The organism is Pantoea sp. CFSAN033090, assembly GCF_001264395.1.
GTDB lineage: Bacteria > Pseudomonadota > Gammaproteobacteria > Enterobacterales > Enterobacteriaceae > Pantoea > Pantoea agglomerans.
In genome coordinates, this window is sequence record NZ_LGYX01000008.1 from 113,923 (window position 1) to 226,547 (window position 112,625).

Here is a 112,625-nt window from a genome sequence, read left to right on the forward strand (position 1 = left end):
CTGGTCATACTGGCGTGGATAAGCCGCTGGACGGTTCTCCATGGGCAAATGCATATGAAGAACCATACTGATGCAACCCTTCGCAGACTAAGCATTAAAGAAATAAGGGTGGCACTGAGCGCCGTGGCGATTTTGATACTGGCCAAATATACGTACATCTCATCAATCAGCGTTTATTATACTTTCTATCTGGTATCACGTTTTGGTATACCTTTGCAGGACGCACAAATTTATCTGTTTTCTTTCCTCGTTGCCGTAGCCGCCGGCACACTGATAGGCGGCCCCGTTGGAGATCGTATCGGACGTAAGGCTGTGGTGTGGATTTCTTTCCTGGGCGTTATACCGTTTTCACTGTTGATGCCTCACGCGACTCTTTTCTGGACTGTTTCTCTGACTATCTGTATCGGCTTTGTGATTTCTTCAGCGTTTGCAGCTCTTGTTGTCTATGCGCAAGAAGTACTTCCCGGAAGAACAGGCATGGTTTCCGGAATCATGTTTGGCACGATGTTTGGTGTAGGCGGGATTGCTGCAGCTGGTTTAGGCAAACTGGCCGACTGGTACGGCTTAATTCACGTTTATTACGCATGTGGCTTCCTGCCAATGTTAGGCCTGGCCACCTTAATCATGCCTGAAACACACATCAAAAAGAAAACAGGCAGATAAATGTCCTGGTTTAATTTGAAACAAGAACTGCAGTTCAGGCTGCCAAAGAACGGCAGCGCCGTTCAGTTTTAATTGACGCCGAGAACCACCATGGATACAGGAACGGCATTGAAGTTTATAGCCACTTAAACAGGCTGACTATCTTTTCCATTCCTGCGTCGATTTTCCCCGACCTATCTCAGCCAGGGGATACAACCCTATTTTTGATGAATGGATTAAGGAAGCTGGTCTCAATGATCTGCTCTATAATACTTTTTCTATATGTATAACCTGGTCATCTCAGATTTACAAAAACGAAAATTTCTGCGTTCTCAATTTACTGTAAGGTCACAAATAGCGTGAGTGCGCAGCTTGTTATCGGAACAAGGAAGTCGATGATAATCTTGAAATATCTGATTTTATTGAGGCTGAGTATATCAGGAATGCACCAGCAGCTCTGTACCAGCAGGGAGCGTTACTGGGGAAAACGTCAGGAGAAATGGAAAAGACTGTAACGGAAAAAGAACTTTATTTATGTCCCTGCTGTGGTAATAAGATAATCGGGAAACAAGGAAATTATGAAATCTGTTCAGTCTGTGATTGGGAAGATGACCCGGTTCAGTCCGAGGATCCTGATTTTCCAGGCGGGGCTAATATGCTTAATTTAAATAAAACCAGATTACTTTTTTTTCAAAAATAGAACTAACTTTCCCGGTTGCCTGCTCGCGTTTAGTTTATCTGTGACTATCTAAGCAAAATATCCATCTGCTGCAGAAATATTTGAATATCCGCTCCTCACTCATAGCGGACACAGATAAATCCACCCTGGATCACGTATTTCAGTCACTATCACTGGCACTGTTGAAACCGGAGATCAAAGTCACCCCCGATTTACTACGCTGGTTACAAGACAACATTCAGAAGCCGTTCAGCGCTCAGCGTCCAAACATGCCCTTTAGTTTTTGCTTCATGCTCCGAACATAGAATGGCGTAAACTGCGACCTGATATGTGAGTCCAGACCTTTGTCGTTCTGGCCAAGGCGCATCAGATCCACCGCCTGCCCATCCGGAGAGGTATCCGCTGCGACAAGACCCGCACCACGCATCACCTCTTGCACATCACCGCTCATTTCCACCCCCACCAGATAATGCGGTTTATCATCGACTGACGGGTCGTGCATTAAAACCAGGAATGCACGGCTGACCCCGGGACATTTTGCAAACCAGGCTGATAACTCTTTCAGAAGCCTGTCCGGAACAACGGCAGGTACTCCCACTAATACCTGTGTTTCTTCCTCAACCACCCTTGTCTGCGGCAGGCGACCCGTTCCTTCCGCCAGCATGGCTTCTATTTCTTCCGGCACAAACTCCTTTCCGTAATCCGACCTGGGATTAAGAAACACACCCTCTCCCCGCGTCATTTCAAAAAAGGCTCTGGCAGGCAACTTCATGTATTTACTTTCCTGGCTGATGGCGCGCTGCAGGGTGGCAAGCGAGCTGAATACCGGAATGACAGGCGTTCCATCCGGTTTTTCCCAGTGCTGAATCGAGATATTCTCACCCGCCTTTAGTTCGACCTCACCATCACCCGTTGCCCCTCCGGAACTACCCAGGACGTAAAGCGATGAATCTAACAGTACCCGGTAAAACTCAGGTCGTTCTGCTGGATGATCGGCCGCCAGTTTTAAAGCAGTCTCCAGTTTGATTTCTCTTTCGTCAGACATTTAACCACCTTAGGCAGGATTGGATTAGGATCGATTTAACAAGGGCTTATGAGCATAATATAGATAATTTCTACTCGCCAGATTCCTGCACGTACCGGGGGATTGCCTTTGAGGGCTCGTTATTGCGATTAAGGACATGCGTTTGAATGGGTAAATGGCAGAACAGGCACGATCTTTTCCGTTTTCCAGACGCTTCCCTTAAACTACACCGCACAGGCCTCAACTATTAAGCTTACCTGACTAACATCCTGTTCTATAAACTCGTGAGTCAGAACCGTTACCAGCGTGTTCACCAGGGTCTGTTTAAAAATCATGTTCACGCTGACGTGCCTGACGGTTACAGAGAACGATGTAGGTTCAGCTGTTCAAACCAGGAAAATAAGATGTTTTTACCGGATGCACGATTCACAAAAATCTTTCCTCACTTCTCATTCCAGGCATGAGTCGTCAGCTGTTTGTTTCTCTGGATGGGCCCAAGGGAACCGGTAAAACCACTCTGCTGGAGTCCATTACGCAAGTGCTAAGAGCAGATAACAGGAAGGTGATCCGACTTAGCGAGCAAAAAAGCGATCCCTTCAGGGCGGAAACAATGGCGCTGGTTAACAGGCTCGCCAGAAATCCCTCCGTCGAACTTGAGCGGGAAATTTGTGAACGTTTTGCCGTTAGCCGAGCCTGGATTTCACAGAACGTACTGACTAAACAGCCCGGGAACTGCATTATCCTGATGGATCGCTGGTATCCGTCTGATGCCGCGTTTCGGCGGCTGGTGCCCTTTGCAGAGATTTTGCAGCGAAACATTGAGCACAACGTGCGAGCGCCAGACCTGCATATCGGGGTAGTCACGGCACCTGAGATTTCATGGGAACGAGCCGCGGCACGATCGCGTGGGCTGGGGAGTACAGTGATTCACAGGCTGGAAGAGCATGTCGCTTGCACCAGAGCGTTCGAGCAGGAGATGACCAACCACGGCTGGTTTTTATGTCGCAATGAAGGAACCGTAGAAGAGGCAACGATGCAGGTCATTGCTGAAATCTATAAAACGCTTTGATGCCGTACAGGCATCAGTTTCAGGAGCTGATTCGCACTCGAAATTGCCAGTTAACAGCGCGATCTGTTCCATTTCGCTCTCACCTGCTCGGGCCTCATGAATATATCGCCTCTGCAGATCGCTGGTTTCGGTCTTTGGTGCTAGCCAATAAAACCCATAATAGTCGCGTTATAATCTCTTCTTCGAAAATTCGCGCCACCTTTGGTTGTTAACTCAAAAATCATCCACCTGAATTTTACTTGTCTGAAATCAACAATAATCAGATTACCGCTGGCATAGATATCCCGGTTTCACTTATAAATTTCTTTTATTTTTTCAGAGAAGGCACAGGGAATTGCGCTACGCATCGATACCATTTAATCACAATCAACTGGGCTGGCCTGCGGGTGAGCATTGTTTTACGCCGCAGCCCATGCTGCGAGAGGATATCACTGCCGACTGGGTTATCGTCGGCGCGGGATTTGCAGGTGTTGCCTTTACGCGCCGCCTGGCTGAAATTAATCCCGACCTGAAAATTATCATCGTCGATGCGCACAGCACACGAGAAAGTGCATCGGCACGTAATTCCGGGTTTGTTATCGGTCTGCCTCATAATATTGGCAGCTCCACCGCTGAATTAAAAAAGGCCAACGCTTACCGTAACCTGCTTCAGGAAGGCATTCGTCAGCTGGAGCAGGTTATTTCTCAGCATCATCTTCAGTGCGACTGGCAACAGGTCGGTAAATATCACTGCCAGGCTGAACGTGGCAGTGATCGTATTTTAAAAGAGTACGCCAGCCACCTCGATTTAATGGATGAGCCGTGGCAGATGTCAGACAGCGAGGAGCTTTACTTTAAACTCGGCACGCGCTTTTACAGCAAAGGGATATTTACCCCTGGCTGCGTGCTGGTGAATCCGGCGCAGTTGATCGCCGGGCTAAACCACTATTTGTCTGAAAATGTTCAACGCTTCGATAACACGCCAGTGCTGGGGATTCGCTACGGCAGCATGGCTGAAGTGCTGACACCGTTTGGCATCATCAAAACGCCAAAGGTGATGCTGGCCACCAACGCATTATCGCCAGAGTTGCGACCAGGACTTTCGCGGCAGGCTGCAATGGCGACCTTCGCCAGCATCACCGATCCGCTGACGGATGAACAACTGGCCACCCTGCCCCCCATGCAGAGCTGGGGGCTTACGCCGGTAAATGCGATTGCCGGTGCAACCTTCCGTTTTACCTCAGACCGCCGTTTCCTGATTCGCCAGCACGTGATACCCGCACTCAGCGGTCAGGTGAATGCCGCGCAGACCTGGCAGGCAACCCAGCTGCATCAGCGCTTATTTCATAAAGTCTATCCGACCCTGGGCAGTGTGAAGATAACCCATACCTGGTCCGGCACCATCAGCGTTACGCGAAACAGCGCGCCTGAATGGGGCATGCTGAACAAATTTATCTGTACGGCGGGTGGCTGTAACGGCGCAGGTGTTTCAAAACAGACCGTAGCGGGCAGTCTGCTGGCTGATTACATGATGAAACAGGACAACCCGCATATCGCGGATATGCTGTCGCTGGGCAAGGCCAGTTTCATGCCGCCATCGCCGGCGCTGGATATCGGCATAAAACTGTCACTGATGAAAGAGCGTTATCTGGGCCGTAAAGAGGTCTGATAATCCGTAACTGTAATGATCGATACACGGGATATTGCTGAAGTGGCGGCAATTGAAGTGATAAGGCGCGACCAGGCCAGCGAAGAATTACCGGTCGAAACGCTCAGTCTCGTGGGGCCGGATACGCTCAACGGAGAAGAGGCAGCAGCAGCCTGGCAACAGCTTCTGGGCCGTCCGGTAATTTATGGAGGAGATAATCCGGATGCATTCCAAGCCAATATGGCGGAGTTTATGCCGCGCTGGATGGCGTATGAAATGCGGCTGATGGCTGAACGTTACGTCAGTGATGGGATGATTCCACAAGAGGGCGACCGGGAACGTCTGGTCACCCTGCCTGGCCGCCCACTGCATACCTATCGTGACTTTATTACCGCACTCGCCGGAGAGTAATCTGGATCTCTCAGGCTTAAGGACAAGCCTGCAGAGCAATACCGTGGACTACATGCCTGAGCCAGAGCCACTATGCAAAAATATTCTCAGAACAATCTTTATCCAGAACTTCAATGCAGACAGATTATCCTGGCCGGGCGATTTAAACCGGCCAGTTTATGGCACGGTTGTTTTCGATAATATCCTGATGAGAGGGTGCATCACCCAGCGTCGCGAAACTGGCATAAAGCTGTGGCAACCGAGCCTGACCTTCTCCCTTTCTGGCCAACGCCAGAGCTCGCAGCATCACGGGCGCTTCCCAGTCACAGCAGTAACAAGGTGTGCAGGGCTGCTGACGCCATGATTCAGCGATAGTCCCAGAGAACACAGGATCAAAACCGGTGTCGTTAACCAGTGACATGGCCGTCTGCACTGCTTCAGGATGATCTCCCGCTACGGCAACCGCCAGACGACCCCGACTTCCCTGCGGCTGGCCCAGATCGGCGAGCGAGTCGGCAAGGATATTATTAAAAGCTTTAACCACAGGGTGTCCGATTTGCTCCTGAACCCATTCGCTTTCGGTCTGCCCATTATCCAGTGCAGTAATCGGTGCGTCACGCAGGCCAGGATAGTAATTGCTGGTGTCGATCACCGGGACATGGGGTGGCAGGTGATCGAAAAGCCCATCAGGCAGGCTGCTAAGTGCCGGAAGCGGAATGGAGAGAATCACGGCTTCGACGTCTGTAACCGCTCCCCTGATGTCTGTGGGTTCTGCATTAATTTCACCCGCAAAAACACGCACGCCATCAACTCCGCGTGAATTAGCGATTTTTACCTTGTGCCCCGCTTCACTGAGCTTCCGTGCCAGGGTGCCACCGATATTACCTGTGCCAATTACGCCGATTTTCATATTTCGCTCCTGATTCTGTGGTGAGTGAGATAACCTACATATTGACTGAATAAACAACAAGAACCGACAAAATAGTGGGTTACTAACCTGAAGGTAAGTATGGAAAGAGACTGGCGTTGTGATATTCCGGAGCAGCGACTGGTGTGGGCTCAGGCTACTACTGAGGCGCTGAAGATTATTGAAGGAAAATGGAAGACAATTATCATCTGTCAGCTTTTCGCTGCTAAAGGCCCGCTGCGCTTTTCAGAGCTGGAGCGCCGGATTGAGGGCGTAAATCAAAAAATGCTGATCCAGCAGCTTAAACAACTGGAACAGGATGGCATCGTGACACGCACGGTGTATCCCGAAGTCCCTCCGCGTGTTGAGTATTCACTTACCGACCTGGGAAAAGCGCTTGGGCCATCAATGACTGCTCTGATTGACTGGGCCTTACTACGTCGTGAAACGCTGGGGCTTGATGGCGCCTGAAGCTCGCATTTCAACCCAGTTATACCGATGTGGCTGAGCGCAGGGCATGGCTGTTCAGGCAAAGGCTGGCGTAACGAGAGAGAAACTCCAGCTGATGGTGGATTATGTCGTTTCTGGCTGGTCCCGATGATCCCGTAACAGCGCTTGCGGATAATTCGGAACCGGCCAGCCCGGTTACATCGCCATGTGCTGGGCGGATTTCAGATGCTGTTCTACAACAGGGGTATGCGCGTCGGCCAGCGCCTTCACATCCGGATCCTTTATCTTCGTCGCGTCACTCTTCAGCGTCGACAGCACCATCTTATGATCCATTATTCCGGCATTTTCCATATACATTTTGTCAAAGGCACCGCCGCTCTGCTTTTCCAGCTTGTCGGCCATGGCCTTATGTTTAGCGTCTGGCGCAGTCGGTAATGTCACCTCTTTTTGCTTAGCAACCGCCTGAACTTTTGTCAGGGCACTGCCATGATCTTCGACCATCTTCTGTGCAAAGGTTTTAACTTCTGCGCTTTGTGTTTTGTTCAGCGCAATTTTGGCGGCGGCAATTTCATTGAGATTGGCCTGCGCCATATCCTTCAGTGCTTTTTCATCACCAGGGCTGAGCTTGTCACTCTTTACGGTCTGCGGTGTATTCCCGCCCTGCGGGGCGCTTGTCTGCGTCTCAGCCTGTACGGTGGCAGTGCTGCACAGAGCGACGACGGCTGATATAGCCAGCCATCCTTTATAGCTTTTATTATTTTTCATTTTGTAATCCTGAATATTATGGGAAGACCGATATCAGAAAAGTTCTGCTCAAAATTACCTGCTCCGTCTCATGAGTCGACATGGTTTCTGTCTCGCTTAAGGTACCTTATGTAGCAGAGTTATTAAGCGTTGTAGTAATGTCAGGTAATCGCAAGTATAAACAATGCATTGCAGCAGCATAAAAATAACGAAAATGTATTCCGCCTCGCTTAAAGCCGAAAATTTATCTATTGTTAGCAAGGGTTTCAGCATAAAATTTATACGAAATATCAAAACACCGTACAGCTTTTCTTTGATTACTTTGAGATAATTCTTAAGGTTGCTATGTGGTTGTCGGCCGTTTAATGCTGGGTAATAACTAACAGGTGACATAATAATGTGAAGAGGTTGAGCTCATGTTACCTCCTTACATCGCTTTATATTTTCTGGTTCAGATTACTGAATAATATTAAGGAAAGATCACATGCTCAAATCTCGCGCTTTAAAAGCCGCATTTGCGGTGGTGATATCTTGTACCGTGCTTGCTGCGCCCGTTTTCGCAAATCCGGGCAACGGCAACGGTGGTGGCGGTCAGGGTAATGGTAATAGCGGAAACCCGGTTAATAACGGCAAAAGCGGAGAGCACGGAAACAAGGGGCATGGTAATGCGGGTCCGAAAGAAAAACATGGAAATCGTAAGAACGCAGGACGACCCGATCACGTCGAGTCAGATATCAACTACTCTCTTGCACGTAAACTTGCCGTCAATTATGGCCTTGTCGGCTATCAGTCTTTGCCGCCAGGAATAGCTAAAAAAGTTGCGCGTGGTAAACCTTTGCCTCCGGGTATCGCCAAAAAAAGTTTGCCAGCATCAATGCTAAATGAGCTGCCCTATTACCCTGGTTACGAATGGCGAGCCGTCGGAGATAATCTTGTGCTGATAGCCCTGAGCACCGCTGTCGTGACCGCCGTAATTAATGGGGTTTTCGATTAACCTTCAAAACTTTTTCGAACGAATTTACTTTCCTGGTGGAGCGCCAGTAACACGCTTAAATGCTTTTCTGAAGGCGCTCTCCGACTCATATCCCAGCGCGGCAGACATGCCTGAAATCGTCTCGCCTGAATTTTGCAGACGATCGCTGGCGAGTAGCATCCTCAATTGCGTCAGATATTCTATGGGCGTAATTCCAACCGTCTGACCAAAGTGTTTTGCAAATGCAGCGCGGGACATCCCTGTCTGTAATGCCAGCATATTTAACGTCCGGCATGTCATCGCAGCACCCGTCTCCGGAGTAAAGTGCCTGACAGGCAGATTGCCACTCATGCTTTATGCACTCTGTGACAGGCTCCGTTGGTCCCGTTGATCGGGAATGCGCGCAATCACCTTAATTTCAAAATCAAATCCCGCCAGCCACGTCACTCCCACCGCTGTCCAGTTAGGATAAGGAGGCTGCGGAAAAACGCGCTGCTTTATCTGCATGATGGTTTCGAACTGTTGCTCCGGATCGGTGTGAAATGTGGTGACATCGATCAGATCGTCAAAGGTACACCCTGCCGCAGCGAGCGTGGCTGCCAGATTTTCAAATGCCCGTTCTACCTGAGCAGCAAAATCGGGCTCCGGCGTGCCGTCGGCACGGCTGCCCACCTGACCAGAGACAAACAGCAGATCGCCTGAGCGGATAGCCGCTGAATAACCATGTTGCTCATAGAGAGCGTGACGATTGGCAGGAAAAATGGGTTCGCGGGTGATCATAGAATTTCCTCAATAGCCTTTAGCGGATTGCAGGATGCAGCGCACACGAGTTTGATTTAATATACGCGGCGTATGTCACATTAATCACACATACGTCGCGCATGTCAATTAATATACCTCGCGTATGTGAAAGGAGAGTGTATGGCCGCTAAACGTCGCGCTGAAACAATGGAAGAGAACCGGGCAAAACTGATTGCAGCAGCACGCAAAGCCTTTGCCGAAAAAGGCTTTGCCGCCGCGTCAATGGATGAACTGACGGCCAGCGTAGGTCTGACACGCGGGGCGCTCTACCACAATTTTGGTGACAAAAAGGGGCTGCTTGCAGCGGTCGTCGCACAGGTTGATGGCGAAATGGCGCAGCAGGCTAAAGCGGCAGCGTCTGGGGTGAGCGATGCGTGGGAGAAGCTGGTGGCTGAAGGCATCGCCTACATCCGCATGGCAATGGATGCCGAAGTGCAACGCATTGTGCTGCGCGATGGCCCGGCTTTTCTGGGAGATCCCTCGCAATGGCCCAGCCAGAACAGCTGCCTGGAAGCCACGCGTGAAACGATTACCCGTCTTATCGACAGCGGGATAATGAAGCCGGTCAACGTCGATGCCGCCGCTCATCTGCTGAACAGCGCGGCGCTGAATGCCGCACTGTGGGTCGCTTCCAGCAGCGAGCCGGAAAAGGCGCTGCCAAAGATGATCGACGTGTTCACACAACTGGCAGGCGGCTTGCGCCATAGTGCGATTTAACCCTGAATGCTCACTGCTGCTTTCACTGATAGCCCTGAGGCTGTGAGTGCTGACGTCTGTAACTCTTTCAGGCGCGGTGCCGTTTTAATTCAGTGTGACAGCGGAATCAGGCCGCTCTCCTGATAGGTCGCAATCAGGTTATCAAAAATGGTTATATCCTGGCGCGTGCGGGCTATTAACTGCGCGCCAGCAACTGCGGTGTAGATTGCCAGCGCACGCTGCGCATTTTTCTCCGGGTTATCGGGCGACTTTTCGCAAAGGACCTCTGTCAGCCACTCGACGTTCGCATCGACAAAACACTGAACCTCACGCTTCACTTCCTCGGGCAGATCTTCATATTCCGCCGCCATAAAGCTGGAGAGACAGAGCCGGTTGGCATCTTCAAGCGACTTGCGGAAAATCTGCGGATAGCGCTGCAACGCTTCATCCGATGAGGCACTTTGCTCGCGTATAGTCTTTAAATCCTCAGCCGTATCCTGCCAGTATCGGTTGGCAACCGCGGCCCCCAGATTGGCCTTACTGGCGAAGTGATAATAGATACTGGCATTCTTGATGCCTACCTCGTCAGCGATGCTGCGAAAATTAATCCCATTATAGCCATGATTCTGGGCAGCACTTTTTGCTGCGGCCAGAATGGCTTCACGCGCGTTCAGGCTCATAACTCAGTTTTCCTTCAGGAGGTGGAGACGCATTATAAGGGGAAAACATTTACCTGCCAACTGGTAGACAGGGGTTGACATAAGGAAAGTTCAGCACCACAATCCACCTACCAATTGACAGGTAGGTAACTTAATCATGACTGATATCCACAATGCATCTGCAGTTCCGTCACTCCCCGCGATGAAGATTTATGACTGGTATGATGGCCCTTATCCTGCACGGGTCAGGATTGCCCTGGCGGAAAAGGGATTACTTTCTGAGGTCGAATTTATTCCGGTCAACCTGTGGAAAGGTGAGCATAAAAAACCTGAATTTTTAGCAATCAATTATTCCGGAACCCTGCCGGTTCTAGCGCTGAATGACGGAACGCTGATCGCTGAATGCACCGCCATTACGCAATATCTCGATGTGCTGGATGACAATCCGGTTCTGACTGGCGTCACGCCGGCAGAAAAAGGCGTTATCCATATGATGACCAAACGGGCTGAGATCGAATTTCTTGATGCAGTCAGCGTCTATTTCCATCATGCCACCGCAGGACTGGGGCCGGAGGTGGAGCTCTATCAGAATCCGGAATGGGGTGCGAAGATGCGTGAAAAGGCCATCAGAGGGATGCACTACTTTGACGGCGTTTTACGCTCACAACCTTATGTCGCGGGCAATACATTTTCGATGGCGGATATCGCCGTAACCGGCGGAATGATTTTCGCGACTTTGGTGAATCTTGCTGTTCCTGACGAATGTCGCGCCCTGAAAGCGTGGTATGCAAAAATCCAGAGCCGCCCCAGCTATCAGCAATGGCAGGCAATGGTTGAAGCGGGCCGCCCTGCTGCTGCTGCATCGTCTCAGGACCGGGCGTAAGATCGCGCTGATCGTTCTGGATAACGTGGTCTGGCTGCTGTAAAAAACCCCGGAAAATCTTCCGGGGTTTTGTGATCTCAAAACATGAAATTTTCGCGCGTCAGCCTTATCAGAATGCCAATTCAGCCTGCATTACGCTCAAAGTGGCTGTTCACAAAGGCGCGGCAGCGTGGCGAGATCGGATCGAGAAACACCTGCTCCGGTGAACCGGACTCCTCAATCATGCCCTGGTGCAGAAACACCGCTTTGTTCGACACGTCACGTGCAAAGCCCATTTCATGGGTGACGATAATCATGGTACGTCCCTCTTCCGCCAGACTGCGGATCACCCGCAATACTTCGCCCACCAGCTCCGGATCCAGCGCTGAAGTTGGCTCATCGAACAGTATCGCTTTTGGCTGCTGCGCCAGCGCCCGTGCAATCGCCACACGCTGCTGCTGTCCGCCGGAAAGCTGTGACGGCCAGGCGTCGCGTTTTGCATAGAGTCCCACTTTATGGAGCAGCGCTTCCGCTTCTTCAGTCGCCTCTTTATGGCTGCGCTTCTGCACATGAACCGGCGCTTCAATGATGTTCTGCATCACCGTTTTATGCGGCCACAGGTTGAAGCTCTGAAATACAAAGCCGAGCTGCATTCGCATCAGCTTGATGCGACGGCGCTGCTCGCGGCTCAGTTTTTCGTCGGCGTTATCCAGGGTGACGTTCACCTCGCCTACCGCAATTTCGCCTGCCTGCGGCACTTCAAGAAACGGAATGCAGCGTAACAGCGTACTTTTTCCCGACCCACTGGCACCAATCAGCGATATCACATCGCCATCCTGCGCGGTCAGGCTGATGTCGTGCAGCACTTCGTGTCCCGCATAACTCTTTCTGAGATGACTCAGCATGATGGTAGGTGCGGTCATGAGCGTGCTCCAAAATAGTAAGGTGATAAGCGTCGTTCCAGCATCGATACGCCTTTGCTGACCAGCATGGTGAGTATCAGGTAGATCACCGCCGCGCTCAGGAACACCTCCAGCGCCCGGAAAGTGGAAGAGACTATCGAGTCGGCAATGCCGGTCATCTCCATCAGGCTGATAGTGCTGACCAGCGACGTTGCTTTGATCATCGAGATGATCTCATTGCTGTAGGCCGGCAATGCCTGTCGAATCGCAATCGGTAAGGTGATGCGGGTAAAGATTTTATACGACGACATGCCTGAGACTTTAGCGGCCTCCAGCGACTGCTGACTGACGGCACGCAGCCCGCCGCGCAGGATCTCCGAGGTATAGGCGGCATCATTGAGAATCAGCGCCAGTAAGCCGCACCAGTAGGGATCGCGCAGCAGCGGCCAGAACAAGCTTTCCCGCACCGCCGGTAAACTGCCCAGGCCGTAATAGACCATAAAGATCTGGATCAGCAGTGGCGTACCGCGAAATAGCCAGACGTAGAAGCGACAGAAAACGCTGCCGACACGCGTCATGCGCAGCAGGTTAAGCAGCAGCGCCAGCACGCCGCCGCCAAAGAGTGAGAGCAGCGCCAGGTTGATGGTCAGCGGCAATCCTTTCAGCAGCGCCAGCAGCGTCTGCTGTAAAAACATGATATCCACGTGGACTCCTTACCCCTTCACGCGCTGTTGACCGCGCATCGCAAACTTTTCCACGTAGCGGAAAACCATATCGGAACAGGTGGTGATAATCAGGTAGATCACCGCACCCACGCTGTAGAAGAAAAAGGACATCTGGGTGGAGTTGGCTGCGGTGGAGACCTGGTTCATCGTTTCCACCAGTCCGGTTACCGAGACCAGCGCCGACTCTTTGATCACCGATTGCCACTGGTTGCCCATGCCGGGCAGCGCAGTGCGTAACGCCTGCGGCACGATAATGCGGCGAAACATCATCAGCCGTCCCATGCCGGTCACGGTCGCCGCTTCCAGCGTTCCGCCGGGAATAGCGTAGAAGGCGCCACGGAATACCCCGCTTTGATAGGCACCGGAGATCAGCCCGATGGCAATCGCGCCCGCCACAAAACCGTTCACATCGAACGGTCCCTGGAAGCCCAGCGCGGTGCCCACGGTGGAGACCACCTGTCGTCCACCGAAGTAGAAGAGGTAGATCACCAGCAGTTCCGGCACGCCGCGAAACAGTGTGATATAGCCTGCCGCCAGTCGCTGCTGCCAGCGTGAACCGGCAATCTGCATCCAGCAGAGCACGCTGCCCAGCAACGCACCCAGCAGCCAGGCGCATAACGACACGCTGACGGTGACGGCGGCGGCGTTAAGCAGCACGCCACCCCAGCCCTCATCCCCGAAGCCCAGTATCTGCCAGTCAATATTCATCAGCATCAGCGGTTACGCTTTCGGCGCGACATCTTCGCCAAACCATTTGATCGACAGTTTGCTCAGCGTCCCATCTTTGATCATGGAGTCCAGCGCCTGATTCAGCACCTGCTGCAGCTCACTGTTGCCTTTACGCAGACCAATCGCCGAGCCTGCGCCCAGCACGCCACCGGAGAAGCCATAGCCGCTGCTGCTGATCGCCTCAGCATGTTTTTTCACAAAGGCGTTGAGGTTGGTACGAGACGCCATGACGGCATCCACCCGGCCATTCATCAGGTCGGCGAAGGTTTCAGGACCCGCCTGATAGGTGCGGATAGTGGCAACGTCGCCCAGGTATTTCTGCAGGAAATCCGCCTGAATGGTGGCGACCTGCACCGCGATGGTTTTCCCTTTGAAGGTGGTTTTCAGATCGTCGATCGCTTTTTTCATGCCGGCGTCATCATCCGCCGTCACAATCGTGCCGCTGCCTGGCAGCGTGGCCAGCGGGCTTTTTTTCGCAGTCACAAAGCTGGAGACACTGACGGTGTACTGATGGGTAAAATCGATCGCTTCAGCACGTTTTGGCGTTACGGTCACCGCATCGATCACCGCATCATATTTACCGTCGATAAGACCTGGGATCATGCCCGACCATTTCTGGGCGATGATTTCATATTTAAAGCCAGCACGTTTAGCCAGCTCCGCCACCATATCCGGCTCATAGCCGACGATTTTGCCGCTCGGTGTGGTCTGGTTGAACGGAGGATAAGCCGCTTCAGTCGCAAACTTCAGGGTGCCGAAATCTTTCGCCTGGCTGAACGCGGAAGTGGCGAGCAGCGCCACGGTCAGAGAAGCCGTAAACAGGCGGTTACGCATCATCATATAAACCTCATTTATTTATTATTAAGAGAGTAAATCAATTGCAAGGCGGGTCAGCGCCTGCGTCCCGGCGGTAATGCTGCGTTCGTCCGGCTGATAGTCGGAGTTATGCAGGTGATCGTCACGGCCCGGCGTGGCCGATCCAATATGAATCTGGCAGCCCGGTACCCGTTCCGTGAACAGTGAAAAATCTTCGGCACCAAAGCTGGCGCTGGGCTGCGCGATGATGGGCTTATCAAACTGATGCGACAGAATCTGTTCCAGTGAATCGATCAGGCGATCGTCATTCATCAGAGGCGGCACGCCGCGCTGGAAGTTAACCTCCACCCGTACGTTTTGCGCCAGCGCCACCCCTTTGCACATCCGTTTAAACGAGGTTTCCATAGCAGCGCGTACTTCCGGCGATTTAGTACGGATGGTGCCCTGAAACAGGCAGCTATCGGGAATGATATTGTGGGTGGTACCACCCTGAATGTGCCCGATGGTTAATACGGCGGAGTGAGCGGGATCGCGTTCACGCGAGATGAGGGTCTGTAGCTGGCTGATGAGATGCACGGTCGCGATGATCGGATCGGTGCCCATGTGCGGACGTGCCGCGTGGGTCGATACGCCATGCACCGTAATGTCGAATTCATCGCTGGAGGCAGTGCTGGCCCCGCGCGTCAGGGCGACTTCCCCCGCAGCCAGTTCAGGCTTGTTATGCAGGGTCACGGCCCAGTCGATGCCATCTGCCGCGCCGTCCGCAATCATCGCCTCAGCGCCACTTTCTGGCGTCTCTTCCGCGGGCTGGAATATCAGCCGGACCCGGCCTTTGAGTTGCTGACGATAGTGCGGCAGGATCGTTGCCACACCCAGCATCGTTGCGGTGTGAATATCATGCCCACAGGCGTGCATTTTTCCGGGATAGCGGCTGGCAAACGGTAAACCGGTCTGCTCATGTATCGGCAACGCGTCCATGTCGGCGCGCAACAGCAGCGTCTTACCCGGCTCTGCGCCGTCGATATCTACCACAACACCGCTGCGGCCAACGCCGGTGCGGGGATTGAGTCCCAGCGCCTGCAGATACTCTGTGACCAGACTGGCGGTGCGCAGCGTATCAAAGCCTAATTCCGGATGCGCATGGATATCACGTCGAATCGCCACTAACTGCGATTCAAGTTCATTAACTCTGGCTTTTATTTCCCCGGCCAGTCGTGCTTTTTCCTGATTCATAGCAGCCCCGGCAATATGCGATCGGCACTCTGCTGCCGACCGCTATTTTAATCTCATCCTGATGGCGGACGTTGATGACCGTTTATTTATTCACAGCACGCGACAGAAAGCAACGCGCAACAGCCTGCTCTACATACTTAAAAATCAATAAGATAGTGTTATTTATTGGAAACCTGTATGAGATAACAGCGGATCAGCAATAATATTAATAATCCGCCACACGACATTACTTTCCCTACTGTCACTGAGGTGATATTTCGCTTTTATCCGGAGAGGTAATAAAGAAGTCTGCCAGTATTTCCGCTAATTTCTCGGGTTGTTCGTCGGGAATAAAATGGCCGCAGTTGAGAACAGTTTCACTGCTTACCTGATGCGCTACGGTGCGCAGCGGGGTGGCCATATCGGGTATCGATCCCTGGTCGGCACTGACAGCCAGCAGCGGTAAAGCCAGTTTGCCTTTTAAAGCGCGCTGTCGATTCTGCTCTGCCGACTGTGCAAAAGCGCGGTAAAAAGCCAGTCCGGCCCGCAAGGCCCCGGGCTGCTGAAAAACGCGCAAATATTCATGACGGGCCGCCGCATCTATGCGATGTGGATTGGCTGACTTACGGTTAAAAAACCAGTCGAGGTAGATCGCCTCTCTGCCAGTGATCAGCGCTTCCGGTAAATCATCCACACAGTGAAATCCAAAATGCCAGGTTTTCCAGGCGCTATCACCCACCATTGGCAGTAAGTCAGGCAGCGTGATACCGGGAATGCCGCCATCCAGCAGCGCGAGACGGCTAACCTTTTCGGGATGGCCTGCCGCCAGTGACCAGGCGACCCACGCCCCGATATCATGTCCGGCCAGATGAAAGCGTTCGATACCCAGCTGGTTCAGCAGCGCCAGTATGCGCTCTGCCACGCTGTCAGTGTCGTAACCACTGGCAGGAAAGTCAGAATCACCCTGCCCTGGCAGGTCGGGTGCGATCACATGAAAGCGGCTGGCAAGCAAGGGAATAACCTCCCGCCAGGCATAACTGCTTTGCGGGAAACCCGCGAGCAGAAGCACAGCCTCAGCGTGTTCACTGCCTGCGCTGAGGTAGTGCAGCCGCTGCGAGTCAATGTTAATAAAGTGGTGCTGGTAGAGTGGATAAACGTGCATGAAACCTCCGGATAATAAGGAAACGATCACTTCTTTAATGTGTAAAAAATTTAGTCGAGTATCTTTAGCGCCAGGGGGATGATGCTGGCATCGGGCCGGGTAGCAGCAACTTTACCGGCTACCCGCATCCCCAGAACAATGCATAGCATCAGCGAAGCGGTGGCCTCTCTGTCCAGTGCAGGATTGACCGAACCATCCTGCTGACCCAGGCTGATTATCTGCTGCAGATTCTGCTGGTTGCGTATCAGCGCCGCGCTGACGGCTCCGGCAAGTTCCTCATCCAGAGTTTGCAGCTCTAAGGCGCTGACAGCCACCAGACAGCCGCGCTCACCTTCTACATCGCGCACTGAATCCACATAAAAATTGAGTAGCGCCGCCAGTTGCTCACGGCCATTTTCACATTGCGCCAGCCGCGCGGCTAAACTGCTGTTACGCATTGAGAGATAGCGAGCAAAGACGTTTGCAAACAGCGTGCGCTTGTCGGTAAAAGCTTTATAGATGCTGCCGGTAGTGAGTTGCATAGCCTGGCCCAAATCGCCGATCGAGGTGGCGTGATAGCCCTTTTGCCGGAATACCAGCATTGCGCTGTCCAGTGCCGAATCGGTATCAAACGCCCGCGGTCGTCCCCGCTCTTTATAACGGTTATCGTTCATCTCAAACACCATTAGAGAATGATCATTTCCTTTAAGATAGACTGATTTGTCCCGCAATGAAAATCTTTCTCCCTGCAGCTAAACAATGCATCAAGACGCTGATACGCATTTCATAACCTTTATCCAGACCCTTCCCCCCCTCTGACCTGACGCAAAGCACTGAAGCTTAAGCCTCATCTATACTGCAGCTTATCTTTGCTGAAGGAGCCCAATCATGGGACTGAGCTGGTTTACCCTCTGGCCGCCGCTGGCACGCGTGCTGTTTATCCTCGCCTGTCTGACCATTATTCTGACCGGCCTTTATCTGGCAGCACCGCTGATCAATCAGGTCCTGCTGGCGATGTTACTGGCCATCATGCTTGATCCCCTGATTACCCGTCTGGAAAACAAACGCATACCGCGCATCGTCTCGTCACTGCTGGTGATTATGCTGATGCTGTTGATCATGGTGGTCACTATCCTCAAGTTAACCGTGCTGACGCCCGATTTAATGCAGCTCAGCCGTCAGGCGCCCGTGCTACTGGCGGCCCGGCTTGAACAGCTGACGCTGGCCTTTGCCCGGCTTGATATCGGTATGACGCCCGACCAGTTGCTGACCTTTGTGGATGCGGGTGCGATAGTGCGCATCGTCACCGCGTTTCTGACGCAAATCCCTGGCGTCATCTCATGGTGGATCATGGTGTTCCTGATGCTGCTGTTTATGCTCTATGAGATGCCGCTGCTGAAAGCTGCAATGCAACAGCGGGTAAAGGGAAAACATCAGGCCTTTTATCTGGCGCTGCAGGAGGGAATTCAGAGCGTGATTGTGTATGCCAGAGTGAAAACGCTGACCAGTATTCTGGGCGGGTTAATCGTGGGCGTCGGTGCGCATCTGATCGGGCTGAAGTTTGCCTTTTTCTGGGGCGTGCTGATGTTCATCTTTAATTACGTGCCGGTGCTTGGCTCCTTTCTGGCCGCGATTCCGCCGGTGATCCAGAGTTACATCATGTTTGATTTACAGATCGCGCTGGCGGTAGCAGGTTTCTTTGTGGTGCTGAACCTCTGCCTGAGTTCGGTGATCGAACCATTGCTGATTGGGAAGCGACTCAATCTGGCGCTGACCACGCAGTTGCTGGCGTTTCTGTTCTGGCAGGCGTTACTGGGGATTACGGGCGGGATACTGGCTATTCCACTGACCTATCTGATTAAAAAGGTCCTGCTGGCGAGCTATCCGCAGCAGGACCCGGAGACAGAATTAACTCAGTGATGGCGTCTTCACCCGCCATGCGCGGGTGAGGCGTTTTTCAATCTCAACTATGATGAAGATCGCGATACTGACAATCAGCGAAATCAGCCAGTAGTTGATCGGCAGTGGACGGGTACCAAACAGCGTGTTCATTAATGGCACATAAATAATGATCGCCTGAAGGACAATCAGTACCAGCGTCACCAGCCAGATACCGCGATTTTTCAGCAGACCGCGATCCAGTGAGAAGCCATCAGAGTTACGGCAGTTAAGCATGTAGGCCCACTGCGCAGTCACCAGCATCTGCAGCAGCACGGTACGGATAAACTCGGCACTGTAGCCACGCGGTTGCAGCCAGGCTTCCAGCACAAAGGCACTGATTGAAATCAGCAGACCGACAAACACCACGCGCCAGATAGCGTAAGCGTCCATCACGTGCGCTTTAACATTGCGCGGTGGCCGGCGCATCGCATTGGCTTCAGCAGGCTCGAACGCCAGACCAAACGACAGCGTGGCGGATGTTGCCATGTTCATCCACAGAATCTGTACCGGGGTTAACGGCAGCAGATTGCCCATCAGAATCGCGATAATAATCAGCAGACCCTGTGCCAGGTTGGTGGGCATAATAAACAGGATGGTTTTCTTGAGGTTGTCGTAAACCCGACGTCCCTCTTTGACTGCCGCAGCGATGGTGGCAAAGTTATCGTCGGCCAGAATCATATCGGCCGCCTCTTTTGTCACCTCGGTGCCTTTGATACCCATCGCAATACCGACGTTGGCCTGTTTCAGCGCCGGAGCATCATTGACGCCGTCGCCGGTCATGCCGACGATCTCGCCGCTCGCTTCCAGCGCTTTCACCAGACGCAGTTTGTGTTCCGGGCTGGTGCGGGCAAAAATGTCATAGGTTTTTGCCGCGTCCGCCAGTTCGGCGTCACTCATGTGTTCAAGCTGGTAGCCAGTGATAGCAGCCTGGCTGTTGCCGATTCCCAGCATCTGACCAATCGCCATTGCGGTTTCCTGATGGTCGCCGGTGATCATTTTGACGCGAATGCCCGCTTTCTGGCACTCGTCAATGGCGGCAATCGCCTCGGGACGTGGGGGATCCATCATACAGGCCAGACCCAGCAGCACCATGTCACTTCTCAGATCGGCATGATCCAGCGCGGTAACGGGTGCAGAGGTTCTCTTCCAGGCGGCGGCAACGGTGCGCAGCCCTTCGCTGGCGTAGATGGTGATGGCGGCATCCCAGTAAGCACGGTCTATCGGCTCTGCACCCTCCGGTGTTTGCTGCTGCTGACATAGCGTCAGCAGCACGTCTGGCGCACCGGTCAGCAGCACATAAGATTCGCCGTTTGCAACACAGCTGACCGACATATATTTATAGAGGGAATCGAACGGCAGCTTGCTCACCACCTCAACCGGCTGAGGTGTCGTCTGACCCTTCGCCGCCAGCACCTTCAGCGCGCCTTCAGTCGGGCCGCCAACAATCGTCCAGTGTCCCTGACTTTCCTGACGCAGCTGGCTTTCATTACAGGTGTCTACCGCATGCAGGAACTGCTGAAACAGCGGATCCTGTGCCGCAGAGAGTCCACTTGCGTCGCCCTGCTCAGCAACAATCTCCCCTTTGGGTTCATAGCTGTTTCCGCTGACGCGCCAGCGGCTCTTCGCCAGCACCACCGCTTTCACCGTCATCTCATTCATGGTGAGCGTGCCGGTTTTATCGGAGCAGATCACCGACATCGCGCCCAGGGTTTCAACAGTCGGCAGCTTACGGATAATCGCCTGGGTCCGCGCCATCGACTGCACGCCCAGCGACAGGATGATAGAGATAATGGCAGGCAGACCTTCCGGAACCGCAGCAACCGCCAGGCTGATGACGGACAGCGAGAGCTCGCCCAGTGGAATGTCACGCAGCAGATAGCCGAAGATAAACAGGGCGACCATCATCAGCAGGATGATGAAAAAGATCGCTTTACCGAGTTTGTCGATCTGCACCAGCAGCGGGGTTTTAACCTCTTTTATGCCGCTGATCATTTCGTTGATATGGCCCAGCTCAGTATCACCGCCGCTGGCGATCACCACGCCTGCGGCGGTGCCGGAACTGACGGTAGTGCCTGAAAAAGCCAGGTTCAGACGGTCGCCCAGCGATTTTTCACCGCTCAGCGTATCGGTGTTCTTCGACACCACCGTCGACTCCCCGGTGAGAATCGCCTCTTCAACCCGAAGATTATTGACCTCAAACAGTCGCAGATCAGCCGGGATTTTATCGCCGGGGCGTAACATCACCACATCACCGACCACAATATCGCGCGTCGCGACCGTGACCTGTTTGCCATCCCGCACCAGCATCGCTTCACTGGCAAGCATGTTCTGAATACTTTTCAGTGACTTCTCGGCATTATTCTCCTGAATAAAGCCGATCAGGGCGTTGATAACAGCCACGCCGATAATGACAAAGGTATCGACCCAGTGACCCATGATCGCGGTGATCACCGCCGCGGCCAGCAGAATATAGATCAGCACATCTTTAAAATGCGCGATGAATTTGAGCAGAGCCGATTTCTCAGCTTTTTGCGGAAGGGCATTGGGACCGTGTTTCTGCAGGCGTTCCTGCGCAGTGGCGGTGGATAATCCTGCTGATGAGCTCTGCAGTTCGGAGAATATCTCTGCCACACTACGCTGATACCAGGGGCGCTCAGATAAAGCTAACGCTTTATCCTGCTTATCATTATTTAGCATATATAAACCTCGTGCCATTTAGCGATGAAATAAAGGCGCAATTAAAAGACATGCATTTTGCAGGCAGCCCCTCCTGCAGGTAATGACCGATATCATATTTACGTAAGAAACGTCTGACGAATAACATAAAATGGCTAAATTAAATCTAACCTATATTATGAGAATGACAACGTTGTTTTTGTTTAGCTAAGGTTTAAGTATGCTGATGCAGTGTGCATCGGTTTATACTCTGGCTCGCAAAAGGAAACTCTGATGAAAAAACAGAGCATTATCATGCTTTGCGGTTTCGTTATTCTCGCGGTCGCCGCAACGACTCTGGTGGGCTTACTGACCTGGCTGGTGGTCTCTCAGATGGCGGCGTAAGCCGATTCAGGCGAAGCGGCCCTGCCGCTTCGTTAAACTTATATGACGAAGATTAAAAATAAGTTTATCCCGGTCGCGATAAGCATCAGGGTTTATTACGCCTTAATGCTTATCAAACCGCAGTTTAAAAGCTGATGTTAAGGCGAAGAAAATGATTAAACGCAAGGTTATCCTCATTTTGCTCTGTTGTTTTTTTATGACAGCGTGCGATGAAAAAAAAGAACCGGATGCTCCCCCGCCCCGCGTAATTAAAGTTTTCACCCTTGAGTCGGACATCGCTCAAAATATCCGGGTATTTCCTGCGCGTATTCAGGCGGGTGATAATACCGATCTTGCGTTTAAACGGGCAGGCCAGCTGGTACAGCTTGATATTCGTGACGGAACGCCCGTGAAAGCGGGACAGCTTCTCGCTACTCTGAATGATGCAGATGCGAAACTACGGGTACGCGACCGCCAGACTGCACTGCAACTGGCGGAGCGACAATTTCAGCGCTTCAATACGCTGGCCCAGCGCAGCGCCGTTTCAAAGTCTGAAATGGATGTGCAGCGTGCTAATCGCGATGCCGCCGCGACTGCGCTGAAAATCGCACAGGAGGAGTTACAGTTTCTTAGCCTTCGCGCGCCGTTTGATGGCGTGATTGCAAGGGTACAGGCGCGTAATCATCAGGTCGTGGCCGCCGGACAGCCCATTGCGCTGCTGACCCGTGCCGATCTGCTCGACGTCATCTTTACGCTGCCCGAAACCCTCTTCACCAGCCTCGATATCCAGAATATTAACTATCAGCCTGAGGTGCAGTTTAACGCCCTGCCAGGCCGCTTTTTCACCGCACAATACAAAGAGCATACCAGCCAGACGGATGCCGCCACGCTGACCTATCAGGTGGTGCTGACCATGCCGCGTCCGGCTGATCTCCCTGGCGTTGCCGGCCTCAGCGGCTCGGTTCGCGTCAGGCTGCATAACCTGCCAAATGCCCCTGCCCAGCCGCGTCTGGTCGTGCCTGCGGCGGCGGTGTTCAATCCCGATCGCAGCCCTACTAATCAACCGCACGTCTGGCTGGTTGAGCAGGATGGTGAGGCGCTGCGCATCAAAGATCGACCTGTCGAAGTGGGTCGTCTCACCGCCCAGGGCATTGAAATCATCAGCGGGCTGAAGCCGGGCGACCGTATCGTTGCCGCCGGTGTGGGTGAGCTGCGTGAGGGTGAAGCGGTGCGCATCTGGCAGCGCGAGCGGGGTTTATAATGCGTATTCAGGAGCATTTTCTTGATAAACCCATTCGCATCTGGATGGTCATTCTGCTGCTGGGCGTGGGCGGCATCTATGCGCTGCTCAACATTGGCCGCCTCGAAGATCCGCTGTTTACCATTAAGTCGGCGGTTATTGTCACCCACTATCCCGGCGCGTCCGCACAGCAGGTTGAAGAGGAGGTAACGCTGCCGCTGGAGAATGCGCTACAGCGCCTGCCGTCGCTGGACAATGTCACGTCCATTTCTGGCAATGGCCTGTCGCAGATTACCGTTAATATTCATACCCGCTATCTGGCCGATCAGCTGCCGCAAATCTGGGATGAGTTACGTCGTCGGGTCGGCGATGCGGCCCGGCAGTTCCCGCCTGGCGTTCAGGCCCCGCTGGTTAACGATGATTTCGGCGATGTTTACGGCTACTTCTTCGTCATTCATGGTAACGACTTTACCAACAGCGAACTGCGCAACTATGCCGATCAGCTGCGGCGCGATCTGGTGCTGGTGCCGGGTGTGGCTAAAGTTGCGGTAGCAGGCGTCGAGCAGGAGGAGATCCGCATCGCTCTCTCCGCCAGCAAAATGACCGCCTATGGTATGACGCCGCAGCGCGTCGCCGATCTGCTAAGCCGGAATAACAGCGTTGCCAGTGCCGGAACGCTGCGGGTCGACAGTGAATCGATCCGTTTTCATCCCACCGGCGAACTGCAGACGCTGGACGATCTGGCTAATCTGCCGATTCTGCCCGCTGGCAACCCACAGAACGTGCATCTGCGCGATATCGCCACCCTGACGCGTGGCGTTACCGACAATCCCGCCAATATCTACTTTGCAGACGGTGAAGCGGCTCTGGCTATCGGCATTTCGTTCGCGCCCGGCGTCAATGTGATTGATGTTGGCGACGCGCTTTCCGCCCGAATGGCGCACTATCAGCAGGATACACCCGCCGGTATCAGCCTGAAGGTGTTCTATAACCAGGCGCATGAGGTAAAACAGTCGGTTGATGGCTTTATCCTCAATTTCCTGATGGCGCTGGCGATTGTGGTGGGAACACTGCTGCTGTTTATGGGCCTGCGCAGCGGCATGGTGATTGCCGCCTCGCTGGCGCTTAACGTGCTTGGCACACTTCTGATCATGTACCTGTTTAAACTTGAGCTGCAGCGGGTGTCGTTGGGCTCGCTGATTATTTCGCTCAGCATGCTGGTGGACAATGCCATTGTGGTGGTCGAAGGGGTCAAAATCGATCACCAGCGCGGGCACCCTTTACAGCAGGCCATTGCCCGCATGGTTCGGCGCACTGCCCTGCCGCTGCTGGGTGCCACGGTGATTGCAATTCTCGCCTTTGCACCGATTGGCCTGTCGCAGGATTCGACCGGCGAATACTGTAAATCGCTGTTTCAGGTGCTGCTGATTTCACTGATGCTGAGCTGGGTCACGGCGCTGACCTTAACGCCGGTATTTATCAACTGGAGTGAGAAGCGCCGCAGCACGGCTCAGCCTGAGCAAACCGAACCCTCGGCACCTTATCAGGGAATCGTATTCCGGCTCTATCGTCAGGCGCTGGGCGGCCTGCTGCGTTTCCGCCTGACCACGCTGACGGTAATGGTGGCACTGCTGGCTCTGTCGCTGTATGGCTTTACACTCGTGAAGCAGAACTTTTTCCCCTCCTCCAGCACGCCGGTCTTTTTCACCGATCTCTGGCTGCCCTATGGCACCGATATTAATTACACCGCGAATACGGCGGCGGATATTGCCCGGTTCATTAATCAGGATCCTAAGGTCGCAGCCACGGTCACGACGGTGGGCCAGGGCGCTCTGCGCTTTACCCTGACCTACGACGCGGCACGGCAGTACAGCAACTTCGCCCAGATTATGGTGCGGGTTAAGGATGGCCGACAGCTTGATGCGCTGGCGCTGAAAACCGAGGCGTATATTGAGCAGAACTTCCCACAGGTGAATCAGCGCATCAAACGTATCCAGTTTGGCAGCGCCAGTGACAGCGCCATTGCCCTGCGGGTGATCGGCCCCGATCCCGAAGTGCTGCGCCACATCGGCAGCCAGCTGGATGCCATTTTCCTGGCGGATGGCTCAACGTTTCCGGTTCGCAATGACTGGCAGGAGCGCAGCAAAGTGATCCGCCCGGTCTATTCGGCGCTGCGTGGTCAGGAACTGGGTATCGATAAACGTGACATCGATCAGGCGCTGAGAATGAATTTCAGCGGTGACGCGGTGGGCATTTTCCGTGACGGTTCGCGGCTGATGCCGGTGATGCTCTATCCGGCTGATGAAGAGCGGCAGAGTGTCGATCACATCGAGAATATTCAGCTGTGGAGTGCGGCCCTGCAGCACTTTGTGCCCCTGAGCAATGTGATTTCTGACTTCCGGCTGGAGTGGGAGAATCCGCTGATTATGCGTCGCGATCGTACGCGCGTGCTGACGGTGCAGACCGATCCCGATCCCGCTTCAGGGTTAACCTCCGCACAGGTGGTAGCGCGGGTTCAGCCACAGATCGATCAGCTTAAACTCCCGGCGGGCTACCGGCTTGAATGGGGAGGTGAGCTGGAGAGTTCACGTGAAGCGCAAAGCGGGCTGCTGAGTTCGCTGCCGGTGGGATTCCTGGCGATGTTCATCATTACCGTGCTGATGTTTAACTCGCTGCGCGACGCCGTCGCTATCTGGATCACCGTGCCGCTGGCGCTGATTGGCGTCACCTGTGGCTTTTTGTTCACCGGTATTCCGTTTGGCTTTATGGCGCTGATTGGGCTGCTGAGCCTGTCGGGTATGCTGATCCGTAACGGGATCGTGCTGATTGAGGAGATCAGGCTGTTCCGGCAGGAGAAATCGCTGCAGCTGGCGATTATTGATGCGGCGACCTCACGTCTGCTTCCTATTCTGCTCACTGCCTTCACCACGGTGCTTGGCCTGCTGCCGCTGCTGCGCGACGTCTTTTTCCAGAGCATGGCGGTTGTCATTATTTTTGGCCTCGGGTTCGCGACAGTATTGACCCTGCTGGTGCTGCCGGTCATCTATCGTTGCTTCCATGGCCGGGAGGCGCGCGGTGAATAAGAGCGGACTGGCAATGCTGAAGACGCTGGCCTGTATCACCGCCGTCTCGTTTTTCACGCTTTACCAGAGCTACGATAGCTACCATTACGACATTAATCTGACGCTGAACGTGCTGAGTTTTGTTTCGACAATCGCCACGCCGCTCTATTTTCTGCTCAGCGGTTATATCGACGCCGGTGAGCTGCATACACCCGCGTGGCAGCTCGGCAAAATTCGCCGCATTCTGCTGATTTTTATCTTCTGGTTCAGCTTTTTCTGGTTTGCCGGGATGCATCATAAGGGCTATCTGATTCAGCCGTGGTTTGTAATTGCGCTGATTGTGATTTATGTGTCGCATCCGCTGATTGACCGACTCATTCAGCGGCCTGGGCTGATGGCATCGGGGATTTTACTGCTGCTTGTGTTAGCTTTTGCCTATGACCTGCTCGCCAGCCTCTACCCGGGCCAGCGGGCCTTTTCGCTGCTGCCGCAATACCGAATCTGGACCTGGGTGCTCTACTACCTCACGGGTCGGCTGATGGCCGCGCCGCGCGTGATGCAGTTGCTGACATCACCCAGAGTGATAAAGATCAGCCTGCTGCTGCTGCCCGCGGTTTATCTCTTTACGTGGCTGTATGAGCGTCATTACTTTCTTGCGCGCTTTCTGGCGACCCATAACGATGTGGTGCTGACGGGCTCGCAGGTTTATCTGCTGGTGGTGCTGATTGTGATCAGCATTAACGCCATTCGCCTGCCGGAAAAAGTCCAGTGGCTGACGCCGTTTCTGACGACCCTGGGGAAGACCATGACCGGCGTCTATATCCTGCACTATCTGATTTTTGGCCTGCTGGCGGCGGCAATCCGCATCCAGACGCTGGGCGATAAACTGCTGGTCATCGCCCTGACGTTAATCTTCTCAATGGCGCTGTCACTGCTGCTGTTGCGCATCCCCGGCGTCAGTAAGCTAATCAGCCTGTAGTCGCAGGGCGGCTCGTTCGGTTGCCGCACGACGAGTGGCAAGAAACTCAGCCATTTTCGCCCGCGCCTGCTCCACTTCCTGTGGCGGTGCGGTATGCGGCGAACCGCTGGTAAACGGCGGTTCAGGATCATATTCCATCTGCAGCTGAACCGATTTCGCCACCGCGTCACCCGCAATTTCTGCCACCAGCGTCAGGGCAAAATCGATGCCAGAGGTCACGCCTGCGCCGCTGATACGATTGCGGTCGCGCACCACCCGTTGACTGACCGGCTCCGCGCCCAGTAGGGCCAGCTGATCGATGGAACTCCAGTGCGAGGTCGCACGATATCCCTTTAGCAGTCCGGCGGCCCCCAGCACCAGCGAACCGGTACAGACCGACGTAACCCACTTCGCCTGTTCGGCCTGCTGACGAAGGAAATTCAGCGTGACGTCATCCGACATCAGAGCGATCTGTCCTGGCCCGCCAGGCACACAGATCACATCCAGTGGCGGGCAATCTGCAAACGTAGTGGTCGGCAATATCGCCAGGCCACGATCGGAACGCACCGGCTGACAATCTTTCCAGATGAGATTGCATTCGACACCAGGCGTACGCGCAAACACCTCCCACGGGCCGGTTAAGTCGAGCTGAGTGACATCAGGGAACAGCAAAAGACCAATCTGTAGCGGACGATTCATGCGTGAACTCCGGGCAGGTGATGAAACGCCATCATGCCGCGATGCCCGGTCAGATATCAATCCCGGCTACCGGAAACTATTTCCAGCGTATCCACCAGCGATGAGGGTAATATCTGGCCGTGACTCTGACCGGCATAACGCGTCAGAATCAGTCTGGCACCGCTCGGGCGCAGGATGTCGGTAAGCGCACGCTCTTCCTGCTGAAGATCGTCAGAGTGGCCGGTTCGGCGTTCGGTGATGCCATCGCCCTCCATCAGATAGAGCGACAAATGTTTAAGCGGTCCGGCGTCGGCGCGTCGGGCCAGGGTAAGAATGCGCTGATGATTCCAGCTCAGCGAGGGAGCAGCCGAAAAGTAATGGCTGAACCAGGCGGCATGAAAGAAGGTATCCAGCACGAACAGTCCGCCGTAGGAGTGCCCCCAGAGCGCACGCCGCTGCGGATTACTGGGCGCAAGGCGTTCTGCCCACGGGACAATTGTGTTCAGCAGCAGCTGACGAAACTGATGGCTGCCTCCGCCTTTGCGGCCATGAGGCTGAGTAACCAGAGTATCAGGCGCATCATTGGGTGGGGTGTAGTCGTAATTACGCGCCACCACATCAAAGGGCAAATGGGTGTCGTAACCCACCGCGACCAGCACTGGCGGCGTGCCGCTGCTCAGCTTTTTAAGCAGAGGTTCTGTCAAATGTGCCATCGCCGCATTGCCATCCAGTAGCCAGAGCACCGGATAGCCGCCTGGCGGCGCATCGTTTTTGGGGATAGCAAGCCACACCCGATAGTGCCGTTCCCCATCCTGTGAAACAAACTTTTTACTCTGGAAGCGATACCAGGCGGAACCTGTGTCGGCGATGTTCTTGCCCAGCGGACGCATATCGGGTCGGGCAATAGCCGGAACGGCGGTTAAACCGGCTGTCATCACGGTCAGCAGCATCAGGAGGAAACAGGTACGGACAGTGTTCATTCAGCAATCCCTGCAAGGTTATCGGGCTAATCACGCCTGAGAGAGTGCCATCCTGACAAATTTTCACTGCGATAACATCCCCGCTTTTGCCGGGGTTAATAACATCCTCAGTGCACGCCGAGAAAACGCAACAGCGCCGTCATCGCCGCCGCCCCCAGAATAATCATAATCAGCGGCGCACGACGCCACGCCAGCAACAGGGCAAAGCCCACGCCCGCCACCCGTGCCACACCGGCAAAATGCTGGTCTTCAAACAGCGTGGTGGTGGCCGCTACCGCCAGCAGCAATATCGTGGCGGCGTCGGAGAGCATCTGCTGGGTGCGCTCGCTGATCGGCAGACGGTTTCCCAGCCTGACGCCTGCAAACCGCATCAGATAGGTTCCGGCGGCCAGCAGGGCAATCCCGGCGATAATCATTCCCTGATGTGTCATTTGCGCGATCTCCATGTCAGCAGGCCCAGCAGTGAAAACAGCACCGGCATGCCCGCCGGAACCAGTGGCGTCGCCAGCAAGGAGAGCAGCGCGCCGACGGTCGCGGGGATCCGGGTGCGTCGCTGGCGCAGCGCCGGGAAGATCAGAGCAATCAGGATCGCCGGAAACACCGCATCCAGTCCGATCACCGAAACATCAGGAATAAACTGCCCGATTGCTGCCCCGATCATGACGCTGACCGGCCATATCAAGCCGATACCGATACCGCACAGCCAGTAAGCACTGCGGCGCTGCGCCAGTTGCGGCTGAGAGATCCCAAACACCACACTTTCATCGTTCATGATATGACAGCCCAGCCAGCCTGACGGACCCTGCCCCACCAGATCCTTGACCGCGATGCCAAACGGCAAATGACGTGCGTTTACCAGCAGGCCCGCTGCGGCGGCGGTAAATGGACTGCCGCCACCGGCCACAATGCCGATAAACAGGAACTCCGACGCCCCCGCCAGCACCAGCGTTGAGAGCGCCAGCGGCACCCAGAGCGGAAACCCGTCGGCCGACGCCAGCGAGCCATAGGATAAACCAACAATTCCATCAGCCAGGCAGACCAGAAAAATCGCTTTGATCACCCCTTTGTCCAGCAACTGCATTTGCGGAAAAAGCATCACTCTGTCTCATAATGAACATATAATCCGATATAATGAACACCGCGACAGCGTTTTACAAGATGAACGTTATGTTCGATATAAAAAACATTCAGGTTATCAGGAGTGCGTTTGAATACCCCTATCAGCATTATTGCCAATGCCTTAGTACGTGAACGCCAGCGAGCCGGTCTTTCACTGGCTGAAGTGGCGCGCCGCGCAGGGATCGCTAAATCTACGCTGTCACAGCTGGAAGCGGGTAATGGCAATCCGGGCATTGAAACCCTGTGGTCGCTTTGCGTAACGCTGAACATTCCATTTTCACGTCTGCTGGAGCCGGATGCGCGTCGTCTGCAGGTGATTCGGCGTGGAGAGGGCCTGACGGTTACCGCCGATCTTGCCGATTATCAGGCCGTTTTGCTGGCCTCCTGCCCGCCCGGCGTTCGGCGTGATATCTATCTGCTGGAAGTTCAGCCCGGCAGCGAACGCATTTCACAGCCCCATATCCCCAATACCATTGAGCATATTATTATCGCTAAAGGGCGTGCGCTGGTGGGCCCGGTCGACAGTGCGGTGGAGCTGGATGTGGGTGATTACATTACCTATCCGGGCGATGAGCTGCATATCTTTCGGGCGCTGGAAGCCGATACGATGGCGCTGCTGGTGATTGAGCACAGCTGATCACTGTTTAGTGAGCTTCTGCAGGGTTTCTGCGGGCGTGAGGTGAGTGATTAGCTGCACCTCACTGCTCAGCCTGATCTCCGGATAGTGCTCGCGCATCCCTTCCAGCAGCACCTCATCAGGCCATTCCTCCTGTTTCCCCAGCGTCGCGGCGACTTCGCTTAAGCGCAGCGTGTCGACCTGCGTCACCCACACGATTATCGCGTCCGTATCATCCTGCTGATTCACCAGTCTCAGCGGACCCATGGTGATATCGCCCTCCTGCCAGCGAATCGTCGAGGTTTTCTCTCCGGACCTGACGGCTGGCATCAGACGCGGGACAAGCGTGAGTTGTTGCATTTCCACTCCCTTTTAACGCTCATTGGTACCCACAACAAAAACACAAATCCGGATTGAAAACAAACTCACCAATGTTATGTTATAACGTATCTCTAATCGCGTTCTTACAGGTAACACCATGACACTCTCTGCTCTGACATCCGACGATCCCCGTCTGCCGGTTGCCGTTCTCTCCGGCTTTCTCGGTGCCGGTAAAACTACCCTGCTTAATCATATTCTGAACAACCGCGAAGGACGGCGGATCGCGGTGATCGTCAATGATATGTCTGAAATTAATATTGACGCTGCGCTGGTGCGCGATGGCGGCGCGCAGCTCTCCCGTACCGATGAAAAGCTGGTCGAAATGAGTAACGGCTGCATCTGCTGCACGTTGCGTGAAGATCTGCTGCTGGAGGTAAAACGTCTGGCTCAGGCCGGGCGTTTCGATCACCTGGTGATTGAGTCTACCGGCATTTCTGAACCGTTGCCGGTTGCCGAAACCTTTACGTTTGAAGATGAAGCGGGTGAAAGTCTGTCAGCCTATGCCCGGCTGGACAGTATGATCACCGTAGTCGATGGCTTTAACTTCCTGCGCGATTATCGTTCAGCCGATGATCTGCAGTCACGTGGCGAATCGCTGGGCGCGCAGGATGAGCGCTCAGTGGTTGATCTGCTGGTGGATCAGATTGAGTTTTGTGATTTGCTGGTGCTGAACAAAACGGACCTGCTCAGCCCGGCGCAGCTGCACCAGTTGAAGGGCATGCTGCAGGCGCTTAACCCGCACGCGCTTATTGTGAACAGTGAGTTTGGGCAGGTTCCGCTGGACTGCCTGCTGAATACCGGCCGGTTTGATTTTGACCGGGCAGCGCAGGCACCTGGCTGGCTGCAGACCCTGCGCGGTGAGCATCAGCCGGAATCGGAGGAGTATGGCATTCGTAACTTTGTCTATCGCGCCCGTCGTCCGTTCCATCCGCAGCGTTTCTGGCATGCAGTAAACCACCAGCTTGACGGCGTTATCCGCTCTAAAGGCTACTTCTGGCTGGCCAGTCGGCCGGAATATGCCGCAATGTGGTCGCAGGCGGGCGCGGTGGCACGTCAGGGTTATGCCGGGCGCTGGTGGGTCAGCGTGCCGCGAACTGAATGGCCACAGGATGCAGATTCGCTCAACTTTATCGCTGAACAGTGGCAGGAAGGTACCGGCGATGCGCGCCAGGAACTGGTCTTTATCGGCATTGAGATGGACGAGAAGAGCGTCCGTGCCGCGCTGGATCATGCGCTGCTGACACCACAGGAGATGGCTGCGGGGCCTGAACAGTGGATCACCCTGGCCGATCCGGTGCCCGCATGGTTCGATGAAACCACCGCCTGACGCTGCGGTTGACGTACTTCTTTGACTTCGCAATAGTAAACGAACCGGCGGGTAGCAGTTTTCCACTAATTCCTGTTCAGGAGAGACCAGATATGCCACAACGTATTGCCGTAATCGGTGCAGGCGTGCTGGGTTTAGCCGTCGCGCAGTCATTGTCGCGACGGGGCGCACAGGTCACCGTCTTCGATAAAAACTATCCTGGCAGCGGAACCAGTCAGATCAGCTATGCCTGGGTCAATGCCAACGGCAAAGAACCCACCAGCTACCATGATCTTAATGCTCATGCGATAGACGAGCACAAGCGCTGGCAGGCAAGCCATCCTGCATCACCCCGATGGCTGCTGGAAACCGGCACGCTGGAGTGGGCGGCCGATGAATCATCCCTGCGCCAGCTGGCGCAGCGCGCAGCAAAGCTTACGACGCTCGATTACCCCGTAGAGAAACGTAGCCGCGCCGCACTTCTGGGTGCAATGCCCGAGTTGCGGCTTGATCCCCGCGTTCAGCACGCCTGGTCTTTCCCGTCGGAGTGTCTGCTTTATCCGAGCCTGTTTATCGCCTCTCTGCTGGCAGACCTGCGTACCAGTGGCGGGCAGCTGGTCTGCAACAATGAAGTGACGACGCTCACTGAATCGGCGCAGGATGTCCATCTTACGCTGGCCAGTGGTGATGAATGGCGCGGCGATCAGCTGGTACTGGCGACCGGCCGCTGGGCACCGGAACTGATAAGTCAGTGCGGGCTTGAACTGGCGATGACCGATGCGAATCGAGCCGATCCTGTTGCCTGCAGTTTTCTGGCGCAGACCCAGCCTCTGCCGATCCCACTTAAATGCAATCTGATTACCCCGGAACTGAATGTGCGGCCGGATGGAGGTGGCCGTCTGATGCTGCAGGCGCTGGATCTGGATCAGCACGCCGATCCGGCGCGGCCGGTCTCGCCGGATGGACTGATTGGCAAAGAGATGCTGCGTCGATTGCGGCGGCTGTTTAAAAACACCGAAGGCGCGAGAATTGAGCGGATTGAAACGGGACAGCGGTCGCGTCCGACAGATGGCTTGCCGGCATTAGGCTACATCAGCGAGTCAGCACGCGTTTATCTGATGGTCAGCCATAGCGGCATGACACTTGCCCCATTGCTGGGCAGGCTGGTGGCTGAGGAGATGCTGAGCGGCACAGGCTCACCAATGCTGAGTGCGTTTGCACCGCATCGGTTGCTGCGTCCGCTCAGTGCGGTCGCTAAAACAGCGCCCGCTTATCTTCCGTCGGCACAGTAAACACTAGCGACGATTCTTCCACACCGTCTGCACGTTACAGAATTCGTGCACACCAAAGTGCGACAGCTCACGGCCGTAGCCGCTTTTCTTCACACCACCAATGGTAACGCGCGGATCGGACGCGCCGTTGCCATTAATAAACACAGCACCGACTTCCAGCTGCAGCGCCAGACGATCGGCAATCTCTTCATTACCGCTCCAGACGGTGGCGCTGAGGCCAAATTCGCTGTCGTTGGCGATCTCCAGCGCATGTTGTGGATCCCTTGCGACCGCAATAGCGGCTACCGGGCCAAACAGCTCCTGCCTGAACGCGGTCATGTCGCTGGTGACATCAGCGAGAATGGTCGGCGCGTAGTAGTTACCCTGCCCTGCCACTTTCTCGCCGCCCAGTACCAGACGTGCACCTTCACGCAGCGTGGCCTTTACCTGTCCATCCAGTTCGTCACGCAGATCGGCGCGTGCCATCGGGCCCAGGAAGGTATTTTCATCCAGCGGATCGCCCATGGTGAGTGCCTGGACCGCGGCAGTGAAGCGTTTTTCAAATTCTTCAGCGATCGGAGCTTCCACAATAAAGCGTTTGGCAGCCATACAAACCTGCCCGGTATTCTGGAAACGTCCAATAACGGCTGATTTAACCGCTTCATCAAGATCGGCATCCGCCAGCACGATAAAGGGATCGGATCCACCCAGCTCCAGCACGGTTTTCTTAAGTGCTGCGCCCGCCTGTGCAGCGATCGCGGCGCCAGCCCGGACACTTCCGGTAACGGCAACGGCGGCAATGCGGTCATCTTTGATGGCTACGGAGACACCGTCGTTGTCAACGTTGATCAGGTTAAAGCCACCAGCAGGCAGATCGGTTGCCCTGAACAGCTCAGCCATCAGTGTGGCGCTTCCCATGACGTTGGGCGCGTGTTTGAGCAGATAGGTGTTGCCTGCCAGCAACATACTCACTGCGCCCCGCAGAACCTGCCACAGGGGGAAATTCCATGGCATCACAGCCAGGATCACCCCGATGGGACGGAATCGCTGCCACGCATCGACAATCTGCGTAGGCTGATCGGCCAGCATTGCAGGGCCATGTTCCGCATACCAGTCGCATAAGTTAGCGCATTTCAGAACTTCAGCGCGTGCCTGTGCAATGGGTTTACCCATCTCCAGGGTGATCATGCGGGAAAGATCCTGCTCACGCAGACGGATCTGTTCGCCAAGCTGACGCAATACGCGAACGCGGTCCGTCATGGTGCTGCGTTTCCATGCTGCAAAAGCAGATGCGCTTTCAGTCAGTGTCTGTTCCAGCTCTGCACTATTCTGCAAAGGATAGCGTGCCAGAATTTCACCAGTTGTGGGGTTACGTGATAGGGCATGTTCAGTCATGGTGCCGTATTCCTCATTCTGTCAGTGATGGAGAGACGATACGCGCTGTAGTTGATGATGAAAAATGAATAATAGTGAGGAAGTTGTTTATCGATTGAGAATGAATGCGGCTATGACCGATTAGTCGGTCAGGCAGTGGGCAGATTGCGGGCCAGTTTTTGCTGGTGCTCAACACGTCTGAAAATGATGTCACGCCTTAAGTTTTCCACTTATACAGTGACCAGATCCTAATAAACGATCCTTAATAGATCATATAGAGATCCTAAGAGATCCCCGATCGTCGCAGGCCGCACCCCACAAGGGCTGAAAGGGTGATCGCGTTCACTATAATCAGTAAAGTGTTCACTGTAATCAGTACTTTATTCACTGTACCAGGTAGAATGTTCACTGTAAACAGTGCTAATGTTCACTGTAGTCAGAAAACGATCCCTTTCATCCACAGAATGAAGATCTTACGCCATGGCAGACAAAGACAACGAAAACAAAGCGTTACTTGAACCTTTTCTGTCAGTGACAAAAAACAGCGGTGAAGTTATTCAGCTTCATCCCAACAAGAATAATACCGTTCAGCCTGTCGCTTTAATGCGTCTTGGGCTGTTCGTACCGACGCTGAAATCTACTGCACGCGGTAAATCCGGTGCGATGGCATCAACGGATGCGACGAAAGAGCTGAAGAATCTGACGCTGGTGAAAGCGGAAGGCTACGAAAAGATTACCATTACCGGCGCGCGGCTGGATATGGATAACGATTTCAAAACCTGGGCGGGTATTATTCAATCGTTTTCCCGCTATCCGACCAAAGGCGATACTGTCACGCTGCCGTTTATCGATTTTGTGAAGATGTGTGGCATTCCCTCTGCCAACTCTTCAGCCGCCCTGCGCAAGCGTCTTGATGCCTCTCTGCGCCGCATCGCGACCAATACGCTCTCTTTTGAAGGTAACGGCAAGGCGTATCATACCCACCTTGTTCAGTCTGCTTATTACGATCGCGAAAAAGATATTGTGCGCATCCAGGCCGACCCCAAGCTGTTCGAACTCTATAACTTCGACCACAAGGTCCTGCTTCAGCTCCGTGCAATATCCCGCCTGAAGCGTAAAGAGTCTGCGCAGGCGCTTTACACCTTCCTGGAAAGCCTGCCAACCAATCCAGCGCCTATCTCGCTTGCACGCCTGCGTATGCGCCTGAACCTCGGCTCTAAGACCACCACGCAGAACCATGTCGTGCGGCGCGCGATGGAGCAGCTGAAAGAGATCGGTTATCTGGATTACTCAGAAGTGAAGCGTGGCCGCTCAGTCTTTTTTATTATCCACAGCCGTACGCCTAAGCTTGATGGCATCAGTAATCTTGAGAGCATCGATTCACTGGATGAGATCGAGTTTGATGATTAACCCCTCACGTTCACTGTAATCAGTATTCCTGCGTGGCAGTGTCACTTTCTGCGTTACCGGTGACATTGCGCCATTCTCTCTTCATTCACTGTAATCAGTACTCTCCGGGGATTCACTGTGATCAGTAACGTTCACTGTAATCAGTAACCGGGCCGCCGTGCAAATGTGTGTTCTTCCCCCCTCTCCCTTCTGCGTGCCATTTTATAAGGCTTAACAAGTAAGTTAGTACTTACTCTCATATTGGTTAGCACTCAATTATACTGTGTTTACTGATTACAGTGAATGCCCTGACTTCGGTTGGCTAAGCCTCTCTCTGCTGATTACAGTGAATCCTTTTTACTGACTACAGTGAATGCCTTTGCTCTGCCCTGTTCTCAAAGAGCATTACTGGCTGGCCAGCAAATCAGGGTTGGATGCGGTTTACCATGAGGGGTCTGCTCAGCGTGATTCACATGATACGTATGACCTGAATGACACACGTAACCATAGAGAACAGCGTGACACTGTTACTGATTACAGTGAATGTTTGCTGATGGGCGCTACCCTCGCCTCACCATTGAATCTCTTTAACGGCTTTCCGAATCGCTACTGATTACAGTGAATGTTGTTGCCAGATGCCCGGTCTGAGGCGAGTCATAACTGCCATGGCGGGATGCTAATCTTGTACTGATTACAGTGAACGTTCTGCTGATTACAGTGAATGTTTGCTGCGGTGTACCTGAAGGCATCGTGCATTCTACTGATTACAGTGAACGTTAAAGTGAACCTGCTGACGGCATTGCTGATGTATACGATACGGGGCTGGTGCATGACTGGCTGAAGGGCGACAGAAGAAGCCGTTGCTCGCATGGCCTGAGTCTTTCACGACCACTCGGCACACACTGATGCAGAATGGAATCGCCTCTGTGTTCTTACTGCTATCTACTGGCTCATATTACGACCCTGTCGGCACGCGCTGATGCAGAACAGAATCGCTTCTGTCTACTTACTGCTAACCAGGAACTACTGACTACAGTGAATGTTTGCGCGGTTGTTCTCCTTCTAATCCCTCTTCTGTTTGTGACGTTACTGACTATAGTGAATGTTTACTGCTTTCTGGATTTACTGATTACAGTGAACGTTTATGGGCTTTACGCTTCTGTATCGCAGACCAGAGTCGGTTGTGACGTTGCCAATGTATATTCCCTCTCCAGATTCCGATGCTTTTATCATCCGCGGAGGATTTTTCAAACCATCCTTACTGACTACAGTGAACGTTTACGCTGCCCTGCTCCCTCTTCTGGCTCCTGATCGGCAAGTTTACTGATTACAGTGAACGTTGCTCTTCACAGAGCTGAACACGTAAAACGCTACTGACTATAGTGAATGTTGCAGTGATGCAGTGGCAAAGATCAGCACAGCAAACGCAGTTACTGCCTGAAAATCCGTTTATGAATGTATCCATCGCTCTTTCGCCTGCTCCATAACGTCACCGAATGAGACACAAGCTTTACTGACTACAGTGAACGTTTGATCTCTCCAGGGCTGTCTTCTGTGTTCTCCCCTTTCCCGTTCAATGTACCCGGTTTGTCTGATGATTTTTTAAACCTGTTTGCTCACTACAGTGAATGTTCTGCTGATTACAGTGAATGCTTACCGCAATTAACCTGCAAAATATATTCGGCCAGACGAAATAATGTGATGAAACTCACCAAAACCCGTGTGGTTACATAAAAACGGAGATTATGTTGAGAAGATAATTTATTGCCTCACGTGCAGGATTTCTGTATAAAGTCATAAATCCTACATGTTTGGAGCAACTATGGCTAATGATGACAAGCAGGTGATGAAGGTTGCGCAGCGTTCAGAACGCATGCTGCTAAGCCTCACCGAGCAAATTCAGGCGCAAAAGCAGGAACTGCATGAAAATACTTACTATCAGGTCTATGCCAAAGCGGCGCTGGCAAAGTTGCCCAAACTGACCCGAGCCAGTGTGGATTACGCAGTCAATGAGATGGAAGAGAGCGGTTATCAATTTGATAAACGTGCGGCCGGTTCTTCCGTTAAATATGCTATGTCGATTCAGAATATTATCGATATCTATCATCATCGTGGCGTGCCGAAGTATCGCGATCGCCATAGTGACGCTTACACCCTGTTTGTCGGTAATCTGAAGGGCGGCGTCTCTAAAACGGTTTCAACCGTCTCTCTGGCACATGCATTGCGCGCACATCCCCATCTGCTTTTTGAAGATTTGCGCATCCTGGTTATCGACCTTGATCCGCAGTCCTCAGCAACCATGTTTCTGAACCACGAGCGCTCCGTCGGGCTGGTGGAAGCGACTGCGGCGCAGGCAATGCTGCAGAATGTCTCACGAGATGAGCTGGTCAACGAGTTTATCGTTCCGTCGATCATTCCGGGTGTGGATGTGCTGCCTGCATCGATTGATGACGCCTTTATCGCCTCAAGCTGGGATCAGCTTTGTGCTGAGCATCTTCCGCAACAGAACGTTCACGCCGTGTTGTATGACAACGTTATTGCCAAACTGAAAAAAGATTATGACTTCATCTTTATCGATAGCGGCCCGCATCTTGATGCTTTCCTGAAGAATGCGATTGCAGCGTCTGATCTTCTGATGACTCCAGTGCCACCGGCTCAGGTAGACTTTCACTCGACACTAAAATACCTGACACGTCTTCCGGAACTGATTGCGATTATCGAAGACTCCGGCGCGACCTGTCGGCTGCAGGGCAATATTGGCTTCATGTCTAAGCTCTCCAATAAAGCGGACCATAAACTCTGTCATAGCCTGGCGAAAGAGATTTTTGGTGGCGACATGCTTGATGCTGCCCTTCCCCGCCTTGATGGTTTCGAACGTTGTGGCGAATCCTTTGATACGGTTATCTCCGCCAATCCTTCGACCTACGTCGGCAGCAGCGAAGCGTTGAAGAATGCACGATCCGCCGCAGAAGATTTTGCTAAAGCCGTCTTCGACCGTATCGAATTTATTCGCCTGAACTGAGGTTTGTATGAGCGCAAAAAGAATTACGATTGGCAGAACCTTCAGCCAGACTCCACTGGAAAATGACACGCCAGACAGCCAGCACAACCAGACATTCGTTCTGGCAACGGGCAAGCGCGCGTTGTTTCGTTTTGAACGCATTGCCGCCAGCGACGTTGAAAGCAAAACGTTTGTCACAATGGAAACCAACGGTCGCGATCAGGCAGGCCTGACACCTGATTCGCTGCGCGACATTATCCGGACCATTAAGCTGCAGCAGTTCTTTCCCGCTATCGGCGTGATGCGCGATGACCGCATCGAAATCCTGGATGGCTCACGTCGTCGGGCAGCCGCGCTCTACTGCAAAACCGGCCTGGACGTGCTGATCACTGACGCGGCCATCACGGCTGATGAAGCCCGCCGACTGGCGCAGGATATTCAGACGGCACGGGAACACAATCTGCGCGAAGTGGGGATGCGTCTGTTAACACTTAAAGATGGCGGTTTGTCGCAGAAGGAGATTGCTGAAAATCAGGGTTTGTCCCAGGCTAAAGTGACGCGTGCCCTGCAAGCCGCCAGCGTTCCGTCAGATTTGATTTCACTTTTTCCTAATCACGCCGAGCTGACCTATCCCGACTATAAAGCGTTGTTACAGGCAGCTGACAAGTTGAGTGAGTCCGGGCAAAGCGTTGAAGCTCTGATCAAATCCATTTCAAGGGAAATTGATGTGGTCTGTGCCCGTGAAGGTCTGGCCGAGGACGAGCTTAAAAATCATATCCTGCGTCTGATTCGACAGGGCAGCCAGACTCTGATCAAAGAACCGGAGAAAGATAAAACTCAGGCGACTGCGCTCTGGTCTTTTGCGGATAAAGATCGCTTCGCCCGCAAAAAGGTACGCGGACGGATGTTCAGTTATGAATTTAACCGGCAGTCGAAAGAGTTGCAGGAAGAGCTGGATAAAGTTATTGCGGAGACCCTGAAAAAATATCTCAACCGTTAACGTATCTGCACTCAAATCAGCCAGCGATAGACGCTGGCTTTTTTTTCGATTTTTGTAGCGAGTCGTCGTTAAAAGAGATGGTGGACACCCAAATTTCAGGCTGAAATCGCCAGATTTTTAAGTGTGAATTCCTGCTTAAGATATTGAAATATAATAAATTACCTTATTTTCTCTTGCTGAAAAACTGCATGAAATCGCCACTTCGCTGAACTCTTTCGCCAGATACCGAAGCCGCTTCCAAACCGCACAGGTCACTATAAACAGAGATAGCGGGTTTCGTCTGATGCTATCGTTGATAAATTTCATGGCCGCCAGCGCGCATCCGACGGTCAGAATATTGCAAGTAATGATTTTCCGGGGCTGGTTCATTAGTGACCAATCAACCCCCACTGAACCTCATTAACAGCGTACCGGCTTCACACACTCCGCTAAACCCTCTGCCTGGCCTTTCTCCAATCATTAGCCCGCCAGCGATATTTCGTGATTAACTGTTTGTTTTTAATATAAAAGATGCAAGAATTTCAGCCTGAAATCGCCATGCCTGCAGTTAAATGCTTCCTCTTTTCAGGCCTGAGGGCGAACGGATAAGATCAGAAAAGAGGCGTATCTTGAGAGCAGTAAAGTCCTGAACAGAGAGTGAAAAAAGATACTCAGAAACTATCCCTCACTTATCCACAGAAAAAGTGGATAACTTTTTCTGCGCGATAAAATTTTTTTTTGAAGAGGTGCGATACAAGATGCAGCTTTGGCAGGGAACTCAATTAAAACCTGATCAGCGGGAAAAGATTGTCACAGTCTGCTCATGACGGAAAGGTAGTTGCATGGCATCAGATTCACTGTATTGGGTAAAGCAGATGAAATCGGCAGCTTACGGATGAAGAGCCCCTATCGGCCTACCTGATAAAAGGCGATGGCTCACTGCACTGCTGTTTACAGTGAATGGCGAGAAATAACGTCTGTATGGCATTGAACCGGGTTATCAGTGGCTGTTATCAGCATACAGCGTAATTGCTGATGCGCAGAGAGTGCTGACCACTGCAATCAGTAATCAGACCGATGTGAAGTAACGTAATGCAATGATGATCTTCCACGGCAGAACCGAACCTATGCAGAAGAAAACCGGGCCAGGCCCGGTTTTGATATGAATCAGGCTTCAAGCCAGGCGGTGATTTGCTTAACCATGGCATCAGTTGAGATGCCATAACGGTCATGCAGCGTCGGTAGTGCGCCTGCTGCAAGGAAAGCATCCGGCAGCGCAATCTGTTTAAAGCGCGGTGTCACATGGTTTCGCATTAACAGGCCGGCAATAGCTTCGCCTAATCCACCGGTTATCGAATGATTTTCAGCGGTGATAACCAGCTGGTTATGATGCAGTGCTACCCCCGCCTCACGCAGGATGGTCTCTTCATCCAGAGGCTTAATCATGGGTGAATGAACCACACCGACCTCAATCCCCTGCTTCTCCAGCGCTTCAGCGGCTTCAAGCGCCCGCATGGTCATCAATCCGCTGCTGATAATAACGGCATGCTTACCGCCGCGCAGGCGCTGAGCCTTACCGTGCTGATAGCGATAGTCATATTTATCCAGCACCAGCGGAACCTTACCGCGCAGCAGGCGTAAATAGACCGCGCCCTGATGTTCAGCAATAGCCGGTATCACCTGGCTAATCTCCAGTGCATCGCAGGGATCGATGATAGTCAGGTTCGGCATGCCACGGAAGATTGCCAGGTCATCAGTCGCTTGATGACTCGGTCCATAACCGGTGGTCAGGCCCGGCAGTGCGCAGGCGATTTTAACGTTCAGATTCTCTTCGGCGATGGCCATGCAGATAAAATCATAAGCGCGGCGGGAAGCAAAGACGGCATACGTGGTGACAAAAGGCATAAAGCCTTCACGCGCCATGCCCGCTGCGGCGCTCATCAGTAACTGTTCCGCCATGCCCATCTGATAAAAACGTTTCGGAAAAGCCTCTGCGAACAGGTGCAGATCGGTGTATTTACTTAAATCAGCCGTCAGCCCCACCACATCTGAGCGCTGCTCTGCCAGAGAGACCAGGGCATGTCCAAAAGGAGCTGAAACCGTGGGCTGGCCTTCAGCGGCGATCGAGGCGATCATGGCGGATGTGGTCAGACGTTTTTTTTGCGGTTGTGAACTCATCTCAGACTCCTTGCTCAAGTGCTGTCAGGGCTTTGTCCCACTCATCGGCATCGACCCGAATAAAGTGGGTTTTCTCGCGACTTTCCAGAAACGGCACCCCTTTGCCCATTCGGGTATCGCAAATGATGACGCGCGGCTGGGGTTCGGGCCAGCTGCGAGCCGCATCAAAGGCGGCCTGCAAAGCAGAGATATCGTTGCCATCAACCCGCTGGGTGTACCAGCCAAAAGCCTGCCAGCGATCCACAATGGGTTCAAAAGCGAGAATCTCACTGCTATGGCCGTCAGCCTGCTGATTATTGACGTCGATAAGGGCGATCAGGTTATCAAGTTGCCAGTGTGAGGCGGACATTGCCGCTTCCCAGGTAGAGCCTTCATTCAGTTCACCATCTGAAAGCAGGTTATAGACTCGTGCCTGCGAGCCTTTCTGCTTCAGCCCAAGACAGGCACCCACGGCAATACCTAATCCATGACCCAGTGAACCGCCGGTAATTTCCATGCCTGGGGTATAGGCAGCCATGCCGGACATCGGCAAGCGGCTCTCATCAGTCCCATAAGTTTCCCTTTCTTCTTCAGGTATCACGCCTGCTTCCAGCAAGGCGGCGTAAAGGGCGATAGCGTAATGGCCAATCGACAGATAGAAGCGATCGCGCTCTTCCCACTCAGGTTGATCCGGCCGGTAATTCATGGCGTGGAAATAGCTGACAGCAAGCAAATCGGCGGCACCCAGCGCCTGACCGATATATCCCTGCCCCTGAATCTGCCCCATTAATAAGGCATGGCGGCGAATATTGGTGGCTCGTTGCTGCAATGAGAGCACGTGTGAAGCGTGACGAGAGTCAGTCATATTACCTCCTGATTAACGATTAACGTCCGCTGCCCGGATGCGCAGCACGCATAGCGCGCCACCCAGCAGGACGGCAGCAATAAAGTACATTCCGGAAGCGGGCGTACCGGTTGCGGTGGTGATGGTGCCTATCAGCCACGGTGAGAAAAAACCGGCCAGATTAGCAATGCAGTTCACGGCGGCGATGCCTGCGGCGGCAGAGACGCCACCTAACAGATTGGTCGGCAACATCCAGAACAGCGATGAGGCGGAAAGAATGCCCGCAGCGGCAATACAAAGGGAGAGCAGTGACAGGGAAACGCTATGGCTCAGCAGAGTTGCCAGCGTCAGTCCGGTGAGTCCGATCAGCATTGGAACAATCAGATGCCAGCGGCGTTCACGATAGCGATCGCCACTGCGCCCGGCCAGCAGCATAAAGATAATGGCGCAGAGGTAAGGCAGACTGGTCAGCAGCCCAATATGCAGCGGTTCACTGACGCCTGAGTTTCTCACCAGCGTCGGTAACCAGAACGTCAGGGCGTACTGACCCATCACCACACAGAAGTAGATCAGCGCCAGCAGCCACAGACGACGGTCGGCGACAAAGGCTTTTACCGTGCCATGACAGGCTTTCTGCTGATTATCCTCATCCAGATCGGCACGCACCCGGCGTTTCTCATCTTCGTCCAGCCAATCTGCCTGTTCAACACGATCCTTCAGAACCAGCAGTACCACTAATCCCATAACAAGGGTGGGGATAGCTTCCAGCATAAACATCCACTGCCAGCCTGCCCATCCGTGAAAGCCTGCAAAGGTCGCCATAATCCAGCCTGAGAGCGGGCCGCCAATCATCCCTGAGAGTGGAATGGCGACAAACCAGAGCACGGTCATACGTGCGCGACGGTGTGATGGAAACCAGTAGGTCAGGTAGAGCAGTAAACCTGGCGCAAGACCGGCCTCGGCGACGCCGAGCAGAAAGCGCAGCAGGTAGAACTGCCATGCGGTTTCTACAAAGGCGAACAGGGCTGAGATGATTCCCCATGTGATCATAATGCGGGCAATCCAGCGGCGTGCGCCGACACGGTGCAGGATCAGGTTACTCGGCACCTCAAAGAAGAAGTAGCCGATAAAAAAGATCCCGGCACCCAGTCCATACACGGTTTCGCTGAGAGACAAATCATCCATCATCTGTAATTTAGCGAAGCCCACATTGACGCGATCAAGATAGGCGCAGAGATAACAGAGCATCAGCCAGGGCATCAGGCGCCAGGCAATTTTGCGATAGGTGATATCGCGCGCAGCAGAGGCTGCGCTCAGATTAAGCGTGGTCATGGTGTTCACTCCCGAGATTAGCCCGCCAGGCGTGCGGGCAGGGAAGGGCGCTATTTAATGGATCAGCATGCCGCCGTTTACATCCAGCGTGATGCCGGTGAGATAACCGGAGAGATCGCTGGCGAGAAACAGCGCAGCGTTGGCGACGTCACTGGCGGTCCCAAGGCGGCCGAGCGGAATTCCGTCGAGAATGGCGTGGCGGCGTTCATCCTGTAACAGGCCACCAGTGATGTCCGTCTGGATCAGACCGGGCGTCAGGGCATTAATGCGTATCTGGTCAGGGCCAAACTCGCGCGCCATCGCTTTAGTCAGGCCCAGAACGCCCGCTTTAGCGGCACTGTAGTGCGGGCCGCCGAAAATCCCGCCGCCGCGCTGTGCTGAGACCGAGGACAGGCAGACGATGCTGCCGCCTTTCTGCTGCTGCATGCTGGGGATCACCGCCTGAGACATCAGCAGCGTGCCGCGCAGATTGACATCAAGAATACGGTTGTAATCCTCGATGCCGATTTCCAGTGTTTTAACCGGCTGAGTAATACCTGCATTGTTGACCAGCACATCAATACGGCCGAAGTGCTCAAGAACCTGGTCGATGGCACGACGAACAGAGAGGGGATCGGTCACATCGGTGGCCAGGCCGAGATGCCCGTCACCACAAGACAGTGCGCTGGCCTGGGCGGCCTGCCGATCTAAATCGAGCACTACCACGCGCGCGCCATGCTGAGCAAAACAGGCGGCTGTGGCCCGGCCAATGCCGCGCTGAGAGGCGGCACCTGTAATAATCGCAACTTTATTTTCGAGTAACATTGTCCACTCCAGAAAAATAATTATTTGTGGTTCGGTATCGCTACCGGCAGGGTCACGATCAGAATTGATAAAGCGGCTAATATTGGCAATGCAAAAAAATTCATTTGATGCTGAATGAATTTGTTGGTTTGATGCAGTTAACAATTCTGCGATTTAAAAATGGGCACACATCACAAAATTCCAGTGTGGAGAGGCGGATGGAAAAGCAGTCTGATCACTTACCTTCGATTAAATCACTGCGGGTTTTTGAGCAGGTGGCCCATTTTGGTAATGTCGCGCGTGCGGCCGAGGAATTAAGTATTACGCCTTCGGCGGCCAGTCATCAGCTGGCAAAACTGGAGCGTGAACTTGGCTGTATTCTGTTTAATCGTTCGGCAAAGGGCGTAGTGCTGACGCTGTCGGGTGAGCATTACCTCAGGGAGATTGGTCCGATACTGCTGAGTCTGACGCAGGCGACTGCACGCATCAGTAACGAGAAAGCCCGCAGCAACCTCAGGATCCACTGCGCGCCCAGTTTCGGTCTGCTGTGGCTGTTGCCGCGCATCCATAAATTTCGCGACAGCTATCCCGAGTTTCAGCTCACGCTCTCCTGCTCTTACGAGAATTTATCTTTCAGCCGCGACAATATTGATATTGCGATACGCCATGGATTCCCGGACTGGAACTCATTCGAGATTAAAACGATCCGCCACGAAAGAATGTCGGTGCTGGCCTCGCCTGAGTATCTGAAAAAACATCCTGTTAATCAGGCCGCTGATTTAATTCATCATGCGCTGATATTATCGGAGTCGCCGCTTATTCAGTGGCCGCAGTGGTTTGCTTCTCAGCAATTACCTCAGCCAGATAAAGAGTGGTTATTTCGCTTTGATCGCTCTTATATGAGTCTTGAGGCGGCGATGTTAGGCCACGGTCTTATATTTGAAAGTGAATTGCTGGCGGAGGATTATCTGCGCAGTGGAAAACTGGTCAGAGTCTTGTCCGAACAGGAGAGTCTGCCCGTCAGCGCCCATCATCTGGTCTTCCCGCGTGGATTTGCCCAGTTTCCCCGCGTCGCGCATTTCCTGAGCTGGATCCAGCAGGAACTGAAAGTGTTAACCTAATGTTAAAATAACTTTCACGACGTCATTATTGCGCTGGTTTATTTATCCGGTTAACTATCCCTGTTATAAAAATCGCATTGCTAAAGCTAACTTTTAAATACCGTCTACACTTCTTTACCCACTCGGTAAATATGTTCCATTTCTATTCCGTATGAAATTTAATAAAACGGATGTTTAACTAATTAATGGCAGGGATATTATGAGTACGAATACACCAGACTCTGGTGAAGCGGGCGATCACGCGCCTGCGGATACGGTACGCCAGCGTATTTTTTTAGTGGTACTGGTTGCCACTATGGGCGCGCTGGCTTTTGGTTATGACACCGGGATAATCTCGGGTGCGTTACCCTACATGACCTCACCACCCGATCAGGGTGGACTTGGACTGAATTCATTCACTGAAGGGCTGGTAGCCTCTTCGCTGGTGTTCGGTGCCGCGATAGGCTCTTTCCTGAGTGGTTTCTTCTCTGACCGGTTTGGCCGGCGTATTACACTACGCAGCCTGGCGGTTATTTTTGTGCTGGGTTCACTGGGAACAGCGCTGGCGCCTTCTGTCAACGTCATGGTGGCAATGCGCTTCCTGCTGGGGATTGCTGTCGGCGGCGGTTCCTCTACCGTGCCGGTGTTTATCGCCGAAATTGCCGGACCGCGCCTGCGTGCGCCGCTGGTCAGCCGCAATGAGCTGATGATCGTTACCGGACAGCTCATTGCTTATGTTGCCAGTACGCTGCTGAGCTATCTGCTGCATGATGAGCACCTGTGGCGCTACATGCTGGCAATTGCCATGGTACCGGGTCTTTTGCTGTTTATCGGCACGTTCTTCGTTCCCGCCTCACCTCACTGGCTGGTGGCGGAAGGGCGTCTGAAAGAGGCTAAAAAGATCCTGAAGTATCTGCGTGAAACGCCGCGTGAAGTGCGCCATGAGATGGCGCAGATGAAGAAGCAGGCGAGAGCGGCGGAACGTGGGCCGGATGCGAAAACCCTGATCCGTGAGAAGTGGGTGATTCGCCTGATGGTTATCGGCGTCGGTCTGGGCTTTGTTGCCCAGTTCACCGGGGTAAATGGTTTTATGTATTACACCCCGATCATCCTTAAACAGACCGGACTTGGCACCAGCGCCTCGATTGCCGCGACCATCGGTAACGGCGTGGTCTCAGTGGTGGCGGCGATTGTAGGTATCTGGGCGGTTAGTCGCTTCCCGCGCCGGACGATGCTGATTACCGGCCTGTGTCTGGTGGTAGCTTCGCAGATTATGCTGGGCAGCGTGATGACCTTTATCGCTCCCAGCCTGATGCAGAGCTACCTCGCCCTGGCCTGTATTCTGCTGTTCCTGTTCTGCATGCAGATGTGCATCTCGCCGGTCTACTGGCTGATGATGTCGGAACTGTTCCCGATGCAGTTGCGCGGCGTGTTAACCGGCGGCGCTGTCTCACTACAGTGGATCTTTAACGCGATAGTCGCCTTTGGTTTTCCACCGATAATGGAATATGCCGGCAGCACCACCTTCTTTATCTTTGCCGCGATTAACGTCGGGTCGCTGATCTTCGTGATGGCGATGGTGCCAGAGACGCGGGGCAAAAGCCTGGAAGAGATTGAGTCACACATGAAAGAGAAGTTTGGTGAAAAGCCAAAAGAGGCTGAAGCCTCCTGAGTCTCCCACCGGATTCAGCCCACCGGCTGAATCCGGTTTTACCTCCTTATCGCCTTATCTTGTTACCTCCTTATCTTCTTACTAACCGTTGCACCGCATTTCCCCGTCCTTATCCTCACTAAGTACCATCAGACAACATTCACTGTAATCAGTCATTTTTCCTCGATTAATTTTAAGTCAGGTTCTGGCGATTTCAGCCTGAAATCGCCAGAACCTGACTGAATGAACTGTCGCTAATGTCTTAAGAAATTCCCGGTTAAGCGAAGCATGACCGCTGACAAAGATTGCCTCAGGCTCTGCGCTATACTCATTTTTCATCTGCTCCGCACGCTGACCGGTACGCACTATGAAAATTTCAACCACGACGGCAGTTTTTGCCGCATTGCTGACTGCTGCGCCATTGCATGCTGAAAACACACCAATCTCCTCCTGGTGGAATGGATTCACTGACGATGTTGCGCAGACCTGGAACGCGCCTCAGCATACCGATCTCTACCTGCCATTTATCAGCTGGCACGCCCGCTTTATGTACGACAAAGAAAAAACCGATAACTATAACGAGAATCCCTGGGGAGGCGGTCTGGGCATTTCCCGCTATAGCGACAGCGGCAACTGGAGCGCGCTTTATGCAATGGCTTTTAAAGACTCACACAATGAGTGGCAGCCGATTGTCGGCTATGGCTGGGAGAAGGGCTGGTATCCTGGTTCGAATCAGGACTTTCGTCTTGGCGCGGGATTAACCGCCGGTATCACCGCACGCGAAGATTTTGGTAACTATATTCCGCTACCGATTATTCTGCCGCTGTTCTCTGCCGGTTATAAGGCGCTGAATGTACAGTTCACCTATATTCCGGGCACGTACAATAATGGCAACGTGCTGTTCGCGTGGTTTCGCTATGCATTTTAATTTTTCAGGAAAGGATTTATGACCCGGAGGTGGAAAACCGTCACCCGCAGGCTCTGGCGTCTTGCGATTGTGTCTGGAGTATTGTTACTGCTGCTACTGATTATTCGAATCTATGAAGCGGAGCGCGGGCCGGAGTTACATCGCTGGCACACCTGGGTCCCGCATGAACTGACAGTGGAACAGCTTGATAATGCGACCTATGCCGACTACCTCAAGGCCGAAAATCAACTGTTCGACGAGATGAAGCAGCAGGTCAGCGACCGGCTGGATGCGGAAGAAAAAACACCACTCAACCGATACTATGCCGGCAGCATGATCTATCCGAGTCATTTCGCGCAGGACTGGAACCGTTCCTATATTCTGCAACCGACGGGCAGGCCGCGCGGTGCGGTGGTGCTGTTACATGGACTGACCGACAGTCCTTACAGTCTGCGGCATGTGGCAGAGGCTTACCGTCAGCAGGGTTATGTGGCAGTGGCGGTACGGTTACCGGGTCACGGTACGGTGCCTTCGGGTCTGACCGATGTTGACTGGCAGGACTGGATGGCCGCCACACGCCTGGCGGTGCGGGAAGCGACCCGGCTGGCGGGCACGCAGACGCCGCTGCATCTGGTGGGTTTCTCGAACGGCGGGGCGCTGGCGGTAAAATATGCGCTCGACAGCCTGGGCGATCACACGCTGCGTCGTCCGCAGCAGTTGATTCTGTTATCGCCGATGATCGGTGTGACTCGTTTTGCCCGGTTCGCAGGTGTTGCCGGGTTGCCCTCTGTTTTTCCTGCCTTTTCGAAAACGGCCTGGCTGAATATTGTGCCGGAGTTTAATCCGTTTAAATACAACTCTTTTCCGGTTCACGCTGCCCGGCAGACCTATTTGCTGACGCAAGCGCTGCAGAAAGAGATCCTGCAATATGCGCGTAATCAGCAGCTCTCCGGTTTCCCGCCCGTGCTGACCTTTCAGTCGGTGATGGACTCCACCGTCAGTACGCCTTCGGTCATCCGCTCGCTCTATAATTATCTGCCAGTGAACGGCAGCGAACTGGTGCTGTTCGATATCAATCAGGCGGTCAGCGTCAGTCCGTTATTCCGCCACTCCTCATATACCGCGGTTAATCAGCTGTTGCCTGCGGCGCGTCGGAATTACTCATCCACAGTGATCACCAATGCCTCCGCCACCTCGCTGGAAATGGTGACAAAAAGCATTCCCGTGGGAGAGATGCATGAACGGATTCAGCCGCTGGCAATTGCCTATCCGGCGGGTCTCTACTCGCTGTCGCACGTTGCGATTCCGTTCCCGGCCGAGGATGGGTTATATGGCAGTGCGCCCGCGCAGAAGAATGAGTTTGGTATCAGTTTTGGGACGTTGTCACTGCGCGGCGAGAGTGCAGTGCTGATTGTCGGGCTGGACTCAATTATGCGCGCCACCTCTAACCCGTTTTATCCTTATATGATTAACCGAATCGATCACCACATCAGTTGTAGCGACAAGCCGCAACTTGCGGCCTGCCTCAGCAGTTTCTGAATCAGTACAGCATCAGGCCCGCATCGTGCGGGCCTGATGTTAAATAGCGTTCAGCATTTCCATCACATCATCCGACAGTTCCAGGCTGTCGCTGGCAAGATTCTCTTTAAGATGTTCCGGGGAAGAGGTGCCTGGAATCAGCAGAATATTTGGCGATCGCCGCAGCAGCCACGCAAGTGCGACCTGCATCGGCGTGGCATTCAGGGATGCAGCCACTTCATTAAGCTGATCCGACTGCAACGGAGAGAAGCCGCCCAGCGGGAAGAACGGCACATACGCAATTCCCTGCTGCGCCAGCTGATCCACCAGCTCATCATCCTGTCGATGCGCCAGGTTATACATATTCTGCACGCAGACAATCGGCGTCATCGCCTGAGCTTCTGCGATCTGCGTGGCGGTAACGTTACTCAGTCCAATATGGCGAATCAGTCCGCGTGCCTGTAACGCCAGCAGCGCCTCCAGTTGTGGCTTAAGAGAGCCTTCTTTGGGCCTGGCCGGATGCAACATACTGCGCAGGTTCACCACTTCAATCACATCCAGCCCCAGGTTGCGCAGGTTATCTTCAACTGCCTGCTTCAGCGCCTCTGGCTCCATCGCCGCCAGCCAGCCGCCTTTGGCGTCGCGTCGGGCACCCACTTTGGTGACAATGCAGAGATCCTGCGGATAGGGATGGAGCGCCTTTTTAATCAGCTGGTTGGTTTCGTGCGGACCATAAAAATCGCTGGTGTCGATATGATTAACGCCTGCCGCGACAGCATCGCGCAAAACCTGGATTGCCCGGGCTTCATCTTTTACCGGGCCGAACACGCCCGGCCCGGCCAGTTGCATTGCGCCGTAGCCGATACGGTTAACTTCACGATCGCCTAACGTAAAAGTCATGGTGGTGTTTGACATGAAAACCTCCTGCGTGAATGTAGATCAATTGTAACGGTGATTCAGCTGTGCAACTATCCGGTGAAATCAGGACAGACTGTACGGAGTGATGCACAATGGCGATCGATATGGCGCTGCTGGATGCCGTCGTGGCGGTGGCAAAAGCGGGAGGGTTTCGGGAAGCGGCACGCGTCACCGGCAGCAATGCGTCACGCCTGAGCGATGCGGTACGACGGGCGGAACAACAGCTGGGTATTCGTCTGTTTCACCGTACCACCCGCACCGTGGTGTTAACCGAAGCGGGCAGGGCGCTGATGGAACGTCTGCTGCCCGCGATCAATGAAGTTAACGCCGCGCTGGATGCGGTGAATCGCTACCGAAACACCCCTGGTGGCACGCTGCGGCTGAATGTGCCGGTCAGTGCTACGCGGCTGGTACTGCCCGCGCTGGTGCCGGAATTTTTGCAGCGTTATCCCGACATCCGGCTGGAAATTGTGGCGGAGAGCAGCGTGCAGGATGTCTTTCGTGACGGTTGTGACGCCGGGATTCGTTATGATGAGCGGCTGGAGCAGGATATGGTGGCGATGCCCATTGGCCCCAGACAGCAACGGTTCGCGCTGGCGGCTTCTCCGGCTTATCTGGCAGAACATGGCCGACCGGAACATCCGCGCGATCTGATCCATCATCGCTGTCTGCGTGGCCGTTATGCCAGCGGCCTCATGGCTGACTGGACCTTCAGCCACGAGGGCGAAGAGATCAGCGTTGAAACCAGCGGGCCGCTGGTGGTTTCGGTCGGTGGCGCAATGGATCTGGCGGTGGAGGCGGCCATCGCCGGAAGCGGCGTGATATATCTGTTTGACGAGTGGCTCAGGCCAGCCCTTGACAGCGGCAGGCTGGAACCGCTGCTGCAACCCTGGTGGCTGACTTTCTCCGGTCCGTGGCTCTATTACAACGATCGCCGCCTGATCCCCGCCCCGCTTCAGGCATTTATCGACTTTGTGCGCGAAAAAAACGGACGCGAAAAAAACGGGCGCGAAAACAACTCAGCTATACCAGCTAAACCCCTGTGGCACCCGTGAAAATCCGGCATGTCGCAACGCGTTAAGCAGCGGGGACCGCGAAACCGGTTCACCATCTACCTTCTCAAGCGTGAAACTCGCGGGCTTTTCACGCTTCAGTGCCAGGCCCAGCGCCGCCACCGCGACCTGCTGCAGCGCGGGATCGTCGATGAATGTCAGCAACTCTTTGCCTCCGGGCGTCAGATAAAGCACCAGCGCGCCGCCTGCAATCACCACGCGGCCCCCCTGACGGCGTGTCGGGCGGATGCCGCTGGCGTGAAGCGGCCAGCTCAGCAACGCGCCAAACGGATTCGCCGGGTCCGGTGCGGCCAGCGCCAGCGCCAGCGCCACCGCCTCTGTCGCGGTCAGCGGCTTTTCTGCCAGCTCCCGCAGCCGCTCAATGGTGTTATGGTCGGCAAACTGCGCGCCACCCGCACCAGCGACAAACCGGCCACGCAGCAATCGTCCGGCATCTTCCATGCTGCGTAATACCGGCTGTAACGCCGGGAATCCTCCGGGGATCTGCTCCGATATCGCGCTACCCCGGCTGATCACCCCATAACGGTCGAGAAGATTTTCCACCAGCGACAGGGCCAGCCGGGCAGGATCAATCTCCTGTCGGTTAATCCGCGACCAGCGACCAGCCAGCGTGTTGACCGCCGGTCGGCGTGCAGAAAGTGCGCCCGGGGTGAAGCGCTGACCAAAACGGGTGCGCAGGGTACGCGCGGGACGTGAACGGGGGGCGCCTGGCGTGGTCAGCAGCCCACGCACCGCAATCCAGCTATCGGCAGTGACATAGCCCTGCCACACCAGTTGCCACAGGGCAGCATAAATATCGGTGGTTTGCGTCTCTGCCTCGTCCATCTGTGCCATGATCTCATGAACAAACCACGAGCCACCCCGGCTCAATGCGTCGAGAGTCGCCTGCTGAATCGGCGTCAGAGGCTGCGTAGTGTCAATCATCGGCAGTGTTTCAGCGGCATATTCCGTGAGGTGCAGCGAGATCAACCCATCATTCTGACCCAGCGCTTTGTGTCCGCACCAGGTAACCTCGCCACTGGCTAACAGTTCATCGAGCATCGCGGGCTGATAGTCGGCTATCCTGGCGCGCAGGATTTGTGACTCCCACAGCGAGGCCGGTAGCGGCACGCCCGCAAGTTGCTCAACTACCCGCAACAGCCCGTTAACCCCGTGATGCTCTTCACGCTGCGTGTTAAGCACACCGTGACGCTCCAGCAGCAGGTTGATCCAGGCGGCAGGTGGAACAGGCCGGGTTGCTTCACGTGCTGATTGCAGTGAACGTAAGCGTAACCGTTTGAAGATCTCTGTGGAAACCCACTCCGTTTCCGATGCGCCCTCTGGCGAACCCACATTGAGCAGGTTGCCCTGCTGATGCAGGGAAAGCAGCACCTCATTCACAATGGCCACACCCAGACCAAAATACGTGGCCAGCTGTCGGGCAGTGAACAGGGTATGGGTTCGGGCGTAGCGATTAATGAGATCGCGTAGCGGATCGGCCTGCGGCTCCAGAAATGTTCCGGGCAGATCGTCAGGCAGTACAACGGCCAGTGCATCGCGCAGGCGGGCTGCATCTTCAATGATTGCCCAGCGCTCTTCACCGGCAAGGGTGATCGGGATCACTCGCTGCGCGGCCGCGAACTGCGTCATGGCTTCCGCGATCTGCTGGCCGTTGCCACTGAAACGTGCCGCAATACCGGCAACCGGGAGCGGGCCAAGATCGCGCAGCAGATCGATAATGCCTTCGGCGTGCTGCGCCTGATAGCGGGAATCAATGCGCTGCAGTTCCTGTTCAACCTGTTCAACGACGTCAGGTGCCAGTAAATCACGCTTGCTGGTCTGGCCGAGCAGCTCACCCAGCAGATTACTGTCGAGCGCCAGCAGTGAGGCGCGCCGTTCTGCCTGGGGGGCGTCGCTGGCGTAAATAAACTCTGCAACATAGCCAAACAGCAGCGGCGCGGCAAAAGGGGAGGGCTGTTCGGTCGTCACCTCGACCAGCTTTACCTTTCCCTGTGCCATCTGTTCCATCAGCTGGTGCAGGGCAGGCAGATCGTAGACATCCTGCAGACATTCGCGTGCGGTTTCGATAAGGATGGGGAAATCGTCATACTGTCGTGCAACTTCCAGCAACTGACCGGCGCGCAGCCGCTGCTGCCAGAGTGGCGAACGTTTGCCCGGATTACGCCTCGGCAGCAGCAGAGCGCGTGAGGCACATTCACGGAAGCGGGCGGCAAACAGCGCCGACTGACCGACACTCTCAGTGACCTCCCGGGTCAACTGGTCGGCGTCGAACATAAACAGGTCAGCGCCGGGTAATACTCCCTCGCTGTCGGGAAAGCGGGCCACGATGCCGTCATCGCTGGCCGCAACAGAAGCATCAATGCCCAGGCGTTGCTGGATTCGGGCGGCAATCGCCAGCGCCCAGGGCGCATTGACCCGCTTTCCCCAGGGCGAATGCAGGATCATCCGCCAGTCGCCGATTTCGTCACGGCAGCGTTCGATCAGCAATGTGCGATCGTCCGGCAGTACGCCGGTCGCGGTGCGTTGTTCAGCCAGCAAAGCCAGCAGATTCGTAACTGCGCGGGCATCCAGCCCCAGCGCGCGCAACTGCTCCTGCGCGTCTACCGGTGAAGCCGCACTCAGATGACGCAGAAACAGCCCGAGGCTGGCACCCGAATCGGCCGAGCGACCCACACCTTCTCCGCGCCAGAAAGGCAGACGAGCCGGACGGCCTGGCGCAGGCACCACCAGTACCTGGTCGTGGGTAATCTGCTGAATCCGCCACGACGTTGCGCCCAGGGTAATAATGTCATTGACCCGCGACTCATAGACCATCTCTTCATCCAGTTCGCCGACACGGCGTGAGCCAGCCTGCTCTTCGCCTTCCGGCAGGATGACGCTGAACATGCCGCGATCGGGAATGGTGCCGCCGCTGGTCACGGCCAGATGCTGAGCGCCGGGTCGCGGCGTCAGCAATCCGCTCTGACGATCCCACACCAGCTGCGGCCGCAGCTGAGCAAAAGCGTCTGAGGGAAACTTACCCGCCAGCATATCGAGCGTGGCATCAAACAGCCGACGCGACAGAGTGCGAAACGGATCGGCCCGACAGACCTGCGCATACCAATCATCGACCTGTAAGGGATCCATTGCGACGGCCGCCAGGGTTTGCTGCGCCAGAATATCGAGCGGGTTACGCGGCGGAGCCAGCGCATCGAGCTGGCCCGCACGCATCGACTGCAATATGACGGCCGAATCCAGCAGATCGCGCCGGGTGCGCGGAAACAGGATGCCGGTTGATACGCCGCCAACCTGATGTCCGGCGCGTCCCACGCGCTGCAGTGCACTGGCGACTGAAAGCGGTGCGCCCACCTGGATCACCAGATCCACCGGTCCCATATCAATGCCAAGTTCCAGACTGGAAGTCGCCACTACGCAGCGCAGTCTGCCCAGCTTCAGTGCGGCTTCAATCTCGCCTCGCTGCTCCTTCGAGACGGACCCGTGGTGCGAGCGGGCAATAAGATCGTCACTGTCGTCCGGTTCTGCATCCCGATCGCCAGCGGCTGTCTGCTGCGCCAGATAACGCGCATTGAGCCGCGCAGTCAGCTTTTCCGCCAGGCCACGCGAATTCACAAACACCAGCGTGGCGCGATGGGACATGACCTGCTGCAGAATGCGCGCTTCAATGTGCGGCCAGATCGAACCGCTGGCAGAGGTGGCTTCACCGGTCAGGTCATCGGGGCTGGCGATATCGGTCATATCTTCGACCGGAACCTCGATGGTCAGGTGCAGCGTCCGATCGGCGGCCGGATTAACGACCTGAACGGGCTGACAGCCGCCAAGGAAGGCGGCGACCCGCTCAACCGGTCGTACCGTAGCGGAAAGCCCGATACGCTGGGCGGGCTGTGGCAGCAGCGCATCCAGCCTCTCCAGGCTCAGCGCCAGCTGGGAACCCCGCTTCGATCCCGCCACCGCATGCACCTCATCGACGATGACCGTGGTCAGGCCCTGCAGCGTCGTTCGCGCTTTTGAGGTCAGCATCAGAAACAGTGATTCGGGTGTGGTGATCAGGATATCGGGAGGGCGGCGCACCAGCCTGGCGCGCTCTGCACCGGGCGTATCGCCGGATCGCATTCCGATATTCAGAGTGATCTCTGGCTCATTCAGCGCCTGCCGCTCAGCGTAAACGCCTGCCAGCGGCAGATTCAGGTTGCGCTGTACGTCCGCGGCCAGCGCTTTAACCGGTGAAATATAGAGAATGCGAGTGGTCGTTTCACGTGCAGGTGAGGGCTGGGTGGTTCGGAACTGAAACAGCGTGTCGATGGCGGTGAGGAAGGCCGCCAGCGTCTTCCCTGAACCGGTCGGGGCGATCACCAGCGCATGTTCTCCGCTGGCTATCGCCTGCCATGCCGCCTGCTGCACCGGCGTGGGTGCAGCAAAGGTGGCAGAAAACCAGCGTCGTGTGGCGGATGAAAACCGGGCTAAAACCGCATCAGATTGGGATTTCGACATCATACTCACGGTATCACGCAGCAACTGCGCCTGAAATTAATCCGTTGAGTGTAAGTGAAAATTACCGTTTGTGGATGACGCGGCAGATATCTGGCCGCGTCGGGCGCGTTTATTAACTGGCCGCTCCGGCTAAAGCGCGACCTCTGATCGCCAGTAGCGACACCAGTGCCAGCACGATGATGGTCATGCCATATAACCAGGCGGTCTGGTTCAGCCCGATATGCGGCGCTGCCATTCCGGCGGCAATCGCAGGCAGGGCAAAGGCGAGATAGCTTTTGATCAAAAAGGCGGAGAACAGTCCGGCGCGTTCATGACTTTCAGCTAACTGCATAATGATCTTCAGCACGCTGGAGAAAATCGATCCAAATCCCTGACCCGCAATGGCAGTGCCGAGATAGAGCCAGGCCACGCTGTGCAGAGAAAGGCCCGCAAGCGTGACGCTGACGCCCACTATCAGCATCAGCGTACCGATAACTAATGCCCGCGCAGGCGGTAACGGGCGAAAGAGAAATACTGCTGCCGTTGCGCTCAGCATCAGCGTCGCCACAATCGAGCCGCCGATAAAAGGCGAGGTCAGGCCGGTTGCGTTCGCCACCATTGAGGGCATCAGTGAAAGGTAAAATCCGCCCAGCATCCAGGTTGCGATATTAACCGGCGTCACCATTAACAGCGGGCCCAGCGCGCGTCGCGGTATGCTGACCTGAGGTCGCAGTGCGGCCAGAACACCCGGCTGAGGCGCAATGGTTTCTGGTATTAGCGGCAACAGCGCCATGGCAACCAGCATCAGTATCAGCAGCAGCGCGTAAAGCGTCACCGTGGGAAAGGGCGCAAAGGTGACCAGTATGCCGCCCGCCAGCGTGCCCAGCGTCATCCCCAGAAAGGCGGTGAATGAGTTCAGCAGTGGCCCACGGGTTTTACTGGCGTCAATCAGGCTGGCACCAAAGGTCGGTAAGGCAATACCGGTTGCAAAGCCCTGCACCAGCCGGGCGGCGATTAAGGTCGCCGCAGAACCGGCAGACATAAAGATCACCAGCGCGACCGCATTGATCGCCAGCGCCAGCAGCATCAGCGGGCGGCGGCCGGTATAGTCGGACACTTTACCCACCGTGAGTAGCGCGGCCAGCAACGCGAAAGCATAGGCGCCAAAGATCAACGTCAGCATGGTCGGCGTCAAATGGAACAGGCTGCGATAAAGTGGGTAGAGCGGCGTTGGCGCACTGCTGGTGGCGGAAATCAGCGCCGCACCGGTAAAACTGAAAAGCGTGGTGCGGGCAGCAGCCTGAGGCGTCAATGTGGGGTTCATGGAAATCACCTTAATGCAAAGTATTAGCTTTTAATAAGGTATACGTCTATCTGTACCTTAATGCAATATCTTTGCTTTAACCTATTTTGCTGTGTGACTTAGTGTCACCCTGTGGTAAGCTTTGTGTTACTAAGTCACACATGGGAGGAGATATGGCTTCAACAAGACTTCGTCAGCAGGGCGGGGCGGTCGTGCTGACTATCCCCAGCGAGATTGCTGCCAGAGCGGGCTGGACCGTTGGCATTGAGCTGGACGTCACCGCAGAAGGCGAATCCGTGAATATTGTGCCGGTAACGCGTGTACCACGCGGTCGCCGCACAGTTGCTCAGTTGCTGGCCGGTATCGATCAGCAGGAAATTCAACAGTATAACGAAGAGGCCGCCGACGGGCTGAACGACGCGCCGCAGGGCAGGGAGCATATCTGATGGTTTCAAGGAGAGTGCCGCAGAAAGGCGAAATCTGGCACGTTAATGGCGATCCGGTTGAAGGGCGAGAGTTTAAAGGGCCGCATTATTACCTTGTTATCTCGCAACGGGAGTTGGTTGCGGCTTTGGGAACGGCAGTTTGCGTGCCGGTAACAAGTGGCGGCGGCGCATCACGCTCACAGGGCGTGACCGTTTATCTGGACGGTAACAGCACAGATACCGGCAAAGTGACCGGCGTGGCGCTGTGCTATCAGGTGCGCTCGCTTGACCTGACTGCGCGCAGGGCAAGCTATGCCGCCACCGTTGAGCCACATGTTATGGATGAAATATTGTCTTTGGTCGTAGATCTTATCGACCCGCGGTAAATCAACACTGGCTGACAGTTAAAGCTTAATAATTATAAATTCCTGGAAAGCATAAAGGTCTGGTCCATATTGTAATTGTGTGACCTGATGCAAGCGTTACAACCCCAAATGGGGCTCGTTTATGCTAACTCACATCCGCTCTCCCTTTGCCTGCGCTTTGTCTCTCCGGGCCGCTTTCCTGCACTCTTCTCTGTCCGTTTCCTGATACGTGTTGTTATGTGCTTTGCGGGTTGTTTATCAATAATATTTCGGCGAGTCTCACTGTTAATAACAATCAGGGAGCCAGATGATGAAGATAGCTGAGATCGATCATATCCATCTCTACGTTGAAAATATTGAACAGGCAGAAAAGTGGTACAACGAGATCCTGGGCTTTGAACGCGACCCTTCCCTGTACTTCTGGTTTGAACGGGGTGGGCCGCTGGTCATAAGAAATAACAGGGCATCACTCTCTCTTTTCCTGCGAAAATCTCAGCCAGCAGGCCATACGGTGGCTTTCGGGGTGGCAGCCTCATCTTTCAACGAACTTATGCCTGTACTCAGTAAGAATAAAATCCCTTTCAGCGTCAGCGACCATGACGTGTCGATGTCCGTCTATTTCAGCGATCTCAGCAATAATAAAATTGAAGTGACCTCTTACGACTACCTGCATGCAAAGCAGATACTGGAGAGCTTTGCGTAACGCTATCGCTGTTTGCGCTTAGAGGCGTGACTGCAGGCGCACGATGATCTCCGTTCCGAAAGTATAAGTACTTCACTCATCGGCACGCCGGATGAAGTGAAGCCTCCTGGCCCTGAACGGCGATCAGTAAAGTGAGTTCTTCAATCTCTCAGGCAGCGCTTTGTCGTAGGCATCGCCATCAATCTCTGCAATCTGTTTGAGGATCGAACCGGTGCTGGGCAACGACTGCCGTGAGATCTGCGTTTCGGCATCCCATAATCCGGAGCGAATAATCGCCCGGCTGCACTGAAAGAAAACGCTCTCCACAGTGATGCGCAATACGGTTTTTGGCAGCTGATTGTTGATGGCAAAGCGCTCAAGTAGCGCCGGGTCGGTGCTGATCGCTGCCGTGCCGTTCACGCGCAACGTCTCGCCAATGCCAGGGATGAGAAAAAGCAGCGCTACCCGATTGTCATGCAGAATGTTGCGCAGGCTGTCGATGCGGTTATTGCCGCGTCTGTCGGGTAATAACAGGGTCTTGTCATCTTCGATTTCGATAAATCCGGCCGGATCGCCGCGCGGTGAAACATCCAGTCCCTCAGGTCCCGACGTTGCCAGCGCCACAAAAGGCGAGGCGGCGATAAACGGACGATAGGCGGGATGAATATGATCGGTTTCTTTAGCGACAGAGGGCCGGGCGACCGTGCCGTAAAGACCTTCAAGTTCGGTAAGTTCAGTGATAATGCTGCTCTGTTCAGACATTTTTGCACTTTCCTTTCACTATTCAGATCCTCATAACGCTGAAGGTGAGACTACACAGACCCGACGCGCCAGTTTAAGCAGCACTTTAACACCCATGCAGCGTATTCAGAACCCGTGCGCCACCCTTTATGGCAATCGCCCCAGGTGAATCCGTCTTCCCGCCGCGAAAACAGCTTATTACCTGGGGCGGCAACCTCTTTCCACCCTTTACCAATATCAGAAGCACAACACAACGTAGTGACAGCCTCTGATGAGAGGTCCATTTTCTGCAATCAGATGAGCACGAAAACCGCGACTTGCGCACTGAAATTAGCCGCCGTTCGTTAAAAGTATTAACAGAGTTGGTGACAGCAGAAGTTGCTGATATAAAGAGTAAAGATTGCTTATTCAGCACCCACAAGGAGCGCAGGATGGTTTGGGAATCAGAGCGGCTGCTCTACAGATATACTCTTCGTGAGGATCTTGACGACCTCTTCAGAATCTATGGCGACCCCGAAACGCATAAATTTAACCCGCGAGGTCCATGGCCCGACAGAACGTATGCCATTCAGGGCATAGAGCGCATATTACAGAGCTATCAGGAACAGGGTTTTGGCGACTGGACGATATTTGAGAAAGCCCATCCGGATAAAATTATTGGTTTTGGCGGTGTTTTCAGAAGCCAGTTTGACGGTCGTCAGACGAATAATCTCGGTTACCGGTTTGAGCCTGCTGCCTGGGGAAAAGGGTATGCTACCGAGCTTTCCCGCAGAGCCATTCGCTACGGATTCGAAGAGGCCGGGCTGAGCATCATTACGGGTGTGACGCGCGAAAACCATCTTGCTTCGCGGCGGGTACTGGAAAAAGCGGGCCTTACCTTTTTGAAAAAGGTCGACGATCCGGAGGGGTTGCCTCCCAGCCTGATGTACACCCTTACACGACGTGACTGGCTTGCGGCTGGCAACATCGTTACCGCATAAGTTTGATCTTTCCCGTTTGTGATTCAGGCGTGGCGAAATCTGCGCCACCTTTTCGCGCAAAGTCCCTTTAAACCCTCTCTTATCCCGCGATTAATACTCCGCTGTGTGGATTACTTTAGCCACCTTAATCAGGGGGAGGCTTTATGGATATTCGTACAATTTTTATTTCAGCAGTTATGGCAGTCAGTCTTTTATGGATAGGCGCATCAGATAACCGTTCGTCACATCTCACCGCCGAGCCGGTTAAATCTGTCCTGAGTAAACTGCAGCCTTGATTCTCAATCGTCCGATAGCACACATTAGCGCCTGCTCAGCCTGAGATGCGGTACACTGCCGGTATCTGTTAATGCAACTTCGTTGCTTTAACCATGACGTTCAGGCTGATAAAAGCGGGAGAAAGAGATGGCGAGGGAGATGATTCGGCAGGGTGGGCGCAGCGCACGTATTCAGGCGGAAGTGCATAACACCGTTAACCGCTTGCTTGAAACGCTTGATCGTTCAGCTATTACAGTACCGATGATCGCCGAACAGGCAGGTGTGACACCTTCCACGATCTATCGGCGCTGGGGCGATCTGTCCCAGTTGCTGGCGGATGTGGCCGTGGCACGGATGCGGCCCATTGCAGAACCGGAAGATACCGGATCGACGGCCGGCGATCTTACCGCGTTCATCCAGCAGTATGCTGAAGAGATGTCGTCCAAAGTCGGTCGTGAGCTTCTGGCTGATGTGATAGGAAGTCAGGCTGAAGTGGCGAGCCAGAAATGCTGTGGGTTTACCTATCAGCATCTTGAAACACTGAAAAGTCGGGCCGAGGCACGCGGCGAATCAGGTTTTGACGTTGATCGCATCATCGATGTGGTCGTGGCGCCGGTGATGTTTCATATTCTGTTCGGCGACCGCGACATCTCAGCAGAATACTGTTCGTCTCTGGTTCAGCGGGCATTTCAGACAGCAGTCAGCGCTGAATAAAGGGCAGGGCGGCTTGCGTGATCAGATGCTGCAAGAGTGCTCGCGCCGGATCGTCACCCTGATCTGAGCGGGCGAGCGCGATACCCAGATAGCCGGGCATTGGCAGCCGGTGTGATTCAATCACCAGCGTCTCCGGCAACCCGGCGCGGGTGCGCAGGGTGATGCCCAGCCCGGCCTGTAATGCCGCCCAGATCCCGCTAAGACTGTGGCTGGTGAACACTACCCGCCACGGAATACCTGCCTTATCCAGCGCCTCGATGGCGCGCGATCGCATGACACACGGCGCATCGAATGCCACCAGCGGCAGCGGCTCGCCGCGCTGCAGATATCCCGCCAGATCAAACGCCGGATGCTGTATCCAGGCTAACGGACACTGACCAATTAACTGCGTGCCAGCCTGCTGCTCTGCCTGCCACAGCAGCGCCAGGTCCAGCTCATGACGGGCCAGCGCCGTAAGCAGCGGCAGATTTCTGTCGACGCGTGCGGTCAGCATCACCTCCGGATGCTGCCGGTTGAACGCGCCGAGAATGTCCGGCATCAACGCCTCGCCAAAATCCTCCTGCATCCCGATGCGTATTTCGCCCTGCAACGCTTCGCCTTTCACTGCCCGCAATGTCTCATCGTTCAGCGACAGCAGGCGTCTGGCGTAACTCATCAGCTGTTCACCGCTGCGGGTCAGCTGCACATGACGCCCTTTTTTCATCACCAGCGCCGTGCCGCATTGCTGCTCCAGTTTCTTAAGCTGCGCACTCACGGCCGAGGCAGACCGACACAGATGCTGTGCCGCCAGGGCAAAGCTGCCGGCATCAATGCCCGCGACGAAACTGCGCAGCGCATCCATATCGAGGGACTCCGGTACCTTGTTCATTATTGTCCTGTAATTATGGATGGTAAGAGCTGATTAATTTGATTTTCAGGATTGAAGGCCTGAGTGACACTCTGTCTCACCACTGAGGAGTGTGCAATGAAAAAATCGCTTGATCGGGAAACACTGGCGCAGCGCGCGCCAAAACTGGCCGAACTGACACAGCAGGTGCTGTTTGGCGATATCTGGCAGCGCGAGCAGTTGTCACCGCGTGAACGCAGCCTGCTGACGCTGGCAACGTTAACCGCGCTGGGGCGGGTCCAGCAGCTGCCGTGGCACATCGATTTCGCCCGGCAAAATGGACTGACGCAGGATGAGCTGGTGGAGAGCTTCACGCATCTGGCGTTTTACGCAGGCTGGCCCGCCGCCGTCACCGCGCTGGGTTATCTGGAGGATAATCACTGATGCCCTTTACCCGAATTACCCTGCGTCAGGGCTACAGCGAGGCGGCTCTGCATCAGATTTCCACGCTGCTTCAGCAGGCGCTGGTCGCGGAATTTGACGTTCCTGAGCATGATTGCTTTCAGGTGATTGAGATGCTGCCCGCCGGACAGCGGGTATTTGATCGTCACTATCTCAGCGGCGGGCGTAGCGATAATTTCGTGCTGTTTCAGGTGACAGCAGGCCGACCGCGAACCCGACAACAGAAGCAGCAGTTTTATCATTCACTCTGTACGACGCTTCAGGCGGAGATGGCGATCGATCCTGACGACGTGATGATCATCATTCAGTTTAACAGCACCGAAGAGTGGAGCTTTAGCGGCGGCCGGATGCTGGCACAGGAGGCGTTATGATTATCATGCACTACCGTTTTACCCTGCCCGCTGACTACGACATGGGCATCATCGAACAGCGCATCAGTCTGAACGGAGCCCGGCTTGATGGCTTTCCAGGGCTGGTGGCCAAGGCATATCTTTACACCTGCCGTGATGATGACGGACAGAATGAAAACCGTTATGCGCCGCTCTATTTCTGGCAGGAGGCGAGTGGTATGCAGCGTTTCCTGCAAAGTCCTGGCTTTGCGACGCTGGTCAGGGATTTTGGCTGGCCGATCATCGAAAGCTGGCTGGCGCTTGAGGGGCTGACCCACATGCCGGATCTGGCCGATGCCCGCTTTATAACGCTGAACCGCTGGACGATTCCACCGCATTCAGACCTTACGACACTGCCGGTAACAACAGGGATCAGCGCCTGGGATGTGAGCCGCTGGCAGGGAGTAGACGTTAACGCTTCACACCAGCGCCCCGCTGGCGAGCAGGAAGTCTATCGCATCGGTTATCTGGCGCGGGGCGCAGCCGCCGCGGATCTGCAGCTCTAGCATCGGGAATGTCGTTGTTTTCTACTCAGAGGGCAAAAATGGCTTCAATCTCTATGCGCAGGTCAGTGGAGAAAAGTCCGCTGACCTGTACCAGTGAGCTGGCGGGCAGATGCTCGCCGTAGTTGCGATAAAGCACTTCCCGCAGCGCGGTGATCTCTGTGAAAGAGGTGATGAATATCGTGACCTTCAGCAGCGCTGCGAGCGACGTATGCTCAGCTGCGGCAACCGCCCTGAGTAGATCAAAAATAGCCTCTGCCTGTTCAGCCATATTTCCCTGCTGAGCCGCCGTACCGAAAGCGGTCAGCCCAGAGACATACAGCGTCACGCCATGTTTCACTGCGTGGACATAAGGCGCTTTTACTTCGCCCAGTTGCGGATAATTTTTGCGTTCTGGCATCGTCATATTTTCCTATTTTAAGTGATTTCATACCATACAGGCTACTGGCATTAAAGCAGGCTGAGAGTCGATAGCGGGTTGTGTTAACAAATCGGCAATAGGCAGAAGAGGTGATTGCTGGTGGTTAAGGCGATCTTTTGACGATTTCAGTCGATTTCAGACATCAACGCCGGTCCTGTGTTGCGTGCTATATACAATACATTGAATAGCATGACTACCTTCTGATTTTAAACCTATCAGGACGATGCCTTGCCATCCAGATTCAGTAACGTGGATAGGGTGGATAAATATGTACACGATTTCACTCGTAGGTTATATTCATCCTATGACCCTCGGAAAAGAGAGGGGCAGTTCAAATCTTACGGTCTGTGAAATTTTTTAATCAACGATGAAATCTGGATGGCTCTACCGGCAATCCCTTTGATTTTACCCGTCCTGTCTAATCGGAAATCATGTATGAACTCAAATCAAACCATGTCCCAGAAGCTTGCCAGAGACAGTCTCGGAAATGCTGCCGCCTTCGAAGGAGGAGTATACGTAACAAAAAACGGCGTCTCTGAACTCTTCATCCAGACTGCTGCTGAGCGTCAGGCTGAGATTAGAGAGATCGAGCAGGAAAGAAACATAAACGCCCTTTTCAAGCTGGCCTTGCAAGCTAAAAAGGAAGTCGCTGATGGCAAAGGCATGACCCCTGAAGACGTTCTGGGAAGGTTACGTGCCGCAAGAAAATAATAGAGAGGCTTTGAGTGTCAGAACAATATCAGCTGGTAATCGCGCCTCTGGCTGAACAGTGTCTCAAGGACATTGAGTCCTATAAGAGCGGAACAGTTGGGGCGCAGCAAGCGGCTGCATTTGTCGATAATCTACTCATGGATTCAGTCGACAATATCAGTCAGGATCCTGAAAGGTATCGCTACAATGCTTATCTTTCAGAGCGCGGGCTTTTGTTACGCGAACGTCTTGATGTTGAAGGAGAGTATCGTGTTCTGTACGATTTCGTGGACAATACTATCCAGATTCTTCTTTTCGTTAGCATGAAACAGGATTTCGGAAATTTGCTCTACAGATACAACATACTGAAATGACGCTCAGGGCCCGCTAATGCGGGCTTTTGCATAATGAAAGCTTATGAACGTAAGTGCCACTGTCAGCATCCCCGTTTTAGTTTCACTCAATTTTTGAGATTTGCGGATTCTCAGCCATAAGCCCATATTCTTCCGGCATCAGGTTATCAGGGATTCATAAGCCCGCTTACCTGTAAGTCGTAGACAAAAAACACGGTAATTTCAGATGCGTAGGGATAAGCCAGGACGGGCGCGGCCATAATGATGACCAGCGCGAAATCATATGAATAATGATATGAACACGCCCGTCAGAAATCAGCGCTTCAGCAACTGCTGGCAGAGAAGATTATCCTGCACGGCGCGCTGCTGCTCATCAGGGGTCAGTTGCTGCCAGCGAGCAATCACGCTGCGGCCCAGCCCCGATTTATAAGTGATTTTTTGCAGCGCATAATCAGAGTTGCCGCCTTCAATGACGTTCTGCATCTGCCGGTCGAGGGGCTGCTTACTATCATGATCAATCGCGCACAACACCGCGACGTAATACGCCTTATCTTCCTCACTGTCGTGTGGGATAAACCACCAGGCGGCCAGGGCGAGGATCAGCAGCAGGGGCAGGATATATTTTACTTTAGCCATTTTAGTCACCGGTTGAGTGTCGTTAAGTCAGCCGGGTATGGCCAGACGCAGGGCGCGTATCCTGCCACAGTTTCCGCTCACCGTTAACCTTGTTCAGCCGCGGTTGAGGCAATGTTCAGTTTGCTGGCGCTTCAATCAGTGTCGTACTGATTTGCGCACCCGGCATCATCTGCTGTAATCCTGAAACCAGATCGTCGCTGGCCTGTTGCAGCGCGGAAAGCGGCATAGCGGGCAGACTTTCCAGAATGAACCACATCTGCTGCGCGCTGGCATCCAGTCGGGTTCTTACACCCTGACGCCAGTTCCAGCGGCGACAGGTCACGCCCTGATCGTCGCGCCAGATCACTTCACCCGGTTCCGGCGACTCATAAACCACCTCGCCCTCTTTAACGGTATCGAAACGTTCACTGCCGTCAGCAATCACCAGACGTGGCTCGCCAGCATAGGCCGCGATATTTTCACCCCCGACCGGCAGCGCATAACGAACGCTGATGGCGTTATAGAGATCGACAACCGGATCGATGGCAGGCAATGCGCCATCCCGCAGCACACGCTTACGCAATGCTTCTGCCGAACAGGGTGTACGTTTCGCTTTGGCACCAAAGGCTTTAAACACCTCAGCCCAGGCTGCGAGATGCGCGTCTGCCCACGCCGCATCATCATTTAACACCTGCTGGCATGCGCTCTTCAGTGCATCGCTGGCAACGTCTGGTCGGATAATCGGTGTGGCTTCCACCACAATACTCATGGCACGAAAGCCGGGAGCGAGCGCGAAAACAGCGGGAGCGATTGACGGGTGAACAGATAACATCGGATACTCTCTCAGTGACTAATTTATTTCATAGTAATGACCGATGACCAAAAAAGTCAATATAACGACCGATGCGGGTGCCGATGTCGCCAGTGTCAATCAGGCTGTTTCGGACAGCATCAAAAGCTGGCGTAAAAGTCAGAAACTCTCGCTGGATGAGTTATCCCGCCGGGCTGGCGTCAGTAAAGGCATGCTGGTGGAGATCGAAAAGGGTGCCGCCAATCCCAGCATTGCCATTCTTTGTAAAGTGGCTGCCGCACTGGGCGTCTCGGTGGCAGATATCGTCAACGTTGCGCATGCGCCTGACGCCTGGCTGATTGAGAACAGCGAAATGCCCCGGCTGTGGCAGGGCGAGCAGGGCGGTTATGCGCAGCTGCTGGCGGGAACCCGTGGGCCGGATATGATCGAGCTCTGGCGCTGGCAGATGTTTGCGGGCGAAGCTTTCCGTTCTGCCGGTCACTCCTCAGGCACACTCGAACTGTTGCATGTCGAGCAGGGCACGCTCGCCTTAACGGTGGGTGAGCAGACCCTCGTGGTGCAGCAGGGCTGTGCAGCCGTAGCGCGAACCGATATGCCGCATGCCTATGCCAGTGCCGATCACCTGCCGGTTATCTTCACCATGACAGTGGCCGAACTGCAGCGCTGACGGCGCTATTCTGCGGCGGTTGCTTCGCCTGGACACGCCAGCAGCAGCGTTTTCAGCAACCTTTCCAGTTCGGCACGCTCTGAAGCGCCAAGCGGGGCCAGCAGCGCCTCCTGCGTAGCGGTATGGACGCGGAGTGCATGCTCAATCTGCTGCTGCCCGTGCGGCGTCAGCCCGACCAGCATGCTGCGCTTATCCTCTGGCGCGGCAATACGCTCAATCAGATGCTGCTGCTCCAGACGGTTCAGACGATTTGTCATCGCACCGGAAGTCACCAGCAGCGCCTGGTAGAGCTGGGTGGGCGACAGGCGAAAAGGCGATCCCGCCCGTCGCAATGTCGCCAGCACATCAAATTCTCCCTCCTGAAAACCAAAAGGCTCCAGTGCCTGACTGCGCGCTTTTGCCAGATGTTTCATCAGACGTAGCACCCTGCCGAAGATTCGCATTGAAGAGGCGTCGAGATCGGGCATCGCGTCGTCCCACTGACTGACAACGAAATCAATATGGTCATGCATAAATCACCTTTGAATATTGTGGTTATTTTGTCGGGTTGTGCGCAGCCTCTTAACACCGGAGGGAATTTATCTTAACGTTAAGATAAATGATGGCGGCCCGTTGCTGTCATCGTCAATCCTCTTTCAAGGCGTCGATGATGAAAAATAAGGTGTTGTTCCCCATTCTGTTTGCCGTGATCGCTTTTCTTATCGGGCTGAACCTGCGCCCTATGCTGGCGATTATCGGCCCGCTGTTCCCGGTGTTGCAACTGCAGGCCGGACTATCGGCGACGACGTTCAGTCTGCTGACCACGCTGCCAGTGGCGATGATGGGTCTGGCCGCACTCTCTGGCCCATGGCTAATCGCCCGCATCGGGCCGGTAAGGGGAATCGCCGCCGGTTTGCTCTGTCTGACGGTCGCCTGCGTGTGGCGCGGCGTTACGCTTACTCCCTCTCAGCTGCTGCTCACCGCGCTGGCGGGGGGCGCAGGGATTGGCGTGATACAGGCGCTGATGCCCGCTCTGATCCGGCAACGCTTTGCTGAAGCAGCGGCGACGCTGATGGCGCTGTTCAGCACGGGCATTATGGCGGGCGCGGCACTGACTGCTGCCGGTGCTGACCCGCTGTTTTCATGGCTGGGCCTGCAACCCGCGCTGGCGCTTTCCGGCGGGTTAACGCTGGTCACACTGCTGATCTGGCTGACTTTAGTCAGGCGATCGCCGCAGGTGAGCGTGGCCTCTGATGCAGCGACGCTGCCTGTGCGGCGTACCCTGTTGCTGATGCTCTTTTTCGGCATTGGCACGGGTGCTTATACGTTAGTGCTGGCCTGGCTGCCGCCATTCTATATTCAACTGGGCTGGAGTGCTCGCCACAGTGGTTATCTGCTCGCGGCCCTGACGTTAACCGAAGTGGTGGCAGGATTCATCGTCTCGGCGACGTTATATCGCTTCCCCGATCGCCGTCCGCTGCTGCTCGGCGTGCTGGCCCTGTTAATGCTGGGGCTGCTGAGTCTGGTGTTTTACCCGGGTGCGATGCCGATACTCTCTTCACTGTTACTGGGTACGGGCATCGGTGCGCTCTTTCCGCTGTCGCTGATCGTCACGCTGGATCATGCGCGCAGTGCCAGAGAGGCGGGCATTCTGCTGTCACGCGTGCAGGGAGGCGGATATCTGATTGCGGCTCTGATGCCGCTGCTGGCAGGCTGGGTACGTGATAGCGGCACGTCAATGACCCAGGCCTGGCTGATCATGAGCGCTGGCGTGGTGCTGTTGATGGTGATTGCCCGACGCTTCAGACCTCAGAACAGTATCAACTGAACAAAGCCGTTGCCGATCAATGTCGATCTGGCATGCTGGAATAAAACCCCTGAACCCGGAGTGCATTGTGAAAGTCATTGGTCTGTTAGGAGGTATGTCGTGGGAGTCTACCGCTCTCTATTACCGTATTCTCAATCAGCAGGTTAAACAGCGGCTGGGCGGCCTGCACTCGGCGGAGCTGGTGCTCTATAGCGTGGATTTTCAGCGCATTGAGCAGCTACAGGCCGCGGGCGAGTGGCAGCAGGCGGGAGAGATACTGGCTGAAGCGGCACGCAATCTGGAACGGGCTGGCGCGCAGTTCATCGTACTCTGTACCAACACCATGCATAAAGTGGCAGCACAAATCAGCGCCGCAACGGGCATCCCGCTGCTGCATATCGCCGACGCCACCGGAAGACGCATTCAGCAGGCCGGGGTGCGTAAGGTCGGATTACTGGCGACGCGATTCACCATGGAACAGGATTTCTATCGCGGGCGACTTCAGCAGCAGTTTGGTCTTGAGGTGATCACGCCGGATAGAGAGGATCGGATTTTTGTGCATGAGGTGATTTACCACGAGCTCTGTCTGGGCGAGATCAATCCCGCGTCGCGTCGCCGTTATGGGGAGATCATGCAGCAGCTGGTCGCGCAGGGGGCGGAGGCCATTATTCTCGGCTGCACCGAAATCACACTGCTGGTGGATGCCACGGATGCCAGCGTGCCACTGTTTGATACCACGCTTATCCACGCGGAAGAGGCTGTTACCCAGGCGCTGGCCTGACGTTTATCCTGCACTTAGCCTTGAGGGAATCGCATGAAAATTGAAAATCTGCCGTTTGGCCTGACCCAGTGGGATCAGATTGAAGAGACGATTCATCCCGGCGACCAGGGGCAGGCGACCTGGCGAACCGTGAAGTTTAACGATATCCGGGTGCGGATGGTCGACTATTCACCAGGCTATGTCGCCGATCACTGGTGCACAAAGGGCCATATTTTGCTGTGTATGGCGGGTGAGTTGCACACTGAACTGGCAGATGGTCGCCGTTTCGTGCTGACACCGGGCGTCAGCTATCAGGTGGCGGACAATGCTGAACCACATCGCTCCTTTACGTCCACAGGCGCGCAACTCTTCATCGTTGACTGAGTTTACAGTCTGCCTCTCTGGTGATCAGCTGCTGGTGAATCATCGCGTCGTTGACACTTTTAAAAGTAAACTGAATCAGCTTTATAAAAATCAGCAAAATTAATGGCTTATTTCATCAGAGTTATCTGGTTCTGACAGGAATAATTTCCATCAGGTTGTATGCTAGAAGCCTTATAAGAACGTTTTGCATTCACCTGAGGTGGGGAAGCCTGTGCTGATAAAAAAGAAGAAAGTTCGTTCGCATACCGAAGATCGACTGCTGGCGCTGGTGCTTGCCACCACCGCCGGCATCCTTAATGCCATGGCGCTGGGCGCGTTTGGATTTTTTCCATCGCATATGACCGGTAACACCTCGCAAATCTCCCAGGAAGTGACCACCAGCGACCTCCATACCATGCTGTTTTTGATGGCACTGATTATTGCCTTTGTGCTGGGTTGTACCGTTGCCCGGCTGGCGGTGGTAGTGGGGATCAGACATAAGTTACGCACCATATTCTGTCTGATCATTCTGGCGGAAGGGGCGGCACTGACGGCGGCATCAATCTTTGAAATCGTGTTCTACCGGCCAAGCTTTAACGGGGAAGTGCTGTTAATGCTGGGCTTTTTAATGGGGATTCATAATGCGACCTCGACGCAGCTCTCCAATGGCCGCGTCAGATCGACCCACATTACTGGCACGCTGACCGATGCGGGTATTGCGCTGGGGTCGTGGATCTTTGCCCACACGTCGCACGCCGTGCATCTTGAAACCGACGATCGTCGCTTTTTCCAGAAGGTTCTGCACACCCATCTGACTACCGTGTTTTCATTCCTGAGCGGCTGTATTGCCGGTCTGCTGCTGTTTAAAGTCTATGGCTTTAACGCCATGGTTGGACTGGGGATATTTCTGATGCTGGTGGCACTGACGGCCATCGCCATCACCGTGCAGTGTACCCGCAGAAGCCTCTACTGACAGTAAAACCGCCCGCCCGATGCACACAGCGCATCGGGCGGGTTGCTTACTGCTGCGTTCGGGTTGGCCGCACCACGATTTCGTTCACATCCACCTCTTCAGGCTGTTCAATGGCATAGCGCACGGCGCGACCAATGGCGTCCGGCTGCAACGCGATAGCGCGATAGTGCTGCATCGCCTCGGCGGCTGCCGGATCGGTAATGGTTGATGCCAGCTCGCTCTCCACCACACCGGGATGGACACAGGTCACCCGTAGCTGACTGTTCTCCTGCCGTAATCCGTCGGAAATCGCCCGCACCGCAAACTTAGTGGCGCAGTAGACAGCTGCGGTGGGCGACACGGCCAGCGCCCCTATCGACGCGATGTTGATGATGTGACCGCGCTGGTGGGCCAGCATGGTCGGCAACACTGACGCAATGCCATACAGCACCCCTTTGATGTTTACATCGATCATCTGATCCCACTCTTCTACCCGCAGCGATGCCATCGGAGACAAGGGCATAATACCGGCGTTATTGATCATTACATCCACCCGGCCCCATCTCTCCAGCGCATACTCAACAAACTGCGTCATCTCTTCGCGGCGCGTTACATCAAGCGCTTTGATCGCCACCTCTGCACCATTGAAGTGCAGCTCTTCAGCCAGCGCGGCCAGGCGGCTTTCCCGCCGCGCACCCAGCAGCAGAATGGCATCTGTTTTCGCCAGTTCACGTGCAATGCCTGCACCGATGCCGCTTGAGGCGCCGGTAATTAAAATCACTTTCTGAGTCATTTTTTTTCTCCAGTCAGGTTGTCACTGGCGATCATACGGCGACTGGATTATAAAGATAATCCACCGAACACTTTACGCACTGGTAACTCAATCTGACCAATGAATGCCGATAAAAATGCTCTCGAAGTTTTTGTGATTGTGGCGCAGACGCGAAATTTCCGGCTGGCCGCAGAACAATTAGGTGTTACGCGTCCGGCGATCAGCCAGAGTCTGCGGCGTCTGGAAGACCGGCTTAACCTCACGCTGATGCAGCGCACCACACGATCGGTTCAGCTGACCGAAGCCGGACAGCGGCTCTATGCCGAAGTGGCGCCGGCGATCAACCAGCTCAATCGCGCCGTGACCGATATTGCCGAACTGGCTGCGGAACCTCGGGGCCAGCTGCGGCTGGCGATCTCCTCGATTGCTGAGCGGATGCTGGGGGGAAAACTACTGGCGAGCTTTATTACCGCTTACCCGCAGGTGGAGCTGGATATCACCGTCACCGATGAGGAGTTTGATATTGTCGGGCAAGGCTATGACGCGGGCGTGCGGCTGGGGGAGGTGATTGCTCAGGATATGATTGCGGTGCCGGTATCCACCGCGCAGCGTCAGGTGGCGGTGGCGTCACCCGCCTATCTGGCTCGTGCAGGCACGCCGCAACATCCTCAGGATCTGGTCAATCATCGCTGCATCGGCTGGCGAAGAGGGCCTGGTCTGGCCCCTTATCGCTGGGAGTTCGCAGAGCAGGGACGCGAGTTTGATGTTGCCGTCAATCCGCAACTCACCACCAACGACATGGGGGTGATGATCCGCACCGCCTGCGCCGGGGGCGGCATCAGCTTTGGCATGGAAGAAACCTTCCAGCCTTACATCGCACGTGGCGAACTGGTGACCCTGCTCGACGCATGGTTGCCCGCCTTTGCCGGCTTCTATCTCTATTTTCCCAGCCGCAAAAACCTGGCCCCCAAGCTGAGGGCGCTGATCGATCACGTCAGACTTTAGCGATAGAATGCGCGTCTGATTTAGCGCTGATATTGCTGATCGCTGACCTGCTCCAGCCAGTCAACCGGCGAGCCGTTCAGTGACTCAGCGATAGCAATATGCGTCATGGCGTTATCCGGCGTTGCACCGTGCCAGTGCTTCACGTTTTCCGGGATCCAGACGATATCACCGGTGTTCATCACCTGAATGGCTTCACCCTCACACTGAATCCAGCCCTGGCCATGCGTGACGATCAGGGTTTGCCCGAGTGGATGGGTATGCCATGCGGTGCGGGCACCCGGTTCAAAAGTCACCGTTGCGCCACCCACGCGGGCGGGTTCGGTTGCCTGGAATGGTGCATCAATCCGAACCGTACCGGTAAAATATTCAGCAGGTCCTTTACGCGAAGGCAGCGATCCGTTGGCGATAATTTTCATTACTCACTCCTGTTGTTAACGTGTCATGCACAGTGTAACCGGCAAGCCGGAGCGTGATTAGCCCGCTCAGTCGGCAAACGGTTATGAGCCGGGCTCATTAATTGCCTGACAGTTTTTCAGGCTGTCATGTTGTAACGGGTGATGATGTTGATTTTAGAGTAGGGCGCGGGCGGTTCTGAGGCGGGCAAAAATCCATGAAACGCCAGCAGCGTTCTGAAGGCGTGCAGCGCATCAAGCTGTAAATTATGCTCGATTAATGCATCAATTTTACCGGCCTGCAGCAGTGCACGATTCTCACGATCGAGATCGTGACCAATAAAAGCGTTAACCGTCCGCTTTTGTTCGGCAAAAGCGCGCAGTATGCCGGGATTACCGCCACCGACTGTGTAGACCGCATCTGCATCCGGTTGGCTCTGCAAGAACTGTGTCACCGACTGCTGCATCCGGGCGTCAATGCCATAACCGCCTGCCACCACGCTCACCTGATGCTGGGGCGCAAACTCCTGCATTGCTCGCTGAAACCCCTGAATTCTCTCCTGTTCGCCAATGAAATCGTGACTGCCGGTCACAGCCACAATATGTGAACGACTCACCCGCAGCCATTTTGACATCAGAAAAGCCGCCACTTTACCGGCATCAAAATTATCCATGCCGATATAGCGCAGGCGCGCGCTGCCGGGCAGGTCACTCATCATGGTGACCACCGGAACGCGTTGTTTCAGCAGTGATTCAAGGGTGGGATGAAGTTCACCAGAACAGGCTGCCTTAAGAATGACGCCGTGACTATGCAACGCTTTTTTATTCAGCAGCGCGTTAATCGCCTCCGCAGTCAAATTCGCGCCGAAGTGGAAACGCAGCTGAAGTTTAAAGGCAGTAAAACTGGCAATCTGACTGCTGAACGCCTCACGTATCAGTGGCTGAAAGCGGTCAGGTGTATGCATGATGACGTCGAAATAGATCGTTCTTCCCCTGGCGAGTCCCGCTTTTTGCATCAGTTCCAGGTCCGCTATCGCCTGCTGGATTCGGTGCTGGGTCGTGGCATGCACGTTGCCGCGCTGATGCAGGGCCCGGTCGATGGTCGCCAGACTGAGTCCCGACTGGGCAGCAATCTGTTTCAGGGTAAATTTAGCCATGTGCTGCTCGTGACACCAGAGGATGACGATAGTTTTATCATACTGCTGGCCATTGTCAGATGATCATTTGTGAAAGGCTGGTCAGCACATATCAGGCCGGGAAAGCTGCCGCGCAGGTTATCGCAAAAAACAGTGAGTCGAAAAAGTGTTTATAACACATTCAGCCAAAAGTCTGTTTCCGCGATATATAACTATCCAACTCTCAATATACATGGGCATAAATAGATTACAGCGGTTGCTACCATGTTTTGGCTATTTATAGCTTCAGGGCTGCATGGGGTGAAAATAAAGCAAGATAATATTCTGAGGTTGTATAGTTAATAACCTTTTTGCCGCTTCGCTTATATTTCCCGCTTGACGGCTTTTTTGTTTTTTGGCTCCCGCTAATGATAGACTGTATATGCATACACCATCGGGAGGTCGTGTGAAGTACGACAACGATAATGAAATCCGCGCGCTGGTTGGTGCGGTAGTCAGTGATTTGATCAAGGCGGGAGAGCCGGTTCATTTCCACGACATTACGGACGCGCTGTTTCGCCTGAGCGAAGAGACGCGTGACAGCAGGCTGAAAGCATTGTGTCAGGAAGCGATAAGCTTTTTCACTCGTAAGATGCATTAAGGTTGCCAGGCCTGATGCCGGGCGTTGTCCCGGCCTGTGTCATGATAGCGGCCCTGCTACCTTTGACATCGGCGAGAATAAGAGGCATTGCATATTGCTGGCAGCCATTAAAACGGATTTTTTGTGAGTCGTTTGTTTTTTATTCAGCGAGACGGTTGATGACCGCATTAAAAATGTCAGTCAGATCTTTCTGTTGATTATTCATTAGGGGTGGCGAATTTCTGATAAAGAAGTTCGCCTTTTCATTGGCAGGTCTTATTAAGCCTGAATGATCATCATCTGGCATGATTGCAAAAAAGCGTTATCGTCGGGATCAAATCCCTGCTACATCATTAACCTGCAAAAGAATTTTTATATCGGATAATTTCTGTGTGGCATATCGGGTATACAGCGAAAGTGAGGGAAGGAAACAAAAGCGGGCGAGGGGGAAGAGTATCCTGCGTTACCAGAGGTAACGCAGAATGGCGTATCAGATGCCGGTATCGTCTGGCGTGCGGCCAACCACGATTTCCAGCGTTTTGCGTAACACATCCAGCCTGACAACATCTGAAGTGCATTCCAGTTCAGCGATCAAATAGAGGATGATCGCTTTATTGGTTACACGTCCCTGATCAGCAACAATGTCACGAATCACTGCGCCCAGCAGTTCAGTTTCCGGAGCAAGCTGATCGCCTGCGCTACGGAAGTAGTCAATGATTGAAGAATCTGATGATGAATGCTGCATGATTATTCTTTCTCTGAGGAAAATGGGTCAGATGCAATGGTTGAAGTCAAAAACGAGTGTAGGCGCAGTTTTCGTTTTGCCCAGCCCGCCTTAAAAATTCTGTTCAGGTCTGCCGCTTCGCTTAAAATTAGCCGCATGTATCAGGTACGCAGTACGCTCAATCAGTGCTTTTTCGAACCTTCAGGCGGGCCATCACTGTTCATACGATGAGCCGTGTTATCACGTTCGGCACCGTCGCCCTGCACGCGTTTGCGCGCGGCAACCATACCATTACGGACTTCAGTGATGGCTTTGCGAATCACTGACACTTTCACGGCGTCGTCAGCATCAGCAGCCATCAGTTCGAGCTGTGCGATTAAGGCGTTGCTGGATACCGGTTTGTCTGACTTGAGTAATGTCAGAACGGCTTCGCCGATCATAACATCTGTCAGTTTCTCATCTTCACTTCTGTACATACTGGCTTCTCTGATTGCGAATCAATGGCCATGCTGCGGGTCCGTATGCGTCAGCGGGTGCGACTTAGTGCACCCGATACGGGAAGCAGAACTGGGCTTTATTGCTAGGATAGATCTTCCTGGGTGATGGCTGAAACAGGCGTCCTGATTAACATGCACGACCGTGAGAGGGCATTAATCTTCGCGACGAAACAGCATCGCAATGAGTTCATGCAGATGACTCTCTTCTTCTGGCGTGGCAGCCAGTTCAAGGCGACTCAGCAGTTTACTGCAAATCGTTTTCCGACTAAGGCTATGACCTGCGCGCAGAATTTCCACCACAACCGAACCCAGCGTCTCCTGTTGCGACGGTGAGCTGGCCTGATTAAAGTAACGGGCAATATCGCTGATCGTTTCCGGGGCTTGTCCGTTCTGACGCATGTTGTTGTCCTCAGGTGATTTAAATGTATGCACTCTGGATGCGCAAGTTATACATCTTTGCAAAACTTGTACAGAATTTTGGATTTTTGGGATTAATTTTTTTGTGCAAAAAGTGCTAAGGCTTTTAAAACAGGGTGTTACGAGGAGTTTGTAGCGAGGTAAAAATTGTACCAGATTCTTGTATCATTCACACCCCACCGACGCTCCGACCTGAATATTAAGGCCGGAGAGGAACGGCACACATGGATTAGTGTTTAAAGAAGATGTCATCGGCAGAGACAGGAGCAGCGGGCTCTTTGCCAGTGGTTTTGGCAAGCCAGTTCGCCGGGGCGGTGCTGCGGGAACCGATGGTTTTGAACCCCATCAGCCATTGAAGCGCATGCTGCATCTGCTCAAGGCGAGTCTCATTAACTTCAGAGTCAGCCATGACCCTTAGTTCATTAATCAGCAGTTCAACATTCACTTCCTGACCGGCATTAAACAGGTTCATTGCGGCTTCGCCAATGATGACATTCGCTTTTTCGTCGCTGGAAAAATACAAATTATCCTCCTGGGTGATTGCGGTAAGTAACATTAACTGTAGCAAAAAAATTTACGAAGCTTAATCAATTCAGCCTATCAATAAGATTATTTTAATTGTCGGTCTGCTATGCGTGTCATGTGAGTGCCGCCAGGTGTCAGAGCGCTTTTCGGTCAATTGCACAGCCAGGATGGCCTTTTTGTAATCCTGTTATCGCTTTTGCGGTTTACTCAACCACAGATGAGAAAGGCGTAAAACCCGGTTATAGCTATACATCACGCTTTCCATAAACTTTCCATCAATGAAATTAACTTTTTACATATCAACAAGTAAAGCGATTTGCTTACAAAACTCCACATTCGGGCCCGGACGCTGAAGAAACTTCACAACCCTTCGCTGTTACAAAGGTATAGCCTGTGCTATAAAAAATAGCCTATGCTAATTATGTACTGTTTTTAATCACCTCTGGAGATCGCCCTATGGTCCCGAAAAGAAAAATAACCATGATGCTACTGAGTGCGCTACTGACAACCCTGATGGCGACCAGCAGCTATGCAGCAGAAAAATTTAAGGTAGTGACGACGTTTACGGTCATCGCTGACATGGTAAAAAACGTGGCGGGCGATGCGGCCGAAGTCACTTCCATTACCAAACCGGGTGCTGAAATACACGAATATCAGCCGACGCCCGGCGATATCAAACGTGCGCAGGGTGCGCAGTTAATCATGGCGAACGGGCTTAATCTCGAACGCTGGTTTGAGCGTTTTTATCAGCATCTGGATGGGGTGCCGGAAGTGATTGTCTCTGCCGGGGTAAAACCGATTGGTATCGGCGAGGGGCCTTACAACGGTAAACCGAATCCGCACGCCTGGATGTCACCGGACAATGCGCTGATCTATGTCGATAATATCCGTGATGCGCTGGTGAAATATGACCCGGCGCATGCGGAAACCTATCGTCAGAACGCAGCTGCCTATAAACAAAAAATCACCGCAGCGCTGGATCCGCTTCGCCAGCAGATTGCCGACATCCCGGAGGATAAACGCTGGATGGTGACCAGCGAAGGCGCATTCTCCTATCTGGCTCGCGACCTGGGCATGAAAGAACTCTACCTGTGGCCTGTAAATGCTGATCAACAAGGCACGCCGCAACAGGTGAGAAAAGTGATCGACCAGGTGAAGAAAAATGCGATTCCGGCGGTGTTCAGTGAAAGCACCGTGTCGGATAAGCCAGCCCGTCAGGTCGCGCGGGAAACGGGTGCGCATTACGGTGGGGTGCTTTACGTCGACTCATTAAGCAACGCTCAGGGACCGGTGCCGACCTATCTGGATCTGCTCAGAGTCACCACGGAGACGCTGGCGCAGGGCATCAAAGCGGGAGAGAAAGCGCAATGACAGACACCATCGTTGTTTCGGATGTCACCGTGACCTATCGCAACGGTCACACCGCGTTGCATGATGCCAGCTTCAGCGTGCCGGGTGGATCGATTGCGGCGCTGGTGGGTGTGAATGGCTCCGGCAAGTCAACCCTGTTCAAAGCGCTGATGGGCTTTGTCCGGCTCGCCAGCGGCAGCATCTCGGTGCTCGGCATGCCAACCCGTGAAGCACTGCGTCAGAGTCTGGTGGCGTATGTGCCGCAGTCGGAAGAGGTAGACTGGTCTTTTCCGGTGCTGGTGGAGGATGTGGTAATGATGGGTCGCTACGGTCATATGGGCCTGCTGCGTCGACCCAAACCACACGACCAGCAGATTGTCAGTGATGCGCTGGCGCGGGTCGATATGCTGGATTACCGCCATCGTCAAATCGGTGAACTCTCCGGCGGACAGAAAAAAAGGGTATTTCTGGCGCGCGCCATTGCCCAGCAGGGCAGCGTTATCCTGCTGGATGAGCCGTTTACCGGCGTGGACGTTCAGACTGAGGCCAGAATCATCAGCCTGCTGGGTGAGCTGCGCGATGAAGGCAAGACCATGCTGGTCTCAACGCATAATCTGGGATCGGTCACGGAGTTCTGCGATTACACCGTGATGGTCAAAGGCACCATTCTGGCCAGCGGCCCGACCCGCACCACCTTTACCGCCGCCAACCTTGAGCGCGCGTTCAGTGGGGTGCTGCGTCATGTAATGGTGAAAGGGCTGGACGATCAGATTATCACCGACGATGAGCGGCCTTTTATTGCGCCACGTACGGCACCTGAAGACGGAAACTGACCATGGAACTGTTACTGGAGCCTTTTGGTTATCACTACATGCTCAACGCGATGTGGGTCTCCGCCATGGTCGGCGGCCTGTGTGCGTTTCTCTCCTGCTATCTGATGCTCAAAGGCTGGTCGCTGATTGGCGATGCGCTGTCGCACTCCATCGTGCCGGGCGTAGCGGGTGCTTACATGCTGGGACTGCCCTTTGCGCTGGGCGCGTTTCTCTCAGGTGGGCTGGCGGCGGGCAGTATGCTGTTACTCAATCAGCGCACCCGCTTAAAAGAAGATGCAATCATCGGCCTGATCTTCTCCTCCTTCTTTGGTCTGGGTCTGTTTATGGTGTCGCTCAATCCGACCGCGGTAAACATTCAGACCATTGTGCTCGGCAATATTCTGGCGATTGCGCCCGCAGATATACTTCAGCTGGCGCTGATTGGCGGGCTGTCGATCATCATTCTGCTGTTTAAGTGGAAGGATCTGATGGTCACCTTCTTTGATGAGAATCACGCGCGCGCTATCGGACTGCGTCCTGAACGACTGAAAGTCCTCTTCTTTACCCTGCTGGCAGTCTCAACCGTGGCGGCGCTGCAAACCGTCGGTGCATTTCTGGTGATCTGTCTGGTGGTGACGCCAGGCGCGACAGCCTGGATGCTCACCGATCGCTTCCCGCGTCTGCTGATGATTGCCGTAGCGATTGGCAGTATCACCAGTTTTCTCGGTGCGTGGGCGAGTTACTACCTGGATGGCGCAACGGGAGGCATCATCGTGGTGGCGCAGACGTTGCTGTTCCTGCTGGCGTTTGTTTTTGCACCCAAACATGGCTTGCTGGCTAACCGGCGTCGTGGCCGCCATCGTCCCGAAAAGGAGCCTGGCTGATGTGGATCTTTGAACCTTTCCAGTTCGCTTTTATGAACAGCGCGTTGCTGATTGCGCTGGTGGTGGCGATCCCCTGTGCGCTGCTGTCGGTCTTTCTGGTGCTGAAAGGCTGGGCGCTGATGGGCGATGCCATGAGCCATGCGGTATTCCCCGGCATCGTCCTCGCCTGGATGGCCGGGCTGCCGCTGGCGGTGGGTGCGTTTGTCGCAGGTCTGTTCTGTGCCGTTGCCAGTGGATTTCTGCAGGACAACAGTCGCATCAAGCAGGATACGGTGCTGGGAATCGTCTTCTCAGGCATGTTCGCGGTGGGATTGATCCTCTATATCGCCGTGAAACCGGAGGTGCATCTTGATCACATTCTGTTTGGTGACATGCTGGGCATTACGGGCGCTGACATTATTCAGACCTCGCTTATCGCAGCGGTGATCGTCGGGGTCATTGCGGTGAAATGGCGTGATTTTATGCTGTTCAGTTTTGATCCGCAGCAGGCACAGGTCTCTGGCTTACCCGCACGCTGGCTGCATTACGGTCTACTCTGCATGGTATCGCTGACCATTGTGGCGACGCTGAAAGCAGTAGGGATCATTCTGTCGATTTCCCTGCTGATCGCGCCCGGTGCTATCGCAGTTCTGCTAACCCGCCGCTTTTCACATGCGCTGCTGGTGGCGGTCGTGGTGTCGGTGCTGGTGTCGCTGAGTGGGGTCTATCTCTCGTTCTTTATCGACAGCGCGCCAGCACCCACGATCGTGGTGCTGTTTGCACTGGTATTTATTGTGGCGATGGTGATTTCAGGCCGCAAAACGCGACAGCTTGAACGTCAGCGGCTTAATGCCAGCTGACTGGCTATCGCGGCTGTCTCTCAACCGCGATAGCGCACCGCATCAATCAAACGTGTAAAGGCGCTGGTGTGCTGTCTGCGGCTGGGATAGTAAAGATAATAACCCGGAAAAGGCTCACACCAGTCAGCCAAAACCTGAACCAGACGGCCACTTTTAAGGTGTTCCGCAACGCTATCCTGCGGCACATAGCAGATCCCCATCCCGCTCAGTGCGGCATCAATGCGCGACGCGAGATGATTAAAAATTAACTGACCCTGCGTTTTGACCCTGATCTCCTTGCCATCACGCATAAACTCCCAGTTATAGAGGCCACCCAGCGTCGGCAGCCGCAGGTTGATGCAGTTATGATGCTGTAAATCATAGGGAGTCTCAGGTCTGCCGTGCTGATCAAAATAGCTGCTGGCTGCCACCACGCACATATTCCAGTCCGGCCCGATGCGTACCGCCACCATATCCTTTTCGACCTGCTCACCCAGTCGCACGCCTGCATCGAAACGGCCGCTGACAATATCGGTCAGACTGTTATCCACCGACACTTCAACATGGACATCGGGGTATTGCTGAAGAAAGGGCCTGAGCAGCGGCCAGAGTGTAGAGGTGAGCGCATGTTCGCCTGCGGTGATACGAATGTTGCCGGAGATTTTACCCTGACTGTCAGTGACATTGACCAGTTCAGACTCAATCTCGCTGAACAGCGGGGCGAGGGTAGTGATCAGCCGTTCACCGGCTTCTGTCGGGGCAACGCTGCGAGTAGTGCGCGTCAGCAACCGGACGCTAAGACGCTCTTCCAGAGCGCGAATCGCGTGGCTCAGTGCCGACTGCGACACACCCAGCTTCGCCGCTGCCCGGGTGAAGCTGCGCTCTTCTGCTACCACCACCAGATAGATTAGATCGTTAAAATTTTCTTTCAGCATAGGCCCTCTGACCTGTTTGATCGGTTATCCCGGTCGGGACAGGCCGATTTATCGACGTTAACTACGGCTTCGCTACCCGACCTGCTATCAGACCTGAAATTGCCTTTCAGGGTTACACATTTCGCGGCAGGATTAATGAGGCGGACAGATAAACCCTATGAACGACGGCTATAAAAGCTTTTTTCAATAAAATTAATAAAATCATTTAGATGAGCGTTGTATGAACACATATTTATCCCGATTCAACCTCGCTCCGCCATTCAGATAACACTTACTTTTCCCGGCTTCCCCGCAAAATTGCCAAAAAGCTGCTAAACCTTAAAGCAGAGATACGCGCGTAAAGATTAGGGTTATCACGATTTTCCCCCGATTCGAACCCCGTCAGAAATAAACCTATAAAAAATTAAATCTTTTGGCCCCCAACAATGGGAAGCAGACAATGTCGGAAAAAATATCGCTAACAATGCAGGTTAATGGTCAGTCGCAGCAGATGCAGGTCGATCCCCGTGTCACCCTGCTTGATGCGCTGCGTGAGCATCTTAACCTGACCGGCACCAAAAAAGGGTGCGATCAGGGGCAGTGCGGTGCCTGCACGGTACTGATTAATGGTCAGCGGGTGCTGAGTTGCCTGACGCTGGCGGCTCAGGCGGATGGCGCCGAAGTGACCAGCATTGAAGGGCTGGCTTCCACCGAAGGTGAGCTGCACCCGGTGCAGCGCTGCTTTATGGAGAATGACGCCTTCCAGTGCGGCTACTGTACACCGGGTCAGATTATGTCCGCCGTCGCCTGCATCAAAGAGGGCCATGCGGGTTCAGAAGATGAGATCCGTGAGTATATGAGCGGCAACCTTTGCCGTTGTGGAGCATATCCGCACATTGTGGATGCGATTAAACAGGCCGCAGCAGAGATGGCGAAGGAGTCCGCATGAATGAATTCAGCTGGAAAGTCGCGCAGTCGCCTGAGGAAGCCGCAGCCCTGAAACAGCAGTCTGGCAGCCAGTTTCTGGCAGGGGGCACCACACAACTCGATCTGATGAAGTGTGGGGTCTTCACGCCGCCGCAGCTCATCGGCATCACTGGATTGACCGGGCTTAAAAACCTGCAGTTTGACGACGATAAGATCACGGCCGGCGCGCTGGTCACCATGAGCGGCCTGGCAGATCATCCCGCCTGCCAGCAGAACGCGCCAGCCATCTACGGCAGCCTGTGGCAGGCCGCTTCACCGCAGATTCGTAACATGGCCACGCTGGGCGGTAATTTACGCCAGCGTACCCGTTGCGCCTATTACCGCGATCCGGCGACCTTTTCCGCCTGCAACAAACGCAATCCGGGTTCCGGCTGCGCCGCACTGGATGGCGTTAACAGCAATCATGCCATCCTGGGCGCCAGCGACAGCTGCATCGCGGTCTATCCCGGCGATCTGGCGGTGGCGCTGGTGGCGTTTGACGCCATCGTGGTCCTGCAGAATCAGCAGGGCGAAACCCGTCGCATCGCGATTGATGATTTCTTCCTGTTGCCGGGTGACACACCTGATCGTGAGCACGATCTGCGCGATGACGAAATTATTGTGGCCATTGAAGTGCCGCAAACCGAGTCACTGCGGCACTCACACTACCTTAAAGTCCGTGACCGCAGCTCTTATGAGTTTGCTGCAGCCAGCGCGGCCGCAGGCTTCACGCTGGAGAACGGCGTGATGCGTCAGGTCCATATTGCGCTGGGCGGCGTCGCCACCAAACCCTGGCGGGTCAGGTCGGTGGAGCAGGCGCTGGAGGGCCAGCCGTTTAATGAAGAGACGGTCTTCCAGTCGGCAGAACTGATTATTCAGGAGACGCAGGCGCTGACCCACAACGCCTATAAAGTAAAACTGGCGCCGCGTGTGATTGCACGTGCGCTGATGGCAGCAGGAGAAACCGCATGAGTGACGTAAATGACAAATCACGTCGGGAGTTACTGAAGGCGACGGCGGCGATCTCAGCGGCGGGCAGCCTGGGGCTGAGTATGCAAAGCGCCAGTGCCAGCGATACTGCCACGGCGGAACCAGAAACCACCGATCCGATTGAGGGACTGGGCGCCGGGCGCTCGCGGGGTGACGGCAAAGTAAAAGTCACCGGTGAGGCGCGGTATGCGGTAGAACATCAGCCGGAAAATCCGCTCTATGGCGTGGTGATCCAGTCTACTGTTGCCAGCGGCCGTATCAGCCGGATGTCTACGGAAAAGGCGCAGCAGGCCTCGGGAGTGGTGGCGGTTTATACCCATCTGAATAGCCTGAAGATCAACAAACCTACCGCGATTGCAGACGGCGGCGCGGCGCAGTCAACCTATACCCCGATTCAGGACGATGTGATTATTCACAACGGCCAGAACATCGGTCTGGTGGTGGCAGAGACGTTTGAGCAGGCAACTTATGCCGCCTCGCTGGTGGAGATCGACTATGAAACCTCGCCTGCACTGATTTTTGCCACCGATGAGGGTGTCGAACCGAAACCGGTATCGAAACAGGATATCGATATGGGCGATGCACAGGCGGCGATGCAGCAGGCCGAGGTGCGTCTGAGCCAGCGCTATACCACGCCGCGCGAATACAACATGCCGATGGAACCGCACGCCTGTGTCGCTGAGTGGCAGGATGGACGCATGACCGTCTGGGAGCCGAGTCAGTGGGTGGCAGGCGCGCAGGTGGAAATCGCCGAGTGGATGGGCATTGACGTTGAAGATGTGCGGATTATTTCGCCCTATGTCGGCGGGGGATTTGGGTCCAAGCCGGTGCCTTACACCCACGTCGCACTGGCCAGTGTGGCATCACGAGCGCTGAAGCGTCCTATCAAAGTGTCGCTGACCCGACCGCAGACCTTTACTGGTCTGGGCGGACGTCCCGCCACCTCGCAGCAGCTGGAACTGGGTGCCTCGCGTGACGGCAAAATCCAGGCGATTATCCAGCGCAGCTTCAGTGAAACCTCATTAATCGATGTATTTGCTGAGAACTGCAGCAAAGTCACCGCCCGCATGTATGCGGTGGGCAACGTCTCCGCCCAGCATCAGGTCAGGCCGATCAATACCGTGACGCCAGGCTGGATGCGGGCGCCAGGTGAAAACCCCAGCGCCTTTGGCTTGGAAGTGGCGATGGACGAGATGGCCTATGCCCTGAATATCGATCCCCTGGAACTGCGTCTGCGCAACTGGGCGGACAAAGATTATCAGCTCGATCTGCCGTGGAGTTCGCGTCGCCTGAAAGAAGCCTATCAGAAAGGGGCTGAGGCCTTTGGCTGGGATAAGCGCATTATGACGCCGCGGTCGATGCGCGAAGGGCGTGAATTGATTGGCTGGGGCATGGCCTCTGGCACCTATCCGGTCAACAAACTGCCTGCTGAGGCAAAAATCATCCTGACCCCACAGGGTAAATTTGTGGTGCAGTGCGCCGGTGCGGATATCGGCACCGGGACCTATACCATCCTGGCGCAGACCGCTGCCGACATTCTTGGCGTCGCCTCCACCACCATTGAGGTTCAGCTGGGTGATACTGAGCTGCCGCGTGCCGGTGTCGCAGGTGGATCGCAGCTTGCGGGCAACGTGACCGCGGCAGTGAACGATACCGCCAGACGAATGCGCGACCAGCTGCTGAAACTCGCCAGCGAGCTGCCACAGTCGCCACTGAATGGCACTCCGGCATCTCAGCTCACGCTGAAAGGCGACGGGGTTCAGCATAATCTGCGCAGCGGTCTGGCGGTCTCATTTGCCCGGCTGGCAAGCCTGGCACCGGCGGAGAGTCTGACGGTGAAAGGCGGCACTTTCCCGGACGATCTGTCACAGAGCGAGCGCGACAAGATGGTGCGCAACCTTAATGACATGAGCCGCCCTGAAAAATTCTCGGCCCACAGCTGGAGCGCGCAGTTTGTGGAAGTGCGGGTCGATGAAGATTTCGGCACTATCCGGGTCAAACGGATGGTGGCGGCGCTCGACAGCGGTCGTCTCTACAACCCTAAACTGGCGCGCAGCCAGTGGATTGGCGGCATGATCATGGGCGTCGGTCAGGCGCTGATGGAAGAGGGCATCGTCGATCCACGCAATGGTCGGGTGATCAACAACAACCTGGCGGACTATCTGGTGCCGGTTAACGGTGACATCCCGAGCATTACCACCATCAACGTTGGCGAGCCCGATTTTGAGGCGACCACCATGGGCGGTAAAGCCGTGGGTGAGCTGGGTATCGTGGGCGTGGCGGCAGCGATCAGTAATGCGGTGTTCCATGCCACCGGTAAGCGGGTGCGCGACTTACCTATTACTCTCGATAAGATTATCTGAGCCTGCTCCTGACCTGCTGCCAGCAGGTCGATGTGAGGATATGCGGGCGCGGGCTGAAACCTGCGCCCGTTTTTCACGCTTAGCGGAGAGAAAGAGTGAAGATAGCGTTGATTGTGCTGGCCGCCGGGCTGAGTCGCCGTTTTCGCCAGCAGGCGGGTGAGCATAAGCTGCTGGCCGATCTGAATGGCAAACCGGTGCTGCAACGCACGCTGGAGCAGGCCGCTGCCAGTGGTCTTGACCTGTTTGTGGTCACGCGTCCGGACGCCGCTGCGCTTAAGGCGCTGTGCTCGCAGGCTACCCTGGTGCTGTGTGACAGCGGCGGGCTGGGCGAATCAATCGCCGCAGGTGTCAAAGCCAGCCGTGATTATGACGGCTGGCTGATTGCGCTGGGCGATATGCCGTTTGTCACGCCTGAAAGTTACCGCGCCGTCAGCGCTGCGCTGGCGGACGCGCCGATCGTCAGGCCGTGGATTGACGGCAGGCCGGGCCATCCGGTGGGCTTTCAGCACCCCTGCTATCCGATGCTGAGCACGCTACAGGGCGATGCCGGGCCGCAGGCGGCGGTGAAGTCACTCGCCGTCCGGCTGCCGCTTCAGGATCGCGGCTGTTTGTGTGATATCGATCTCCCTGCTGATCTGCAGTTAATAAAGGAATTTTCATGATTACGCTGGATCAACGTGTGATTAATGCGGCACTGAGCAGCTGCCAGGCGGGTCAGCAGGTCTGGCTCTGCACGGTGCTGCGCACCTATGGATCTTCGCCGCGCGCGCCTGGCACCCTGATGACGGTCAACGAAACGGGTGCTTACTGCGGATCGCTGTCGGGCGGCTGCATTGAAGAGGACTTTCTGGCGCAACTGGCGGCAGGAGCCTATCGCGCCAGCAGTCAGCGGGTGCGGTACGGTGAAGGCGGAATGCGTCCTGACGTCAGCCTGCCGTGCGGCGGCAGCCTGGAGATCGTCATTGAGTTTCTGCCGCCCGATGATGCCACGCTGGCGCTGCTGACGGCCATGCAGCGCGCGCTGAGCGGACAGCAGCCGATGGTGAAAATGATACGACCCGGCGAACGTGCGCAGTGGGAAGTGCTCGCCCCTGACAGGGTGTTGCCTGCGCTGGATGCCAGTGAACAGCAGATGTTACTGCCGGTTGGTGCGATACCGGAACTGCTGATCGCGGGCTACTCGACTGTGGCATATGAGTGCATCCGGCTCGGGCAGATGCTGGGATTTCATGTGCGGGTCTGTGAGCACCGACCGGAGATGCTGACGGAGCTGGAGAGCCACTTCAGCGCTGCGGACAACGTGACGCTGGTGTCACAGCATCCGGCGCGCTGGCTGGAGCTGAACGGCGCGCATGCAGCGGTGGCGATTGTGGCACTGACCCACGATCCCCGCATTGATGACCTGACGATGATGGAGGCGATCGCGACACCCGCGTTCTATATCGGCATCATGGGCTCGGCGAAAAACAGCGAGAAAAGACGGACGCGACTGCAACAGATCGCCGGCATGGATCGTGCCGAACTGGACCGCATCCATGCGCCCATCGGCCTGCCTATCGGCAGCAAAACCCCGGCGGAGATTGCGCTGTCGGTGATGGCCGATATCGTCCGGGTGAAAAATCGCGGGCTGTCAGCCGCCTGAGTCCGGCGTCGCCTCCGGTGCGAGCCGGTAGAGGTAGCTGCCCGAATAGGGGATCGGCAGGAAATCATGGAACAGCTGCCGCAATGTCTGTTCAGGATCGACATCGCGGAACAGTTGCGGATAGAGCGTGGTGGCGAAGAACTCTGTCGCTACCACGTGCCACGGACTGAGGTAAAAGTTGTGCCAGATTGCCCCGGCATGACCGTCCCGCAATGCCGTCAGCTGCTTCAGCGCATTCTGCTGACCGGTCAGCGCCAGCAGGCTCTGCCGGGTCTGCGCTGTTGTGACGGCGGGGCCGAGTTTTAAGGCTCCCGCTTCATCGGCGCTGCCGGTGCCGGTGGCGAAGTAATAGTCTGGCTGTGCCGCAATCACTCTCTCCTCACTCAGCCGCCCGAACACGCCTTTGATCTGCTGACTGGCGATGTTGTCGCCCCCGGCAAAGCGCAGCAGCTCACCCAGGTTGCCATTCACCGACGTCACGCAGCATTCACTGCGCCGCCCGAGATGCAGCTGCAAAAGAACTTTAGGTTTAGCACCGTGATAGCCCGCCAGTCGGCTCTCAATGCGCTGCATGTGGCTGCGGTAAAAGCGATTGAAGTCAGCAGCCCGCTGGGGCTGATTCAGCACCTCGCCCAGCAGAGTCATGCTGCGCTCGGTATTTTTCAGCAGCTCAACCCGCAGATCGATCTTCACCACCGGGATATGCGCCGCGCTGAGCATCTTCTCCAGCACTGCTCCGCTTTCACTGCCGCGCGCCAGCTGCGGCAGGATCACCAGGTCCGGTTTCAGTGCGATCACCTGTTCGGGATTCATGTCATTGACGCCATCCAGACCCAGTACCGGAATTCCCTCCATCTGCGGAAACTTACTGGCAAAAATCTGCCAGGTCTGGGGATCATACTTTTTCAGATCCTGTGGCCAGCCAGCGATATGCTGCAGCGGATTGCCGGGCATCAGCAGCGCGACGCTGTAGAGCATCCGGCTTTCACCCAGCACAATACGCTGCGGATGGTCGGGTATCTCTACCTTACGGCCGGTGATGTCGGTCAGCGTGCGGGCGTGTGCGCCAGCGCTGACCAGTATCACACTCAGCATTAATAACGCACAGCGCAGCGATTTAAAATTCAACACGGGCCTGTACCATCAGGTTGCGGGTTTCACCTTCACGGACGCGCAGGTTGCCGCCGCTTGAACTGTAATAGTGCTGGTTAAACAGGTTATTGATGTTCAGACGCAGCTGCGTTTTTTCACCGAACAGGCGGTTGTTCCATGCCACAAAACTGTCTGCCACCACATAGTCGGGCAGGGTGAAACTGTTATCGGGATCGCCCGCACGGCTGCCGACATAGCGAGCACCACCACCGAGCCGGAACGAGCCGGGCAGGCTGCTGATTTGCATCTCATGACTGAGATAGAGCGCACCGGCATGGCGCGGCGCATTCTGCAGACGATTGCCATTGTTATCCGGATTAACCCGGTCATTAACGATCTCTGCCTGATCATAGCTGTAGTTCGCACTTAAATCCCAGCCGGGTGCAATTTCGCCGTTCAGCTCAAACTCAGCGCCGGTCGATCGGGCTTTATCAATGGCCCGCGTGCTGCCATTAATATTCAGCGACATCGCTTTTTCGTCTATCCGATAGAGCGCGACGGTGGCGAACAGTTTCGGCGAGAGTTGCCATTTACTGCCAACCTCCCAGCTGGTGCCCTGTTCCGGTTTGCCGACATTGCCATCATCATCCACGTCGGTTGACGGGGTGAACGACTTACTGACGCTGGTGTAGAAAGAGAGGTCAGGTGTGAGTTTGTAGATCACCCCCGCCTGCGGCAGAAACTTATTACCCTCATCATTCAGGGTTTCCACCTGCGGATTAAAGCCGCGCGAGGCGCGCTGTTCATAATGCTGATAACGACCGCCCAGCACCACAATCCAGTCGGGTGACAGAGAAATACTGTCTTTGGCGTAGAGCGATCGGCTATGAATGCGGTTCAGGTTATTGGCTGCTGCGCTATTTTCCGTGCTGGCGTCCGTGACCGGTGACAGCAGGTCATATTCAGGCGTGTAATAGTTGAACTGGCGGTTGACCTTGCCCTGATACTGATGGGCGCGATAAGTCTGGTTCATCTCATAGTCGGTGCCCACCACCAGCGCGTGCTGCATACCCAGAATTTCGGGATTACCCAGCAGATCCCAGCTCAGATATTTGGTTTTGTGGTTAAACCCGCGATTGGCATCGGCGCGACGTGTGACCACGCCGCTGCTGGCGTTCACCGCCGTCACGCGCACTTCATTGTTGTCATAGCGCCGCTGGTTCCAGCCCAGGGTTAACCGGGTGCGCCACTCATCATTAAACTGCCAGTCATAGTGGGCATTCAGGGTTTTGTTATGGCCCCAGGCGTGATTGGCTTTGTCATCCAGCCGATCTTTATAACCGATGTCGATTGGCTTGCCGTCAATGAAGGCCGTGCCGCGATCGTAGGGAATGTCATAGCGGTAGTCGGCATAGCTGATCAGAAAACTTGCCTGCTCGCCATACCATTGCAGAGAGGGTGCCAGCAGTGTGTGCTCTTCACTGCCAAAGTTGCGCCAGTAATCCTGATTTTGCTTTTCGGCGATCAGGCGGAAGGCGAAGCCGTTGCCCAGCGGACCGGTGACATCCAGGGTGCCCGCACCGCCACCTTCACTGGCGTAACGTCCGCTGACGCTGGAGTGCCAGCTGTATTGCGGCTTTTTGCTGACTACATTGATAATGCCGCCCGGATTCTGAATGCCATACAGCAGCGAGGAGGAGCCTTTCAGCACCTCAACCCGCTCGGTCGTGGCATCGAAATTCAATCCCTGACTGCTGCGGATGCCATCCCGGTAGATGGAGCCATCGGCGTTGCTGCCAAATCCGCGTCGTACAAAGCCATCTTCGGTGCCAGCCAGCGTGTTCGCTTCGGTCACACCGCTGACAAAGCGCATCGCATCCGCCAGTGAGCTTGCCTGGTAATCGTCCAGTTGCTGCTGCGTGACCACGCTGACCGACTGCGCCTCATCGATCCGCGCGGTCGGCATTTTACTGGCGACGCTACTCTGAGTGGCGCTGTAATTTCCCTCTGAACTGGCATCCGCGGTCACGGTCATATCCGGAGCGCTGTCGGTTGCTGCATTGACCTGTGGCAGCATAATGCTGCTGCAGATCGCCACGACCAGAGCGGGGTGCCGGGCCGGATATCGTGAGTATTTATTTTTCATTTTTCTTTTCGTATCTGAAGCAAAGGACCTGACGACTGACAATCTGTCTGTCTTGCAGGTCTACCCTGGAGGTGTTCTGCAATATGCAGCGTTTAAACAGAGGAGATCAGTATCAGGCCTTCAAGGTCATTATGCCGGCCGGACGACAACCTTTCTCATCTGTAATTGAGAATCATTCAAACATCCGCTATTGTAGTAGTAAACATAATTTGAATAGAATTGACTACATTTTTGCCGTATCGTTTATCGCTGCAAAAAGATCGGCTGGCATTTTTATCTTATTGAAAATAATGAATATATTTTTATATGGAGGTGAGGGGTTTGGTTAAATACACATCTTCTTCAGGTGAAATATAAAACAGCATGACGTTTTTACTACATCTCCTGGCCCTTAAACTCTCCATTTAGCCAGACTAGCAATGAGTCTTTCACACATTTAACCCTAGTTGCAGGTGCAGCATGAAACAGAGCAGGCCCGTTAAAAACAGAGTGGATGTGGTGGCAGAACGTCTTCGCGCCCGTGAAAAGCAGCTTTCACCCCGCCTGCTGGCGGTGGCGCGCTATATCGATCAACAGCGGGAAACGGTGCTGGAGAGCACCGCGATGGAGATCGCTGTGGCGAATCACACCTCTGATGCCACTGTAATCCGCGCGATTCAGGCGCTGGGCTTTAGCGGGCTGCGCGACCTCAAACAGACACTAAAGGCCTGGTTTGGTCCTTCGCTGACCTCTGAAGATAAGATGATTACCACCGTCAGTGAGGTGACCAGTGATGTGAACAGCGCCATCGACTTTGTGCTGGAGGGCCACCGTCACGCCTGTGATGTGCTGTCGCAGCCGCAGAATCGGGTGGCGGTAGCGGATAGCGTGGCGCTGCTGGGCGAAGCGCGGCAGGTCGCTATTTTTGGCATCAACGCCTCAGGTATTCTGGCGGACTACAGCGTGCGGCTGCTCAACCGTATCGGTCTGCCCGCCTTTTCCCTTAACCGTGCAGGAATTGCGCTGGCAGAGCAGATGCTGGCGCTACAGCGTGGCGACGTGCTGATCATGATGGCGCAACAGTCGGCGCACCGGGAAGGGACAACCGTGGTGCGTGAAGCGAAGCGGCTGGATATTCCGATTATTTTGCTGACCAACGCCACCGACTCCTTTTTCGCCCGCGAGGCGGATGTCGTAATCAATGTGCCGCGCGGCGGCGAGAAGGGACGCATTCCCCTGCACGGCACGATTATGGTCTGTCTGGAGATGCTGATCCTGTCCGTTGCCTCAACGCTGCCACAGCGTACCGTTAAGACGATGAAACGGTTACAGGATCTTAATCGCGGGCTGAAGCCCGCCAGCAAAAAGTAGCCAGTGTAACGACGCCGTGGTGGGTTCCCGGTATTTCACCTGAACCAGCACGGCTGATCTTTAAGTCAAATTTCTCCGCTTTGCGAGCGCGATCCCGTATTTTCTGCCACCCCTTTCCTCAGCCGTCTACGCTTACAGCTTGCTGCGCTAGCCGGTGCGGTTCTTACTCATACTGACTTTCATTTGATTTGTGCGGAGCTGCTGATGAAACCCCTTCACGCGCAATACCTTTTCTGCTGTGCCACCCTGAGCCTGCTGTCGCCGCTGCCTGCGATGGCCTGGAGCGACCTCACCGTCTTTGGCGATAGCCTGAGTGATGGCGGGAACGTCGGGCGCTTTACCTATGATGGCGCGACCCATCCGCTCTATGACGAGATCGTAGCGCAGTCGCTGGGTGATAACCTGCGCCCTTCATCGCAGGGCGGAAGCAACTATGCCGAAGGTGGCGCAGTTGCGGTACCTGCAATTAATCCCCTGTTTAACACTCAGGATCAGCTTGATAACTACCTTGCGGCGCGAGGCGGACGAGCTGATTCGGACGGTCTCTATATTCACTGGATTGGCGGCAATGATTTAGCGGCGGCGGCTCTTGCCCCTCTCGCTGCCCGGCAGATAGTGGATAACAGCGCCAGTGCAGCGGCCTCACAGGTCAGCCGGTTGCTGGATGCCGGAGCCGGAACGGTGATTGTACCGACGGTACCTAATGTAGGGGCAACGCCCGCCCTGCTGCAGGCGATTCTGCAGGTGCTTGGCCCAGCGGCACAACCTGCCACGGCGGCGCTGTTTCAGTCGCTGAGCACCACCACTACGCCTGACCGTGCCGCAAGAGAGCAGGCGATTGAAACCGCGCTTGGCGAGGCGGCCGGACAAATCTCTTCAATTCCGCTGATCCGGGATGCCATTGCACAGCAGCTGATTGCCGCCTGGCAGTTACTGAGTCAGGAGGCGGCGGCCCTCACCGACCGTTACAACCAGGCTGAAGAGCAGGGGCTGGTGACCGCACGCGGGAACATCGCACGAGTGGATATCAATGGCCTGTTTAATGAGGTGATCGATAATCCGGGCCTGTATGGACTCACGAATACGGCCGGAATGGCCTGTCCGCCAGGTGTCTCGGCGATGGACTGCACCTCCTCGACGACAGGATTTTCGCAGTCACAGCAGTATCTGTTTGCAGACAGACTGCATCCCAGCCCGGCGGTCCATGCGCTGATCGCCGATTACATTCAGTCGGTGCTGAATGCGCCGCTGCAGGTAGCTGCACTGAGTCAGGCGCCGTCGATGCTGGTGGGCGATGCGCGCAATACGCTGGATGGACATCTGCAGCAGCAGCGTCAGCAGCCCGCCAGTGCTGGCGAGTTTACTGTTTTCGGCGGTTATGCCGGGCAGCAGCGTGATTTCCGCGGCGACAGCCTGCAGGATGGCGATGCGACCAGCGCCAGCGGCACCGTGGGTGTGGGCTATCAGCTGACCGATCACTGGCAGGCCGGTGCCATGCTCTCTACGACCTCGCAACGTCAGGATCCCTCGTCGCGCTTTGATTACCGTTTACGCGGCAATCTGGTGGCACTCTGGAGTCAGTTGAATTATCTCGATCGGGGATGGATTAATGCGGACGCCCATTATGCCGATCTCGACTTTGATGATATTGAGCGTCAGATCAGGCTGGGACCGGCGACCCGCACGGAAAAGGGCAACAGCAATGGTAAGGTGCTGGGAATGCGGCTGCAGACCGGCTGGGATTTGCCGCTGGGTAGCTATGTTTCTACCGGCCCGGTGGCCAGCTATGCGCTCGACTACACCCAGGTCGATGGCTATAAAGAGGAAGGCAACAGCAGCACCTCAATGCGCTTTGGCGACCAGACGCTGCACTCTCAAATCGGCGCTGTGGGCTGGCGTATCGACAGCAAAGATTTGCTGATCAATCCCTGGGCGCAGGTCAGCTACAACCACCAGTTTGGTGACAGCGATTCGGCGGTCACCGCCGGACTGAAATCGACCCGCACCGCCTTTACCCGCAGCAGCGATTCCAGTGATGATAACTGGATCGATATGGCGGTGGGTGCGAGCGTGCCGCTTGGCACCTCGGTGAATGCCTTTGCGGGCGTCTCGGCGGTAACAGGCAACAGCGACATGCATCAGGTGACATGGAACGTCGGGCTTAACGCCCGCTTTTAACCGATCTGCTTTGCGGAGTGAAAAGCCCTGCAGACGTTGTCCGTCGCTCTCATAATGATAGCGGCGGGCGACGTTGCAGCAGATCTGAACGTTCATCACACCCCGGATGCAGTCGGGTATAACTCTCTTCTGTGGCGTACCTTTTTCACGCTTCGATCAAAGCCTGCGCCTCCAGTTCGCGGACCCGCGGTATCACTTCGCGGCCAAAGAATTCGACCTCTTCATGAAAGTGCAGAAATGCCAGCAGCAGCAGATCCACACCGGCCTGCTTCAGTTCGATAATGCGTTCAGCAATCTGCTGCGGTGTGCCAATCAGATTGGTTTTAAAGCCGTCGTTGTACTGCACCAGATCCTCAAACGACGATTTCGCCCAGTTCCCCTCTCCTTCGGGTGAGGCACTGCCAGCATTTTTGACCTCATGCTGAAAGCCTTTTACCGCATCCGGGTTGGCTTTGCTGATGATCTCATGAAGCACCGCCTGCGCCTGCTGTTCGCTCTCGCGGGCAATCACAAAACCGTTCAGCCCGATTCTGACCTGATGCTGTTTACGTCCGGCTTTTTCACGGATATCCGCGACCTGCAGACGGACACCGTCCGGGGTATTACCGTTGGTAAAATACCAGTCTGACACCCTGGCGGCCATGTCGCGCGCCGCGCGTGAACTGCCACCCTGGAAAATTTCCGGGAGCGGTGACAACGGCTTGGGTTTCATCACGTAATCGCGGAAGCGATAAAAATCGCCGGCAAAGCTAAAACTCTCTTCACGCCAGATGCCGCGCAGGCAGCGAATAAACTCTTCTGAACGCAGATAGCGCTCTTCATGATCGAGCCAGGGTTCACCAATTGCCTTGAACTCGCCCCGGAACCAGCCGCTGACAATATTAACGGCGATGCGTGGACCATAAAGATGGCTGATAGTGGCAATCTGCTTTGCCGCCAATACCGGATTCCACGGGCCGGGAAGCAGAGCGGCAATCACTTTTAATTTCGAGGTGTGACTAAGTAAATCCTGCGAGAATGTGACCGATTCATGCTGATTATCTGCGCCATATCCTGCAGTAAAGCGAATCTGCGTCAGCGCGTAATCAAAACCCGCCTGTTCAGCGATCTGCGCCAGTTTGCGGTTGTATTCGGCATCCCAGCGGGTACGCTGCTCTATCTGACTGATCACCAGTCCGCCCGAGACATTCGGCACCCAGTAGGCGAACTGTAAAGGTTGGTTCAGTGACATGGTTTTCTCCTGGCATATAGCTGGATTAATGGAACAGTTAAATCTTCCAAACTTTCAGATATAAAAGAAAAGACCAAGCAGTAACCATGCCAGAGATTAAATAATTGAAGTTAAAGGATTAAAATCCAGTTTTGCATAAGCGAGCTGTTGCAAATGCAGCAACACAGAAACAGCACGGTTGCTGATGCAGCAGCGCTTCATGACCGCGCGTAACTGCGGCGAGGCCAGGGGCACTGAACCCGGCGGTATTCGCAGATAGCCGCAAAGCGATGTGATAACGTAGCGGTTCTGTTGCAGAGCCGGAGGGCACTATGATTGTCAGACAGGCATCGCCCGAAGAGGCGCACCATTTATGGAACATCAGAAATCTGGCCATCCGTCATGGCTGCCAGCATGCTTATCCACCCGACGTGCTCGCCGCCTGGACGCCGGACCGCATGCCCGCCAGCTTTCCCGCAATGATCCGCATGAATCCCTTCTTCGTGATTGATGGTCCGGACGACGTACCGGTTGCTATGGGATCGCTGGACCTTGCCGCCGCCAGCGTGGAAGCCATTTTTACCCTGCCTGGGTTCACCGGACAGGGAATGGCGGGCCTAATCATCAACACCATCAAAGCGGAGGCGCTGCAGCGTGGCTACCGCCGGTTGACGCTCGCGTCGACGCCGAACGCCGTGGGTTTTTACCAGCAGCATGGCTTCCGGCCGCTGGGCGAAAGTTTCTATCCGTCAAAGCTGGCGGGCAGCGATTTGCGCTGTACTGAGATGGCGATTGATCTGTGAATGCCCGCTGCCGTCAGGCTGGCAAAGCAGAGCAAAAGTTTCCGGTGCAAAGACTTCGCAAGCCCCCGCCGGTAAGGTATAGTCCGCGTTTTTTGGAGGAATCATGCTGACTGACTCATCAACTCGTCTTAATAAATACATCAGCGAGAGCGGCATCTGCTCCCGTCGTGACGCCGATCGTTACATCGAGCAGGGCAACGTTTTCATTAACGGCAAACGCGCCACTGTAGGCGCGCAGGTATTTGCAGGCGATGTGGTGAAGGTCAATGGTCAGCTTATCGAGCCGCGCGATGAAGACGATCTGGTGCTGATTGCCTTGAATAAGCCGGTGGGGATTATCACCACCATGGAAGAGGGCGAGCGCGATAACATCAGCGATTTCGTCAATCACAGCAAGCGCGTCTTCCCGATTGGCCGACTCGACAAAGATTCTCAGGGCCTGATTTTCCTTACCAACCACGGTGATCTGGTCAACAAGATCCTGCGGGCCGGTAACAACCACGAAAAAGAGTATGTCGTTACGGTCGACAAGCCGATCACTGATGAATTTATTGCCGGAATGAGCGCAGGCGTGCCGATGCTGGGCACGGTGACCAAAAAGTGCAAAGTGAAGAAAGAAGCGCCGTTTGTCTTCCGCATCACGCTGGTCCAGGGGCTGAATCGCCAGATCCGCCGCATGTGTAAGCATTTTGGCTTTGAAGTGACGAAGCTTGAGCGCACCCGCATCATGAACGTTAATCTCAAGGGGTTGCCGCTGGGGGAATGGCGCGATCTCACTGACGACGAACTCGTTGAGCTGTTTAAACTGCTGGAGAACTCCTCTTCAGAAGATAAACCAGCGAAAAAAGCTAAAGCTCCGGCGAAACCGGCCGCCGCTAAAAAATCGCAGAAGAGTGCGGCGAAACCCGCTGAAAAAGCGGATGCTAACGGTGCCTCACGCAAGCGCTTTGTCCAACCGGGACGTAAGAAGAAAGGGCGCTAATGATGGCCCGATGCAGAGAGCGACTTTCCTGCTCTCTGCATCTGTAATCAGCGGATCATCACGGAATGATCCGGGCCGCCCGGAAGCGGGCAAACAGATCGCAGAACATCTTATCCGTTGCGCGATAACCGTGGAATCCCGCCCGCCGCAGTTTGCTGCCGTCGCCAAACATGTCGTAATCCCAGCCAAAAACAAAATCAGCGAAGACACCATCACTGAGCGCAAGAATGTCGGGCTGGAGCAGCGCGTCGGCAGCGGCGATTTCCCGCCACAGCGTACGATAATCCTGAAATAGTTGCCGGAACGACAGCGAAACCGGCGGCGCGATCTCCAGTTCAAACCACGCTGCAATGACCGGCCACAGTTCACTCCAGCGCCAGAGATCGCCGTTGTTGATATTAAACGCCTGATTGCGTGCGTCAGAAGTGCGTGCGGCCCAGATCGTCGCGTCGGCCAGCAGAGTGGCATCGGTAAAATCGACCATACTGTGCCAGGTTTCCGGCGAACCGGGAAAGCGTAAGGGCAGCCGCGCCGCGCGACAGATTGAAGCGTACAGCGCCAGACTCAGCGCCAGGTTCATGCTGTTGCCCGGCCTGTCACTGCCGACCACACCGGGCCGCAGCGCACTCCAGTGCCAGGCTTTACCTTGCTGTTGTGCGCTCAGCCAGTTCAGCTGCGCGGCGTTAAACTCAGCACCCGGTACACCAGGATCGCTTTCCCGCGCCGGCGTTTTAAAGCGTCCGAGATGGGCGCCATACACTTTGTATCCCTGCATCAGACTGACATGCTCAAGTGGGGCGACATCCTCCATGGTCTGAACCAGATTTTGCAGCATGGCAAGATTTGGCCCGACCATCGTTCCCCAGTCAGAAGCGTTCAGCCAGGCGCTGTAAAAGATATGCGTGACGTCGGTGAGTGATGCCAGCCGTTGCTGGCACTGCTGGCTATCGCGCAGATCAACCGCAATCACCTCTGTGCCGCTGACTGCATAGTCTGACCGATGCGTCAGTGCTTTGACCTGCCAGTGGTCTGCTACCAGCGCCTGACTCAGTTGCTGACCGACAATCCCGCTGGCACCCGCCACCAGCGCAACCTTCTTATCCTGCGTCGTTTTCATGATCATTGCCCTGTTAAGAGAGAAGCTGCATTCTCACCTGCGTTTATTTCTGATTAAATCCCCTGAACCGGATGTCACTTATCAGGAAAATCAATAAATGCAGAACAAACTGAATGCGATTCAGACCTTCATCCGGGTGGCGGAAGCGGGATCTTTTTCGGCGGCGGCCCGGCAAAACGGCATGAAGCAGTCGGCGATAAGCCAGCAGATTGCCGCGCTTGAAGAGGCGCTGGGGGTTGTGTTGCTGCACCGCACCACCCGCAAAATGGCGCTGACGGAGCAGGGTCAGCATTATCTGCAGCAGGTCAGGCAGCTGCTCAGCGCGATGGAAGAGCTGGAGCAGCAACTACGGCCTGAGTCGCAGCCTCTTCACGGCAAACTCTATATGCAACTACCGAGCGGCATCGGGCAGCGGCTTATGCCGTATCTGATTGCATTCCAGCAGGCGCATCCCGCACTGCGTCTGAATATTGCGCTGGAGGATCGCCTGTCGGATCTCATTGGTGAAGGCGTTGATGTGGCAATCCGCCTCAGCGAATCGCCGCCCGCCACACTGGCTGCCCGTTCACTCACCACGGTTGAAACCGTGCTGGTGGCTTCCCCTGAGTGGATAGCGCGAAACGGCACGCCGCAAACTCCCAGTGACCTGCAGCACCATCCCCACATACGTTTTAGCGGCGTATCGCCCGATGCGCCGCTGCAGCTGGTGTCCGCGACCACGAGGGTGTCTGTGCCGGTGGAAAGTGCATTTCGTTCTAACAACAGTGATGCAATGATGCAGGCCCTTGAAGCGGGGCTGGGGATCGGTGGGTTACAAACACTTATCGGCGCAGACGCGCTGGCATCCGGCCGACTGGTGCGGGTTTTACCGGAATGGCGGCTTCCCGACCGCTATCTTTATGCAGTGTTCCCCGATGCCCGCTTTATCCCGGATAAAGTGCGGAAGCTGGTCACGCACTTAAGTGAGGTACTGGTGGGGTTGCAGGGAACAGGGCAGGGCGAGACCTAACGCCCAGGCTGTTTTACTGATCCGCATGGTGCAGCAGAACCCAGAAACGCTGAAGACGCTCGCGAAGCTCTGACAGGCCAGCCCGTAAGGCGGGCATCCTGTTTCATTATCGATGCCTCCGGTTTCCCCTCTCTGACGAATTTAAAACGCCAACCCCTCCCCGCGATCCCGCAGTCCGTTCCACGCCTCCCGCCCAATCTTAATGGGGGTCACATTCAGACCAACGACACTTTTCACCCTGATCAGGGCGTGGCAGGATAAGCGCAATCTATCAAGGAGTGTGCCTGATGTTACTGAAAGGTATGAACGATCCGCTGCTGAAAGCGTATCAGCATCCCAAATCACGGATGATGATCAGTCGTTTCAGGGGGCTGGCGGGGGATCGAAGACTCAGTGACTGGCAGGCGTTCTGTATTCTGGTCACCGGCTTTACCAATTACTGGTATGTGCATGCAGGTCACTACACCATTAATGTCACACTGACTAAAACCCGCCAGTTCGACTTCCTGCAGGACTTTCTGCATTTCACGGTTACGCTGGATGGGTTAATTGGTGATGAACATTTTCGTAGTCCGGACTTTGTGCTGCCCCATTACGATGTGCCCTACGAATTCTGCCGCTGGCGTAACAAGCGCGGCTATGATGCGTTAACTACCTATGTCAGCAAGCAGGGTGTGAAATCTCATAAAGGGATATTTGTCGCCTCTGAAGGGGCTTCCCCGGAAGAGCAGGTGATGAAATGGGAAGGTGTGGTCAACGTCTATGACAAAACCTTTTTTAGCGTGACTAACTTCAGCACCACCCAGGAATTTCTGATCAAAGACATCAGTAAATCCATACAGGAAGGATTGCTGAAGCACCTGAGTTTTTACCGCGATCTGTTTCACTATATCTTCCCCTCACCAGCGGAGGCGCGGTTGCAGGCGCGCGATGACAGGCGCTATCTGGCTAAAAGATAGCGCCCGGGCATCTTTAGATCAGGTCAATGGGTTCAGCCGGGTCTGCTTAAACGTTGCAAACCCGGTAGTCAGCTGGCCTCTCAGCGGGGTTTACCACTTCATCTCGCCGGTATTGACTTTGGCGCTGAGTTCCAGTGAAGCCGGTTCTGCCAGTTTCGGCCAGGCGGCTTTCATGGCGGTAATCACCTGCGCTGAGGTTTTATGTTGCGCCAGCGCCGCTTCAAAACTCTTCAGATAATTCAGGGTGAAATCCACCGCCTGTGAACCGGCCGGACGGGCACCAAGATAGTGACCCGGAATCACGTTCTTCGCGTTCAGCGTCTTCATTTCGGTCAGGATATGACGCCATTCAGCGCGGCTCTGAACGGTCTGAGTGTCAGCCGTCCAGACATGAATGCCCGAGGAGAGGGCGGTACCGCCCAGAATGGTGCTCGCAGACGGGATCCAGATATAAGCGGCGTATTGCTCCGGATGACGCAGCTCCAGCACCTCGCCGTCGACGCTAAAGCGGGTCTGATGGGTCACTTCAGGCACAAACACCTTATCCGGCGCGCCCTGCTTCATCTGTGGACCCCAGTATTTCAGCTTGGCGTCATGCGTCTGCTGGATATGCTTCACCACCGCCGGCGCGGCAACTACCTTCACGTCCGGCCAGGCTTTAACAATTGGCTCCAGACCAAAGTAGAAATCGGGATCGCCAGAAGTGATCACAATTTCCTTTAACGTTTTTCCGCTCTTTTTAATCATCTCTGCCAGTTTTTCACCGTCCTGGGTGCTGAACTGGGCATCAAACAGAATCGCTTCGGTTGGCCCACTAACCAGCGTTGAGGAGACGGCAAAGATGCCCTTTTCCTGCGGATTATAGGTTTGCAGTTGCAGGGTGGCCGCGCTGGCGGAGGCCGAGGCCAGCACCAGCATCACAGGTAACAGCTTAGTTTTTATTGAGGATCCTCAGAGATAAATGCCCGACTCAGGCAGGCGTAACGGGCAATGTTCAGTATCAGTGGTGCTATTCTACGCATCTGGCTATCTGTTAGAATTCCCGCAATCAGAGATGCTGAGTTTCATAATCCGAACAGGTGGAGTGGATGGACAGAGTCACGGCGGCAGCCGTTTTCAACCGGATATGTGAACTGGGCAGCCTGAGTGCCGCCTCACGATCGCTGGGGATCTCCCGCCCGATGGTCAGCCGTTATCTGGAGGAGATGGAAAAGTGGGCGGGAACGCGTCTGCTGCATCGCTCTTCTCGCCAGCTGACCCTTACGCCTGCCGGTGAGGCGATCCTGCAAAAAACCCGTCAGCTGGCCCTGATCTCAGAGGCGATCCAGCAGGAAACTACCCAGGGCGTCCCGGCCGGAACGCTTCGCATCGCCTGCGCCCACTTTACGGCTCTTCATCTTGTCGGCCCGGTGATCCCCGATTTTCTGGCGCGTTATCCGGCACTGCGCATTGAGCTGGAAATTAACAATCAGCCAGTAAGCCTGATTGGTGAGCGCATCGATCTCGCTATCCGCATCACCGACTCGCCAGAGCCGGGGGCGATCGCGCGCCGTCTCGGCGAATGCCACTCGGTACTCTGCGCCTCACCTGAGTATCTTAAGGCGCGGGGTAACCCGGAAACCCCGGACGATCTGGCTCAGCATAACTGCCTCTACTACAGTCGCTTTGCCGGACAGAGCTGGCATTTTACGGCGGCTGGCGGGGAGAAAATCGCGGTTGCCGTCAGAGGAAATTTCAGTGCGGGTATCTCTTCACTGTTGTGTGACGCGGCGATAGCGCATTGCGGGATAGCGATGGTGCCTGAGCAGGAGGCTCGCCACGCACTGGAAACAGGGAAGCTGGTAAAATTACTGCCCGATTATGAGCCGCAACGTATCGGCATATGGGGGCTTTACCTGTCGCGTGAGCACCAGTCTGCTGCACTGCGGCTGATGCTGGATGAGCTGCAAAGCACAATCCAGAGCCGGTGATCAGAGGGGAGAGTAACCGATCAAAATGGAACCTTACTATGAGTGATAATCAAACCCTTTACTGGAACCCTATGGTGCCAGAACTGACCGTCACTGACTTTGCCGCTTCGCTGCATTTTTACACCGTGGTGCTGGGTTTCAGTGTGAGAATTCAGCGCCAGCAGCCTGATTTTGCTTACCTCTGCTATGGAGAGGTGCAATTGATGATTGAGCAGTTCCATCCGCAGGGCTGGAACATAGCCGATCTGCGCTGGCCGCTGGGGCGGGGTATTAATTTCCAGATTGAAATTGATGATGTTCAGGCTGTGCTGACGCGTTTGCAGCAGCATGCTGTTCAGCTCTATCGGCCGCTTCGGGACAACCACTATGACACCGGTGAGACCACCGCCTGTCAGCGGGAGTTTCTGGTGCAGGACCCCGATGGTTATCTGCTGCGTTTCAGCCAGTATCTGGAATAAGCTGAACGTGTTTTGGCAATATTAATCAGCAGGAGAATGGCTTGAGTAAAATAGACATTCTCTTCGGATATTTTATATTGACTGTTCAATCATGATCAATGGAAGCCTTTAATAGCAGCGTAGTGAAGTCATCTAAAGCGCGAAGAGTTACCTGCTGTTTACCACCGTCACATTAATCATGACCTTTTCCACTAACGGAAGGCGCTATGCATAGCGTGTTAACGATTGTAAAGCGTCATTAAGTAACAGGCGGCCATGATTTGCTGCTACAAGGCCATAATAAAAAATGAATGTAAGAAAGAAAATTTATCCAGCGATGGTCTACACTCTCGTTAGCTGGCTGGATTAGGATTATTCTTAACAAAAGTTTTTTAAGGGATTTCATTGGGCTAAGCGTTCGTACATTTACATTTATTCGTTCACTCAGCACTTAATCTTTGGGAATGTGAGCCGATAACAGGTGATACATACTCAGGAGGACGCACAATGAAATCTTTTTTATCTGTCTGCATTAGCACGTTGCTGATTGCCCTGGCCGGACCGGTTATTGCGGATTCAAATTCAGGCATGCTCACCTTCAGCGGAGCCATTACTAATGGTTCATGTAATATGAATGTCGGAAAAAATCCTGTTGTGTTTGACTGTTATGATCCCGCCCGTGGTAAGGCTGTGGTCACTACTGCTGACCTGATGAATCCTGAATCGCTGACCAAATTACCTCTGGAAGTAAAAATGCACTGGTTTAATCCTGAAAAGAGCAAAGGGATACTTTACGTTACCTATCTTTAACGCTTCTCTTGAGGTTTTATTCTGAACGACAGTGCAATGACTTAGCAGCAACGGTGATATGGAACCTAAAGATATAAACCCATAGCCAATACAGGGTTTATCATTAAGTCACCAAGAGCCAGTGAAGTATCTTTTTTGAAATTTTTAAGTCAGCATCGGGGAATTCAGTTTACCGTATTCATCATCAGCAGATAATGTGTGCATCTTATTAATCCCTTGCATAATCGAGGGTTAATACGCGTTGCATCTGTTGATATGCAGACAAAAACCACCTTTGCTATCAAAGGTGGGTTTAATTTACAAAAAGCTTGCGTGAAGATCAGTAAGAGTCAGAAGAGCGCTGAGTAAAATATTTCGTGTTCTGACGCTTCTCCTTTTTACGACGCAGCACCAGGCTGGTGGTAATAATCAGCAGCGTCAAACCGCCGGTTGCCAGTAATTCAGCCTGATGTTTCGCATCAAACAACATGATTACCAGCACCGTGACGATAAACAGGATAGTGACCCACGTCAGGCCAGGAAATAACCACATCCGGTAACTCAGGACTTCACCCGCTTTCTCGCGCTTTTTACGCAGCACCAGGTGGGACGCAGCGATCACCAGATAGACCAGCAGTGCAATCGCTCCCGACGTGGCCAGTAAAAATTCAAACACCACGCTGGGCGCCAGATAATTGGCGATCACCGCCAGAAATGCAGCCGCGGTAGAGAGCAGCACCGCAATCCACGGCGTGCCGCTGCGATTGGTGCGTGAGGCAGCCGCCGGTGCATCTTTGCGGCGTGACAGGGAGTAGAGCATGCGTGAAGAGGTATAAAGCGCAGAGTTAAGACAACTGCACACCGCCATCAGCACCACCAGATCGACAATCAGTCGGGCGTGCGGGATGTTCATCGCCTGTAACACCGTCTGCCATGAACCCTGTTCAACCAGCCCTGGTGCATTCCACGGCACCAGCGCCACCACAAAGAAAATCGACAGCAGATAGAACAGCGCAATACGCCAGATGACGGAGTTAGTCGCCTGAGTAATCTGCTTGCCGGGATTCTTCGACTCTGCGGCGGCAATCGTGACAATTTCTGTGCCCATAAAAGAGAACATGGTGGTCAGGATGGCAGCCACGACCGCGCCGATACCATTTGGCATAAATCCGTGAGTGTCATAGAGATGCGACAGGCCGCTGGTATTGCTGTCAGGCAGCAGACCAAATACTGCCGCACCTGCCACGCCCAGGAACAGGATGATGGCAACGACTTTGATCAATGCAAACCAGAACTCAAACTCACCATAATTTTTCACGCTGAGCAGATTGGTAATGGTCAGCAACAGGGTGATAGCAAACGTGAACTGCCAGATGGCGACATCGGGGAACCAGGCATGAAGAATGGTTCCCGCCGCATTGGCTTCCAGCGGGATCACCAACACCCAGAACCACCAGTAGAGCCAGCCGATGGTAAATCCGGCCCAGCGTCCCAGCGCTTTATCGGCGTAGGTTGAGAACGAGCCTGAATCGGGTGAGGCGACGGCCATCTCGGCCAGCATCCGCATAATCAGGACCACCAGCGCACCGGCAGCGGCATAAGAGATCAGCACCGCGGGGCCCGCTTCAGAAATAGCATGGCCGGAGCCAACAAACAGCCCGGCGCCAATCACGCCCGCAATTGAGAGCATACGCACGTGGCGCGGTTTCAGGTTTTGAGCCAGCGAATCTGCATTCGCACTCTGAGTCATCGTCATGTAAACGTCTCCTGTCGACGTCCGGCCTGGATGGCCGGACGAACGGGGATGAACTTGCGTTAACGCGTCAGCGAAATCAGGCCGGGACGACGGGATGTCCGGCGGGTGCGACACAGAGATCGATCACCGTGGAGAGAATGGTCAGCGCCTGGCTGAACTGCGCATCCGGAATGGTGAGCGGGTAGAGGAAGCGGATGACGTTGCCTTTGGCTCCGCAGGTCAGCAGCAGCAAGCCCTGTTCCATCGCCATCTTCTGAACCGCCTGCGCGGTGCTGGCCTGATAGAACTCCATCGCCACCATCGAACCCAGCGCACGCACTTCAGCAATGTCCGGATGTTTGCGTTGATGTTCCTGGAGTTCTGCTTCAAGCCGGGCACCGAGATCAACGGCGCGCTGGCAGAGCTGCTCCTCTTCAATTACATCCAGCACCGCATGGGCCGAGGCGATAGCCAGCGGGTTTCCGGCATAGGTTCCGCCCAGCCCACCTGGTGCAGGTGCATCCATCACCTCTGCACGACCGGCGACCGCGGAGAGCGGCATCCCGCCTGCCAGGCTTTTCGCCATGGTGATGATATCGGCCTTCACCGGGTAGTGTTCCATGGCAAACAGCCTGCCAGTACGGGCAAATCCACTCTGGACTTCATCCGCGATCAGCAGAATGCCGTGACGGTCAGCCAGCTCCCGCAACTGCACCATAAACTCTGCGGGTGCCGCATGGAATCCACCTTCGCCCTGCACCGGCTCCAGCACGATCGCGGCGACGTCATGAGGCGCAATGTCCTGCGTAAAAATTTCTTCAAGGCTGGTCAGTGCCGCCTCGATGCTGATCCCCTCAACCGCGCTGGGATAGCGTGCATGGAAGACTGACGGCGGCATCGGGCCGAAATCCCGCTTGTAGGGCGCTACTTTTCCGGTCATCGCCATGGTCATAAAGGTGCGGCCATGGAATGCGTTACCAAAGGTGATGATGCCGTGACGGCGGGTATAGGCACGCGCCACTTTTACGGCATTTTCTACCGCTTCCGCCCCGGTGGTGAAGAAGGCCGTTTTCGCCGCACCGGCGATGGGAACCCGCTGATTAATACGCTCGGCCAGTGCGATGTAGCTTTCGTAAGGGGTGATCTGGAAAGCCGTATGGGTAAACTTTGTTAATTGATCGGCAATCGCCTGTTCAATGCGTGGATGGCGGTGGCCGGTGTTCAGTACCGCGATGCCGCCCGCGAAGTCGATCCAGCTATTACCCTCCTGATCCCATAAGGTGGCGTTCTCTGCCCGGGCAACGTACCAGTCGCACAGCGTACCGATACCTTTGGGGAGAGCCTGTGCTTTGCGCTGCTGCAACAGGTTATTTTTTTCGCTCATTTATTCCACCTCGTTAATATGCGTGTTTACAATTCCCGACAAACACGTTTATTTATGCCTGAGGCGTGGTGAGTTGCCAGAGCCAATTGTCAGAGGAAAGGTGGAGCCAATTGCGACTCTTATACGCAGATCATCTATTAGCGCGGTTACAGTTTTTAAGAACTGGCTCATTACATCAGCGGCTGCTGAACTGCATGCAGGCCGCGATCGCTGAAGAGGTGTTTCCGCGCGGAAGCCGTTTGCCGCCAACCCGCGATCTGGCGCGCGAGCTGGGCGTGTCGCGAAACACGGTTATGCATGTTTATGAGAGCCTGATGGCGCAGGGCTATGTCACCGCGCGGACCGGCAGCGGCACCTGGATTGCAGAGACGCTGCCGGAAAACTCTCTGCAGAGTGATGCGATAGCCGACCTTCAGGCGGTAAAGGCGCAACGACCGGCAACGCTGTCGAAGCGTGGCGCCAGTCTGCTGGGGCACGCGACAGCATCGCCTTACCAGTGGGGCGCGTTTGTCCCCGGTGCGCCCGATGTGACCGAATTCCCCCACAAGCTGTTCAGTCAGATTCAGGCGCGTCTGAACCGTGAGCCTGACGTTCACCGCCTGGTCTACAGCAGCGGCGGTGGCTGTCCCGATCTGCGCCATGCGCTGGTGGATTATCTGCGGGTGGCCCGCTCAGTGCGGGCCGATGCTGACCAGATCCTGATCACCGAAGGGGTTCATCAGGCGGTTGATCTGGTGACGCGGGTGTTGTGCGATCCTGGCGATCGGGTCTGGATGGAGGAGCCCGGCTACTGGGGAACACGCAATCTGCTGCGCATGAATGGCCTGAAGATTCGGGCGATGCCCGTGGATGAGCAGGGACTGGTGCCGGACAGCGGCCCGGCACCAAAGATGGTGTTTGTGACGCCCTCTCATCAATATCCGCTGGGTGTGCATCTGAGTCTGGCCCGTCGTCAGGCATTGCTCACCCTTGCACGTCGCCATCAGAGCTGGATTGTGGAAGATGACTACGACAGCGAATTTCGTTTTTCCGGCCAGCCTCATCCCTCACTGCAGGGGCTGGAAGCGGATGCGCCGGTCATTTACATGGGAACGTTCAGCAAAACGCTCTATCCCGCGCTGCGCATTGGCTACATGGTGGTGCCGAAACCGCTGGCACAGCCGTTGCGCATCGCCGCGGCAGAGCTCTATCGCGGCGGACATCTGCTGATTCAGCGTGCGCTGGCGGAGTTTATCCGGCTGGGCCATTACATGGAGCATATCCGCCGGATGCGCCTGCTTTACCGCCAGCGGCGGCAGTTTCTCTGCAGGCTGATCGAGCGCTATCTGGGGCCAGCCTTTTTACCGGCATTCAATCATGAAGCGGGACTGCATCTGGTGATCCCGCTGCCAGCAGGCGCGGATGACGTGGCGATAGCCGCGGAGGCGCTAAAGCGCGGCGTCAAAGTACGGCCACTTTCGCAATATTATATGCACCCTCAGGAGGCGCGCGGATTGCTGCTGGGTTACGCCTGCGTCAATGAGCGGCAGTGTCAGGATGCGTTTGGCACACTTAAAGCCTGTCTTGCGTCCGCCGGAATGGTATTCACTCCGCAGCGCTAGCGGGTTCAAGGGTGCTTTTTTTGAAGGAGGGCGGTTTTACTGCCGCCTCTGTGCTAACGCATTGACATTTAATCAGAGTCACCGAGAATACTCCTCTTTGCGCCCCGACCAGACAATACTGGAGTCTATCATCGCCTTTAAACCCTTTACTGCACCGGCCCGTGCGGCTATTAAGCGAGGCGCCGCGCTGGCTGCCGCGTTGTTGCTGGTCAGTTGCGCATCTGAGCCGCCGAAATCGCTGGTCACACCTTTTCCGCCCGTGACGAAACAGCCGCTACCGACGCCCGGCAAGCCAGCACATCCTCATGCGCAGGAACCGATGCGGGGTGTCTGGTTAGCCACGGTTTCGCGCCTTGACTGGCCGCCCGTTGCGTCGGTGAATGGCACCAATCCGGCGCAGCGTATCCGCCAGCAGCAGCAATCACTGATCGAAAAGCTGGATAAGCTGAAAAGCCTGGGCATCAACACGGTGTTTTTCCAGGTTAAGCCTGATGCCACTGCGCTCTGGCCCTCAAAAATCCTCCCCTGGTCAGATATGCTGACAGGAAAAATTGGTGAAGATCCGGGCTATGATCCGCTGCAGTTTATGCTGGATGAGGCGCATAAGCGCGGTATCAAAGTCCATGCCTGGTTCAACCCTTACCGGGTGTCGGTAAACACTAAATCGTCTACCGTCAGCGAACTCAACCGCACGCTGTCACTGCATCCGGCCAGCGTTTTTGTGCTGCATCGCGACTGGATCCGCACTGCAGGCGATCGCTATGTACTCGATCCGGGTATCCCTGAGGCGCGTGACTGGATCACCAGTATTGTGGCCGAGGTGGTGGCGCGTTATCCCATCGACGGTGTGCAGTTCGATGACTACTTCTATGCGGAATCTGCCGGTTCACTGCTCAACGATAATCAGACCTTCAGCCGCTACGGTCAGGGGTTTGCCAGCAAAGCGGACTGGCGGCGTCACAATACTCAGCAGCTGATTGAGCAGGTGTCACGTACCATCAAACAACTGAAGCCGGACGTGGAGTTTGGTGTCAGCCCGGCGGGCGTCTGGCGTAATCTGTCGCATGATCCTGCCGGTTCCGATACCCGCGGAGCGGCGGCGTATGATGAAGCTTTTGCCGATACCCGCCGCTGGGTGCAGCAGGGCTTGCTGGATTACATTGCACCTCAGCTCTACTGGCCTTTTTCCCGTCAGGCGGCCCGATACGATGTGCTGGCAAACTGGTGGGCAGAGGTCGTGAAACCGACCAAAACCCGGCTCTACATCGGCCTTGCTCTCTATAAAGTGGGCGAGCCGTCAAAAGTTGAGCCTGACTGGACACAGCAGGGCGGCGTACCGGAGCTGAAAAAGCAGCTCGACCTTAATGAATCGAACCCCAATATTGATGGCACGATTCTGTTCAGAGAGAACTATCTGAATCAGCCGCAGACTCAGCAGGCGGTAAGCTATCTTAAAGGCCGCTGGGGAGGCTAAGAAACGCCGCGACAGCATGACCAGTGCGGTTAAGTTTTTCCTTGTGACTTGCTGCTATTCTTGCGCTTTATATGGGAGGAACCATGAGCGAACTGATTGATATTTTTACAAGTCACAAAAGTGAACGCAGTTTCACTGAGCAACCTGTCGATGAAGCTGTGCTGGATCGGATTATCAGTACCGCTTATCGCGCACCGACATCAGTAAACTCGCAGCAGGTTTCTGTGGTGATCACGCGTGATGCCGGACGTCGCGCACAGATCGCCGCCATTGCAGGCGGTCAGCCGTGGATTGCCAAAGCACCGGTGTTTATCACCTTTGTGCTGGATATGCATAAATCAGCCGTGGGAATGGCCGCTGTCGATCAGCAGCAGATCGCCCATCAGAGCATTGAGAGTATCGTGTCGGGTTCTACTGATATCGGTATCGCGCTGGGATCGGTAATGGCGGCTGCGCGTGCCGAAGGTCTGGGGATTGTGCCCATTGGCGGTATCCGTCGCGACCCGCAGGCGATGATTTCACTGCTGGAGCTGCCGCCACTGACCTTCCCGGTAGCGGGTGTGGTAATCGGTCACGTAGACGAACCGGCTCATCAGAAACCACGTCTGCCTCTGGCAACGTTCCGCCATGATGAGACTTACCAGACGCAGGGTCTGGAGCAGCAGATTGCAGCCTACAACGATGAGATGGTTCAGCACTGGAAGACGATTGGTCGTAATGACGGTGAGAGCTGGAGCGAAAGCGTCAGCGGTTACTATAAAAACATCTACTTCCCGAATGTACTGCCAGCACTGCTGAAGCAGGGTTTTGGCACAGATAAATAGTTCGCTCTCGTTATTGAGTGAATAGAAAAAGGCCATCCGTAGCGTTTACGGGGGGCCTTTTTCATTTTGTTACTATAACGAAAGGTGACTTTCCACGTCGTAACACATAATTTCCCTTTTAACCGAAGCGCAACTGCCTCTAACACTTACCTTCCAGGGAAATAACATGTCTCAGCGTTCACTCTACGCGCTCTGTTTAATGAGCTTTTTTCTGGCCGATGTCCGCGACGGCCTGGGGCCATTTCTGGGCATCTTTCTTACGGAGCGACACTGGCAACCCGACGAAATCGGTCTGGTAATGACCTGTGGCGGTATCGCCGGATTACTTGCCACGCTACCGGCAGGGATCGCCGCCGATGCGACCCGTCATAAAAAAATCATTGTGCTGCTGGGCTGTCTGGTGATTACCGTTGCCACACTGCTGCTGTGGTACAGCAATCAGACCTGGACGGCGATGGTCTCGCAGGTTGTAGCAGGCCTGGCTGCGGCGTTTATCGGCCCGACTGTGGCGGGGATCACCTTAGGGCTCACGGGTCAGCGCGGC

General features: G+C 54.8%; 112 protein-coding genes and 1 pseudogene (2 of these 113 only partly in view). 65 read left to right on the forward strand and 48 right to left on the reverse strand.

Translation table 11 applies throughout. The features are described 5' to 3' along the window. Both AFL22_RS09740 and AFL22_RS23360 read left to right on the forward strand, forming a co-directional pair. A protein-coding gene (locus tag AFL22_RS09740; protein WP_052271283.1) for an MFS transporter crosses the window boundary here: on the forward strand, positions 1-663 show its 3' portion. 582 nt of this gene lie to the left of the window's left edge; the window shows 663 of its 1,245 coding nt (coding positions 583-1,245); its start codon lies beyond the left edge, outside the window; its stop codon occupies positions 661-663. 478 nt (positions 664-1,141) lie between these two features. Further along, positions 1,142-1,342: a CPCC family cysteine-rich protein gene (locus AFL22_RS23360; protein ID WP_072123880.1), complete on the forward strand. Its 201-nt coding sequence runs from the start codon at positions 1,142-1,144 to the stop codon at positions 1,340-1,342. Between the two features lie 235 nt (positions 1,343-1,577). Here the strand turns inward: AFL22_RS23360 and AFL22_RS09745 are convergent, their stop codons facing one another. Continuing rightward, positions 1,578-2,366: an enhanced serine sensitivity protein SseB C-terminal domain-containing protein gene (locus AFL22_RS09745; protein ID WP_010246741.1), complete on the reverse strand. Its 789-nt coding sequence runs from the start codon at positions 2,364-2,366 to the stop codon at positions 1,578-1,580. 439 nt (positions 2,367-2,805) lie between these two features. On the opposite strand from AFL22_RS09745, the gene AFL22_RS09750 reads away from it, so the two are divergent. From AFL22_RS09750 to AFL22_RS09760, 3 genes are all read left to right on the forward strand, one after another. Beyond that, a complete protein-coding gene (locus tag AFL22_RS09750) occupies positions 2,806-3,414 on the forward strand; it encodes a dTMP kinase (protein ID WP_052271284.1) in 609 nt (202 codons plus the stop codon). Between the two features lie 334 nt (positions 3,415-3,748). After that, positions 3,749-5,062 (forward strand): FAD-binding oxidoreductase, encoded by a 1,314-nt coding sequence (locus tag AFL22_RS09755; RefSeq protein WP_052271285.1) that lies wholly within the window; start codon positions 3,749-3,751, stop codon positions 5,060-5,062. A 15-nt stretch (positions 5,063-5,077) separates the two neighbouring features. Beyond that, positions 5,078-5,452, forward strand: a complete 375-nt coding sequence (locus AFL22_RS09760) for an NmrA family transcriptional regulator (RefSeq protein ID WP_072123881.1) — start codon at positions 5,078-5,080, stop codon at positions 5,450-5,452. Between the two features lie 142 nt (positions 5,453-5,594). Here the strand turns inward: AFL22_RS09760 and AFL22_RS09765 are convergent, their stop codons facing one another. Further along, positions 5,595-6,341: an NAD(P)-binding domain-containing protein gene (locus AFL22_RS09765; RefSeq protein ID WP_050679221.1), complete on the reverse strand. Its 747-nt coding sequence runs from the start codon at positions 6,339-6,341 to the stop codon at positions 5,595-5,597. A gap of 99 nt (positions 6,342-6,440) precedes the next feature. Between AFL22_RS09765 and AFL22_RS09770 the strand changes: the two genes are divergently transcribed. Next, entirely contained in the window at positions 6,441-6,809 is a 369-nt protein-coding gene (locus AFL22_RS09770) for a helix-turn-helix domain-containing protein (protein ID WP_052271286.1), read from the forward strand. A 174-nt stretch (positions 6,810-6,983) separates the two neighbouring features. Here the strand turns inward: AFL22_RS09770 and AFL22_RS09775 are convergent, their stop codons facing one another. Continuing rightward, positions 6,984-7,553 (reverse strand): DUF4142 domain-containing protein, encoded by a 570-nt coding sequence (locus tag AFL22_RS09775; RefSeq protein WP_033760900.1) that lies wholly within the window; start codon positions 7,551-7,553, stop codon positions 6,984-6,986. Between the two features lie 463 nt (positions 7,554-8,016). Between AFL22_RS09775 and AFL22_RS09785 the strand changes: the two genes are divergently transcribed. Further along, a complete protein-coding gene (locus AFL22_RS09785) occupies positions 8,017-8,526 on the forward strand; it encodes an anti-virulence regulator CigR family protein (RefSeq protein ID WP_022624599.1) in 510 nt (169 codons plus the stop codon). A 24-nt stretch (positions 8,527-8,550) separates the two neighbouring features. Here the strand turns inward: AFL22_RS09785 and AFL22_RS09790 are convergent, their stop codons facing one another. Further along, positions 8,551-8,784, reverse strand: coding sequence for a helix-turn-helix transcriptional regulator (locus AFL22_RS09790; protein WP_052271287.1), 234 nt, complete (start codon positions 8,782-8,784; stop codon positions 8,551-8,553). Between the two features lie 75 nt (positions 8,785-8,859). Next, complete coding sequence (locus AFL22_RS09795) at positions 8,860-9,285, reverse strand: RidA family protein (protein WP_010246770.1); 426 nt, start codon at positions 9,283-9,285, stop codon at positions 8,860-8,862. 141 nt (positions 9,286-9,426) lie between these two features. On the opposite strand from AFL22_RS09795, the gene AFL22_RS09800 reads away from it, so the two are divergent. Further along, positions 9,427-10,023 (forward strand): TetR/AcrR family transcriptional regulator, encoded by a 597-nt coding sequence (locus AFL22_RS09800; protein ID WP_052271288.1) that lies wholly within the window; start codon positions 9,427-9,429, stop codon positions 10,021-10,023. An 89-nt stretch (positions 10,024-10,112) separates the two neighbouring features. Here AFL22_RS09800 and AFL22_RS09805 read toward each other — a convergent pair whose 3' ends face one another. Beyond that, entirely contained in the window at positions 10,113-10,682 is a 570-nt protein-coding gene (locus AFL22_RS09805) for a TetR/AcrR family transcriptional regulator (RefSeq protein ID WP_033779997.1), read from the reverse strand. Between the two features lie 136 nt (positions 10,683-10,818). Between AFL22_RS09805 and AFL22_RS09810 the strand changes: the two genes are divergently transcribed. Continuing rightward, positions 10,819-11,544 carry a glutathione S-transferase gene (locus AFL22_RS09810; RefSeq protein ID WP_033779995.1) on the forward strand — a complete coding sequence of 242 codons (726 nt, stop codon included), beginning with the start codon at positions 10,819-10,821 and terminating at the stop codon, positions 11,542-11,544. 122 nt (positions 11,545-11,666) lie between these two features. Here AFL22_RS09810 and AFL22_RS09815 read toward each other — a convergent pair whose 3' ends face one another. The 7 genes from AFL22_RS09815 to AFL22_RS09845 form a co-directional block, all read right to left on the reverse strand. Next, on the reverse strand, positions 11,667-12,446 hold the full coding sequence (locus tag AFL22_RS09815) for an ATP-binding cassette domain-containing protein (RefSeq protein ID WP_052271289.1): 780 nt from the start codon (positions 12,444-12,446) through the stop codon (positions 11,667-11,669). Then, positions 12,443-13,129, reverse strand: coding sequence for an ABC transporter permease subunit (locus AFL22_RS09820; protein WP_010246777.1), 687 nt, complete (start codon positions 13,127-13,129; stop codon positions 12,443-12,445). The genes AFL22_RS09815 and AFL22_RS09820 overlap by 4 nt, the downstream gene beginning before the upstream one ends. A gap of 9 nt (positions 13,130-13,138) precedes the next feature. After that, complete coding sequence (locus AFL22_RS09825) at positions 13,139-13,864, reverse strand: ABC transporter permease subunit (RefSeq protein ID WP_010246779.1); 726 nt, start codon at positions 13,862-13,864, stop codon at positions 13,139-13,141. A 6-nt stretch (positions 13,865-13,870) separates the two neighbouring features. Then, the gene (locus AFL22_RS09830) at positions 13,871-14,719 is read right to left on the reverse strand and encodes a transporter substrate-binding domain-containing protein (protein WP_022624593.1); all 849 of its coding nucleotides are present in this window, start codon (positions 14,717-14,719) and stop codon (positions 13,871-13,873) included. A 21-nt stretch (positions 14,720-14,740) separates the two neighbouring features. Then, on the reverse strand, positions 14,741-15,928 hold the full coding sequence (locus AFL22_RS09835; RefSeq protein ID WP_052271290.1) for a M20 family metallopeptidase: 1,188 nt from the start codon (positions 15,926-15,928) through the stop codon (positions 14,741-14,743). A 241-nt stretch (positions 15,929-16,169) separates the two neighbouring features. Beyond that, on the reverse strand, positions 16,170-17,069 hold the full coding sequence (locus AFL22_RS09840; protein ID WP_052271291.1) for an alpha/beta hydrolase: 900 nt from the start codon (positions 17,067-17,069) through the stop codon (positions 16,170-16,172). Positions 17,070-17,119: 50 nt separating this feature from the next. Beyond that, complete coding sequence (locus AFL22_RS09845) at positions 17,120-17,734, reverse strand: TetR/AcrR family transcriptional regulator (RefSeq protein ID WP_052271292.1); 615 nt, start codon at positions 17,732-17,734, stop codon at positions 17,120-17,122. A 202-nt stretch (positions 17,735-17,936) separates the two neighbouring features. Here AFL22_RS09845 and AFL22_RS09850 point away from each other — a divergent pair, with 202 nt between their 5' ends. After that, positions 17,937-18,968, forward strand: coding sequence for an AI-2E family transporter (locus AFL22_RS09850; RefSeq protein ID WP_052271293.1), 1,032 nt, complete (start codon positions 17,937-17,939; stop codon positions 18,966-18,968). Here AFL22_RS09850 and AFL22_RS09855 read toward each other — a convergent pair. Continuing rightward, on the reverse strand, positions 18,957-21,686 hold the full coding sequence (locus tag AFL22_RS09855; RefSeq protein ID WP_052271294.1) for a cation-transporting P-type ATPase: 2,730 nt from the start codon (positions 21,684-21,686) through the stop codon (positions 18,957-18,959). The two genes, AFL22_RS09850 and AFL22_RS09855, sit on opposite strands and share 12 nt — an antisense overlap. 514 nt (positions 21,687-22,200) lie before the next feature. Here AFL22_RS09855 and AFL22_RS09860 point away from each other — a divergent pair. Genes AFL22_RS09860 through AFL22_RS09870 form a run of 3 tightly spaced genes read left to right on the forward strand, consistent with a single transcriptional unit; the run spans position 22,201 to position 27,309 of the window. Further along, positions 22,201-23,289, forward strand: coding sequence for an efflux RND transporter periplasmic adaptor subunit (locus AFL22_RS09860; RefSeq protein WP_052271295.1), 1,089 nt, complete (start codon positions 22,201-22,203; stop codon positions 23,287-23,289). Beyond that, positions 23,289-26,351, forward strand: coding sequence for an efflux RND transporter permease subunit (locus AFL22_RS09865; RefSeq protein WP_052271296.1), 3,063 nt, complete (start codon positions 23,289-23,291; stop codon positions 26,349-26,351). Before AFL22_RS09860 ends, AFL22_RS09865 begins: the two co-directional genes overlap by 1 nt. Continuing rightward, entirely contained in the window at positions 26,344-27,309 is a 966-nt protein-coding gene (locus AFL22_RS09870; protein ID WP_010670598.1) for an acyltransferase family protein, read from the forward strand. Before AFL22_RS09865 ends, AFL22_RS09870 begins: the two co-directional genes overlap by 8 nt. Here AFL22_RS09870 and AFL22_RS09875 read toward each other — a convergent pair. The 4 genes from AFL22_RS09875 to AFL22_RS09890 all read right to left on the reverse strand — a co-directional run bounded on the left by AFL22_RS09875 (position 27,295) and on the right by AFL22_RS09890 (position 30,042). Beyond that, positions 27,295-27,987, reverse strand: a complete 693-nt coding sequence (locus AFL22_RS09875; protein ID WP_052271297.1) for a DJ-1/PfpI family protein — start codon at positions 27,985-27,987, stop codon at positions 27,295-27,297. The two genes, AFL22_RS09870 and AFL22_RS09875, sit on opposite strands and share 15 nt — an antisense overlap. 56 nt (positions 27,988-28,043) lie before the next feature. Beyond that, positions 28,044-28,946 carry an alpha/beta hydrolase-fold protein gene (locus tag AFL22_RS09880; RefSeq protein WP_052271298.1) on the reverse strand — a complete coding sequence of 301 codons (903 nt, stop codon included), beginning with the start codon at positions 28,944-28,946 and terminating at the stop codon, positions 28,044-28,046. Between the two features lie 107 nt (positions 28,947-29,053). Beyond that, positions 29,054-29,377, reverse strand: a complete 324-nt coding sequence (locus AFL22_RS09885; protein ID WP_052271299.1) for an AzlD domain-containing protein — start codon at positions 29,375-29,377, stop codon at positions 29,054-29,056. Further along, a complete protein-coding gene (locus AFL22_RS09890) occupies positions 29,374-30,042 on the reverse strand; it encodes an AzlC family ABC transporter permease (protein ID WP_010246808.1) in 669 nt (222 codons plus the stop codon). Before AFL22_RS09890 ends, AFL22_RS09885 begins: the two co-directional genes overlap by 4 nt. Positions 30,043-30,153: 111 nt before the next feature. Between AFL22_RS09890 and AFL22_RS09895 the strand changes: the two genes are divergently transcribed. Next, positions 30,154-30,702: an XRE family transcriptional regulator gene (locus AFL22_RS09895; RefSeq protein ID WP_010246810.1), complete on the forward strand. Its 549-nt coding sequence runs from the start codon at positions 30,154-30,156 to the stop codon at positions 30,700-30,702. Here AFL22_RS09895 and AFL22_RS09900 read toward each other — a convergent pair whose 3' ends face one another. Next, positions 30,703-31,041: an ASCH domain-containing protein gene (locus AFL22_RS09900; protein WP_010670595.1), complete on the reverse strand. Its 339-nt coding sequence runs from the start codon at positions 31,039-31,041 to the stop codon at positions 30,703-30,705. A gap of 118 nt (positions 31,042-31,159) precedes the next feature. Here AFL22_RS09900 and zigA point away from each other — a divergent pair, with 118 nt between their 5' ends. Next, entirely contained in the window at positions 31,160-32,389 is a 1,230-nt protein-coding gene (gene zigA / locus AFL22_RS09905) for a zinc metallochaperone GTPase ZigA (protein WP_010246814.1), read from the forward strand. 92 nt (positions 32,390-32,481) lie between these two features. Continuing rightward, positions 32,482-33,660, forward strand: coding sequence for an FAD-binding oxidoreductase (locus AFL22_RS09910; protein ID WP_052271300.1), 1,179 nt, complete (start codon positions 32,482-32,484; stop codon positions 33,658-33,660). Positions 33,661-33,663: 3 nt separating this feature from the next. Here the strand turns inward: AFL22_RS09910 and AFL22_RS09915 are convergent, their stop codons facing one another. Further along, positions 33,664-35,034 (reverse strand): aldehyde dehydrogenase family protein, encoded by a 1,371-nt coding sequence (locus AFL22_RS09915; RefSeq protein WP_052271301.1) that lies wholly within the window; start codon positions 35,032-35,034, stop codon positions 33,664-33,666. A gap of 459 nt (positions 35,035-35,493) precedes the next feature. Here AFL22_RS09915 and AFL22_RS09920 point away from each other — a divergent pair, with 459 nt between their 5' ends. The 3 genes from AFL22_RS09920 to AFL22_RS09930 all read left to right on the forward strand — a co-directional run bounded on the left by AFL22_RS09920 (position 35,494) and on the right by AFL22_RS09930 (position 40,403). After that, positions 35,494-36,423, forward strand: coding sequence for a RepB family plasmid replication initiator protein (locus tag AFL22_RS09920; protein ID WP_010246820.1), 930 nt, complete (start codon positions 35,494-35,496; stop codon positions 36,421-36,423). A 1,801-nt stretch (positions 36,424-38,224) separates the two neighbouring features. Next, a complete protein-coding gene (locus AFL22_RS09925) occupies positions 38,225-39,424 on the forward strand; it encodes an AAA family ATPase (RefSeq protein WP_010246822.1) in 1,200 nt (399 codons plus the stop codon). 7 nt (positions 39,425-39,431) lie between these two features. Further along, entirely contained in the window at positions 39,432-40,403 is a 972-nt protein-coding gene (locus AFL22_RS09930) for a ParB family protein (RefSeq protein WP_010246824.1), read from the forward strand. A gap of 1,146 nt (positions 40,404-41,549) precedes the next feature. Here AFL22_RS09930 and AFL22_RS09935 read toward each other — a convergent pair. Genes AFL22_RS09935 through AFL22_RS09950 form a run of 4 tightly spaced genes read right to left on the reverse strand, consistent with a single transcriptional unit; the run spans position 41,550 to position 45,519 of the window. After that, positions 41,550-42,560, reverse strand: a complete 1,011-nt coding sequence (locus tag AFL22_RS09935; protein ID WP_052271302.1) for a transketolase family protein — start codon at positions 42,558-42,560, stop codon at positions 41,550-41,552. Between the two features lies 1 nt (position 42,561). Continuing rightward, positions 42,562-43,404 (reverse strand): transketolase, encoded by an 843-nt coding sequence (locus AFL22_RS09940; protein ID WP_033779973.1) that lies wholly within the window; start codon positions 43,402-43,404, stop codon positions 42,562-42,564. A gap of 12 nt (positions 43,405-43,416) precedes the next feature. Beyond that, on the reverse strand, positions 43,417-44,715 hold the full coding sequence (locus AFL22_RS09945; protein WP_010246829.1) for an MFS transporter: 1,299 nt from the start codon (positions 44,713-44,715) through the stop codon (positions 43,417-43,419). A gap of 54 nt (positions 44,716-44,769) precedes the next feature. Further along, entirely contained in the window at positions 44,770-45,519 is a 750-nt protein-coding gene (locus AFL22_RS09950; RefSeq protein ID WP_052271303.1) for an SDR family NAD(P)-dependent oxidoreductase, read from the reverse strand. A 197-nt stretch (positions 45,520-45,716) separates the two neighbouring features. Between AFL22_RS09950 and AFL22_RS09955 the strand changes: the two genes are divergently transcribed. The 4 genes from AFL22_RS09955 to AFL22_RS09970 all read left to right on the forward strand — a co-directional run bounded on the left by AFL22_RS09955 (position 45,717) and on the right by AFL22_RS09970 (position 50,695). Beyond that, positions 45,717-46,619: a LysR substrate-binding domain-containing protein gene (locus AFL22_RS09955; RefSeq protein WP_010246833.1), complete on the forward strand. Its 903-nt coding sequence runs from the start codon at positions 45,717-45,719 to the stop codon at positions 46,617-46,619. 199 nt (positions 46,620-46,818) lie between these two features. Next, a complete protein-coding gene (locus AFL22_RS09960) occupies positions 46,819-48,270 on the forward strand; it encodes a sugar porter family MFS transporter (protein ID WP_022624569.1) in 1,452 nt (483 codons plus the stop codon). Positions 48,271-48,616: 346 nt separating this feature from the next. Next, positions 48,617-49,177: a lipid IV(A) palmitoyltransferase PagP gene (gene pagP / locus AFL22_RS09965; protein WP_010246837.1), complete on the forward strand. Its 561-nt coding sequence runs from the start codon at positions 48,617-48,619 to the stop codon at positions 49,175-49,177. 18 nt (positions 49,178-49,195) lie between these two features. Beyond that, a complete protein-coding gene (locus tag AFL22_RS09970; protein WP_052271304.1) occupies positions 49,196-50,695 on the forward strand; it encodes an alpha/beta fold hydrolase in 1,500 nt (499 codons plus the stop codon). A 39-nt stretch (positions 50,696-50,734) separates the two neighbouring features. Here AFL22_RS09970 and AFL22_RS09975 read toward each other — a convergent pair whose 3' ends face one another. Next, positions 50,735-51,589 carry an aldo/keto reductase family oxidoreductase gene (locus tag AFL22_RS09975; RefSeq protein WP_052271305.1) on the reverse strand — a complete coding sequence of 285 codons (855 nt, stop codon included), beginning with the start codon at positions 51,587-51,589 and terminating at the stop codon, positions 50,735-50,737. A 95-nt stretch (positions 51,590-51,684) separates the two neighbouring features. Between AFL22_RS09975 and AFL22_RS09980 the strand changes: the two genes are divergently transcribed. Next, positions 51,685-52,647, forward strand: coding sequence for a LysR family transcriptional regulator (locus tag AFL22_RS09980; RefSeq protein WP_052271306.1), 963 nt, complete (start codon positions 51,685-51,687; stop codon positions 52,645-52,647). Here the strand turns inward: AFL22_RS09980 and AFL22_RS09985 are convergent. Both AFL22_RS09985 and AFL22_RS09990 read right to left on the reverse strand, forming a co-directional pair. Further along, complete coding sequence (locus AFL22_RS09985) at positions 52,612-57,156, reverse strand: ATP-dependent helicase (RefSeq protein WP_052271370.1); 4,545 nt, start codon at positions 57,154-57,156, stop codon at positions 52,612-52,614. The two genes, AFL22_RS09980 and AFL22_RS09985, sit on opposite strands and share 36 nt — an antisense overlap. Positions 57,157-57,265: 109 nt before the next feature. Then, positions 57,266-58,456 (reverse strand): MFS transporter, encoded by a 1,191-nt coding sequence (locus AFL22_RS09990; RefSeq protein WP_052271307.1) that lies wholly within the window; start codon positions 58,454-58,456, stop codon positions 57,266-57,268. A gap of 152 nt (positions 58,457-58,608) precedes the next feature. On the opposite strand from AFL22_RS09990, the gene AFL22_RS09995 reads away from it, so the two are divergent. The 3 genes from AFL22_RS09995 to AFL22_RS10005 all read left to right on the forward strand — a co-directional run bounded on the left by AFL22_RS09995 (position 58,609) and on the right by AFL22_RS10005 (position 59,928). Beyond that, the gene (locus AFL22_RS09995) at positions 58,609-58,881 is read left to right on the forward strand and encodes an antitoxin (RefSeq protein WP_022624564.1); all 273 of its coding nucleotides are present in this window, start codon (positions 58,609-58,611) and stop codon (positions 58,879-58,881) included. Further along, positions 58,881-59,246 (forward strand): type II toxin-antitoxin system PemK/MazF family toxin, encoded by a 366-nt coding sequence (locus AFL22_RS10000; protein ID WP_029519587.1) that lies wholly within the window; start codon positions 58,881-58,883, stop codon positions 59,244-59,246. The genes AFL22_RS09995 and AFL22_RS10000 overlap by 1 nt, the downstream gene beginning before the upstream one ends. Before the next feature lie 289 nt (positions 59,247-59,535). Beyond that, complete coding sequence (locus tag AFL22_RS10005) at positions 59,536-59,928, forward strand: VOC family protein (protein WP_052271371.1); 393 nt, start codon at positions 59,536-59,538, stop codon at positions 59,926-59,928. Between the two features lie 123 nt (positions 59,929-60,051). Here the strand turns inward: AFL22_RS10005 and AFL22_RS10010 are convergent, their stop codons facing one another. Beyond that, positions 60,052-60,669 carry a pyridoxamine 5'-phosphate oxidase family protein gene (locus AFL22_RS10010; protein WP_010246855.1) on the reverse strand — a complete coding sequence of 206 codons (618 nt, stop codon included), beginning with the start codon at positions 60,667-60,669 and terminating at the stop codon, positions 60,052-60,054. 410 nt (positions 60,670-61,079) lie between these two features. Here AFL22_RS10010 and AFL22_RS10015 point away from each other — a divergent pair, with 410 nt between their 5' ends. The 3 genes from AFL22_RS10015 (at position 61,080) to AFL22_RS10020 (ending at position 62,597) form a co-directional block, all read left to right on the forward strand. Continuing rightward, positions 61,080-61,628, forward strand: a complete 549-nt coding sequence (locus tag AFL22_RS10015; protein WP_052271308.1) for a GNAT family N-acetyltransferase — start codon at positions 61,080-61,082, stop codon at positions 61,626-61,628. Positions 61,629-61,771: 143 nt separating this feature from the next. Beyond that, positions 61,772-61,903, forward strand: coding sequence for a hypothetical protein (locus tag AFL22_RS24645; RefSeq protein WP_010670579.1), 132 nt, complete (start codon positions 61,772-61,774; stop codon positions 61,901-61,903). A 127-nt stretch (positions 61,904-62,030) separates the two neighbouring features. Beyond that, on the forward strand, positions 62,031-62,597 hold the full coding sequence (locus AFL22_RS10020) for a TetR/AcrR family transcriptional regulator (protein WP_033773604.1): 567 nt from the start codon (positions 62,031-62,033) through the stop codon (positions 62,595-62,597). Here AFL22_RS10020 and AFL22_RS10025 read toward each other — a convergent pair. Next, entirely contained in the window at positions 62,584-63,465 is an 882-nt protein-coding gene (locus AFL22_RS10025) for a LysR substrate-binding domain-containing protein (protein WP_033779946.1), read from the reverse strand. The two genes, AFL22_RS10020 and AFL22_RS10025, sit on opposite strands and share 14 nt — an antisense overlap. A 96-nt stretch (positions 63,466-63,561) precedes the next feature. Between AFL22_RS10025 and AFL22_RS10030 the strand changes: the two genes are divergently transcribed. Genes AFL22_RS10030 through AFL22_RS10040 form a run of 3 tightly spaced genes read left to right on the forward strand, consistent with a single transcriptional unit; the run spans position 63,562 to position 64,780 of the window. After that, positions 63,562-63,867 carry a carboxymuconolactone decarboxylase family protein gene (locus AFL22_RS10030; RefSeq protein ID WP_039387870.1) on the forward strand — a complete coding sequence of 102 codons (306 nt, stop codon included), beginning with the start codon at positions 63,562-63,564 and terminating at the stop codon, positions 63,865-63,867. Continuing rightward, positions 63,867-64,256 carry a tautomerase family protein gene (locus AFL22_RS10035; protein ID WP_045139977.1) on the forward strand — a complete coding sequence of 130 codons (390 nt, stop codon included), beginning with the start codon at positions 63,867-63,869 and terminating at the stop codon, positions 64,254-64,256. The genes AFL22_RS10030 and AFL22_RS10035 overlap by 1 nt, the downstream gene beginning before the upstream one ends. Beyond that, the gene (locus tag AFL22_RS10040; protein WP_052271309.1) at positions 64,253-64,780 is read left to right on the forward strand and encodes a DUF4865 family protein; all 528 of its coding nucleotides are present in this window, start codon (positions 64,253-64,255) and stop codon (positions 64,778-64,780) included. Before AFL22_RS10035 ends, AFL22_RS10040 begins: the two co-directional genes overlap by 4 nt. A gap of 25 nt (positions 64,781-64,805) precedes the next feature. On the opposite strand, the gene AFL22_RS10045 is transcribed toward AFL22_RS10040, so the two are convergent. Next, complete coding sequence (locus tag AFL22_RS10045; RefSeq protein WP_052271310.1) at positions 64,806-65,183, reverse strand: Rid family hydrolase; 378 nt, start codon at positions 65,181-65,183, stop codon at positions 64,806-64,808. Positions 65,184-65,633: 450 nt separating this feature from the next. On the opposite strand from AFL22_RS10045, the gene AFL22_RS10050 reads away from it, so the two are divergent. Together AFL22_RS10050 and AFL22_RS10055 are read left to right on the forward strand one after the other, a co-directional pair. Further along, positions 65,634-65,909 carry a hypothetical protein gene (locus AFL22_RS10050; RefSeq protein ID WP_010246864.1) on the forward strand — a complete coding sequence of 92 codons (276 nt, stop codon included), beginning with the start codon at positions 65,634-65,636 and terminating at the stop codon, positions 65,907-65,909. Positions 65,910-65,923: 14 nt separating this feature from the next. Next, positions 65,924-66,262 carry a type II toxin-antitoxin system RelE/ParE family toxin gene (locus tag AFL22_RS10055; protein WP_010246865.1) on the forward strand — a complete coding sequence of 113 codons (339 nt, stop codon included), beginning with the start codon at positions 65,924-65,926 and terminating at the stop codon, positions 66,260-66,262. 294 nt (positions 66,263-66,556) lie between these two features. Here AFL22_RS10055 and AFL22_RS10060 read toward each other — a convergent pair whose 3' ends face one another. After that, positions 66,557-66,877 (reverse strand): hypothetical protein, encoded by a 321-nt coding sequence (locus AFL22_RS10060; RefSeq protein WP_052271311.1) that lies wholly within the window; start codon positions 66,875-66,877, stop codon positions 66,557-66,559. A gap of 115 nt (positions 66,878-66,992) precedes the next feature. Further along, a complete protein-coding gene (locus AFL22_RS10065; protein ID WP_052271312.1) occupies positions 66,993-67,688 on the reverse strand; it encodes a B3/4 domain-containing protein in 696 nt (231 codons plus the stop codon). 43 nt (positions 67,689-67,731) lie between these two features. Here AFL22_RS10065 and AFL22_RS10070 point away from each other — a divergent pair, with 43 nt between their 5' ends. Continuing rightward, positions 67,732-68,334 carry a helix-turn-helix transcriptional regulator gene (locus tag AFL22_RS10070; protein ID WP_033768765.1) on the forward strand — a complete coding sequence of 201 codons (603 nt, stop codon included), beginning with the start codon at positions 67,732-67,734 and terminating at the stop codon, positions 68,332-68,334. Positions 68,335-68,339: 5 nt separating this feature from the next. On the opposite strand, the gene AFL22_RS10075 is transcribed toward AFL22_RS10070, so the two are convergent. After that, a complete protein-coding gene (locus AFL22_RS10075) occupies positions 68,340-68,846 on the reverse strand; it encodes a MarR family transcriptional regulator (RefSeq protein WP_022624551.1) in 507 nt (168 codons plus the stop codon). A 137-nt stretch (positions 68,847-68,983) separates the two neighbouring features. Between AFL22_RS10075 and AFL22_RS10080 the strand changes: the two genes are divergently transcribed. From AFL22_RS10080 to AFL22_RS10095, 4 genes are all read left to right on the forward strand, one after another. Further along, positions 68,984-70,141: an MFS transporter gene (locus AFL22_RS10080; protein ID WP_052271313.1), complete on the forward strand. Its 1,158-nt coding sequence runs from the start codon at positions 68,984-68,986 to the stop codon at positions 70,139-70,141. A 67-nt stretch (positions 70,142-70,208) separates the two neighbouring features. Next, complete coding sequence (locus AFL22_RS10085) at positions 70,209-70,901, forward strand: aspartate/glutamate racemase family protein (protein ID WP_033760791.1); 693 nt, start codon at positions 70,209-70,211, stop codon at positions 70,899-70,901. A gap of 33 nt (positions 70,902-70,934) precedes the next feature. Further along, the gene (locus AFL22_RS10090; protein WP_052271314.1) at positions 70,935-71,264 is read left to right on the forward strand and encodes a DHCW motif cupin fold protein; all 330 of its coding nucleotides are present in this window, start codon (positions 70,935-70,937) and stop codon (positions 71,262-71,264) included. 211 nt (positions 71,265-71,475) lie between these two features. Then, complete coding sequence (locus AFL22_RS10095) at positions 71,476-72,216, forward strand: YoaK family protein (protein ID WP_052271315.1); 741 nt, start codon at positions 71,476-71,478, stop codon at positions 72,214-72,216. A 46-nt stretch (positions 72,217-72,262) separates the two neighbouring features. Here the strand turns inward: AFL22_RS10095 and AFL22_RS10100 are convergent, their stop codons facing one another. Continuing rightward, entirely contained in the window at positions 72,263-72,988 is a 726-nt protein-coding gene (locus AFL22_RS10100) for an SDR family oxidoreductase (RefSeq protein WP_052271316.1), read from the reverse strand. Positions 72,989-73,087: 99 nt separating this feature from the next. On the opposite strand from AFL22_RS10100, the gene AFL22_RS10105 reads away from it, so the two are divergent. Beyond that, positions 73,088-73,972, forward strand: a complete 885-nt coding sequence (locus tag AFL22_RS10105) for a LysR family transcriptional regulator (protein ID WP_052271317.1) — start codon at positions 73,088-73,090, stop codon at positions 73,970-73,972. Positions 73,973-73,992: 20 nt separating this feature from the next. Here AFL22_RS10105 and AFL22_RS10110 read toward each other — a convergent pair whose 3' ends face one another. After that, the gene (locus AFL22_RS10110; protein WP_010246880.1) at positions 73,993-74,388 is read right to left on the reverse strand and encodes a cupin domain-containing protein; all 396 of its coding nucleotides are present in this window, start codon (positions 74,386-74,388) and stop codon (positions 73,993-73,995) included. Between the two features lie 116 nt (positions 74,389-74,504). Next, positions 74,505-75,521, reverse strand: a complete 1,017-nt coding sequence (locus tag AFL22_RS10115; protein WP_052271318.1) for a substrate-binding domain-containing protein — start codon at positions 75,519-75,521, stop codon at positions 74,505-74,507. A 424-nt stretch (positions 75,522-75,945) separates the two neighbouring features. Between AFL22_RS10115 and AFL22_RS10120 the strand changes: the two genes are divergently transcribed. After that, entirely contained in the window at positions 75,946-76,140 is a 195-nt protein-coding gene (locus AFL22_RS10120; protein WP_010246886.1) for a hypothetical protein, read from the forward strand. 469 nt (positions 76,141-76,609) lie between these two features. Here the strand turns inward: AFL22_RS10120 and AFL22_RS10125 are convergent, their stop codons facing one another. The 4 genes from AFL22_RS10125 to AFL22_RS10140 all read right to left on the reverse strand — a co-directional run bounded on the left by AFL22_RS10125 (position 76,610) and on the right by AFL22_RS10140 (position 78,280). Next, on the reverse strand, positions 76,610-76,864 hold the full coding sequence (locus tag AFL22_RS10125; RefSeq protein ID WP_010246887.1) for a biofilm/acid-resistance regulator YmgB/AriR: 255 nt from the start codon (positions 76,862-76,864) through the stop codon (positions 76,610-76,612). 161 nt (positions 76,865-77,025) lie between these two features. Then, the gene (locus AFL22_RS10130) at positions 77,026-77,319 is read right to left on the reverse strand and encodes a hypothetical protein (RefSeq protein WP_010670560.1); all 294 of its coding nucleotides are present in this window, start codon (positions 77,317-77,319) and stop codon (positions 77,026-77,028) included. A 174-nt stretch (positions 77,320-77,493) separates the two neighbouring features. Continuing rightward, complete coding sequence (gene ycgZ, locus AFL22_RS10135) at positions 77,494-77,739, reverse strand: regulatory protein YcgZ (protein WP_010246891.1); 246 nt, start codon at positions 77,737-77,739, stop codon at positions 77,494-77,496. A 247-nt stretch (positions 77,740-77,986) separates the two neighbouring features. After that, on the reverse strand, positions 77,987-78,280 hold the full coding sequence (locus tag AFL22_RS10140) for a hypothetical protein (protein WP_010670559.1): 294 nt from the start codon (positions 78,278-78,280) through the stop codon (positions 77,987-77,989). Positions 78,281-78,738: 458 nt separating this feature from the next. Here AFL22_RS10140 and AFL22_RS10145 point away from each other — a divergent pair, with 458 nt between their 5' ends. From AFL22_RS10145 to AFL22_RS10160, 4 genes are read left to right on the forward strand one after another with little or no spacing between them, the layout of a single operon-like run. Further along, positions 78,739-79,653, forward strand: coding sequence for a metal ABC transporter substrate-binding protein (locus AFL22_RS10145; RefSeq protein WP_010246894.1), 915 nt, complete (start codon positions 78,739-78,741; stop codon positions 79,651-79,653). Continuing rightward, the gene (locus AFL22_RS10150) at positions 79,650-80,465 is read left to right on the forward strand and encodes a manganese/iron ABC transporter ATP-binding protein (protein ID WP_031591112.1); all 816 of its coding nucleotides are present in this window, start codon (positions 79,650-79,652) and stop codon (positions 80,463-80,465) included. The genes AFL22_RS10145 and AFL22_RS10150 overlap by 4 nt, the downstream gene beginning before the upstream one ends. Before the next feature lie 2 nt (positions 80,466-80,467). Beyond that, positions 80,468-81,328, forward strand: a complete 861-nt coding sequence (gene sitC, locus AFL22_RS10155) for an iron/manganese ABC transporter permease subunit SitC (protein WP_010246899.1) — start codon at positions 80,468-80,470, stop codon at positions 81,326-81,328. Next, complete coding sequence (locus tag AFL22_RS10160; RefSeq protein ID WP_052271319.1) at positions 81,328-82,167, forward strand: metal ABC transporter permease; 840 nt, start codon at positions 81,328-81,330, stop codon at positions 82,165-82,167. Before sitC ends, AFL22_RS10160 begins: the two co-directional genes overlap by 1 nt. A 20-nt stretch (positions 82,168-82,187) precedes the next feature. Here the strand turns inward: AFL22_RS10160 and AFL22_RS10165 are convergent, their stop codons facing one another. Then, positions 82,188-83,081 (reverse strand): LysR family transcriptional regulator, encoded by an 894-nt coding sequence (locus tag AFL22_RS10165; RefSeq protein WP_010246903.1) that lies wholly within the window; start codon positions 83,079-83,081, stop codon positions 82,188-82,190. A gap of 463 nt (positions 83,082-83,544) precedes the next feature. Between AFL22_RS10165 and AFL22_RS10170 the strand changes: the two genes are divergently transcribed. The 5 genes from AFL22_RS10170 to AFL22_RS10190 all read left to right on the forward strand — a co-directional run bounded on the left by AFL22_RS10170 (position 83,545) and on the right by AFL22_RS10190 (position 89,021). Further along, positions 83,545-84,009 carry a (2Fe-2S)-binding protein gene (locus tag AFL22_RS10170; protein ID WP_010246905.1) on the forward strand — a complete coding sequence of 155 codons (465 nt, stop codon included), beginning with the start codon at positions 83,545-83,547 and terminating at the stop codon, positions 84,007-84,009. Next, entirely contained in the window at positions 84,006-84,998 is a 993-nt protein-coding gene (locus tag AFL22_RS10175; protein ID WP_052271320.1) for a xanthine dehydrogenase family protein subunit M, read from the forward strand. Before AFL22_RS10170 ends, AFL22_RS10175 begins: the two co-directional genes overlap by 4 nt. After that, complete coding sequence (locus AFL22_RS10180) at positions 84,995-87,379, forward strand: xanthine dehydrogenase family protein molybdopterin-binding subunit (RefSeq protein ID WP_022624538.1); 2,385 nt, start codon at positions 84,995-84,997, stop codon at positions 87,377-87,379. Before AFL22_RS10175 ends, AFL22_RS10180 begins: the two co-directional genes overlap by 4 nt. Before the next feature lie 95 nt (positions 87,380-87,474). Further along, entirely contained in the window at positions 87,475-88,041 is a 567-nt protein-coding gene (locus AFL22_RS10185) for a nucleotidyltransferase family protein (RefSeq protein ID WP_033768802.1), read from the forward strand. Continuing rightward, entirely contained in the window at positions 88,038-89,021 is a 984-nt protein-coding gene (locus AFL22_RS10190; RefSeq protein WP_052271321.1) for an XdhC family protein, read from the forward strand. The genes AFL22_RS10185 and AFL22_RS10190 overlap by 4 nt, the downstream gene beginning before the upstream one ends. Here AFL22_RS10190 and AFL22_RS10195 read toward each other — a convergent pair. Beyond that, entirely contained in the window at positions 89,010-90,116 is a 1,107-nt protein-coding gene (locus AFL22_RS10195) for an ABC transporter substrate-binding protein (RefSeq protein WP_156311590.1), read from the reverse strand. The two genes, AFL22_RS10190 and AFL22_RS10195, sit on opposite strands and share 12 nt — an antisense overlap. A 22-nt stretch (positions 90,117-90,138) precedes the next feature. Then, positions 90,139-92,259 (reverse strand): TonB-dependent siderophore receptor, encoded by a 2,121-nt coding sequence (locus AFL22_RS10200; RefSeq protein WP_052271323.1) that lies wholly within the window; start codon positions 92,257-92,259, stop codon positions 90,139-90,141. Between the two features lie 459 nt (positions 92,260-92,718). Between AFL22_RS10200 and AFL22_RS10210 the strand changes: the two genes are divergently transcribed. Continuing rightward, positions 92,719-93,609, forward strand: coding sequence for a MurR/RpiR family transcriptional regulator (locus tag AFL22_RS10210; protein ID WP_052271325.1), 891 nt, complete (start codon positions 92,719-92,721; stop codon positions 93,607-93,609). A 204-nt stretch (positions 93,610-93,813) separates the two neighbouring features. After that, complete coding sequence (locus AFL22_RS10215; protein ID WP_052271326.1) at positions 93,814-95,787, forward strand: autotransporter domain-containing esterase; 1,974 nt, start codon at positions 93,814-93,816, stop codon at positions 95,785-95,787. 145 nt (positions 95,788-95,932) lie between these two features. Here AFL22_RS10215 and sfnG read toward each other — a convergent pair whose 3' ends face one another. Next, positions 95,933-97,018: a dimethylsulfone monooxygenase SfnG gene (gene sfnG, locus AFL22_RS10220; protein ID WP_052271327.1), complete on the reverse strand. Its 1,086-nt coding sequence runs from the start codon at positions 97,016-97,018 to the stop codon at positions 95,933-95,935. Between the two features lie 311 nt (positions 97,019-97,329). Here sfnG and AFL22_RS10225 point away from each other — a divergent pair, with 311 nt between their 5' ends. Further along, a complete protein-coding gene (locus tag AFL22_RS10225; RefSeq protein WP_010670550.1) occupies positions 97,330-97,800 on the forward strand; it encodes a GNAT family N-acetyltransferase in 471 nt (156 codons plus the stop codon). Positions 97,801-97,903: 103 nt separating this feature from the next. Beyond that, positions 97,904-98,782 carry a 23S rRNA pseudouridine(2604) synthase RluF gene (gene rluF, locus AFL22_RS10230; protein ID WP_052271328.1) on the forward strand — a complete coding sequence of 293 codons (879 nt, stop codon included), beginning with the start codon at positions 97,904-97,906 and terminating at the stop codon, positions 98,780-98,782. A gap of 58 nt (positions 98,783-98,840) precedes the next feature. On the opposite strand, the gene AFL22_RS10235 is transcribed toward rluF, so the two are convergent. After that, positions 98,841-99,899 (reverse strand): SDR family oxidoreductase, encoded by a 1,059-nt coding sequence (locus AFL22_RS10235; protein WP_052271372.1) that lies wholly within the window; start codon positions 99,897-99,899, stop codon positions 98,841-98,843. Between the two features lie 97 nt (positions 99,900-99,996). Here AFL22_RS10235 and AFL22_RS10240 point away from each other — a divergent pair, with 97 nt between their 5' ends. The 3 genes and pseudogenes from AFL22_RS10240 (at position 99,997) to AFL22_RS10245 (ending at position 101,867) form a co-directional block, all read left to right on the forward strand. After that, the gene (locus AFL22_RS10240; RefSeq protein ID WP_052271329.1) at positions 99,997-100,908 is read left to right on the forward strand and encodes a LysR family transcriptional regulator; all 912 of its coding nucleotides are present in this window, start codon (positions 99,997-99,999) and stop codon (positions 100,906-100,908) included. Next, positions 100,886-100,981 (forward strand): annotated as a pseudogene (locus tag AFL22_RS24490) (transcriptional regulator); the annotation flags it as partial. The gene AFL22_RS10240 and the pseudogene AFL22_RS24490, both read left to right, overlap by 23 nt. A 214-nt stretch (positions 100,982-101,195) precedes the next feature. Then, positions 101,196-101,867 (forward strand): hypothetical protein, encoded by a 672-nt coding sequence (locus tag AFL22_RS10245; protein ID WP_033773531.1) that lies wholly within the window; start codon positions 101,196-101,198, stop codon positions 101,865-101,867. A 90-nt stretch (positions 101,868-101,957) separates the two neighbouring features. On the opposite strand, the gene AFL22_RS10250 is transcribed toward AFL22_RS10245, so the two are convergent. Beyond that, the gene (locus AFL22_RS10250) at positions 101,958-102,809 is read right to left on the reverse strand and encodes a Vmh family MBL fold metallo-hydrolase (protein ID WP_052271330.1); all 852 of its coding nucleotides are present in this window, start codon (positions 102,807-102,809) and stop codon (positions 101,958-101,960) included. Positions 102,810-102,955: 146 nt separating this feature from the next. Between AFL22_RS10250 and AFL22_RS10255 the strand changes: the two genes are divergently transcribed. The 3 genes from AFL22_RS10255 (at position 102,956) to AFL22_RS10265 (ending at position 105,084) form a co-directional block, all read left to right on the forward strand. Then, positions 102,956-103,837: a LysR family transcriptional regulator gene (locus tag AFL22_RS10255; RefSeq protein ID WP_052271331.1), complete on the forward strand. Its 882-nt coding sequence runs from the start codon at positions 102,956-102,958 to the stop codon at positions 103,835-103,837. A gap of 38 nt (positions 103,838-103,875) precedes the next feature. Then, positions 103,876-104,295 carry a VOC family protein gene (locus AFL22_RS10260; RefSeq protein WP_052271332.1) on the forward strand — a complete coding sequence of 140 codons (420 nt, stop codon included), beginning with the start codon at positions 103,876-103,878 and terminating at the stop codon, positions 104,293-104,295. A gap of 486 nt (positions 104,296-104,781) precedes the next feature. After that, complete coding sequence (locus tag AFL22_RS10265; RefSeq protein ID WP_022624523.1) at positions 104,782-105,084, forward strand: hypothetical protein; 303 nt, start codon at positions 104,782-104,784, stop codon at positions 105,082-105,084. A gap of 319 nt (positions 105,085-105,403) precedes the next feature. Here the strand turns inward: AFL22_RS10265 and gabP are convergent, their stop codons facing one another. Further along, on the reverse strand, positions 105,404-106,819 hold the full coding sequence (gene gabP / locus AFL22_RS10270) for a GABA permease (protein ID WP_033760702.1): 1,416 nt from the start codon (positions 106,817-106,819) through the stop codon (positions 105,404-105,406). 76 nt (positions 106,820-106,895) lie between these two features. Next, complete coding sequence (gene gabT, locus AFL22_RS10275; RefSeq protein WP_052271333.1) at positions 106,896-108,182, reverse strand: 4-aminobutyrate--2-oxoglutarate transaminase; 1,287 nt, start codon at positions 108,180-108,182, stop codon at positions 106,896-106,898. Positions 108,183-108,292: 110 nt separating this feature from the next. On the opposite strand from gabT, the gene AFL22_RS10280 reads away from it, so the two are divergent. The 4 genes from AFL22_RS10280 to AFL22_RS10295 form a co-directional block, all read left to right on the forward strand. Continuing rightward, positions 108,293-109,783: a PLP-dependent aminotransferase family protein gene (locus tag AFL22_RS10280; RefSeq protein ID WP_182500568.1), complete on the forward strand. Its 1,491-nt coding sequence runs from the start codon at positions 108,293-108,295 to the stop codon at positions 109,781-109,783. Between the two features lie 97 nt (positions 109,784-109,880). After that, positions 109,881-111,257, forward strand: a complete 1,377-nt coding sequence (locus tag AFL22_RS10285; RefSeq protein ID WP_241773177.1) for a glycoside hydrolase family 10 protein — start codon at positions 109,881-109,883, stop codon at positions 111,255-111,257. Positions 111,258-111,340: 83 nt separating this feature from the next. Next, positions 111,341-112,081, forward strand: a complete 741-nt coding sequence (locus AFL22_RS10290) for a nitroreductase family protein (protein WP_022624518.1) — start codon at positions 111,341-111,343, stop codon at positions 112,079-112,081. Between the two features lie 166 nt (positions 112,082-112,247). Next, positions 112,248-112,625, forward strand: the start of a protein-coding gene (locus AFL22_RS10295; protein ID WP_010246959.1) for an MFS transporter. The gene runs 825 nt beyond the window's last position; only the first 378 of its 1,203 coding nucleotides appear in the window; the start codon lies at positions 112,248-112,250; the stop codon falls past the right edge of the window.

What these genes read in the sequence shown, in the direction of transcription:
- AFL22_RS23360 (WP_072123880.1), top strand. Translation starts at nt 1,142, where the DNA reads ATGGAAAAGACTGTAACGGAAAAAGAACTTTATTTATGTCCCTGCTGT.
- AFL22_RS09745 (WP_010246741.1), bottom strand. Translation starts at nt 2,366, where the DNA reads ATGTCTGACGAAAGAGAAATCAAACTGGAGACTGCTTTAAAACTGGCG.
- AFL22_RS09750 (WP_052271284.1), top strand. Translation starts at nt 2,806, where the DNA reads ATGAGTCGTCAGCTGTTTGTTTCTCTGGATGGGCCCAAGGGAACCGGT.
- AFL22_RS09760 (WP_072123881.1), top strand. Translation starts at nt 5,078, where the DNA reads ATGATCGATACACGGGATATTGCTGAAGTGGCGGCAATTGAAGTGATA.
- AFL22_RS09765 (WP_050679221.1), bottom strand. Translation starts at nt 6,341, where the DNA reads ATGAAAATCGGCGTAATTGGCACAGGTAATATCGGTGGCACCCTGGCA.
- AFL22_RS09770 (WP_052271286.1), top strand. Translation starts at nt 6,441, where the DNA reads ATGGAAAGAGACTGGCGTTGTGATATTCCGGAGCAGCGACTGGTGTGG.
- AFL22_RS09775 (WP_033760900.1), bottom strand. Translation starts at nt 7,553, where the DNA reads ATGAAAAATAATAAAAGCTATAAAGGATGGCTGGCTATATCAGCCGTC.
- AFL22_RS09785 (WP_022624599.1), top strand. Translation starts at nt 8,017, where the DNA reads ATGCTCAAATCTCGCGCTTTAAAAGCCGCATTTGCGGTGGTGATATCT.
- AFL22_RS09790 (WP_052271287.1), bottom strand. Translation starts at nt 8,784, where the DNA reads ATGCTGGCATTACAGACAGGGATGTCCCGCGCTGCATTTGCAAAACAC.
- AFL22_RS09795 (WP_010246770.1), bottom strand. Translation starts at nt 9,285, where the DNA reads ATGATCACCCGCGAACCCATTTTTCCTGCCAATCGTCACGCTCTCTAT.
- AFL22_RS09800 (WP_052271288.1), top strand. Translation starts at nt 9,427, where the DNA reads ATGGCCGCTAAACGTCGCGCTGAAACAATGGAAGAGAACCGGGCAAAA.
- AFL22_RS09805 (WP_033779997.1), bottom strand. Translation starts at nt 10,682, where the DNA reads ATGAGCCTGAACGCGCGTGAAGCCATTCTGGCCGCAGCAAAAAGTGCT.
- AFL22_RS09810 (WP_033779995.1), top strand. Translation starts at nt 10,819, where the DNA reads ATGACTGATATCCACAATGCATCTGCAGTTCCGTCACTCCCCGCGATG.
- AFL22_RS09815 (WP_052271289.1), bottom strand. Translation starts at nt 12,446, where the DNA reads ATGACCGCACCTACCATCATGCTGAGTCATCTCAGAAAGAGTTATGCG.
- AFL22_RS09825 (WP_010246779.1), bottom strand. Translation starts at nt 13,864, where the DNA reads ATGCTGATGAATATTGACTGGCAGATACTGGGCTTCGGGGATGAGGGC.
- AFL22_RS09830 (WP_022624593.1), bottom strand. Translation starts at nt 14,719, where the DNA reads ATGATGATGCGTAACCGCCTGTTTACGGCTTCTCTGACCGTGGCGCTG.
- AFL22_RS09835 (WP_052271290.1), bottom strand. Translation starts at nt 15,928, where the DNA reads ATGAATCAGGAAAAAGCACGACTGGCCGGGGAAATAAAAGCCAGAGTT.
- AFL22_RS09840 (WP_052271291.1), bottom strand. Translation starts at nt 17,069, where the DNA reads ATGCACGTTTATCCACTCTACCAGCACCACTTTATTAACATTGACTCG.
- AFL22_RS09845 (WP_052271292.1), bottom strand. Translation starts at nt 17,734, where the DNA reads ATGGTGTTTGAGATGAACGATAACCGTTATAAAGAGCGGGGACGACCG.
- AFL22_RS09850 (WP_052271293.1), top strand. Translation starts at nt 17,937, where the DNA reads ATGGGACTGAGCTGGTTTACCCTCTGGCCGCCGCTGGCACGCGTGCTG.
- AFL22_RS09855 (WP_052271294.1), bottom strand. Translation starts at nt 21,686, where the DNA reads ATGCTAAATAATGATAAGCAGGATAAAGCGTTAGCTTTATCTGAGCGC.
- AFL22_RS09860 (WP_052271295.1), top strand. Translation starts at nt 22,201, where the DNA reads ATGATTAAACGCAAGGTTATCCTCATTTTGCTCTGTTGTTTTTTTATG.
- AFL22_RS09865 (WP_052271296.1), top strand. Translation starts at nt 23,289, where the DNA reads ATGCGTATTCAGGAGCATTTTCTTGATAAACCCATTCGCATCTGGATG.
- AFL22_RS09875 (WP_052271297.1), bottom strand. Translation starts at nt 27,987, where the DNA reads ATGAATCGTCCGCTACAGATTGGTCTTTTGCTGTTCCCTGATGTCACT.
- AFL22_RS09880 (WP_052271298.1), bottom strand. Translation starts at nt 28,946, where the DNA reads ATGAACACTGTCCGTACCTGTTTCCTCCTGATGCTGCTGACCGTGATG.
- AFL22_RS09885 (WP_052271299.1), bottom strand. Translation starts at nt 29,377, where the DNA reads ATGACACATCAGGGAATGATTATCGCCGGGATTGCCCTGCTGGCCGCC.
- AFL22_RS09890 (WP_010246808.1), bottom strand. Translation starts at nt 30,042, where the DNA reads ATGCTTTTTCCGCAAATGCAGTTGCTGGACAAAGGGGTGATCAAAGCG.
- AFL22_RS09900 (WP_010670595.1), bottom strand. Translation starts at nt 31,041, where the DNA reads ATGCAACAACTCACGCTTGTCCCGCGTCTGATGCCAGCCGTCAGGTCC.
- zigA (WP_010246814.1), top strand. Translation starts at nt 31,160, where the DNA reads ATGACACTCTCTGCTCTGACATCCGACGATCCCCGTCTGCCGGTTGCC.
- AFL22_RS09910 (WP_052271300.1), top strand. Translation starts at nt 32,482, where the DNA reads ATGCCACAACGTATTGCCGTAATCGGTGCAGGCGTGCTGGGTTTAGCC.
- AFL22_RS09915 (WP_052271301.1), bottom strand. Translation starts at nt 35,034, where the DNA reads ATGACTGAACATGCCCTATCACGTAACCCCACAACTGGTGAAATTCTG.
- AFL22_RS09920 (WP_010246820.1), top strand. Translation starts at nt 35,494, where the DNA reads ATGGCAGACAAAGACAACGAAAACAAAGCGTTACTTGAACCTTTTCTG.
- AFL22_RS09925 (WP_010246822.1), top strand. Translation starts at nt 38,225, where the DNA reads ATGGCTAATGATGACAAGCAGGTGATGAAGGTTGCGCAGCGTTCAGAA.
- AFL22_RS09930 (WP_010246824.1), top strand. Translation starts at nt 39,432, where the DNA reads ATGAGCGCAAAAAGAATTACGATTGGCAGAACCTTCAGCCAGACTCCA.
- AFL22_RS09935 (WP_052271302.1), bottom strand. Translation starts at nt 42,560, where the DNA reads ATGAGTTCACAACCGCAAAAAAAACGTCTGACCACATCCGCCATGATC.
- AFL22_RS09940 (WP_033779973.1), bottom strand. Translation starts at nt 43,404, where the DNA reads ATGACTGACTCTCGTCACGCTTCACACGTGCTCTCATTGCAGCAACGA.
- AFL22_RS09945 (WP_010246829.1), bottom strand. Translation starts at nt 44,715, where the DNA reads ATGACCACGCTTAATCTGAGCGCAGCCTCTGCTGCGCGCGATATCACC.
- AFL22_RS09950 (WP_052271303.1), bottom strand. Translation starts at nt 45,519, where the DNA reads ATGTTACTCGAAAATAAAGTTGCGATTATTACAGGTGCCGCCTCTCAG.
- AFL22_RS09955 (WP_010246833.1), top strand. Translation starts at nt 45,717, where the DNA reads ATGGAAAAGCAGTCTGATCACTTACCTTCGATTAAATCACTGCGGGTT.
- AFL22_RS09960 (WP_022624569.1), top strand. Translation starts at nt 46,819, where the DNA reads ATGAGTACGAATACACCAGACTCTGGTGAAGCGGGCGATCACGCGCCT.
- pagP (WP_010246837.1), top strand. Translation starts at nt 48,617, where the DNA reads ATGAAAATTTCAACCACGACGGCAGTTTTTGCCGCATTGCTGACTGCT.
- AFL22_RS09970 (WP_052271304.1), top strand. Translation starts at nt 49,196, where the DNA reads ATGACCCGGAGGTGGAAAACCGTCACCCGCAGGCTCTGGCGTCTTGCG.
- AFL22_RS09975 (WP_052271305.1), bottom strand. Translation starts at nt 51,589, where the DNA reads ATGTCAAACACCACCATGACTTTTACGTTAGGCGATCGTGAAGTTAAC.
- AFL22_RS09980 (WP_052271306.1), top strand. Translation starts at nt 51,685, where the DNA reads ATGGCGATCGATATGGCGCTGCTGGATGCCGTCGTGGCGGTGGCAAAA.
- AFL22_RS09985 (WP_052271370.1), bottom strand. Translation starts at nt 57,156, where the DNA reads ATGATGTCGAAATCCCAATCTGATGCGGTTTTAGCCCGGTTTTCATCC.
- AFL22_RS09990 (WP_052271307.1), bottom strand. Translation starts at nt 58,456, where the DNA reads ATGAACCCCACATTGACGCCTCAGGCTGCTGCCCGCACCACGCTTTTC.
- AFL22_RS09995 (WP_022624564.1), top strand. Translation starts at nt 58,609, where the DNA reads ATGGCTTCAACAAGACTTCGTCAGCAGGGCGGGGCGGTCGTGCTGACT.
- AFL22_RS10000 (WP_029519587.1), top strand. Translation starts at nt 58,881, where the DNA reads ATGGTTTCAAGGAGAGTGCCGCAGAAAGGCGAAATCTGGCACGTTAAT.
- AFL22_RS10005 (WP_052271371.1), top strand. Translation starts at nt 59,536, where the DNA reads ATGAAGATAGCTGAGATCGATCATATCCATCTCTACGTTGAAAATATT.
- AFL22_RS10010 (WP_010246855.1), bottom strand. Translation starts at nt 60,669, where the DNA reads ATGTCTGAACAGAGCAGCATTATCACTGAACTTACCGAACTTGAAGGT.
- AFL22_RS10015 (WP_052271308.1), top strand. Translation starts at nt 61,080, where the DNA reads ATGGTTTGGGAATCAGAGCGGCTGCTCTACAGATATACTCTTCGTGAG.
- AFL22_RS24645 (WP_010670579.1), top strand. Translation starts at nt 61,772, where the DNA reads ATGGATATTCGTACAATTTTTATTTCAGCAGTTATGGCAGTCAGTCTT.
- AFL22_RS10020 (WP_033773604.1), top strand. Translation starts at nt 62,031, where the DNA reads ATGGCGAGGGAGATGATTCGGCAGGGTGGGCGCAGCGCACGTATTCAG.
- AFL22_RS10025 (WP_033779946.1), bottom strand. Translation starts at nt 63,465, where the DNA reads ATGAACAAGGTACCGGAGTCCCTCGATATGGATGCGCTGCGCAGTTTC.
- AFL22_RS10030 (WP_039387870.1), top strand. Translation starts at nt 63,562, where the DNA reads ATGAAAAAATCGCTTGATCGGGAAACACTGGCGCAGCGCGCGCCAAAA.
- AFL22_RS10035 (WP_045139977.1), top strand. Translation starts at nt 63,867, where the DNA reads ATGCCCTTTACCCGAATTACCCTGCGTCAGGGCTACAGCGAGGCGGCT.
- AFL22_RS10040 (WP_052271309.1), top strand. Translation starts at nt 64,253, where the DNA reads ATGATTATCATGCACTACCGTTTTACCCTGCCCGCTGACTACGACATG.
- AFL22_RS10045 (WP_052271310.1), bottom strand. Translation starts at nt 65,183, where the DNA reads ATGACGATGCCAGAACGCAAAAATTATCCGCAACTGGGCGAAGTAAAA.
- AFL22_RS10050 (WP_010246864.1), top strand. Translation starts at nt 65,634, where the DNA reads ATGAACTCAAATCAAACCATGTCCCAGAAGCTTGCCAGAGACAGTCTC.
- AFL22_RS10060 (WP_052271311.1), bottom strand. Translation starts at nt 66,877, where the DNA reads ATGGCTAAAGTAAAATATATCCTGCCCCTGCTGCTGATCCTCGCCCTG.
- AFL22_RS10065 (WP_052271312.1), bottom strand. Translation starts at nt 67,688, where the DNA reads ATGTTATCTGTTCACCCGTCAATCGCTCCCGCTGTTTTCGCGCTCGCT.
- AFL22_RS10070 (WP_033768765.1), top strand. Translation starts at nt 67,732, where the DNA reads ATGACCAAAAAAGTCAATATAACGACCGATGCGGGTGCCGATGTCGCC.
- AFL22_RS10075 (WP_022624551.1), bottom strand. Translation starts at nt 68,846, where the DNA reads ATGCATGACCATATTGATTTCGTTGTCAGTCAGTGGGACGACGCGATG.
- AFL22_RS10080 (WP_052271313.1), top strand. Translation starts at nt 68,984, where the DNA reads ATGAAAAATAAGGTGTTGTTCCCCATTCTGTTTGCCGTGATCGCTTTT.
- AFL22_RS10090 (WP_052271314.1), top strand. Translation starts at nt 70,935, where the DNA reads ATGAAAATTGAAAATCTGCCGTTTGGCCTGACCCAGTGGGATCAGATT.
- AFL22_RS10100 (WP_052271316.1), bottom strand. Translation starts at nt 72,988, where the DNA reads ATGACTCAGAAAGTGATTTTAATTACCGGCGCCTCAAGCGGCATCGGT.
- AFL22_RS10105 (WP_052271317.1), top strand. Translation starts at nt 73,088, where the DNA reads ATGAATGCCGATAAAAATGCTCTCGAAGTTTTTGTGATTGTGGCGCAG.
- AFL22_RS10110 (WP_010246880.1), bottom strand. Translation starts at nt 74,388, where the DNA reads ATGAAAATTATCGCCAACGGATCGCTGCCTTCGCGTAAAGGACCTGCT.
- AFL22_RS10115 (WP_052271318.1), bottom strand. Translation starts at nt 75,521, where the DNA reads ATGGCTAAATTTACCCTGAAACAGATTGCTGCCCAGTCGGGACTCAGT.
- AFL22_RS10125 (WP_010246887.1), bottom strand. Translation starts at nt 76,864, where the DNA reads ATGCAGCATTCATCATCAGATTCTTCAATCATTGACTACTTCCGTAGC.
- AFL22_RS10130 (WP_010670560.1), bottom strand. Translation starts at nt 77,319, where the DNA reads ATGTACAGAAGTGAAGATGAGAAACTGACAGATGTTATGATCGGCGAA.
- ycgZ (WP_010246891.1), bottom strand. Translation starts at nt 77,739, where the DNA reads ATGCGTCAGAACGGACAAGCCCCGGAAACGATCAGCGATATTGCCCGT.
- AFL22_RS10145 (WP_010246894.1), top strand. Translation starts at nt 78,739, where the DNA reads ATGGTCCCGAAAAGAAAAATAACCATGATGCTACTGAGTGCGCTACTG.
- AFL22_RS10150 (WP_031591112.1), top strand. Translation starts at nt 79,650, where the DNA reads ATGACAGACACCATCGTTGTTTCGGATGTCACCGTGACCTATCGCAAC.
- sitC (WP_010246899.1), top strand. Translation starts at nt 80,468, where the DNA reads ATGGAACTGTTACTGGAGCCTTTTGGTTATCACTACATGCTCAACGCG.
- AFL22_RS10160 (WP_052271319.1), top strand. Translation starts at nt 81,328, where the DNA reads ATGTGGATCTTTGAACCTTTCCAGTTCGCTTTTATGAACAGCGCGTTG.
- AFL22_RS10165 (WP_010246903.1), bottom strand. Translation starts at nt 83,081, where the DNA reads ATGCTGAAAGAAAATTTTAACGATCTAATCTATCTGGTGGTGGTAGCA.
- AFL22_RS10170 (WP_010246905.1), top strand. Translation starts at nt 83,545, where the DNA reads ATGCAGGTTAATGGTCAGTCGCAGCAGATGCAGGTCGATCCCCGTGTC.
- AFL22_RS10175 (WP_052271320.1), top strand. Translation starts at nt 84,006, where the DNA reads ATGAATGAATTCAGCTGGAAAGTCGCGCAGTCGCCTGAGGAAGCCGCA.
- AFL22_RS10180 (WP_022624538.1), top strand. Translation starts at nt 84,995, where the DNA reads ATGAGTGACGTAAATGACAAATCACGTCGGGAGTTACTGAAGGCGACG.
- AFL22_RS10190 (WP_052271321.1), top strand. Translation starts at nt 88,038, where the DNA reads ATGATTACGCTGGATCAACGTGTGATTAATGCGGCACTGAGCAGCTGC.
- AFL22_RS10195 (WP_156311590.1), bottom strand. Translation starts at nt 90,116, where the DNA reads ATGCTGAGTGTGATACTGGTCAGCGCTGGCGCACACGCCCGCACGCTG.
- AFL22_RS10200 (WP_052271323.1), bottom strand. Translation starts at nt 92,259, where the DNA reads ATGAAAAATAAATACTCACGATATCCGGCCCGGCACCCCGCTCTGGTC.
- AFL22_RS10210 (WP_052271325.1), top strand. Translation starts at nt 92,719, where the DNA reads ATGAAACAGAGCAGGCCCGTTAAAAACAGAGTGGATGTGGTGGCAGAA.
- AFL22_RS10215 (WP_052271326.1), top strand. Translation starts at nt 93,814, where the DNA reads ATGAAACCCCTTCACGCGCAATACCTTTTCTGCTGTGCCACCCTGAGC.
- sfnG (WP_052271327.1), bottom strand. Translation starts at nt 97,018, where the DNA reads ATGTCACTGAACCAACCTTTACAGTTCGCCTACTGGGTGCCGAATGTC.
- AFL22_RS10225 (WP_010670550.1), top strand. Translation starts at nt 97,330, where the DNA reads ATGATTGTCAGACAGGCATCGCCCGAAGAGGCGCACCATTTATGGAAC.
- rluF (WP_052271328.1), top strand. Translation starts at nt 97,904, where the DNA reads ATGCTGACTGACTCATCAACTCGTCTTAATAAATACATCAGCGAGAGC.
- AFL22_RS10235 (WP_052271372.1), bottom strand. Translation starts at nt 99,899, where the DNA reads ATGAAAACGACGCAGGATAAGAAGGTTGCGCTGGTGGCGGGTGCCAGC.
- AFL22_RS10240 (WP_052271329.1), top strand. Translation starts at nt 99,997, where the DNA reads ATGCAGAACAAACTGAATGCGATTCAGACCTTCATCCGGGTGGCGGAA.
- AFL22_RS10245 (WP_033773531.1), top strand. Translation starts at nt 101,196, where the DNA reads ATGTTACTGAAAGGTATGAACGATCCGCTGCTGAAAGCGTATCAGCAT.
- AFL22_RS10255 (WP_052271331.1), top strand. Translation starts at nt 102,956, where the DNA reads ATGGACAGAGTCACGGCGGCAGCCGTTTTCAACCGGATATGTGAACTG.
- AFL22_RS10260 (WP_052271332.1), top strand. Translation starts at nt 103,876, where the DNA reads ATGAGTGATAATCAAACCCTTTACTGGAACCCTATGGTGCCAGAACTG.
- AFL22_RS10265 (WP_022624523.1), top strand. Translation starts at nt 104,782, where the DNA reads ATGAAATCTTTTTTATCTGTCTGCATTAGCACGTTGCTGATTGCCCTG.
- gabP (WP_033760702.1), bottom strand. Translation starts at nt 106,819, where the DNA reads ATGACGATGACTCAGAGTGCGAATGCAGATTCGCTGGCTCAAAACCTG.
- gabT (WP_052271333.1), bottom strand. Translation starts at nt 108,182, where the DNA reads ATGAGCGAAAAAAATAACCTGTTGCAGCAGCGCAAAGCACAGGCTCTC.
- AFL22_RS10290 (WP_022624518.1), top strand. Translation starts at nt 111,341, where the DNA reads ATGAGCGAACTGATTGATATTTTTACAAGTCACAAAAGTGAACGCAGT.